This window comes from Methanobrevibacter olleyae, assembly GCF_900114585.1.
Lineage (GTDB): Archaea > Methanobacteriota > Methanobacteria > Methanobacteriales > Methanobacteriaceae > Methanobrevibacter > Methanobrevibacter olleyae.
This window is the reverse complement of record NZ_FOTL01000004.1, coordinates 1-115,343: the sequence shown is the minus strand read 5'-3', so window position 1 is coordinate 115,343 and position 115,343 is coordinate 1. Positions and strand designations below refer to the sequence as shown.

The following is a 115,343-nucleotide window of genomic DNA, read 5'->3' as shown; positions in this document are numbered from 1 at the left end:
TTTACTCTATTTGTTTTTGTATTTCTAATTTCAACTGTTGGTGCACTAGATTATGATTTAGCAAGCAATGGCTTTGATAGTGAAAATTTTCTAATTGATACTCCTGAAGGTAGTAATTTTATTAAAAAAACCACTACTGATTTTAATAGTGGAAATCTATCTATGAGTATGGAAATTTTTACAAATCACGGGAATAATACTGATGATCTAAGTACAATAATGTATTTAAAAGACTCTTCTGATAAAAATATCTTTTCTGATTTCATTAATGATTTAAAAAATGATGGTTATCTTGTTGAAGAGAATGATAATTATTTTCTATTAAAAAATCAGAATTCTAATAATTGGAATTTCTTTAATTTTGATATAGCAAATAATTTTAATAGCTTATGGACTATTGCTGAAGGAATTTTCTCCCCTGATACAGATATAAATCTTAGAGCTGATGGTGATAATGTAGAAGTTTCTAATGTTGGAATAAAAATAGCCGATTCTGATAATAATAATGTTTCATTATCTACTAAGGGTTTGGAAGTTTCTGATTCTGATGGTGAAAATGTTTCTATTTCTGCTGATGGAATTAAAGTTTCTAAAGCTAATGGTAAAGCTTCAGCAGATGGAAATATTTCAATTGATTCAGATATGCTCTTTAATGTTCAAGATGCAGATTATATTATATGTATAAAAAGTAAAAACAGTAATCAAGTAATAATCATTACAGGTAATAATTTAGAATTAATGAAATCAATGGCAGATACTGCTTCTTTTAGTGAGAATTAAAATTTTTACTAAATTTTTATTCTCTTTAATCTATGTTTTATTTATTATTTTTGGCTTTGTTGGAATCTTTTTTTCATTTGATATTATATTTAGCTTTAAAAAATTTCCTTAAAATGGGTTTTATATTAAATTTAAAAGTTTTAAAATTAATCCCATTTTTTTATTTATCTTATTCAAAACTTATCAATTCTTCAATTGATTTATACAACTCTTCTAAAATAGAATAAATTTTATCTCCCATAACTATTTTAGGTTCTATATTCACTCCATAGCTAATTATGTCTTTTGATTTATATTGGATTCTAACGCTCCACGTAAATCCTCCTTCTAATGTACATCCTTGATATTCTTCTTCAAGATCCCAAAAGCCTATCTTTTCTAGATTTTCCCAAAATTCAATCCATTTTTCTTCATTTATCTTATTTATATCAATTAACTCTGGATTGGGATTATTTACTAAAAGAGTAGTATTCAATAATTTAATGGATTTTGTTCCATTGTAATTGTCATTATACTTAATTTCAAATTGTTCTGGGTGGTAACTACTTGTCATAAAACTTCCTTAAAATAAACTTTCTTAAATGTTTATAATAAACTTTTTTTATATAAGTTTATATAGTATTATATTAAGTTTATATAGTATTCAATATTAATTATTATATATGTCTTTTTTTTTTTAAACAGATGATTGTTAGAATTTCTTAAAGAAAAAATTCTTAAATTTTTAAACAGATGATTGTTAGAATTTCTTAAAGAAAAAATTCTTAAATTTTTAAATAAGATATGTTAGAATTTATTAAATTTATAAAATTGAAGGGTTAAGATGATTAGATTAAATGATTATTTAGATAAATTATCCACAATAAAGGTTTTATCATTCTTTTTATTGGTTATATTAGTTCTTACTTTAGTTCCAATACTTTTTAACTTTTATCTAGGATTTTTAACTTTTAAATTAATATTATATGGATTTATGCTCCTATTTTTTCTTTATAAATTTCATGAAATTGATTTAGTAGAGGCTTATAAAAATGATTCATTTTTAATTTCATTAAAAAATGAATGTGCTTCTCTATTTAAAGTTTCAAACTTTTATCATATTTCTTTCATTGTTATTGCAAATATTTTATTTGTTTCAACGATTTACTTTACTTTAAAATATTTAAGTATTTTATCTATTATTCGCTTTGACTCTCCACTTTTTGGAGATTTTAGTTCATTGAGTTTTACAGTATTAAGCATTTATTTTATAACTGTAGTTATTTTATCTCCTATCATAGAAGAAATATTGTTTAGAGGAATATTTTTAAGAAGGTTTAATAAAGACTTAAAGGATATAAAATTAGCTATTTTATTATCTTCTGTATTATTTGGCCTTTGCCATAGTTTTGGTGGGATTTCAGGAGCTATTTTATTTGGTATTTGTGTATCAATTCTTTATATTAAATCAAAGAATATTTTAGTACCAATTTTTGCTCACTTTTTAAATAATTTGATTTCCTTTTTACTTGCATTATGTGGGGTGGAATATTTTATTCAAAACAATTTAACTGTTATTATCTTAATAGTTATTTTAGCTATTCTATCTAATTTAATATTATTTAGAGCTATTTTTAATGAATGGCCTAAGAAGATGGAATAAAAATTTATTTTACTTTTTTTTTAAGGATTAATTATACTTTTTTAATAATTTTTAAATAATCTAATGAATTAATCATAAAGTTTATAAAAGTCTAAATTATAATTTATCTTATGTTTAGATTTACAATTAATGAGATAAGAGATTTAATAATATCTTTTATAGTAATTGCTTTAGGTTTTACTATTCTCTACTCTAATGGGGACTATAGTCATATAAGTATTATTTTCCCAGTAGTTTTGATTGGAGTAGGTTTAGGGTTTGTTTTTCACGAATTAGGGCATAAATTCCTTGCTATGCATTATGGATATTATGCGGAATATCAATTATGGCCTACTGGTTTATTAATTGCATTAGTTAGTTCCTTTTTCGGATTTATATTTGCAGCTCCTGGAGCAGTTGTTATTTATAGTCAAGGAATGGAAAAGAAAACAAATGGTATTATTTCTATTGCAGGACCAGTTGTAAATATTATATTAGGTTTAATATTCTTCCTTATATTAGGTTCTCTTGGTGATTTTATTTACACTGATATGGGAGCTATTGTTTATTTAATTTGTGTTCTTGGTACTAGGATTAATTTCTTCTTAGCAGCTTTTAACTTATTGCCAATTCCTCCATTAGATGGTTCTAAAGTATTATCTTGGAGTGTGCCTATTTGGTTAATTACATTTGCAATTGCTGCACTTTTAGTTTTATTCTTTGGCGGAATATTATAATTCTTTAAGCTTAAAAGTTCATAACTATAACTTTAAAGAGCAAGATTTTTATTTTTATTAGTTAATTTTTATTTTATTAATTAATTTTTTTTATTTTAACTGTAAAACTAAAAGTTTTAATATAAGAAATAATATAAATAATTAATAATTATAGAAAATATATTAATATTATTAAATTGTATTTAAAAAATTATATTTATTCAAATTTTATAAGATCAATTCAAATTTTTATTCAGTTATTTTAATGTGATATTATGGCAAAGAAAAATGATAAAATGAATATGCCTATGAGTGGGGCAGGTTTAGTAAGATACTTTGATGATGAAAGTGTAGGTCCAAAAATAGCTCCAGAAATAGTCATTGCTATTACTATAATCTTAGGAATCTTTTGTTTTATTTTAAAATTCTCAGTATAGATTATTTTTAGTTATTTTTAATTGTATATGTCTTATAAAGAGATTAAATTCTTTGAATTTAATTTCACACTATTTTATTAGTTAGTTTACTAACTAAATTCTTTTTTTATAATATTTTTTCAATTTTCAATTTTATATTAGTTTTTAATTGCTCTTTTTATATCTTTAAATAATATTAAACATATAATAATATTAGATAAAAATTGAAAAATCGAAATTATTTTTAAACTTTAAAAATAAATAAATAGTTTAAAAACAACTTAAACTAACTTAAAACAATTTAGAATAATTTAAATCAATAAAAAATATGATATAAAGAATTTAAGTTAATTTATTAGCTATTAAAATTATTTATTAGGGATTATAATGGATTTTGAAATGGATTATTTTGAAAGATTAGAAAGTGAAACTCATAAACTATATGAGATAGCTAATGAAGCAAGATCAAAAGGTTTTGATGTGGAGTTAGAAACTGAAATTCCACTGGCAAAGGACTTAGCAGAGAGGGTTGAAGGGCTTGTAGGTCCTAAAGGTATTGCAAAGCGTATTAAAGAATTAGAAAAAGACATGTCAAGAGAAGAAGTGGCATTTGAAATTGCTGCTGAAATTGCATCTCAAGAATCAAATGAAACTGGTACTAAATTAGAAGCTCAAAGACAAGCTTTTGCAGATCAGGGATTAAGAACAGCTTTAGCTATTTTAACAGAGGGAGTAGTAGCTGCTCCTTTAGAAGGGATTTCAGGAGTAAAAATCAAAAGTAATGCTGATGGAACAAAATATGTTGCTGTATACTTTGCAGGACCTATTCGTAGTGCAGGAGGTACTGCAGCAGCATTATCTGTTCTTTTAGGAGATAAAATACGTGTAGCTACTGGTCTTGATAGATTTAAACCTACTGATGATGAAATTGAAAGATATGTGGAAGAGGTAGAGCTTTATGAATCTGAAGTAACTAATTTGCAATACTCTCCAACTCCAGAAGAGGTTAGATTTGCTGCAAGAAGTATTCCTGTTGAAGTAAGTGGAGAACCAACTGATCAAATTGAAGTATCTCATAGAGACTTACCTCGTGTAGAAACTAATAATATTAGGGGTGGAGCTCTTCTTGCGATGGTAGAGGGTGTTATTCAGAAATCTAAAAAGATTTTAAAGATTGCACATACCCTTGAATTAGATAGCTGGGAATTTTTAGCAGAATATGCTAAAGGTATTGGTTCTTCAAAAGAGGAAGAAAATTCTTCTGAGAGTGATTTTGAAGAATCTAGTCAAGAAATTGATGATAATATTATTGATAAGGAGGAGCTATTTGAGCACTCTAAATATGCTCATGATATAATTGGCGGAAGACCTGTATTAGGTTATCCTTCTGAAAAGGGGGGATTCAGACTAAGATATGGCCGTTCTAGAAATACTGGACTTGCAACTATGGGTGTTCATCCAGCTACTATGGAACTCTTGGAATTTTTAGCTGTAGGAACCCAATTAAAGATTGAAAGACCAGGTAAAGGTAACTGTGTAGTTCCTGTAGATTCTATTGAAGGACCTACTGTAAAGCTAAAGTCTGGAGAAGTACGCCGATTGGATTCTATTGCTGATGCAAGAGAAGTTAAAAACAAAGTTGTTGAAATCCTTTTCTTAGGGGATATGCTTGTTGCATTTGGTGAGTTCTTAAGAAACAACCAACTAATGTTAGGTGCATGCTGGTGTGAAGAATGGTGGATTGAAGCAATAAGAAATTCCGATAAATATAAATCATTTGACTTAGAAGAAAAAGAAGAATTTAATTTAAATTCACTAGAAACAAAGAAACTTACTGTTGAAGAAGCATTTAAAATCACTGAAGAATTCAATGTTCCCCTTCACCCAGAATATACTTATTATTATAAAGATATTTCTATTAAGGATTTAGTTAACCTTAGTGAATGGTTAAATACTAAAAGAGATTATCTTGAAAATGGATACAATAATCGTGAGGATTTAGAACTTGATTTATCTTATCAAAAAAGAATTCTTGAAGTTATAGGGCTTTGCCACAGACTTGTTGATGGAAAAGTAATTATTGATAAAGATCATGCCTATAGTCTACTTAAAACTATAGGTGAGGATTATTCAAAATATCTTGCTGATGATTATTATAATATGTCAGTTGTTGATATTATCAATGAAAATATCGACTTTGAAATTAAGGATAAGGCTCCATGTTATATTGGCACAAGGGTCGGACGGCCTGAAAAATCTAAAGAAAGGTTAATGAGACCTGCACCTCATGTACTTTTCCCTATTGGTAATAATGGTGGAAACAGACGTTTAATTTCAGAAGCAGCTAAAAAGAAAAAGATTAAGGTAGAATTTGCAAGAAGAGAATGTATCAATGAGGAATGTAGACTAAGCTCCTTCCAGTCTATCTGTCCACATTGCGGTTCTCCAACTGTAATAGGTAAAGCAGGCCAAAAAGATATTAATTTGGCACATATATTTTCTAAAGCTTCTAATAATATAGGAGTCCGTAAAGTTGATGAAGTTAAAGGAGTTATTGGTTTAATTTCTGAAGATAAGCTTCCTGAACCATTAGAAAAAGGTATTTTAAGAGCTAAAAATAGAGTATTCACATTTAAAGAAGGAACTATTCGCCATGACTCTACTGATTTACCACTTACTCACTTTATTCCAAGTGAAATTGGAGTAACTGTTCCTAAATTATTAAAAATGGGATATGATAAAGATTGTTATGGTCAAGATATTGTTAGTGAAGACCAGATTATTGAACTTAAAGTTCAAGATATTGTAGTTTCTGATAATTGTGGTGAATATTTAGTGGGAGTAGCTAATTTCGTTGATGATTTACTTGAAAGATATTATGGAATGGAAAGATTCTATAATGTAAAGGATAAATATGACTTAATTGGTCATCTTATTGCAGGTCTTGCTCCCCACACTTCTGCAGGAGTATTGGGACGTATTGTAGGATTTACTAAAGCATTAGGTTGTTATGCTCACCCTTATTTCCATTCTGCAAAAAGAAGAAATTGTGATAGTGATGAGGATTCTGTACTTCTGTTATTGGATGCCTTAATCAATTTTTCAAAATCATACCTACCAAGTACCCGTGGAGGAAGTATGGATGCTCCTTTAGTTTTATCTACCCGTATAGATCCTGAGGAGATAGATGATGAATCTCATAACTTAGATATTTTTGAAAGATTCCCATTAGAATTCTTTGAAAAATCTCAAGAATCTTTAAAACCTTCTGATATGTTAGATTTGGTAGATAATGTAGAGATGCATTTAGGTACTGATAGACAATACCATGATTTAATGTTTTCTCATCATACTTCAAGTATTCATGCAGGACCTAAAGTATGTTTATACAAACGCTTAGGTTCTATGAAAGAAAAAGTAGAGGCTCAAATTCATTTAGCAGAACTTATTAGGGCAGTTGATCAAAGAAGAGTTGTAGAAGGTGTTTTATCTTCTCACTTTTTACCAGATATTATGGGAAATTCAAGGGCTTTCTCTAAACAAAAGGTTAGATGTCCTAAATGCGGTACTAAGTATAGGAGAATGCCACTAACTGGTAAATGTAAGTGTGGTGGAGACTTGATTCTTAGTGTGTCTAAGGGATCTGTTGTTAAATATCTTGAAATTTCACAGAATTTAGTAAACAGATATCCTGTATCACATTATCTTGAACAAAGATTAGAAATTCAAGAATTTGGTATTAATTCATTATTTGAAAGTGACAAATCTAAACAAAGTTCATTGGATGTTTTCTTTGGAAAATAATTCTTTTTAATTTATTCATGATGATATAGCAGTGGCATTGAATTGATTTACAATGGGATAATGATGATAATGGTTTTATTTAGAATTTCATGATATGATTATATTGGGATTATTTAGAATTTGATGATAATGATGATATTGGATTTTTAGCTTCATAATTTTAATCTTTAAGGATTTTTTCCTTTTTTAAATTTAAATAGGTTTTAAATATTTTTTATTAAGTTTTAAGTATTTTAAACACTTATAACTATTGGAATATATTTTGTTCGTGTTAAATAGAATGATTTATATACATCTTAAGACAAATATTATTTCGTGAAGTAGCTAACTTTCCATATAGTTACTAACTTTCGTATCATATCGAACAGATATTATACATCTAATTACATATTATTATTAATTAAATTATTTTATAAAAATTTCTAATAATTTTATATAGGATTTTTTTAAGGATTTTCTTAAATAGGAATTTTCTTAAATAAAAAATTTATAATCATTAACTTACTAATTAACTTACTAACTCTTACTTTTAATAACAACGGGTTTGTGAGATATTAATGAAGGTGTTAAAGTGGAAAAAGTAGATAATGTCGAAAATGATATTAAAAGATCTAAGATCACTGTTAAGAAAAACAATGGTGTATCTGAAGCATTTAGTTATGAAAAATTGTTAAAATCTTTAGTAATGGTAGAAGCTCCATTCTTTGAATCTGAAAAAATTGTTTCAACTGTTGTTGAAAACTTATATGATGGAATTACCACTAAAGAAATTAAAAAAATTGTTTACGAATGTTTAGAAGATGTAGATTCTGAAGCAGCTAACAAATACTTAGCTAAGACTACTTTAAAAGTACGTTCTTCAAGAGATAAAATTGAACCATTTGATATGGCTAAAATTGCAAGTACTTTAGTTGAAGAAACTGGTGCTTCCCAGGAAACTGCTTTTGAAATCGCTTCTGAAGTTTGGAAAGAACTTAAAAAGCTTAATGTTGAATATCTTACCGCTCCAATGATTAGGGAAATCGTAAACACTAAACTTGTAGAATATGGATTGGAAGATTTAAGAAGCAGATATACTCGTTTAGGTATTCCAGTTTATAACATTACTTCATTAATTGAAAATGGTTCTAGAGATAATGCAAATATGATGCATAATCCTGAGTCTATTCATAAATATGTTGCTGATGAGGCATTAAAACAATATGCACTCTTACACATGTTACCAGCTCACTTAGCAGATGCACATATGTCTGGTGACATTCACATCCACGATTTAGAATTTTTTGCAGGAAGGCCACTAAACTGCTTACAACATGATATAAGAACTTTCATTAAATATGGTCTTAAAGTAGATGGTACAGGAGATCATACCTCTGTTGCAGCACCTCCTTCTCATATGGAAACTTTAATGAATCACACTGGTGAAATTATGCTTGCAGCTCAACAAAACATGTCTGGAGGACAAGCAATGTCCTTATGGAATGTATTTGTTGCACCATTTGCAACTGGTAGAAGCTATGAGGAAGTAAAGCAAGCTATTCAAATGTTAGTTTACAACTTAAATATGGCTTATGCTGCAAGAGGTTCCCAAGTTCCATTTACAAGTATGCAATTAGAATTTGGAGTTCCAAAATTCTTACAAGATTTAACTGCATATGGTCCAAAAGGACAAGTTGTAGGAACTTATGCTGACTTTGAAGATGAAACTAGAATGATTCAAAAGGCATTTACTGAAATTTTACTTGAAGGAGATTCAGAAGGTAAACCTCACCTATTCCCAAACACTATTTACACATTACGTGATGAGACCTTAAAGGGTGACTATGATGAGGATATGCTTTTGGTTCATGAACTTTCAGCTAAATATGGTTCATCTTACTTTGTAAACATGTTACCTGATTACAGAGGTCAGATGGCTAACTATATGGGTTGTAGAACCTGTCTTCAGGATAATTGGACTGGTGACTGGGAACAAGACTGTTTAAGAACTGGTAACCTCGCATATGTAACTTTAAACATGCCTAGAATCGGATACCAATCTAGAGATGAAGATGATGTATTCGAATACTTAGACAACTACATGGATTTAGCTGTTGAAACCTTAATGATTAGAAGAAACCAAGGTCTTAACTGTTTAAATAACTTTGATATTTTACCATTCTTAGATCAAGAGGTTGATGGAGAAACTTATTATAGAATCCAAAACTCTACTTTATCCTTTGGTTTCTGTGGCCTTAATGAAATGTTACTTGCATTATTCGGTGAAGGTATTGACAACCCTGAAGCAAATAAATTTGGTTTAAAATGTATAGAATATCTTAATGCAAGAACAAAGGCATTAAAAGAAGAAACTGGTTTAAGATGGACTGTATTACAAACTCCTGCGGAATCTACTGCATACAGATTTGCAACCTTAGATAAAGAACAGTTTGGAGATAAGGCAATCTTACAAGGTGACAATGGAGCTAACTACTACACTAACTCCTCACATGTACCTGTAAACTCTGATATTTCATTTGCAGATAAACTTAAAATCGAAGGTAAATATCACAGATTAACTCCTGGTGGACATATCTTCCATGCATTTATGGGTGAATCTTACTCTGATCCTGAAGCATTAATGAGTTTAACTAATAAAATTGCAAGAAAATCTGATATTGGTTTTTGGGCTTATAGCTCAGCATTCAGTTTCTGTTTAAAATGTAAAACTTTAATGAAGGGACTAAGTAATAAATGTCCTTCCTGTGGTGAAGCTGCTGATGTAGAATGGTATGACAGAATCACTGGCTATGTACAACAAGTAGGTCACGCTAAATCTGCAAACGGTGGATGGAACGCAGGTAAACGTCAAGAATTAATTGACAGACGTAGATTTGAACAATAAGTTCAATCTACTTTTTTTTAGTTGATTTATTATTGATTCTTATTTAATTTAATTATTTTTACTGATTTTTTATCTATTATTTTTTAAGCTATTTTTATTTTTACATAGAGCTTAAGTCTATTTTTCCACTTAATAGGGTTCTTTTATAGGATTCTATTTAATCCTTTAATAAGTATTTTTGATTTTTTTTGATAAGTTATTTTTAGAGAATTTTTTTTTAATTTTATAATCTATTTTTTAATTTGTTCAATTTTTTATTTTATTGATTGAATCGATTAATTTTTTTTATATACCTATTTATAAATTATTTACTTTTTGATATATTTTTATGAATGTTTATATATAAGAATTGAAAATAAATATATATAATTAATTTAAAAGGAGGTGAAAAGATAATGAAAGGCAATAAGTTAATGATTATTCTAATAATTCTTAGTATATTGACAATTTCATGTGCTACTGTATCTGCTGCAGATGTTAATGATACCATCATTTCTGATGTAGAAAGTGATTCTACTAATTTAGGGGTTGGAGATTCGGAAAATGTTGATGATGTCAGTATTTCTAATCTAGGAAGTGATTCTACTAATTTAGGAGCTGAAGATTCGGAAAATGTTGATATTATCCAGGCTGCAGAAACTGAAGTAAGTTCTTCAAGGGATACAGCTGATGGGGATTCATATGTTCTTGGTGACAGTAGGCCTGTATCAAGTAATGTTAGTGATATCTCTATGTATGAAGCTGATGCAAATTATAGTGAAAATCATTATTTTACCATTAATTTAACTGATACAGAAAGAAACTTTTTATCCCATTTTAGGGAAGTTTCATCAGGTTATTATTTTCATCATAATCAGCATCCAGCAAATATATATTGGACAGCTGTTGAAGAAGATGAAATGTATATGATTTTTTACATGGATGAAGATGACTATAAGAATATGCATGCATTCCTAGAGTTTAATGGGCAGCGTCACTATGCTGATTTATATATTGCTAATATGCCAGGCTATAACAAGATAGGTGTAGCTAGATTTACTGGTATAAATGGTACAACAGGGGATGCTTATTTTGAAACAAATCGTAATCATGGACCACCAGTCAAAATAGATGGTATTCAAATTTTAAATCAAACAAACACTACATTGTATGTAAATGATAAATTTGAAGATACTATCTATGTAGGTGAAGATGCAACTTTAAAAGCAATAGTAAATCTTCTTAATTACGTAGATGTTCCAGTTACTGAGGGCATTGTTAGTTATTTTTTAGTAAGTATCAATGGAACTCCTCTAATTAATAACATTAGTAATTTACCTAACGAAGAACCAATAGGATTCAGTGTTCCTGGCGGAACTATTCTAATAGAGCAATATCCGATTGGTGACTATGAATTTATTGCATGGTATCATGATGATACTCAAACACATAATTTTGAATCACACTCTAATAGAGTAATATTACATGTAATCGGAGCTCCTGAGGTTGATTTAGAAGTTAATAAAACTGTAAATGTCACAGCAGCAGTAACACAAGGTGATTATGTTAATTTCACTATTGAAGTAACTAATAATGGGCCTAAAACAGCTACTAATATTGTAGTTAATGATAAACTTCCAAATGGTCTTGCTTTTGTTAGTTTTGATGCTAGTGTTGGTACCTATGATGAAGATTCAGGTGATTGGACTATCCCTGAGTTAGAAAAGGATGCTATTGCTACTTTAAATATAATTGCTCATGTGACTGGTGTAGGTACTTTAACTAATACTGCTACTGTTACAAGTTGTAGGGAGAATGATACTAATTCTAGTAATAATGTATCTTCTGTAGAAGTGACATCTAATCCTGCTGTAGATAAAGTTAGTATAGGTGTTATAAAAGATGTAATGGAAGATAAGGATTCTATATATTATGGACAAGAGATTACTTATATTATTAATGTAACTAATCACGGTCCTAATGCTACTGATGGTGTTGTAATTAATGATAAACTTCCGGAAGGTCTTGAGTTTGTTAGTTATAATGCTAGCGTTGGTACCTATGATAAAGATTCTGGTAATTGGACCATTGGTTCTTTAGGTGTTAACCAAACAGTTTCTTTAAAAATAATTGTTACTATTAATAGTCTAGACCCTATTAACAACACTGCTAAACTTATAAATCATAGTGGAGAAGATGTATCTACAGTTGATGATGAAGATAGTGTTATTGTAACTGCTAAACCTTTAGTCGATTTAATGATTATAAAAGAATTAATTAAAGTAAATGGTGAAGAATTAATACCTGATGTCCGATCTGGCGTCAGCATACATTACGGAGATGAAGTTACTTTTTTAATTACTGTAATCAATTGGGGTCCTTGTAATGCCACCGATGTTATAGTTACTGATAAACTTCCGGAAGGTCTTGAGTTTGTTAGTTATAATGCTAGTGTTGGTGAATACTATCCAAATTCTGGTATTTGGATTATTGGCAATTTGAACAATGGTACTGATGCTACTTTAGAAATAGTTGCTAATGTAACTAAATTTGGTGAGACTATTACCAACATAGCTAATGTTACATCTAATGAAAAAGATAATTTTACTGATAATAATAATGATACTGTTGAAATTGACCCTTATGAAATTACTGATTTAGCGATAACTATTGAAGCTCCTGGATCTGTTTTATATGGGGAAACTTTTGAGTTTATTATTAATGTAACTAACAATGGTCCATGTAATGCTACTGAAGTAATTGCAATTTTGGAATTACCAGCTGAATTTGAATATATATCTTCAAGAGAATTATTAGGAAACACTTCTGGTTTCAATCAATCTACTGGGGATTGGGCTATTGGCGAGTTAAATGTAGGAGACACTGTTCAATTAGCTATACTTGTTAAAGCTAATGAATTAGGCAAATTTAACATTACTGCTTATGTAGAAGGGGCAGAAGATGAAACTACTCTTGACAATAATTTTGATAAAGCTGAAGTTGAAGTAAAACCATATGCTGATTTAAGTCTTGAAAAGTCTGTTGATAAAACAGAAATTACTGTTGGAAATACTGTAACTTATACTTTTAAAGTAACTAACAATGGACCTTTTAATGCTACTGGTGTTAAAGTGACTGATAGTGATATCACTAAACATACATTTGTATCTGCATCTAGTGGAGATTATGATTCTTCTACTGGTCTTTGGAATGTTGGTGAATTAGCTAATGGTGAGTCAAAAACTTTAACTGTCACTGTTAGGATTAGTGAAGTAGGTGAATTTGCTAATAATGCTGTTGTTTCATCTGATCAATATGATAATAACACCTCTAATAATAATGCATCCTCTAATAATGTAACTGTAACTGCTGTTCCTAATGAGGAAGTTCCAGATGAGGATGTTCCTAATGAGGAAGTTCCAGATGAGGAAGTTCCAGATGAGGAAGTTCCAGATGAGGAAGGTTCTGGTGAGGAGGATTCTGATGGAGATATTCCTGATGAATCAGATGATTTAACTACAGAAGATAGTACTACTAAAGAAATGGAAACATCTGTTTTACCAAAAACAGGCAATCCACTATTGGTATTATTACTTGCTTTAATAGTTTTAACCGGAGCTATGTTTGGGCGTAAGGAGTGAATTCTTCAAATTATAGTTTTTTAGCATAAGATTTTCTTATGCTTTTTCTTATTTTTTAAAGTTTTATTATTTTTTTTAAAGTTTTATTATTTTTTTTAAAGTTTTATTATTTTTTTTAAAGTTTTATTATTTTTTTTAAAGTTCTATTGATAAATAAATTTTTAACATAATTCTTTCTATTTTTGTAATTAATTTTTTATAATATGATAATGAAAATATATAATATAATAAAGTATTAAGATATTGATTAAAGAATCTTATTATAGAGTCTTATTTTAAAATTAATATTTTTCATAATTTTATTTTTTAATATTAGTGCTAAAATTAGTATTTTTCATAATTTTATTTTTTAATGTTTGGTACTAAAATTAATATTTTTATTATTTAGTACTAAAATTAATATTTTTATTATTTAGTACTAAAATTAATATTTTTAATATTTAGTACTAAAATTAATATTTTTAATATTTGATACTTAAAATTAATATTAAATTTAGTAAATTAGCATCAAATTTATATTTATATTAATTTATACTTCTTATTGCTTTCATATAGTTTGAGTTATTAAACTTATTAAATTGAAAGTAGCTTTTATAATTATTATGGTGAGATGATGAAACATTGGATTGAAAGAATCGCTGATGAATTAAATGAAATGGATGTTGATAAACATGTTATAGCAAGCGGTACATCTATATCAGGTTCTATACATATTGGAAATTCTTGTGATGTATTTATTGCAAATGCTATTGGAAAAGCATTACGTGAATTAGGTAATGATGCAGAAACTATTTGGATTGCAGATGACCATGATCCTCTTAGAAAAGTACCTTTCCCACTACCTGAATCTTATGATAAATATCTTGGTATGCCTTACTCTATGATACCATGTCCTGAAGGATGCTGTAAAAACTTTGTAGAACACTTTGAAAAACCTTTATTCAAAGTTCTTGATGCATATGGTATTGAAATTATTCCAAAATCTGGTTTTGATATGTATAAAAATGGAGATTATCTTGAATCTATTAGAATCTCCCTTGAAAGACATAATGAAATCAAAGATATATTTGACCAGTACAGAAGAGAACCATTAGCAGACCATTGGTTACCATATAATCCTATTTGTGAAAAATGTGGAAGGGTAAATACTACTGAAGCATATGATTTTAATGGAGATATTGTAAAATACAGATGTGAATGTGGCCACGATGGTGAAATGGATATTAAATCTGGCAATGGTAAACTTACCTGGAGAGTAGAGTGGGCAGCTAGATGGAAAATCTTTGGAACTACTTGCGAACCATTTGGAAAAGACCATGCAGCTAGTGGCGGATCTTATGATGTAAGTAGCATAATCTCAGAAGAAATCTTTGATTATCCTGCACCATATCCAATTCCATATGAATGGATTACTCTTGATGGTGAAGCAATGAGCAAATCTCAGGGAGTATTCTTTACTCCAGAACAATGGTTAGAAATTGGACCTGCTGAGAGCCTTAATTACTACTTATTTAGAAGCAAACCAATGAAATCAAAAGACTTCTCTCCAAAAATGCCATGGTTAGACTTTATGGACACTTTTGATAAGGTAGAAAAGGTATGCTATGGTGAAGAGGAAGCACCATCTGAGAAAGAAGGCAGGAAATTCAAAAGCATCTATAAAAATGCTCAAATTAATCCAGATGCACCTTTACCATTCAGACCTCCGTTTAGATTCTTAGTTAATGCTTATCAAATTGCTGGGGATGATTTAGAGAAAATATTTAAAATATTAAAAAAGAATTCTCAATTATCTAAAAGCTTTGCAGATAAGGAATTTAGTGATTTAAGTGATTTAGAATTAGAGCAATATCAAGAAAGAGTAAAGAATGTAATTAATTGGCTAGATAAATATGCTCCTAAATTTGTTAAATTCCAAGTTCAATATAAGTCTATTCCAAAATTACCTCTTCCAGATGATCAAATTGCTTTTTTAAAGGATTTAGCAGATTTAATGGAAGAAAAAGAATTTACTAATGCAGAAGATTTGCATGATGAGATGTATCTAATTTTAGAGTCTCATGGTTTAAAACCACAAAAGGCTTTCCAAGCTATCTATAAAATGATTCTTGGACAAAAACAAGGACCAAGAGCAGCTTCATTCTTACTCTCTTTAGATAAAGATTTTGTTGTAAAAAGGTTAAGACAGGATGTTTAATCCAAGCTTTTTGAGCCTTCGGCTCAAAAACCTTGACCAAAATTCTTTTTAGTAGTTGGGAGTGATTATTTTTTTCTATTTTTTATTATTTGCTCTTTTAATTTTTCATTTTTTTCTTTAATAATTTTTCTTTAATAATCTATTAAATATGTTTGATGATAGAAACTTTATGATTATTAATGAAAATTTATTAATTAAATATCTTTCAATTTTAAAAATAGTTGCTTTAAAATAATATTTTTTAGGATTAATTTTTTAAAAAAATAGACAGTATAAAAAAAGAAAAAGGATTAATTAATTTTAATTAATTAATTAATTTAGTAAAACAGAATTATCTACCTTTAAGTTTGCTAAAGAATCCTTTACTAGCTTTTTCTTTAAGTTGTTCAGATAATTGTTGGTTTTTATTTTTAAGGGAGTTGATTTTTTTATTCTTTGCATTCATTGCAGTATTTAATTTATCATAATCTCTCTTTTTGCTATCTAATTTACTGTTTAAGTCTTTAATTTCAGATTCTAATTTAGCAACTTTTCCTCGGACTCTAGCTATTTCCTCTTCTGCTTCTGCTTTAATACTTTTTATCTTAGCATTAAGTTCAGCAGATTCAGCCTTGAGTTTAGGGATTAAATTGTCTTTTAAATCAGCAATTTCAGAGTTTTTATCTTTTAATTGATTTTGTTTTTTCTTAATTTCATTTTCTTTATTGTTAATTATTTTATCTTTTGCATTTAACTCTTTGTTTAATTTACTAATTTCATTTTTAAGCTCATCAATTATAGATTTTTCCTCTTCAGATAAATCTTCTATAGTTTCTAAGTCAAGTTCCTTTTCATTAGCTTTTGATTCAAGTTCAACAACTAATTTCTCAATTTCCTCTAGTCTGACTTTTGCTAATTGAAGGCCTGCACCTTTTTTAGCTACACTTTCACTTAAATCTGCATTAATTTCTAACTGATTAAAATACTTTTTAGTACTATTTTCTAATGCATCACTAAGTTCGATTTTCAGTGATTTTAATTGTTTATTCTCTTTTTTTAACTTAGGAATAATATCATTAGTTAAATGATTTAATTCAATTGCTTGATTTTTAAGTTTTTCATTTTTTTCACTTAATTGCTTTTTTAAAGTTTCAATTTCTTCTTCGGAAATAAAAACCACCATCCATACTATTAACTACCCAATACTCTAATTACTGTATATCAATACTCTACTTATTGGATATAAGTACTCTAATCATTAGATATCAGATAATTAATTATTTTTTTCAAATTTGTTTACTTTTTAATTTAACCATTAATTTTTTTAAACAGCTAAATTATTTTTATATCAAAAAATTAAATTTTATAGAAAATTTAAAAGAATCATCTATATAATACTATATAGTAATTTTTTATTAATAAATTTTCATATACAATTAATTATTTTATAATCTTTATTTTATTAGTAAAAATGGTAGATTCATAAATTTTAGTTAATCTTTTGCTGTTTTTTCTAAACTATTATCCGAATTTCCATCTTCACTTTCAATTGAATTTTTAATATATATTTTCCTCAATCAATCTGATAATATAATCTTATTATCATCATTATTTGATTAATATTGCTATCAGATAGTTCTACTACATTAATGGAACTTAATAAACTGTATAACTATAATAATTGTAAATATTATTAAAATATTTTTATTTTATTAATTGCTAATAATTTAGCATTTAATTTAAAATTATTTAATCAAACTATAATTACTTTCATTTCGTAATATAATTTTAATTTTAAAGTTTAATTATTATATATTTTTCTTTTTAAATTCTTTACATGGTTTAGTTTTTTATTTAGTTTATTTTAGTTTAGTTTTTTTTAGATTTTTTATAGACATTTCTTTTCAAATGCTATCATAAGTTAAAATTATTCTTAGAATAAAATATTTATTACTTAATAGTTATGGGATATTTTTTTTATAAAATTGATTAAGATATTAAAAATTTTTATCTAGAATCTATCCAAATTTTTATTATAAAAAAATTTTTATTATAAAAATCTTTTAAGTTCATAGAAATATTTAGATAACACATGTTAATAAAAATCATTAAATATTTTGAAGTTTAAAATAATATTGTTATAATTTTAGAAAAAGATTGTTATTTGATAATATTTTGGGATTGAATTTTTTCTAAATTTAAATGGATTGATATTTTTTAATTTATTAATAGGGTGATATATGGTATTGTTTTTCTATAAATAATCTTATTTAATATTATTTTAATCATTATATTAATTTATTAAGGATATTATATTAATTAGTTATTATTAACAGTTAAAAACATAAAAGATAAAGGTTGTATTTGTTTGAGTATAAAAAAAGATTTATTAGCAGTGGGGCATACTGCACTCGATTACATCATCACAGTTGATGAGTTTCCTAAAGCCAATAATTCAGCACCAATGAAAACTATGAAAAACCTTAATGGTGGTGCTGCAGCTAATGTTGCTATGGTTGGTGCAAAGCTAGGAATGAAAACGGGTTTACTCTCTGCTGTAGGGTGTGAATTTATTAATTCTCATTATCATAAGGATATGGAAAAATTAGGTATTGATACTGATGCAATGATTATATCTGAAGATGAAAACACTTCTACTGCATTTGTTATGACTAATAATAATCAAGATCAAATCAGTTATTTCTACTGGGGAGCTGCAAAGGAGTTTCATGATGGTGTAGTTCCAAGGGATAAGTTAAAAGAGTTTAAAGTTGTTCACTTAGCTACTGGCGATCCTCATTTTAATTGTAAATCAGGTATTGTTGCTAAAGAAGAAGAAAGATTGGTTTCTTTTGATCCAGGACAAGACCTTGGTATGTATAGTCCTAAAAAATTAAAAGAAGTTATTTCAAATTCAAATATTTTATTTGGTAATCATCATGAAATAAAAAGAATACAAGATTCTTTAGGTGTTGATATAAATGATTTAATGGATTTAGGTCCTGAAATTGTTATTAAGACTTGTGGTAAGGAAGGTAGTTTTATTTATAGTATTGATGAGGGAAAAATCGAAATAGATTCTATTTATAGACCTGCTGTAGACCCTACTGGTGCAGGTGACTCTTTTAGATCCGGATTCTTATCTCAATTTATTAATGGTGCTTCCTTAGAAGAATCTGCTAAATTTGCTTCATCTGTTTCATCTTTCGTTGTTGAAAAACAAGGTTGTCAAACAAATATGCCAAGTTATGATGAGGCATATAATAGAATGATTGATTTTTATTAACAAGCTTTTCCAAGCTTTTTGAGCCTTCGGCTCAAAAACCTTGACCAAAGTTTTTTTTCTTTTAGTTTATAATTTTTTAATTATTATTTTTTAGTATTTTTTCTTAATTTTAATTATTAATTTAGTTTTATTTTCTTTGCTTATTGTCTAATTTTTAAATCTTTATTAGTTTCCTATTGAAATTTATTTAAAAATTAATAAAATATGTTTTATATAACTCAATATAATTTGATAAAAAATGCTTCAAAATACTTTAATTTTCGAATAAAGGCTTTAAAAAATAGATATATTTATATTAGATAAAATATATTAAATAAAATTATAAAATCAAATAAAATAGAATTAAATTAAATTTTATTTTAATAAAATATATTTGAATTTAAACTAAGCAATTCCTCAACATGATTTAAAGAAAATAAATGATTCTAAGAAATATTGATTTTATACTATTCATTTATAGATTTATTTATATTATTAGTTAATCGTTAAATTATTAAATGAATCATAATAATCTAGCATAATCAAATTGGAGATTAATAATGACACAAATAAGTGATGCAAAAAAAGGTATATTAACTGAAGAAATGAAACATGTTGCAAATATTGAAGGTGTTTCAGAAGATTTTATTTTAAGGTCTGTTGCTAATGGGACTATTGTAATCCCTTCAAATATAAACAGAGATATTGAAGCAGCAGGTATTGGCGCTGGACTTAGAACAAAAGTTAATGCAACTGTAGGAACTTCAACAGATATTGTAAACTTTGATGAAGAAGTTTTAAAAGCACAGATTGCAATTGACCATGGTGCAGACTGTTTAATGGAATTAAGTATTGGTGGAGATTTAGATCTTATAAGAAGAAGAGTTTTAGATATGTCTCCATTACCTGTAGGTTCTGTACCTGTTTATCAAGCAGCTATTGAAAGTATTAGAGAACATGGTTCTGTAATTTACATGGATGAAGATGATTTATTCAATGCTATTGAAAAACAAGCAAAAGATGGTATTGACTTCATGGCGGTTCACAGTAGTATTAACATTGAAACTTTAACTAGACTTAAAAGACAAGGTCGTGTAACTGGACTTGTATCTCGTGGTGGATCATTTATGTCTGGCTGGATTGTAGAAAATGAAAAAGAAAATCCATTATATTCTAACTTTGATTATGTTTTAGAAATTGCAAAAGAACATGATGTTGTTCTTTCACTTGCAAATGGTATGAGAGCAGGTTCTATTGCAGATTCTACTGATAGAGCTCAAATACAAGAATTAATTATTTTAGGTGAATTAATTGATAGGTCCCGTGAAGCTGGTGTACAATGTATGATTGAAGGACCAGGTCACATTCCTATTAATGAAATTCCAACTAATGTTATGATTCAAAAGAAAATGTGTTCCAACGCTCCTTTCTATATGTTAGGTCCTATTGTATGTGATGTAGCACCTGGTTACGATCATATTGTATCTGCAATTGGGGCGGCTTCCTCTGCAAAAGCTGGAGCAGACTTTATTTGTTATGTAACTCCTGCGGAACACTTAGCTCTTCCATCTCCTGAAGATGTAAAAGAAGGTGTAATTGCAACTAGAATTGGTGCTTATGCTGGTGATTTAGCAAGTGGTCAAATTGATGGCTCTCAAGATTTAGCTATGGCTGATGCAAGAAAAAGACTTGATTGGGAAGCTCAATATGAATGTGCAATGTTCCCAGAAGTTGCACGTGCAAAAAGAGATGAAAGGCCTCCTGAAGAAGATGACACCTGTACAATGTGTGGTAACTATTGTGCAGTAAAAATAGTAAACGAATGGTTAGATCAATCTGATTCTGACTTGATTAAATAGACAAACTTTTAAAAAAAGTCTGATCAAAATTTTTTCATTTTAATTTTTCTTATTTTTTTTATTTTAATTATATTTTTTTAATTTATATTTTTTCATTTTAATTTTTCTTATTTTTTTTATTTTAATTATATTTTTTTAATTTATATTTTTTCATTTTAATTTTTCTTATTTTTTTTTATTTTAATTATATTTTTTTAATTTATATTTTTTCATTTTAATTTTTCTTATTTTTTTATTTTAATTAGATTTTCTTAATTGTAATTTTTTTATTTGATGTATTTATTTTAAATTATCTGGTTTTCCAAGGTTTCATAGGTATAAATCCTTGTTCCCCAATTTTACTTTGTCCATCAAAAAGTAAATATTCTATTAAATTATAAATATCTTCTTTTGTATCGTTGCATTGGACTAAACTTATTACATGGCGAGTTTCATTTTTTAAAATTTCATTTCCATTAAAATAACTAGCATTTAAAAATGTATAGTATTCATCAGAATTTTTAACAATTTTAAATGCATCAAATTGTGATTTAAGCTCTCTTTCAATAGTAAAACTTATATTTTCCTGTCTTAATGTACTCCATGCTAACCTTTGTGCACTTCCTTTAACACCAATAAATTTCAAACCTTCTAAATCTTCTATCTTTTCAATTGTTTTTCCATTATTTGGAGAAATTAAGACTAAATGGTCATAAGCAATAGCTGTAAAGTTTAAATCATTTTCAAAAGCAAGTAAGGGATCATCTAAAGCTAAAATATCTATTAAATTTTGTTTTGCAAGTTCATATGCACTTTCATCATCACTGCTATAAACTAATGTTTTAAAAGGTAAATCATAGCTAATAGCTTGTAATAAACCAGTTATAATATGTCCTCCAACTATTATAATCTCTTCCCTATCTTCTAATCTATTTTTATATTTGTAATAAATATCTAGGAGTTCATATCCCTTTTCACTTAACTCAGAACCAGAACCAATTGTAACTACTAATTTTTCTTGAAGTTTGTCTTCAGCATTTTTAATTCTTCTATTAAGGACAGAATGAGATACTTTTAATTCTTTTGCTGTTTTTCTTTGAGAGTATGTTTTTGATAGTGATTCTAAAGTTTTGAAAAATTTATAATTAAAAGATATTCCATCTATTTCAATTCCAATCTCAGGTTTAATGATATTTTTATTATCTATGAATCTTTCATCATGATTCTCATTTTCAAGATTTGGCATTAAATCCCTCTAAACCCATTTTAATTTTTTTCTAAATTAACTTTTTACTATTTTTATATTAGTTTTTTAGCTATTTTTATATTAGTTTTTTAGCTATTTTTATATTAATTTACAATAATTTACAATAATCTGTTTTCTCTTCATATTATATATTTATATTAATTTTTATAATATTTTACTATTTTTTTATCTTTTTAATATTTTAATATTTTATTGTTTATGTCTAATTTCCTTTTTAAAATATTGATTGAACTTTTGTTTTATATTATGATAATTAATTTTAAATATCTAAATAAATATAATTATTATTATCTAATTTCAAAATAATTTATCAGTTAAATTTTTATTTTTATTATGTTTTATTTGAGATTATTTAGTAATTATTGAAATTATTTATTAAAGTTTAGGTAGAGATTTAAATGGAACTTATGATATCAGCAATTGAAGCGATTTTAGATAATATTCGTGATGCAGAAGAATTTTTAAATGAAGAGGATGTAGCTAATTTTATTGAAATTATCACTACTGCAGAAAATATTTTTGTAACTGGTGCAGGTAGGTCTGGACTTGCTGCTAAGGCATTTGCTATGAGATTAATGCACTTAGGTTTAAGTTCTTATGTTGTAGGTGAAACTATTTCTCCAGCTATTAATAAAGGTGATTGTATATTAGCTATTTCTGGTTCTGGAGAAACTAATACTATTGTAACTACTGCTCAGATTTCTAAAAAAAGAGGGGCAAAAGTTTTAGCATTAACTTCTTATCCTGAAAGTAGTTTAGGTCAATTAGCTGATGAAATTATTAATGTAAAAGGTAGGACAAAGGTAGAAGTAGATGATGAAAATTACCTTAAAAGGCAAATAAAAGGAAATTATACTTCTTTGACTCCACTTGGAACTGCATTTGAATTAACTGCATTGGTATTCCTTGATGGTTTAGTTTCTGAATTAATGGATGCTATGGGAAAAACCGAAGAAGATTTAAAAAATATGCATACTGTTTTAGAATAAACTTCAAACTTTTAAAAAACTTTGGTTTTAAGCCTTTTCTATTTTTTATTCTTTTTTATTTAGATTTTTTTATTCTTTTTCATTGTTTTACTATTTTTTGTATGTTATATATTTCTTTTTTTATTGTTTTACTATTATCTGCTGTTATATATTTCTTTTATATTCGATTTACTATTTCAGTTGCTTTATGTTAATTTTTTTAGCCTTATGAATTATTTTTCTTAATAATTTAAGCTTTAATTTACTTTTTATATAAAATAATATCTTATTTTAAATAATTTAGAAAATTATTTATATGATTGATATGAAAAATATTTCATGTTATATATAGTTTTTAGGTGACAATATGGAAAAGAAAACTAAAATAATATTAATTGTTTTAATTGTCTTAATAGCTTGTGGAGTAGCTATTAGTTTATTCGCTTCTCCATATTCAGTTAATTCATCAGGTAATCAAACTATAACTGATATGGCAAATAGAACAGTAACTATTCCAAGTGAAGTTAATAGGGTAGTTGCTACAAGTCCTCCTATGACTACAATTATGTATATGTTAGCTCCTGAAAAATTAGCAGGTGTTAACTTCCAATGGACTGATGAAGAACTTAAATATGTTCCGGATCAGTATAAAGATAAGTTTCCAGTTGTTGGAGGATGGTTTGGAAGCCAAGATGGTAATTATGAAGAGTTTATTGCATCAGAACCTGATTTAGTTGTAGAAGGTATAGATGAAGGAATGGGTGTTGATTTATCTACTGTTGAAGAAAGACAGGAAAAATTTGCCTCACTTCCAGTTGTATCTGTAACTGACAATACAAATGTTACAAAAATAGATAATACTATTGAATTTTTAGCTAAACTTTTAGGTGCTGAGGATAAAGCAAATCAACTAATAGGTTTTAATGATAAATATTTATCAGAAGTTCAAACTATTGCAAATTCTATTCCGGATTCAGAGAAAAAATCTGTTTATTATGCCTCAGGTGAAGATGGATTATCTACTTATGCAAGTGGTTCATCACATGGTCAACTAATCTCTTTAGTTGGTGGTAAAAATGTAGCTGATACTGAAATTCAAAATACTGGAGGAGAATTAACTGTTTCCATAGAACAAATCATCTCTTGGAATCCAGATATTATAATAGCTACTGATGAAGACTTCTATAAAAACGTTTACAATGATTCAAAATGGGCTAGTTTAAAGGCAGTTAAAAACCATCAAGTTTATATCTCTCCACAGTCTCCATTTAAATGGTTTGATAGGCCACCAGGTGCAAATATAATTATTGGTGTTCCTTGGACTGCTAAGGTTATTTATCCAGATAAATATTCTAATATCAATATGGTAGATGCTACAAAAGAGTTTTATACTAATTTCTATCATTATGATTTAAGTGATGAAGAAGCTAAGGATATTTTAACTTCTTCTGGAATTGATGAATCAGATTTATAAATTATTTAAATCTTTTTTATCATATGTTTCTAGTATAATAAATTAATTTTTTATAGGCTTTAAGAATAATAAATTAATAAGTTATTCAAATCTTTTTTATAGGTTTTTAGAATAATAAATTAATTTTTTACTCTTTTATTTTTATTATGAACAATTTTAAGGATTTGTATTGATGAGTGAGAATTCTTCTTTAAATATCGATAATTTAATTATTTACTTATTATTAATTGCACTACCTGTGTTTTTATTCTTTGTATCATTTATGTTAGGTAGATATCCAGTGGCTCCTATAGATGTTATAAAGACTATTCTTAGCCCAATATTTCCATCTTTAGCTGTATCTCCCCAGTTAAATTCTATAGTTTTTACTATTAGATTGCCTCGTATTATTGCAGCTTTACTTGTTGGTGCTTGTCTATCTTTAGCAGGAGCTTCATTTCAAGGAATATTTAAAAACCCTTTAGTATCTCCTGATTTATTAGGTGTATCTGCAGGAGCTGGTTTTGGTGCAGCTATTGCTATTTTAGCAAATGCTGGAAATGCATTGATTCAATTATCTGCATTTATATTTGGTATTGTATCTGTGTCAATCACCTATATAATTTCTAAATCATATAAGGCTGGAGGAATTCTTCTTCTTGTACTTTCAGGTACTGCAGTTTCTGCATTCTTTAATGCTTTAATTTCAGGAACTAAATTTATGGCAGACCCTTATGATAAATTACCTCAAATTACCTATTGGTTAATGGGCAGTTTATCTGCAGTTAATTTTAATAAATTATCTATGATTATCATTCCTTTACTTATTGGTGTAACTGTAATAATGATTTTAAGATGGCATTTAAATGTTTTATCTATGGGTGATGAAGAAGCCCAATCTTTAGGATTGGATCCTGGAAAATTAAGGTTGATTGTTATTGTAGCCTGTACTTTAGTAACATCTGCAGCAGTTTCTATAAGTGGAATTATTGGTTGGATTGGGCTTGTTGTACCTCATATGACTCGTATTATCGTAGGTCCCAATCATAAGATTCTCCTACCTGCTTCTTTAAGTATTGGTGCAAGTTTCTTATTATTAATTGATAATATTTCAAGAACTTTTATCTCAATTGAAATTCCTATAGGTATATTAACTGCAATAATCGGTGTTCCAATATTCCTTTACTTACTTAGAAGAGGTTATTCTGAGTGGAATTAGTTTTATATAGATTTAATGTGGTGTTTTTATGGCAAAGTTAGTTGAAGTTAAGGAAGTTTCATTTTCTTATGAAAAAAACTCTCCAATAGTATTTGAAGATATTAATTTTTCAATAGAAAAGGGGGATGTTTTATGTATTTTAGGGCCAAATGGAACAGGTAAAACTACATTAATTAAAACTTTAAATGGCCTGCATAAAGTTAATTCAGGGCTTGTTTTATTAAATGGGGAAGATATTAATAATTTATCATTTAATGATATTGCAAAGCTAGTAGGTTATATTCCTCAAGGCCATATCCCTTCATTTCCATTTACTGTATTTGATGTTGTTTTAATGGGAAGGGCTCCCTATGTTAATTTAACCTCATCTCCCAGAGAGGAAGATAAGGAAATAGCTATTAATGCACTTAAAACTCTCGGAATCGAGGATTTAAAAGATAAAACCTATACTAATTTAAGTGGGGGAGAGCACCAATTAGTATTTTTAGCAAGAGTTTTAGCTCAAGAACCAGATTTGCTTATATTGGATGAACCTACAAATCACTTAGACTTTGGTAATCAGATTAAACTTCTTGAAATTATTGAACAACTATCCAATCTTGGTCTTGCAGTTATAATGTCTTCCCATTATCCAGATCATGCATTTTTAGCAGCTAATAAAGTAGCTATTATGAAAGATAAATCATTCATTGATTTTGGAAGTCCTGAAGATGTTTTAACTGAAGAAAATTTAAATAAAGCTTATGGAATTGATGTAAATCTCATTGAATTAGAAAATAATAGGAAGATATGTGTTCCCTTAAAAACTGATTTAGAATTAGTTATGACTAATTATTCAAAGAAATATTCAAAAGATTAAGATTAAAGATATTAATTAAAAGAGATTAAAAATTAATTAAAAAATTTTATTTATTACTTTAATTAGATTATTATTAAAGTTATTTTAAAAAGTTAAATGATTAAAATATTTATTTAAATAAAACTGAATTTTATATTTATGAGGTGTAAAAATGGTAAGTGTAGAAGATTATGAGGAACAATTAGCTAAAGCTGGTGAATTTCATGGGGAAATATGTGGTGGAATAGCTATTGGTACTAAACTTGCAATGTATGGTATGGAATTAATGGGATTTGAATTAAACAAACGTCATAAAAATCTTATTGTATTTTTAGAAATTGATAGATGTATGTCTGATGCAGTTCAATCTGTTACTAAATGTTCTATGGGTAAAAGATCATTGAAACAAATGTACTACGGTAAATTTGCAGTAACTTTCTATAATATGGAAACTGGTGAAGCTATTAGAGTATCTGATGCAGATGCTAATAAACAGGAAGAAATTAGAGAAACTAGGGATGAAATGATTGAAAGATTTAAAAGAACTCCTGCTGAAGAGCTATTCAATACAGAAAAAGTTCGTATTGATTTAAAACCTTCTCAGATGCCTGGTAAGCCTCATACAAGTGTTTTCTGTTCAGTTTGTGGTGAAAAAGTTACTGATGGCCGACATCTAAATCGTGGTGGAAAACCAGTATGTGTATCATGTGCAGAAGGAGCATATTACGAGATAATTGATGAATAAGCAAATCAAACTTTTAAAAAAAGACCAATCAAAGTATTTCCAAACTTTTAAAAAAGGCTAATCAAAGTATTTCCAAACTTTTAAAAAAGGCTAATCAAAGTATTTCCAAACTTTTAAAAAACTTGGATTAAAATTTTATTCAAGTTTTTCTTATAAAGTTTTAGTTAAACTATTTTTTCTATTTTTTCTTTTTAACTATTTTATACTTAATAAATCTATTTTTCATTATAAATTCAATAAGCTTTAAATTAAAAATAAGTAAATTTATCTGATAGTTTTATAATTTTCATTTAATTTAATTGTGAAATAAATTAAAATAATTAAGATTAATATAAAACTTGATTATTAAGCATAAGCTAATCTATATCTATACAATAGACTAATATTCAATATTTATCATACAAGTGATTTTATAAAAAAAGAAAAATAAAATAAGTAAAAACTTATTCTATTTAAATATTTTTTTAAAGTATTTATTTAAATATTTTTTTAAAGTATTTATTTAAATATTTTTTTAAATATTTTTTTTAAAGTATTAATTTAAATTTTTTAAATATTTTATTTAAGATTTTAAGTTGGTATTTCACTTTCTGGGACATTATATGCATAAACAACAGAATATATTCTATCTACTACATTAATTAAAGAACCTACAGAAATTTCAATAGTATTATTGTTTTCATTATAATTATCTTTATTAAAACTAAAAGTTCCAGTTCCATTGATTATGTTAAAGTGAACTTCTGTTTGCATGTCAGTATTTCTATTTAATGTAGCATAGATATCAAAACTAGCAAGGTTAGTAGCTAATTCTCCATCTTTATAGAAATTGATTTTATAAGTTCCTGGATTTTCTGTTTCAAGTGTTTCAAATTTTATCTCACTTGTTTTAATTCTTGGACACATTGTTCCAACACCAACGATTCCAGTTTCATAATCCCAAGTGATAAGACTATTTGTACCATACCAATTAGGACCAATTTTTAATCTTAAACTTTCATTCCATTGTCCTGGCCCGTAAATTCCTTCAGGATTAGCACTCATTTCACCAAGAATCATCATACTTGGACCTTCTGCATTTCTATAAATTGCATTGTCAGTTACAATTGGTTCTACACAATCTTCTGCAAGGTCATAAGCTGCATTAAATCTTATTCCTTCAAGAGAGTTATCTGCAATTAAATTGCTTCTAATTACAATTCCAGTACTATTATTAGAATCAACAGATATTCCCATATAGTTATTACTAATGTTATTTTCTTTTATGGTAATATTTACTGCGGAATTATTAAGGAATAGTCCATAACCTCTTGGGCCTTCTGGAACTTCCTCTGTATACCATCCAATATTATCAATAATAGTATTGTTTATAATTTCAGTATTACTGCTTCCAAATCCATACTTGATACCATAATTATTTAATCTAATTTCATTTTCTTTAATAGATAAATTCTTAGAGTATTCGTTATATATTCCACTTTCAAAGGAATTAACAATGTTTTTATTTATATTAACATTCTTAGTATTTAATATTTTTATTCCAATTCCAGGTAATACAGTGCTTCCGTTATTGTAATCATTGATTTTATTTGGATTTAATCTATTAATAATGCTGTTATTTAATATATTTACATTATTAGAGTTATTTATTAGAATTCCATCAGATTCTCCATTAATTGAATTAGCAATAATTAAAAAATTAGATATATTTACATTATTTGAATTTATATTAAGCACAGGCCTTTTTGATAATCCATTTAATGTAGTTCCAACATTAGAAATCAGACTTATTTCTTTGTTAATTTTTAAGTTAATATTACTGTATGTTTTTCCTAAAAATTCAACTGTATTTCCATTAGGGCAACTGGCAATGATCTTTTGGATTTCACTATTTTGAAGGTTTTTATCTATAAAACTTATATTTGATCCTTCTTTAATTGTTATGGAATTAGTTTTGCTTATAGCTTTATTTTTAACATCCCCTAAGAATTTACTTACTAATTTGTAAGTTCCAGGGTTTTTAATATTAATATTAAGTTTTGCAGTACCATTTGAATCGGTAATTTTATTATAAGTATTCCCATTTATTGTAAAGATTATCTTTCCATTGCTTAATGCCTTCCCATTGTAATCCCTTAAATAAATGGAGTATTCATCTCTAGAATTATTTGAAAAGGTTCTATCGAAGCTTATTAATTTTGGAATTCCTTTTTCTATTGTGATTTTATTTGTTTTTGTAGCTGATTTATATTTATTTGTTCCAGGGGAATAAATTTTTAGAGTATAAACTTTATCAGTAGTTAAGTCAATTTTTATTTTAGCTATTCCTTTACTATTTGTTTTAACAGTTGAAGTTTTTGAATCAAGAGTAAATTTAACTTTTTTATTAGCTATTGATTTATCATTCTCATCTTTTAAGCTAATACTGTAATAAGCTCCTGCTTTTGGGAGATATTTTTTATCAGAACTTCTTATCCGCTGCTTTAAACTAGTAATTACAATCTTAGTTGTTTTTGCCTTAGCAGTATACTGTGTAGTTTTTGGAGATTTTATAGTTACTTTATAAGTTTTCCTCTTAGATAGTTTAATTTTAATTTTAACTATTCCATTCTTATTTGTTTTCTTTTTATAAGTTTTGGTTCCTATTTTTACAGTTATTTTTTTATTAGCTATTACAATATTATTTTGATCTTTTAAGCTGATGCTGTAATAATTCACTGTATTTGGAGCAAATCTTTTATTATAACATGTAATTTTTTGTTTTAATGATTTTATTGTGATTTTGCTTGTTTTTCTAATTGCCCTATATTTTTTTGTTGCTGATGATTTTACAGTAATTTTATATGTTTTTTTCTTAGATAATTTAATTTTTATTTTAGCTATTCCTTTACTATTTGTTTTAACGGTGTATGTTTTTTTGTTAATTATAAATTTCACATATTTATTTGCAATTACTTTATTATTTCCATCCTTTAAAGTAATGCTATAATAATTAGATTTATTTGGTGCAAATGCTTTATTTGAACTTATTATTTTTTGGCTAGTTTTTTTAACCACTATCTTTGCCTTTGCACTAGTTTTATTATATTCTTCATCACCATCGAAACTAACAGTGATAGTATAAGTTTTTTCACTAGATAGCTTGATTTTTAATTTAACTTTTCCATTTGCATCTGTGGTTTTTATATATGTTTTACCATCTAGATTTAATTTAATAGTTTTTTTAGCTAAAGGAATTCCATAATTATCCTTTAGTATAGCTTCAAATGATGCTCCAGATTGTGGATAGGTATTCATATTGGAAATACTTATTTTTGTTGCAATGATATCTTCGGGAATTTGTGAATCCGGTATATTATAAGTTTTGTAAAGTTTCTCTCTAACTGTATAATCTTCATAAAGCCCGGGGAATACTGCAAGCAATTGATTTCCACTTTTTAAATAATCTTTTTCACTAAAACTAACTGTTGCAGTACCATTTTTCATTAAAACCTTTTTATAAACATCACCATATTGAGGTTCACTAGCTTTATTATTTTTATTTAGGTAAAATATTACATAAATTGAACTAAAGTCTTTAGCTATATTTCCATTTTTATCTACAATGGATATTTGATAAGTTCCTTTTTTAACCTGACTTATTTCACTGATTTTTAATTTATAATTACCTTCACTCCAAGCTGTATTTGGTGCTTTATAGAGAGTAGCTCCACAAATCATCTCATCTTCAAAGAATGCATATCCTAAATATACAACACTTTTATCTAGGGTGTAATTTCCATTTCCTTCACCTACATAAATAAAACTATCGTTTTCACTATTGTAGCTAAATTCTCCACCATCAAATGGTTTATAGTCTAAATGGTATATGGTTCTTTCACTGTGCCCTAAAAAATAGTTGTTATTTACGATTTCTAATTTTTCAGCTCCAGCTTTTGCATCCATATTTCTTACACGATAATCGTTTAAAACTCCATATTGTCCATTTTGCTTAAAGAAATTACCTTTTATTTCAATTTTTGTAATATTACAGTTAATATAAACTCCTGCACCACTTCCATTTTTTTGATTGTATGCAATAAAATTATTTATTATGTAAATGTAGTTAGCTGAAATTGCACTTATTCCAAATCCTTTATTATAAGTAATATTGTTTGTATCAATTGTAGTATTCTGGTTATTATTAGCTATATAAACTCCATATAAATTATTATTTCTAATGTTATTGTTTTTTATAGTGGTTTTTGTAGAATTAATTAAGTTTATTCCAATATTTGATTCTTTTATAAGGGAATCACTAATTTTGATATTTTGAGCATTTTCTATTCTTATTCCATCTCCTAATGTAGTTTTATTTATTGTACAATTAATAATTTCAACATTACTTGATCCTTTTATATAAATTCCATAATCATCATTGTTTTCTAGTGCATTGTTTAATACAAACCCTTTTAATACAGTTCCACTTGCTTCTGGGCTTATGTAAAATATTCCATATGCACCAGACCCACTAGTATTTGATGGGCATGGACTCATCACTGTTCCAACTTCACTTATAATTGTTAGTTTTTTATTAACTATAAAATGGCAATGAACATAGTCCTTTCCTGTGATGATAATAGTATCTCCTGCTTTTGCACTATCTATTGCATTTTGGATGGTGGGATTATTCATTTGATTGTGTGCTGTTCCATCTATTATTATGGTGGATTGTAAAGAATTTACATCTAAATTAGAACTTTTTAAGTTTTTCTCTTCAGTTTTAGCAATTTCTGTATCATCAGTTAATTCTTTATTTTCATCTAGAACTCTATTATTGTCTAAACTTAGAGTATTTTCACTATTATGTTTTTCATTATTATAATTTCCATTATTTGAGTTTAATACAATATTTGACTTTTCATTTATATTCTCTTGAATGTTATTATTTTGATTATCGGAATTTGCATCATTACTGACTGCTAATTCATTATAATTTTGATTTTTTTCAATGTTAATTTCTCCTATATCTTCTGCTATAACTGCTTGTATATTAAATATTACTAATATTAGAAGAAAAGAAATTAATATAATGCTTTTATCTTTCATTTTAGTCCCTACTTTTTAAAATAATAAAATTTAATAGTTTTATGATTTTTAATTTTTTTCATTTTATATCTTTGTTTTTTTCTCTTAAAATAAATATTTTCATTTATATTTATTATCAATATGTAAATGTATTTATATCATTATATTTATTTTTTATTAAAGATTTTCTTATATTAAAAGATTTTCTTATATTAAAAGGTTTTCTTATATTAAAAGATTTTCTTAATTATTTAACTTTTTTAAGTTTTTTTTTTTTAATTATGGTTTAATGAATTAGTAGTATTGGTAAAAATAGTTAATAGTCTATGATTTTAATTGATTCATTATAAAAATAGTTAAGAGTTTATGATTTTAATTAATATATTTGAAAAATAGTCTAAGTAATGTATATGGGGTTTGTTTTATGGGATAATAAAAATAGTTAAAATTAGTGTTTTAAAAGAATAAAAACTAGTTATTTGAGTATAATACTCAAAAAACTAGTGTAATATTTTGTTTATTTTTTTATTGTGATTTTTGCTTTTTTGCTAATAGCTTTGTAAGTATTGTCTCCTGCGAATTTTGCAGTTATTGTGTATTTACCTTTTTTGGTAAGTTTGACTTTTACAGTAGCTATACCTTTAGCATTGGTTTTTGCAGTGTAGGTTTTACCCTTTACTTTAAAGGTAATCTTTTTAGCTTTAATAGCTTTACCGCTAGCATCTTTAAGGGTGAAGGATACTTTTTTAGTAGCTTTCGCTTTAAAGGTTTTAGCTTTAAATACAGCCTTAGTAGCTTGAGCATTTACTTTAATGTTTTTAACTGCTACAACTGCATTATTATTATCATTTCCAAGGTAAGAAATGGTAATTGGGTAGTTACCTTTAGTTGCAAGATTTATATTAATTTTTGCAATACCTCTTTCATAGGTTTTTACATTAGTGCTTTTACCGTTGAAGATAAATGTTACAGTTTGTCCTACTAAAGCTTTTCCAGTAGAGTCTTTTAAAGTTACAGTGTAGTATTTTCCTATCTTTGCAGTAGTGGTCATAGCACTAGCAGTAATAGTAGGAGTAGTTTTAGTTACAGTAGCAACAAAGTTAATACTAGTTTCTGTAGGTTTAAGTTTTTCATCTCCAGCAAATGCAAGAGCAACTATGCCATCTTCAGTTACATCAATAGTTAAAAGACCATCAGCATCAGTTTCAGCAGTTTTTATTGCTCCACCATTAATAGAGTAAGAAATTTCTTTTCCAGCTTGAGCTTCACCATTTACATCTACTAATTGAATAGTGACTTTTTTAGTAGCAGTTGAAATCTCTTTAATGTTTATAGAAGTAGCAACACTGTCTGCTGCAGGAATTACAGGGTCAGATTCACTACCCCAGTCTGCATACCATACGGTTAAAGGAGTTACACCAGCTACAATATTGTTTCCACTAATGTTAATTGGTGCATATGGGTTTAATTCTCCTTTATTAGTTAAAATATAGATAAAAGTAATTGATTCAGCATTAGCACCAGCTGCTACAGTTAAAGTATTTCCAGTAATATTTATATCACCGATGGAACTTGGGTATCCATGTGCGGTGTTACCGGATTCTGCTTTAAGGAAAATAGATCCTTCACCTGCTTCAATTGTATTGTCTGCTACAATGTATCCATTTGCAGCTTTTTGTGTACTGAGCACTGGTAAATTCTTAAATATTATATTTCCATTTTCATCTTTACAGTATCCGCATCTTGTGAAAGTGTTGTTTGCAATTACACATCCTTGAGTGGAAGCTCCACCGAAGTAAATTGCATAACAGTTTTCAATAAAGGTATTGTCAGTTATTATATTATTACCTGAGTTACTTGCAATGGAAATACCATCAAGAACTTGTCCGTCAAATGTACAACCAGTTATGGTAATATCATGAGATCCCATAAGGTTAATTGCCTTGGTACCAGATTCTTTAGTTCCGCCATTAGTAACTTTTGTGGAAGAACCATTGAAGTAAGAATTTTTAATAGTACAGAATGATGCTCCTCTACCATAAACACCACTACTCCAATCAATGAATTTACAATTGTCTACAGTTCCATTCTCAATAGCTAATTGGATAGCATAACCTGAAATAGTTTCACCATATTGTTTAGGGCCATCAGTGTTTTTGAAAGTAATTCCTTTAAATTCAGTTCCTGCTACATTTGCAATGAAAAGTGCTCCAACGCCTCCTTGAGCAGCACCACTTGCTTTTATAGTAACATTATTACCTTTTATAATGAGTTTTTTAGTTAAGTTGAAAACTTGATTTTCAACATTATAAACTTGGTTTTCACCTAAGTCAACTTCTCCTCCATCTTCAGCATTATCTATTTTATCCTGGATATCTGTTCCATTTTTATCTGTACCTTCTGCTAAAATAGGATTATCTGCAGATTCTTCCACAGCTTCATCTACTCCAGTATCAGCTACAGTTTCATCTGCTCCAGCATTAGCTATGGTTTCATCTGCTCCAGCATCAGCTACAATAGCTTCATCTGTTGCTTCTGCAGATACTGCAGAAACAGAAATCGCAACTAATAACACTAAGAAGAGAGGTAAAATTATCTTTTTATTCATATTTTTTCTCCTTAATTTTCCCCAGATTTTTTTTTAAAAAATCTATTTTTTTTTAAATTCTAATTTAAAATATTTTAAATTAAGATATTTTTTAAAAAGAATTAACAATAAAAATTTTAAATATTTAATTTCTAAAGATTCAAAACTTTTAATAATTAAAAAATTTTAAAAATATACAATTTACACTAATATTAATCTTATTTCACTTTTTTAACTAAACCTTAAAAAACCTTAAAATTCAGCATTTTTTTCATTTACAAAATTTTTTATATTAAAAATTTTTTTAATGTTTTAATGAGAATTTTTTTAAATAAAATTTTTTCATATTAGTATTTATATTTATTTTCGATATGTAATATAAAGTTTATCGTTTATTTTTTTCATTTGATATATTAAATATTTTACTTATTATTTATTAAAATGCTATTTATTTTATTAAATCAATTATTATTTTCATTGTTTTACTATTTAAAAGATTTATATTAATTTTTGATTCTTTATCTAAAATTAAACTAATTGAAATCTATTTTCCCATTGATTTATTTTTAAAATAATTTTTTAATTTTTTTTAATTTAATTTAATAATTTTCGTATATTTATAGAAGTTTATATACATCATATACATTCGTATATATTATTTTTTTTAAAAATCACTGTCAAGCAGTTTTTAGAAACTTATTTATATTTTAAATAATAAACTACAGTTCACAATAACTTTATATTTAGAAAAAAATATCTTTTTAAAAATTATTAAATTAAGGTATTTTATTAAATAAGATTATATTTTTAGTTCTTTTAAATTATTTTTAAATAATTTTATTTATTTTAGAAAATAAACATTAATGATTATTAAAAATATTAAAAATTTAAAGATATTCTTCTTATTTTTAAGTGATATGAAGATTAATTAATGTATTAGGCTGTTAAAATTTTAAAAAGTTAATCCATATTCTATTTCTTGGGGAGGTGAATCTATTAAAAAGAGAATATTAATGATTTTAATATTCTTAATATTCTTCACAAGTCTTGGATCTGTAGTTGCAACATCTGATAATAATTTGTCTGATGCATCTTTTGACATTTCCTCAGATTTCTCATCAGATACTTCCTCAGATATTTTATTAGATAGCTCTGAAGATTTAAAAAGTTCTAGTTTAAATGAAGATTTAAAAAGTTCTAGTTTAAATGAAGATTTAAATTCTAATGAAGATTCTATTAATTCTAAAGAGGATTTAATCAATTTAAATGATTCTATTGATAAACAAGAAAGTTCTAATGGTTTAGATAATTCATTATATGATTCTAATATCGAAGATTCAGACTTATCTGAAAATGATGATTCAAGTAATGCGGTTTTATCTAAAAATATCTTATCTTCTAGTTTAACTGATGATGATTCAACTATAGCCAATTTTAATAATGTAATTTTAACTAAATCGCAAAGTTCTACCTCTTCTTTATTATCAAGTCCTCAAACTATTATAATTAAAGATGCAAGTTACTATAGTGGTTCTATTAATGAATATATTCAAAAAATTATTGATGGTGCTGTAGCTGGAAGCACAATTCAGTTTACAGCTTCCTCATATGATAATATTTATCTAAAAATTTCTAAACCTTTAAATATTATAAGTAAATCTGGTACAACAATAAATAATATCTTTGATATTCCACTATTTACTATATTACAAGGAGGGTCTAGAACTAATATAAGTGGCTTTAGGGTTAATTCAGTTGGTTTTTTTGTAGATGCAAGGGGTGTTTCTTCTATTACAATATCTGGAAATAAAATATCTACAAAAAGGAATGCAATAATTTTTAATGAAGTTTACGATTCTTTTATAAAAAATAATGTCTTTTCAAGTTTTAAAATTGCAATAGATATTTCTAAATCTGGAGGAATTACTATTTCTAAAAATAATATAAGTCCAAAGGATGGAGGTAATATTGGAATTAATTTAAAGGAGATTAGTAGCAAAAAAGGAATCAGTATACTTAATAATAATATGATTGCTAATGATAGACGTAAAGAAGCTACTGGAATATATTTCGGTAAAAATGCTTGTAATGTATTAGTAAAAGAGAATATAATAAGAAAATGGTACACTGCTATTGATTTTCCTTATTCTGTTAATAATGTAACTATAATAAATAACACTATTTATGATAATGGAGATGGCGTAATTATAAAGGGCTGGATTAATAATTTTACCTTTAATAAGAATCTCGTAACTGGCAATGCTAGAGTGGGAGTTTTATTTGATTATGATTTCCTAGGGACAAAAGGTAATTTTAATTTAGAAAATAACTTCTTCTCATATAATGGGGTATTGGACCTTCAAAATAAAGGAGATAAAGCTGTAAGCATTGGTAAGAACTTTGCAAAGAATAAATGTTATAGAGTAGGTATGAAATATGGTTTTAATGTTCGTTCTCGTCAAAGTGGAAGTAAATATTATTTCTCAGTAGTTGATAGGCATGGGAATTCTGTTTCTGGATTACCTAATTTTTCAGCTGTTTTAAATGTAAATGGACGTTCTTACACTGTTAATTTCATTAATTCTGTAGCATTTTTAGATATTGGTTCAAATGGTGCTGGAGGAAAAGGTAGTTCTAGTAGTTCTTTAAATGTAGGTGAAGATAATCGCCAATTCGGCGATTGGGGCCAATTTGAGAATATAGATTCTGAAGAAATGGCTTATTATGAAGAGTTTTATAAAAGTTTATTAAGCCCTATTATGGAATCTGCTAATTCAAACACTGATCAGAATTCAAATCATAGCAGTTATGAAAATGAATCTGGATCTTCTTCAAACTCTAGTTCTGGTTCTAGTTCTGGCTCTGGAGATTCTGGTGTATCTTCAGGTTCAAATTCTATTAATTCCAATGGTGTATTCTCTGGGAGTTCTGGAAGTGTCAGTGCATCTGTTAGTTCTGCTTCAGCTAGCTCTTCACCAAGTCAAGGTTCTAATGCTCCAGAAAGTGCCGCTGCTAAAACTTTATCTGTAGATGATGAGACATTTAGGGTTATTGGTGTTGGCGGATTAGTACTATTGATAATACTTGTTATAGGATTATATTATCGTGAAGATATTATGGAAATGATGAAAGAATAATTTTTATTATTTTTTCATTTTTAATTTTTTTACTATTTTTTATTTTTATTATTTTTTCATTTTTAATTTTTTTACTATTTTTTATTTTAATTAGTTTTTTCATTTCTAATTTTTTTACTATTTTTCACTCTTTTCTACAATTTATTTTAGTCTTTTATTTTTTATCCTAATTTATTCGATATGTTTATATAATCATATTTAAAAATATATTATCAATTAAACTAAAATGTGATATATTATGATGGATTTAATTTTGGAATATTTAATTGTTTTTATTTTATTATTTGTTACTAATATTGCATTTTTACTGAGAAAATCTAATTTTAATGGAAATAAATTTATCCTATTTCTCTTAATTTATGGGGCGATAGTATTTATTTTATCATTGACCTTTTCTTCTTTAAGCTTTGGAGAATATATAATTCCTATCATGCCTTATATACTAGGTTTAATTAGCTTATTAATGCTAGTATTTGCAATTCGCTTTGTTAGCTTTGGAGGGAATTTTAATATCTTAGATGATAAAGTTGTATTTTATGGAACTATTTTATCTTCATTTATATCAATAACTACATTGTCTTTATGTTTAAAATCTGATAACTTAGTTCTAAGTTCACTAGAATTAGCTGTTTTATCTGTCATAGTCATGTTTTTAGTTTATAAAATTTCTAGAATATTCGATAATGCTAAAAGGCCATATTATGCTGTAATTGGAGAATATATGTTTTTAGAATTTATATTTTTGCTTATTTTAGCTTTAACTTTTAGCACTGTTAGAGAATTAGATTATTCAATATTTGAATCTTTTATTATATTAACCCCTACTTATCAGCTGATGTATATGATAATTATCATTCTTATCATTCTTGTTTTAGGTGTTTTATATAGTGATTGGACTTTTAAAAGATTAAAAAGAAAATAATCTTATAAATTTATACTTATATCTTATTTATTTTATTGGTGGGAGAGGAATGATACTTCAAGGTACAGGAATTTTAACTTCATTTATACATATTATTTCAGAAAGTTTACTTGCGCCTGTTGTAATTATTTTAGTTATATTTTTAATTTATGCGATTTTAAGCTTTGGAGGATTTTTAAATGAATGGTTTAGTAAAAAACCATTAAAATCTGCAGGTTTAGAATCATTGTTACAAGATATTTCTATGGCTAATAACCCTGAGGAATTAAGAAATCTTGTTAATTCATCTGGTTTATATGAAGAACAGAAAGATATTCTTGTAAAAATAGCTAATAATTATAATTTAGGTCCGCAAGCAAGAAAAGCATTTGCAAGTAAATTAATTGAAGAAGAAGAAAGTAACTTACTTAAACTTACTTCTAAAACAGATATTTTAGTAAGGTTAGGTCCTATTTTTGGTTTACTTGGTACTTTAATACCATTAGGTCCAGGACTTTCTGCTTTAGGTACTGGTGATATTACTACTTTAGCTGAGTCTTTAACAATTGCTTTTGATACAACCGTTACTGGTTTAACTATTGGAGCATTAGCTTATATTGTTTCTAAATATAGAAAACAATGGTATGAAGGTGACTTAACCACTACTGAAACTGTTGCAGAGGCAATTTTAGAGAAATTAAACGAGTTCTAATTTTTTTTATTTTAATTAATGGTGTAAATATGTTAAGAAAAAGAAAACATTTTGGGGATGATGGTGATGAAGATCCAATGTCAGGGATTTCAAATCTTTCTGATGCAATGTTGGTATTAGCATTAGGATTTTTAATATTTGCTATTATGGCTCTTCAAGTAAATCCTGATATGATGGCTAAAACTCAAGAATCTCAAGCACAGCAGGCAGCTTCTCAAGTAAGTGCTGGAGAGGATTTTAAAAGTAATACAAGTGCAGGCTCTTCTCTTGAACAATCTGGTTATGCTGAAGTGGGGAAAGTTTATAGGGATCCTGATACTGGCAAATTAGTGATGGTTCAAGGTTGACCTATTTTTAATATTTTTTATTTTTATCATTTTTTCTATTTTTTTCATCTATTAGTGATGGTTCAAGTTGACCTATTTTTAATAAATTTTTTATTTTTATCATTTTTTCTATTTTTTTCATCTATTTTTATCATTTTTTATTAATTTTTACTTTCTATTTTTATCATAATTTTTAGCAATTTTTTAATATTTATAATGATTAATCATTATGATTTTATTATTTTTTCTAATAATCTTTCTTAACTATTGATGAATCGTTTTAAAAGTATTCTTCATGTCGGCAGATTTCTCCTTATTTGCTTCTTATTTTACTTATAACTAAATATTTTTCATTTTTTTATAATCATAATTTTTCATTTTCTTATTCTTTATGGTGATAATTCATAAAAATATGCTTTTTTTGGCCTTTTTCACGATATGAATTATAATATATATTGTAGTTTTAGGTATATATTTCAATTTTTATCCTTTATTTGGTTTTATTCTTATATTTTTCTTATTTTTAACATCTATATGTAAATATGTTTATTTCGCAATAAATCTTTAATTTTTCAATATACATTTTTTAATAATGTTTAATGAATAAGAGAAATTAATCAAGATTTACCGTTATATTATCAAACATTATTCATTTTTTTCTATAGTTTTATCGTTATGAAATATATTTATCTTGGAAAAATTGAACTTTTTTAATATATAAATCTTTTCTTTTGTTTGTAATAACAAAAGCTTTTTATAGGTATTATAAATAATTATAATTAGTGCTCTCTTTATGGTGGTTTAGTAAAAACCTTGAGAGTATTAATAAATATATGGGATAATTTAAAAAAAGAGGTTGAGATATATGAGTTCTTTTAAAAGTCCTGCAGATACTTCAAAAGCAATAGCATCTGCAGCTACCGCAAAAGGTGAAATGCCTTTCTTAAAGCTTGCTATTTTAGGTTTCTTAGCAGGTGCTTACATTGCATTTGGTGGTTTACTTGCAGAAGTAGCAAATACTGGTGCTATTGCTGGAGGAGTTCCAGTAGGTATTTCTAAATTATTATTTGGGAGTGTGTTCCCTGTAGGTTTGATTATGGTAGTTATCTGTGGATCTGAATTATTCACTGGTGACGTAATGTTTATGACTATGGGTCTTTTAGATGGTAAAACTGATATCATGGGATTACTCAAAAATTGGGTTGGAAGTTGGGTTTTCAACTTAATTGGTGGTATCTTTGTTGCTTATGTACTTGCTTACGCAACTGGTATTATGGTACCTGATGCATTCTCTGCTGGTGCAATTACCATTGCTAACACCAAATCATTAGGTGGAGCTAGTTTCATAGCAGCTGGAAAATCAACTGCTTCTTTAACTTGGATGCAATGTTTCCTTAGAGGTATCGGTTGTAACTGGTTAGTATGTTTAGCTGTATACTTAGCTAATGCAGCTGATGATGTTGTAGGTAAATTCTTCGGAATTTGGTTCCCAATTATGGCATTTGTATGTATAGGATTTGAGCACAGTGTTGCAAACATGTTCTTTATTCCATTAGGTATCTTCTTAGGTGCTGAAGCAACTTGGGCACAATTCTTTGTAAACAACTTAATACCTGTAACCTTAGGTAACATCGTTGGTGGAGCTATCTTTGTAGCTTGTGCATACTGGTTTGTATACTTACGTGACTAGATGTACTACTAGTTTGAATCTAATATTAAATATTAGTCAAACAGATAGGATTTTTTTATAAAATCATAAGAAGATTGTATTTACTTATTGAGGCAATGGATGAAACCTGATCCTTTCAAATTTCAATAGGTATCTACAATCATTAAATCTATCAATCTTTTGATATGTTAAATTTTAAAAAATATATTAAAGAGAAATTATATTTATATTTATTAATTATATTATTATATTCTAGTTAATTCTAGTTAACTTTAAAATAAATATAATAACTAATTAATGATTTATAATTGATAAATGTTAAAGCCTTTAATGGCTTAATACATTTATTGCAGTAAAAGTGTTAATTAAAGCTTTTACTTTATTACAAATTTCATGATAATATAATATTATATTATAAATGTACTTTGAATAATTATTGCCAATTATCTTTTATTGGATTATAACAATAGACACAATTCACAATATATGACACAATTCACAATAATCCAGAAAGATTTTAAATAATATCTTATTAAAAAGTTTTTCAGTTGTTAGTCAATAATTGATTTTGTCAATATGTGAACTAAAAGAAAAAGAAATAAAACCTTTATTTTATTATGGAGATTATAAAATGGTTGAGATAAAATATGTACCGTCTATTTGTCCTTACTGTGGTACTGGTTGTGGTATCAACTTTGTAGTCAAAGATGGAAAAATTATTGGTGTTGAACCATGGAAAAGACACCCTGTTAATGAAGGAAAAGTATGTCCAAAAGGTAGCTTTGGATACCAATTCATTAACCACCCAGACAGATTAACTACTCCGTTAATCAAAGAAAATGGTGAATTCAGAGAAGCTTCCTGGGATGAAGCTTTAGATTTAGTAGCTAGCACCCTTAAAAAATACGCTGATACTGATCCTAACAAATTAGGATTCTATGCATGTGCTAGATCCCCTAATGAAAACATTTACATAACTCAGAAATTAGCAAGAGCTGGATGTGGTACTCAGAACGTAGACCACTGTGCACGTATCTGTCACGGTCCTACTGTAGCTGGTCTTGCAACTACCTTTGGTTCAGGTGCAAGTACTAACGGTTATGACAGTATTGAAGAAGCTGACTTCATTTTCTGTATTGGTTCTAACAACATGGAAGCACATCCATTATTCGGTCGTAAAATTATTAGAGCTATAAATAACGGTGCTAAATTAGTAGTAGCAGATCCAAGATTCACTCCTACTGCAAAATTAGCTCATGAATACATGCAATTTAAAACTGGTACTGATGTAGCTTTAATGAATGCTATGATTAAAATTATCATTGAAAATGATTTACAAGATGATGAATTCATTGCAAACAGAACCAAAGGTTACGAAGAAATGAAAGAAGTTGCAATGAAATATGACCTTGACAAAGCAGCTGAAATTACTGAAGCTGACCCTGAACAAATTAAACGTGTAGCTATTGAATATGCTAAAGCTGACAAAGCAGCTATTGTATACTCCTTAGGTATTACTGAACACTCTCACGGTGCAGATAATGTAATGTCTACTGCTAATTTAGCAATGTTAACTGGTAACGTAGGTAAAATCGGTGCAGGAGTAAACCCATTAAGAGGACAAAACAACGTACAAGGTGCTTGTGATATGGGTGCATTACCTTCTGACTATGTAGGTTACCAAAAAGTTGTAAACCCTGAAATTACCAAAAAATTCTCTGAAGCTTACCAAATGGACTTACCAACTACTCCTGGTTTAACTTTAGTAGAAATGATGAATGCTGCTCACTCTGGTGACTTAAAAGTATTATATATTCATGGAGAAGACCCTGTTCTCTCTGATGCAGATATTAAACACACCAAAGAAGCAATTGCAAACTTAGAAATGTTAATCGTTCAAGAATTGTTCATGACCGATACTGCTGCTGAAGCAGATGTTATATTACCTGCAGCAGGTTGGGGTGAACAAGAAGGTACCTTCACCAGTGGTGAAAGAAGAGTTCAATGGTTACGTAAAGCTCAAGAACCACCTGAAGGAACTATGCTTGACTGGAAAATCATGGAAGAAGTTGCTGTTAGAATGGGCAGACCAAGAGAATTATTCCACTATGAAAACGCTGCTGAAATTTGGGAAGAAATTAGAGAACTTGCTCCATCTTATTATGGTATTACTCACGAAAGATTACTTGCACCAGAAGGTGTACACTGGCCATGTCTTGACCCAGAAGATCCTTGTGAACCTTTAATGCACAAAGGTAAATTTGCTCACCCAGATGGTTTAGGAGTATTCCAAGCAGTAGAACACAGAGGTCCTGTAGAAGTTCCTGATGAAGAATATCCTTTAATCTTAACTACTACCCGTATCTTGTTCCACTATCACGCTGCAATGACCAGAAGATGTGAAACCTTAGATAACGAGGTACCTACTGGATTCATCGAAATTAACACTGAAGATGCAGCAGAAAGAGGAATTCTTAACAACGAAATGGTAAAAGCTTACTCTAGAAGAGGAGAAATAGAAATTAAAGCACATGTAACTGATGACATTAAGAAAGGTATTGTAAATATTCCTATGCACTTTACTGAATGTGCAGCTAACATGTTAACTAACTCCGATTCTTTCGACCCTAAATGTAAAATGGTTGAATTAAAAGCTTGTGCTATTAACGTAAGTAAATTATAAGGATAAATAGGAGTAGATAATATGGCTGTAAATGTAAATGATATGTTTTATGCATACTCTGCTAATGATGCAATTAAAGAAAAAGGAGAATATGGTGGAGCAGTAACTACCATTATGAAATACCTCTTAGAAGAAGGTATTGTCGATGCAGTTGTTGCTGTAGAAGAATCCTGGGATTTATACGATGCAAAACCTATTCTTATAACTGATCCTAAAGATATTATTAAATCTGCAGGATCCCTTCACTGTGGTACTTTAAACTTAGCAAAATTCGTATCTAAATACTTAGACGGTGCAAGAGATATGAAAATTGCAGTTACTGTAAAACCATGTGACGCAATGACCTTAAAAGAGTTAATGAGGAAAAGAAAAGTTATTGAAGAAAACGTAATCATGATTGGTGTAAACTGTGGAGGAACTATGCCTCCTATACCAACTATGAAAATGATTAGAGATGTTTACGAATTAGACCCTAAAGATGTCATCAAAGAAGAAATTTCCAAAGGAAAACTCATCATGGAAACTGCTGACGGTGAAAAAGCAATCAAAATCGATGACCTTGAAGAAGATGGTATGGGTAGAAGAGAAAACTGTCAAAGATGTACCATGAACATCCCTACTAATGCTGATTTAGCATTAGGTAACTGGGGAGTAATTGGTCCACTTACTGGAAAAGCAACTTTTGTAGAAGTATGTTCTGAAAAAGGTGCAGACATCTTAGAAAAAGTAATTGATGCTGGTTTAATTGCAACTGAAGCACCAATTGAAAAAGGTGTAGAAATTCGTGCCAACATCGACAACATCATGGTAAATCAAGCAATGAAACAAAGAGAAAAAGACTTCGCTGGAACTTCTGGAGATATCTTAGATGTATTTGCAGAATACAAAGAAGAATTTTCTAAATGTATGAAATGTTATGGATGTCGTGAATCATGTCCTCTCTGTTACTGTGATGATTGTTGTCTTGAAACTGAAGGTCCTGAATGGGTACCTGGCGGATACACTCCTGCAGCTCCATTCTTCCACTTAACTCGTATGGTACATATGGTAGATGCATGTACTAACTGTGGTCAATGTTCTGAAGTATGTCCTTCTGAAATCCCAGTTGCTAAAGTATGGGCTACTGTAAACCAAAAAGTAAGAGACATTTTCGGATACTACAGTGGTGTAGACAACGACGAACCATTACCATTCACTGAATTTGGTCCAAAATCTTACAGACAGTACTAATTTTGGATTAAATCAAATGGTTAAAACAATTTAGAATAAATTTTAGTTGTTGTAAAACTTTGTAATGAGTTATTTTTACTTATTATATTTGTTTTACAATTTTCTATTTTTATTCATTTTTTTAATTTAATAATTTTTAAGATAGTCACCTCTTATTCATTTAATTTATATTGAAATCACTATTTTTTAAATTATTTTATTAAATATATTATTAAATATAGCTATTGATTTATTTTTAAATTTAATTTATTTATCTAATCTATTTATGATTTGATTTATCTAATCTATTTTTATGACTATTTTTATTTATGATATTCCATTTCTTAATTAAAAAGTATAAATTTTAGATAGTTCTATATATATTAATTTAGATAAAATCATTCAGATAAAACTATTTAGATAAGCTTATTTAGATAAATTAAATTTAAGAATTAATTATTTAAACAAAATTAAAAAACAAAATTAAGGTAATATTTACTAATAAGTATATTAAGATAAACTTAAATTATTAGAATTTTATTTTCTAAATTTAAGCAAATACTAAATTAGCTTATGGTGTTAAAATGAGAATTATTTCAATTGTAGGTTTAAAAAATACTGGAAAAACTTCACTTACAAGTAAAATTATTAAAGAATTAACTAATAGAGATTTTAAAGTTGCAAGTATAAAACATTCTCACCATCAAATGGAAATGGATCATGAGGGTACTGACACTTATAAACAAATGGAATCTGGTTCTGATTTTGTTGTAGGTGTTGGTGGAAGAACTTATTTTAATATTAATGAAAGACTTGATTTAGAAAGAATTTTATTCTTAATTAAATTAATTGAAAATCCAGATTTTGTGGTTATAGAAGGATTCAAATCTTATCCTTATGCAAAAATAGCTACTTGTGAGGAAGCTGAAGATGAATATACAATATCTACTGTAAATTCATTTGAAATCACTGATGATGAGCTTCTTGATTTAGTTGATTTAATAGAAAAAAGATCATATGATATTTTAGAAACATTATTTGTTGATGAATGTGGTTATAATGATGCAAAGATTATAGGCCAAGCTTTTGCAAATGGAAAATTAGATTACAATCCAGAAACTCAAGCAGAACTTAATTTAGCTATTGATGGTATAAATATAGGATTAAATAAATTTGTAAGTAATTATATTAAACAAGTTATTTTAGGTATTATAAACCCTTTAAAAACAGATGAATATGGGGTAAAAGATTATAATAATATTGATATAACTATAAAAAATAAAAAAGATTAATTTTAGGTGATTTTAATGGTAGATAAGCAAATAGGTAAGCAAATAGGTAAGCAAATAGGTAAGCAAATAGGTAAGCAAACAGATAATAAAAATGATAATTTCAAAAAATATGTTTCATTAAGTATTGATGGTATTGATATTGAATTAAATGCATTTTCAGATGAATTTATTAAAGAAACTATTGTCGGAATGTTAAAAGCTATTAAAACTTCTAAATATGGAGTAAAAGATTTTAAAAATATTAAAATAACTATTGATAATGATTAATCTAAATATGTTAAATTTAAAAATATTAAAATAACTATTGATAATGATTAATCTAAATATGTTAAATTATTAGGAGCTATTTTATGAAAGATAAAGTAAGAGACGATTATGAAAGACCTGTCATTTCACTTAGAATCTCTGTAACTAATCGTTGTAATGTAAATTGTATTTATTGCCACCATGATGGAATGTTAGATTCATCTTCTGAAATGACTCCTGATGAAATTTATGAAATTTGTAGGATTGCTAAAAAATTAGGTGTTGAGAAAATACGTTTGTCTGGTGGGGAACCATTAGTCAGAGGAGATATTGTAGAAATTGTTGAGAAGGTTAATTCACTTGACTTTAAAGATATTTCAATTACTACTAATGGAATTTTCTTAGAGAAATATGCACAAGACCTTGTCGATGCAGGATTAGACAGAGTTAATGTAAGCTTAGATACACTTAACCCTGATACCTATAAAAGGATTGTAGGGAAATCTCTTTTAGAGAAAGTAAAGTCTGGAATTATCAAATCCTGTGAAGTTGGCATGTATCCAGTTAAGGTAAATATGGTAGTTATGAATAATATCAATAATGATGAGATTATGGACATGTTTGAATTTACTAAAGAACATGGTGTAATTCTACAACTAATTGAAATTATTGAATCTGAAAGTTGTGATGATAATGATTTCAACTTGAAGTATCACTATAAGCTTGATGAGTTTGAAAAGTATCTTGCAGAGATTGCTGATGAGATAAAGGTAAGGGAATTTATGCAGGATCGTAAGAAATATTTTATCGATGGTGGAGAAATAGAAGTTGTTCACCCTGTAGACAATACTAATTTTTGTAAAAATTGTACAAGATTAAGAATCACTCCTGAAGGTAAAATAAAGCCATGTTTACTTAGAAATGATAATCTTGTAGATCTTCTGGGATATATTAGAGATGCTGCCTCAGATGAGGATCTTATAGATATCTTCTTAAAAGGTATTCATAATAGAGAACCCTATTATAAAGAGGATAATTAATTTTTTATTAGTTTTTATTCTCTAAAATTATTATGTGTACTTATTACACCCTACTTATGTGTATTCAGTACACATTTTTTAGTTTAAACTAAATTTTTCTTATTTTTCTAAAAATTCGATAATAATTTCTTTACATATTGGAGATATAATTTTTATATTATTTATAAATGAATTCTTATTTCAATATCTATTATAATTAATTATATTATAAATTATAGCTATCATTTACTTTATTTTTATTGAATATTATTAAATTTATCTAATCTTAACTTTTAATCTCTTATTCTTATTTTTTTATTTATTTAAATTAATATCTATTCTCTAAACTTTTTAAATTTTTGTGTATTTAATACACCATACTATATAAATATTGTGACTTAAGTCTAAGTGAGAGTATTTATAAATAAATATATATTAATATATTTATGTACACATGGTGAATTTATGCCAAAGCATATTGTATCTGGAATAAAATATTTAGAAAGTCTTGAGTTAAGAAAGAGAGGTCTATCTCAAAGAGAAATTTCTCATGAAATCGGTGTAGATAGATCAACTATTTCTCATTACTTAAATGGTAGAAACATATCAATTGATTCTATCGAACTTGCTAAAACTATTTTAGAATTAAGTCCTAAAGATTTTATATTAATTGCAAAGGTTCTATTTGATGATTATGAGGAAATTCGTCAAATTGTAACTATTTTTAATATGAATCATTATGATTGCCAGATTGATGATGGATGTATTGGTTGTGGATTGTGTGTAGATTTGTGTGAAATGAAAACTATTAATTTAGATTCATTAAAAGCAAAAATAAACCCCCGTTATTGTTGTGGCTGTCTTATGTGTGTTGAAGACTGTCCAACAAATTCTATTAAAATTTTGGAGGTAAAAAATGACCAAAAACGTTAAAGAAGTTGAAGGTAATAACTTCAGCATAAAAAGATCAGCAGATGAAGACAGAATTTTGTCATTTAAAGATCACGTTTGTATTGGTTGTGGACTTTGTGAAGCAACTTGTCCAGTAGAAGCTATTGCAATTGATGGAGTAGCTCCTATTGAACGTAAATACTTAGACACTTACTTCAGTGGTCATGAAAAGATTGCTCAAAATTATGCTCTTTTCAGTAATGACAATGAAGGAAAAGCAAAATTAACTATTGCTGAAGATAAATGTGTTCTCTGTGGTATGTGTAGTGGAGTATGTCCAGCAGGTGCATTAAACCTTGATATTGGTGGCCTATCCATTAAAGAAAATAAGGCTTATCCAAGTCTTATCTCTTCAGCAGAAATTGATGAAGACAAATGTTTATTCTGTAAAAAATGTGAAGAAGCTTGTCCAAGAGAATCCATTACTATTAACAGAACTTTACCAAATAGAGCTGACTTAGTAACTGGTGAAATTGACGTAGATGAAGATGAATGTATTTACTGTGGTGCTTGTGCAGAACTATGTCCTGCAGAAGCTATTGTAGTAGACAAAACCATTGGTGAAGAAAGCATTGTTATTGATAAAGAAAAATGTGTATACTGTCTTGTATGTAAAAAAGCATGTCCTGTTAATGCTATTAAAGCAGTATGCAGATCTTGTTCCTATGGTGAGTATGACCTTGACCCAGCTAAAGCAGCTATTACTGGTAATGCAATCATTGATTCTGAAAGCTGTATTAAATGTGGATGGTGTGAAGGAGTCTGTCCTGCAGATGCAGCTAGTGTAAAACAGGCATTTAAAGGTACTCTCGAAGTTGATGTTGAGAAATGTGGTACCTGTGGTGCATGTATAGATGTATGTCCATGTAATGTTTTATCCTTCCCTAAAGCAACTGGTCCTGGAGATAGAGGAACTCAATTAGTTAAAGAGGAAGATTACTGTATCCACTGTGGTGCTTGTGCAAAAGTATGTCCTAATGGGGCTTTAACTGTAACTAGAACTGATATCGATTACACCCCAACTAGTTCTAAATCTTGGATTGCAGCATTTGAAGCTTTAAAAAATTAATTTGATTGGTGATTATATATGGAACTTAAAGTAGATCAAGATAAATGTTTAGGTTGTGGAGTATGTGTTATTGCATGTCCTGTAAACGCTTCTATCAGTCCAGAAAATGCTGGTGGACACGGTTCCAAAACAACAGAAACTATTATGATGGTTGAAAATGGATTTATTAAATTATTCAGTGTGGACAAATGTGATAAATGTGGTACTTGCCAAATGTTCTGTCCTACTGAAGCTATATGGTTAGAATAGGAGTGTGTTAATGTGCATTATGCAAATACTTATTTAGAAAAACCAGTAGTTGGAGATTTAGAAAATGTAGCTCAAGAAGGTACTACTAAAGTACTTAAATGTATGTTAAACACTGGTTCTGACATATATCAAGGAGCTTGTAAGAAAAGAGGTTCTACCTTAAAAGAAGAATATAAAAATGTTTCTGGTACTTGTTATATGGATCCTCGTGACATGGTAAAATTAGGTGTAAAAAATTGGGATACTGTTCTTGTAAAAACTGACTATGGTGAAGTTGTTTTAAGTGCAGCAAAATCCAGAGATGCTCCTCATGAAGGTACTATTTTTGTATGTAAAGGTCCATGGGCTAACACTATTGTAAGTCATGAAACTTACTGCTGTTCAGACCCTACTTACAAAGGTATTCATGCTACCGTTGAAAAAACTGACAGAAAAGTTTTATTGATGGCAGATTTAATGAGATGGGTATACAAAAAATATGTTGATGAAGATGATGATGGTGTTGTTGAAAACATGGATTCATTAGGTGAAAGGCCAGTTTATAACGGACGTAAATGGGAGGAGTTGATTGATCATGACATATGAACCACCTGTAACTGATTACGATCACATTGTAGAAAATTGTACTTGTGCATTTTGTGGATGTAACTGTGATGACTTAGATTTCTTAGTAAAAGATGGTCATGTAGTTGCTGTAAGACATGCATGCAGATTAGGTGCAAGTAAAGTAATGGAAGATATGGATCAAAGATTACTTGTACCGATGGTAAGAAATGAAGAAGGAGTTCTTGAAGAAGTAGACTGGGATACTGCTCTTGATACTGCAGCAAAATACATTGCTGAATCTGTAAGACCTGTATTCTATGGTTGGTCTGAAACTTCTACTGAATGTATGAAAGAAGGTGTAGAATTAGGTGAATATATTGGAGCTGTTTTAGATAACCAAGCTACTATCTGTCACGGTCCAAGTTTACAAGCTATGCAAAACGCAGGTTATCCTATCCAAACTTTAGGAGAAGTTAAAAACAGAGCTGATGTTGTTGCATACTCTGGCAGTAATGCTATGAACTCTCACCCAAGACACATAGCAAGATATGCAGCATTCCCTCGTGGATACTTCAGACAAAGAGGTAGATTCGATAGAACTGTTATTACTATGGATCCAAAATTCTCAGATACTGCTAAAATGTCTGATAAATGGATTGGATTTGAACAAAACGGAGATTATGGTTTCTACAATGCTTTAAGAGCTGTATTAAAAGGTAAAAAATTACAATCAGAATCTGTTTCTGGAATTCCAGCTGAAGATATTTATGAATTAGCTGAAGAAATGGAAGCTGCTGAATTTGGTGTTCTCTTCTTCGGTTTAGGTTTAACTCACACCTTAGGTAAACAAAGAAACATTGATATTGCAATTAAATTAGTACAAGACTTAAATTCTAACAGTAAATGGGGACTTACTCCAATGAGAGGTCACTTTAACGTAAACGGTTTCAATATCTTTATGGCTTATGAAACTGGTTGGGCATTCGGTGTAGACTTCTGTAGAGGATATGGAAGATATATGATGGGTGAAACCAATACTATTGACTTACTTGTAAGAAAAGAACCTGACTGTTTCATGGTAATTGCTGCTGACCCCGGTGCTCACTTCCCTAACAGAGCAAACCAACACTTAGCAGATATTCCAGTTATTCAAATCGATATTCACTGGGGACCTTCTACTGAACTTGCTGATGTAGTACTTCCTGGATCTTTCATTTCTGTAGAATGTGGAGGTACCAGTTACCGTATGGATGGTGTTCCTATTTGGATGAAAAAAGCTATCGATAAACCTGAAACCTGTCGTGATGACGAATGGATTGTACGTGAATTAAAAGAAAGAGTAATGAAACTCAGAGAAGAACCTAACGTAGCAGATGAATACGTTCCTAATGAAGGTCTCGCATGTCTCTTAGATAAGTAAGGTGATTTTAATGGAATATATACTTAAAAATGGTATCGTTTACGACCCTGCTAATGAAGTAAACGGAGAAAAAATGGATGTATGTTTCAAAGATGGTAAAATCGTTGAATCTGTATCCGATGATGCTAAAGTATTAGATGTTACTGATAAAATAGTAATGCCTGCTGGTGTAGACCCTCACGCTCACGTTGCAGGACCAAAATTGGTTGTAGGTAGATTATACAGACCAGAAGATGAAAGAAAAGGAGTAGCTCAAAAAACTAAAGTAACCAGACCTGAAGCTGGTTTTTCTATCCCAAGTTCTCCTACCACTGGATACAGATACTCAAGAATGGGATATGGTACTGTCTGTGAAGCAGCTATGCCTCCTTTAGAAGCAAAACACACACACGAAGAAATTAACACTACTCCTAACATTGATATTAACCCATTACCATTATTTGGTAACAACTGGTTTGTAATGGAATATGCTAGAGAAAATAGAATTGATGATTTGGCAGCATTCATTGCAGCATTCTTAAGAGTATCTAAAGGATACGGTGTAAAAATCGTAAACCCATGTGGTTCAGAAGCATGGGGATGGGGTATGAACGTACATGGATACGATGACAAAGCACCTTACTTTGACGTAACCTCTAGAGAAGTTGTAAGAGCTTTAGCAAAAGCTAACGAAAAATTAGGTCTTCCTCACTCTATACACATCCACCCTAATGATTTAGGTCACCCAGGAAATGTACCAACTACTATTTCAACTTTAGATTCAGTTAAAGATATTGCTAAATCTACTAACAAAGCTGCTTCTCTAAGAGATCAAACTATTCACTGTACTCACTTACAGTTCCACTCTTACACTGGAAACAGTTGGAAAGATGCAGCATCTGGTGCTGAAGAAGTTGCTGACTTTATTAATAAAAATAAGTATGTAACTTGTGATGTAGGTCAAGTAACTTTCGATGAAACCACTACTATGACTGCAGATGCTCCTATGGAATATGACTTATTTAAGATCTCTGGATTGAAATGGGCTAACAAAGACATTGAATGTGAAACCGCTGCTGGTATCATTCCATGTATTTACTCTCCTAAAACTCCAGTAAGTACTTTACAATGGGCTATTGGTCTTGAATTGTTCTTAAACATTGAAAACCCATGGCAAGTATGTTTAACTACTGACCACCCTAATGCAGGGCCATTCATCAGATATCCTAAGATTATCTCTTGGTTAATGAGTGCTCCTAAGAGAATGGAAATGATTGACAATGGTGAAGTACACAAATGGGCATCTAAAAGAACTGGTCTCGCTGGTCTTGAAAGAGAATATGACTTCTATGACGTAGCTACTATCTCTAGAGCAGCTCCTGCAAGAATCCATGGATTCACTGACAGAGGTGCACTTACCCCTGGTTACAATGCAGATATTGCTGTATATGACATCAACCCTAATGACTTTGATCCATCTAGAAATCCTGAAGCTGTTGAATCTGCATTTAGTAATGCTTACTACACTATTAAAGATGGTCAAATTGTTGTTAAAGATGGAAACGTTGTATCTACTAAACAAAGTCACACCATCTGGACTAATGTCATAGGATATGAAGAAGAAGAGAAACAAATTATCGACAGTATAATGCCTTTCTTTACTCAATATTATTCTGTAAAATGGGAAAACTATCAAGTACACGATCACTATGTACCAAACCCAACTAGAGTGGATGTAGAAGCTAAATAAGGAGAGTGTTTATTAATGAAAACTATAACTTTTAATCAAAAGAAAACTTCTTCAATTGCTTTAGAATTTGATGAGTTAATCACTGATAACATTTACACTTGGACTGAAGAAGACTTTGCAGCATACAAAGTTCCTGTAGGAAACTCCAGATTCCCAATCACTGATTACTTCGATATCACTGTTGAAGGAGAAGCAGAATCTCCAGCTGAAGTCAAAATGATTTTAAACGGAGATTGTAACAGAGTAAAATACATCGGTTGTAAAATGAGTGCTGGTGAAGTAGTTGTTAATGGTGATGCAGACCTTCACGTTGCTGCACAAATGTCTGGTGGAGTAGTTACTGTATATGGTAATGTAGCAGCTCATGCTGGCCGTGAAATGACTGGTGGTAAACTTGAAATTCTAGGTAACACCAAAGAATTCTGTGGTGCATCATATATTGGTGAATGGAGAGGTATGTCTGGTGGAGAAATTATTATCCACGGAGATGCTGGAAAACAATGTGGTGAATGTTTAGTCGGCGGTAAAATTCACGTTTTAGGTGACTGTGATATTCTCGCAGGTATTCACATGACCAAAGGTACCCTTGAAATTGATGGTAATGTAAACCGTTGGCCAGGTGGACAAATGAAAAACGGTAATATAGTTATTCATGGAAAAGTTGGAAGATTACTTGAAGGTTTCGTAGAACAAGGAATTGTAACTGATCCTGAATTAGATGGTGTTACTTATCCTGGTAGATACATTGAGTACAAAGGCGATATTGCATTGAATGGTAAAGGTACTTTAATCATTGATGCTGAGAAAAACAGAGATAGATTATCTACTTGGATTGAAGAAGACGACGAATATAATGCAATTAGAGAATATAGAGCTCAATAAGCTCTTTTCTCTTTTCTTATATTTTTCTTCTTTCTTTATTTTTTTATTTTTTTTATCCAAAAGAGTTTTAATTAAAACCTTTTTTAAATTATTATCAATTAATGAATTTTCAAAATTTCAAGATTTTAAAATTTTTAAAATTTTTAAAATTTAAAATTTTAATATTTAATTTTTTTAATTAAAATAAAATAATTTAAATAATAAAAAAATAACTAGTCTAATAATTCATAATTTAATTAATTATAAGATTGTATTTTTTAATTAAATAGATTTCAATAAGACAATATGGATGATTTATTTATTAATCAATATTTTTATTTTATAAAATTAATTTCCTAATTAATTAAATTATCATTTGTTATATTTATTTGTTAAATTATCAAAGATATTTTTATTTTAAATAATGCTATCTAGAAAAGGTGTAAATATGGTCAATGAGATACTGATGGATCCGGATGATATTATAGAATATGTAAGAAATGAAGTAAAAGTTGATGATATTTTTGAATTATCATACAATCGTGTTTTTGCTCCAGGTACTGTACTTGGAATCACTCCTGAAGATGAGGAAACTGGTGAAGGTTTAATTCTTTCCCTTCAACTTAATGGTGAATTATTAAATCAGGCTGTAGATATTGATTTACATGCTGTTAAAGATGAAATCATTGAAGCACGCCATTTGCCTGGTGGAGATGAAGATAAACTCGTTATCATTGAAGCTACTTTGTAGTTTCATTTTCCTATTATTTTTTTATAATTCGATAATTAGTTTCAATAAATAAAAATTATTTTTATAGGTATGAATCATTTTAGTAAATACAAATAATTTTATATATTAGAAACAATATATCATAATGTAATCATCAACTTTGTTATAAGAAAATAAAAAAATTATAAATATTTAAAATTAGATAATATTTTTAAATAAAATTAGATAATGTTTTTAAATATTTTAATTTTAAATATTTTAATTAGAGAACTTTTCTAATTTAAGTTTTGAAATTTTAAATCAAATAATAGGTGAGAAAATGGTTGATAAAGAACTAACAATGACTTCTGATGAAGTTCTTGATTATATTAAAAATAATTTCGAAGAATACGATAAAGTTGAAATTGCATATAACCGTGTTTCTGCAGAAGGAGAAGTTTTAGGTGTAGATCTTTCTGATTATAGAGGAAAACCAAGTTGTAGAGTGATGATTGCTTTAGATGGTGAAATTATTTCTGATACCATTGAAGTTGACTTTGAAGAGTATAAAGAAGATATTATTGAATTACACCATTATCCTAAAGATGAATCTAAGGAATCTGTTTATATTGAAGTAATTTAATTATCTTTTTATTTCTCTTTTTTATTATAATTTTTAATTTTTATCTTTTTATTAATTTCCAATCTTTTTTTATTTATTATAATTTTTAATTTTCTTTATGAATAGTATAACTATCTAAAACTCTTACATTCAGTGATTTAAATATTAAATAAGTTTCTTTACCTATTTCTATATCTAAGTTTTCAAATGAACTTTTTGTAAGCATTCCTTTAAATAAAGTACCATTAACATCTGTGCTTATCTCTACAACGGGGCCTTTTTTATCAATTTCAGTAACTATTCCTCTAATTTGGTTTTTTGCAGAGGATTCAAATCGTCCCTTTGAGAAGATAATATTTTCAGGTCTTATAGCTACAGTGACCTTTTCTCCTATAATAATATTTTTAATTAAAGTTATGGGTTACATGTAAGAATGTTGTTTTATATTGTCTTCCTAGTTGTTTAATCAATTTTGTTAATGTAGCTTGTGTACTTACATCAAGTGCACTGAAAGGTTCATCCATGAGTATTATTTTTGGCTCTACAATAAGTGCCCTTGCAAGTGCGGTTCTTTGTGATTCTCCTCCACTTAATGTTTGAATATCTCTATGGAGAATATGACTTATCTTCATCACTTCAGCTATTTCCTTAATTTTAGCATCAATTTCTTCTTTATCTATATTCTTTTTATTTTTTAGGCCAAAAGCAATATTATCATAAACATTCATATTTGGAAAGAGAACATGATCTTGGTAGACAATTCCAATATTTCTTTCTTCTGGAAGGAGATTATTTATAATTTCATCATTTAATTTTATTGTACCGGAACTTTCTTTATAAAATCCAATAATCGTTTCTAGTAAAACAGATTTTCCACTTCCTGTAGGTCCAATAAGTACAAGATATTCTCCTTCAGCTACTGAAAAATTAATATCCCTTAAGTGGAATTGCCCTAAATCTACAGATAAATTTTCAACTTCTAAATACATTTTTATCCTCTTAATTAATAGTTTGTTTATGATTATTGACTTAATTTATTTAATTAATATTGAAGGTTTTCATTATGACCATCACTTGCATATTTTTCCATAATTGCAATTGTAATAAATGAGATAATCACAAGTAATATTCCTGCTGTAATAGCCATATCAATATCTCCTGTTGAAAGTTGTAAATACATAGAAACAGCTAAAGTTTCAGTTTTCATAAGTATTCCCCCTCCAACGAATAATACTGCTGCAAAGGTTCCTATACATCTTGCAAGGGTAATAATAATTGTTGCAAAGAGACCTTGTTTAGATAATGGGAGTGTTATTTTAAGGAAAGTTTCAGTTTCACTATATCCTAAACTTCTTGATACAAATTCATATCTTGGATCGATATAATTAAAGGTTGAATGCAACATTTTAATTGCATATGGCAATGCTACAAAGTATTGTGCAATTATAATTCCAGTATTATTAAAAACAAGCTGTATCCCCCAGTCATCTAAAAATCCTCCAATTCCATAGTTACCTAAAAACATTAAAAGTGCAATACCAATTACAATTTCTGGAAATGCCATAGGTAAATCAAGAATTACTTTAAATAAGCTTTTTAATGGGAAATCATATCTACTTAATGTGTATGCCATAGGTATACAAGTTAATACAACAAGAGTTGCAGAACATAATGCTGTTGTAATTGTAAGCCATATTGCAAATAACATCTCACTGGAAAATAAAGAGTTAATAAATCCATCATATGAAGGTATTAAAAACATGCTTCCAATTACAAGAAATAATAATGCTGTTATGATTACTGTAATTGCTATAAAGCCTATTTCAAACTTTGACTTCATTTTTACCAACTTTTTATTTTCAAGTGATTAATTATAAAAATTATGATTTTATCCTATTTTTAATATTATATTTTTAAAAATAAATAGAAATAGTTATTAAGTTAATAGCTATTTAATAACAATAAATAACTATTTAATAACTATAATTATTTAAAAACTAAAAATAGATATTTAATAACTATAATTATTTAAAAACTAAAAATAGATATTTAATAACTATTAACTAGTTTAAAGTTATGATGTTATTTCGAATCCCCATTTTTCCCAAATAGGTTTTGCATCTTCAGAAACAATGAAATCTTCGAATTTTTGTGCAGAATCTTGATCTTTAGTAAATTTAAGAATTCCTATAGGGACAGTACTTATTTTGTTTTGATTTTCAGGAATTTCAATAACATCAATTTTATCTTTTCCTTCTTCCCAGACAGTCATATCTTTCCAAATGATTGTTGCATCAATTTGGCCAGATGCCATATAAGTTAATAATTGGTTTACAGTGGTGGTAGTTACAGTTGGGGTTAAATTACTAATGTTATTTTTTTCTAAGATTTCTTCAGTATTTTTACCAATTGCAGGACCTTCTTTTGCACCAATTCCTACTTTGATATCTGGATTAGCTAAGTCTGCAACTTTCTTAATATTGTGCGGGTTTCCTTTTTGAACTACAATTACTGGAATATTTTCTGTGATATTTTTTACGGTATCATTTTTCATATAACTGTTGTTCATTGCTTCTCCCATGTATTTGTAAGTAGCAGGCATAAATACATCTCCTGCTTTTTGGGTTTCAATAGTTGAGAATAATTCTCCACTTCCACCATATTTTACATTAACTTCAATATTCGGGTACTTTTCATTAAATTTTGCAACAAGATCTGGCATTACTTTACTAAATCCTGCTCCTGCATAAACATCAATACTTTTTTTATCCTCAGAATCTGCTGCACTTAATCCAGTAACACAGATAGCAGATATTGTGATGAGTATGATAGCCACTATTGCTATTTTTTTATAATCCATTTTAGCAAATCTCCTATTTGAATATTCTAAAATTAATTTCCAAGCTTAATTTTTTAATCTAATATTTTAATTTAAATTATTTTTTTAATTTAATAGTTTAATTTAAATTATTTGAGTTACATTAGTTAAAATACAAAATGTTTCTCGATTGTTATATTTATTCTTATTGTTTATAAAGCTTTTTAAATTTATTTAATTTTATTTTAATTAATTTATATCTTATTTTTTAAGGTTAAGCTTAGATTTATCCTGTATTTATTAAAATAAGGAATATCGTTTATTTTTGATTATATTTTTTAAAAAAAGATTAATATTTATCATATGCTTTTAATGAATAATTTAAATAGCCATATTTTTTAAATAAGTTGTTAGTTAGTGTAATACATAATATAAATTATTTTAAACTCATATTATAATTTATAAAAAAATTATTTTTCATATGTGTTAATATCGAATAAATTTTTAAAAAAATTATAAATAAGAATTAAAATCTTGATATAAACTTATTTATTTTCGTCATTAATTAGTTTTTATTTTTAAAAAATAAGACTTTAGATTAGATATTGTGAAATTTAATTTATGATTATGATATTGTTAGTAAAATTAATTCATATCAATTCATTGTTATAGCTAATTTCTGCTGTTGAAATTATTTCTTGGATTGATAATGATTATTTTCTCACTGTTCATAAATTAAACCCATATCTTCAATTGCTAATATGGTTTCAGCTGCTTTAACCTCAATAGTTATTCCTTTTTCTTTTATAGCTGCTATTGAATTTAACCCACTTCCAGCAACTATACCAAAGTTATAATTATCTACCTTTGCATTGTAGACTAATTCTCTTGGCTTACCTACTTTAAATATAGTAAATCCATTTTCGCTTATCTTATTTAATATTTCTTCACAGTGTGATCTTGCAATGTATGGAACTTCTTTAATTGAGGCCAATATCTTTTTAGGGTTTTTCCTTTTTGTCATGGAAGTAAGATTTTTGAAAATAAATATTTTATGAGGATCTATTGAAGAACCGTTGTAGGATATCATTTCTACAAATAATGGTGGTTTACTAAGTTCTAATAATCCTCCATATTGGGGAGTACTCATAATACCATTTTTAATTAAAATACCGTCAATAGATAAACTACAAATAGTAGCTATTCCTACTTTTGCCTTATCAGTAGGATGATTCATAATACTAAAATGAGGGTTTATGTATTTTGGAAGGCTTTTATAAGCTTTTTTCATAATATTAATAGCATCATCTAATTCACTTTTATTTAAGTAAGAGATATTCGCTATAATGTTCCCTTTATTAGTTTCAAAATCGTAATCTACTTGATTTATTCTATTTAATGATTTAGTAAGTATGAATGGTGTTTTCTTATAATCTATTTTTTTTGCAGGCTTTATTTTATATTTTGAAGATTCAAGTTCTTTTAACTTGTTATAATCAATAAATTCCTCTCCAGTTTTTATATCAACATTGCAATCCATTTCTTGAGCTGCACAAAATGGAGTAATTCCTCCAATAATAGATATTCCAACCATACCTTCAGGTACTGGAATTCCTAAAATATTTTCACTGATATTGCCAATTTCTAAAACACCACTGATTCCTAGCTTTTCAAGTTTTTGGATGATTTGCTTTACTTTATCAATACTATTTCCAGGAATAATCCTAAAGTTTGCAGGAATTGTTCCTGTTCCTTCTTCTACAACATCTAAAACTGAAGTCATATCTTTTGCTATAAATGCATCTAAAGGTGTAATTGAAGTTTTCTTATATGAAATTAATTCTGAAAATTTAGTGGGATGATAGTCTTCTATCTCAACAAGTCCTCCATATTGGGGAATTGAAGGTATTCCATTTTTTAAAAAGACTCCATCTATTGTAGTACCGCAGATAGTCTTCATGAGATATCCTTTTTTTCCATTGATTTCAGTTTTCTGCATATTGATTAAGGGACTAACACAAAATCCTGAGGCAAATACTTCTTTAATTATATCAAAAGCTTTATTATCTAGGATATTTGAAGTGTTTACAATGACATTTCCTTCTTTTTTATTATAATCAAAATCAGTTAAGTATATTCTCTCTTCAAATTTTGAAAATGTGAAATCTACTTGATCGTAGATTAAACCTTTTTCCAATTTACTTTTTCCAAGTTCAGTTATCACTCTACCAGAATATCCTTTTTTCTCAGTGTATCCTTTTTCATCAAGAATTTGCATATGATAACGTACTGCTCTTTCACCTAGATTATATCCTTTAGTTTTAAGTTCGTCAGCTATTACTTTTGAACCTATTGCTTTTTCCTGATTATTAAGAATTCTTAGAATTTCTATCATTCTATGTTCAGATTCTGACATGCAATCTCCTACTTTTTATGAAATTGGAATCATAATAATTTTTTAAAATATTTTTTATAAAAATGATTATAAAATTAGTTTTTTAAAATGAAAAAATTAAGATAGCTATTTTTATATTATTAGTTTTTTAGAATGAAAAAATTAAGATAGCTATTTTTATATTATTAGTTTTTTATAATAAAAAAATTAAGATAGCTATTTTTATATTATTAGTTTTTTAAAATGAAAAAATTAAGATAGCTATTCTATATTTTAGTAAATAGCTAGTAATGTCTAGATACTTAAATTATAAGTTTAAATATTTTTTATGTTCGTAATTAAATACTTGGACTCTGTATTCGTCCCATTCTTTGTATTTTGCATCTAAAAATGCATTGAATATATGTTCACCAAGTGCTTCTTTAAGAATTTCACTATTTTCAAAGGTGTGGTATGCTTCCCATAAACTGGAAGGTAATAATTCAATACCTTTTTCTTCTCTTTCTTCTTCACTTAATTCATAAATATTGATTTCAAAAGATTCTCCAGGGTCAATTTTATTTTTAATACCGTCCATTCCAGCTTCTAACATTGCTGTAAATGCAAGGTAAGGGTTACAGGTTGGGTCTGGGCTTCTGTATTCAATACGAGTAGCTTTTCCACGTGCAGCTGGAACTCTTATTAAAGTAGACCTATTTTGAATACCATAGGAAATGTATACTGGAGCTTCATAGCCGGGAACTAATCTTTTATATGAATTTACGATAGGGTTAGTAATTGCAGTAAGTGCTGCAGAGTGTTTTAATAATCCTCCAATAAACCACAGTGCCTCTTGAGATAATTTATTTTCGGCATTTTCATCGTAGAAAATATTTTTACCATCTTTAAATAAACTTTGGTGGCAGTGCATTCCACTTCCACTTTCTCCAAAGAATGGCTTTGGCATGAAAGTTACTTTGTAGTCGAATCCATCAAAATATGCCATATTTGCTACAATTGCTTTAATTGCTTGTTTAAATGTAATTACTGCATCTGCAGTTTTTAATGCATCATCAAATTTAAATGCAATTTCATTTTGACCTGGACCTACTTCGTGGTGACTTGCTTCAACTTCAAAACCTAATTCTTGTAAATTAGTAGTTATTTCTCTTCTAAAATCAGTTCCTTTATCGGTAGGTTCTACATCAAAGTATCCTGCATCATCATGGGGAATTGGATTTCCCTCATCATCAGTATCTACAATAAAGAATTCTGGTTCTGGACCTATATTGTAGGTATATCCTTCTTTTTTAATTTTAGCTAAAGCTTTTTTAAGAATTCCTCTTGGATCTCCTGCGAATGGTTCTCCATCAGGGGTGTAAATATCACAAATAAATCTACAAGATGCAGATTCTTCAGGTCTCCAAGATAAAGCGGAATAAGTGCTTATATCAGGTTTTAATACAAGGTCACTTGAGTCAATTTCCACAAATCCTGGAATCGAAGATCCATCAAAGAGAATTCCGTCATTAAGTAAATCTACCATATTTTCTAATTCACATGGTATTGATACATTCTTTGGAATTCCATGTAAATCAACAAATTGGAGCCTAATAAACTTAATATTGTCTGCTTTCATTCTTTCAATTACATTTTTGATTTTTTCATCCATTAAATCATTCTCCATATATTGGAATAATATAATTTTTATAATTAAATAAATATTAATTTTAAAATTAATTCAATTAATTATCTTTTAATATTCTTTAGTGAAAATATTCATAATAAATTCCTAAATAATTTTAAGAATAATTAATAATTAGTTCAATTAATTATAAATTTAATGATTATTTTTATTCACGGAAATATATTTCCAATTAATAGTATATTAATGTTTTTAAGATATTATTTCATCTAGTATATTATGTTTTTAACATATTATCTTATCTATTTTATAGTTTTTAAACTTTAGGGAAAAGTTTATTTTTTTTAATATTTTTCATTAATTTATATAATTTCTTATTAAAATTTTAAAAATATTTTATTTTTATTATAAAATTTTGAACAAAATTGGATTCTGATATAATTTTTTAATGAAATTTTATAAAAATGGTTGATAAATAATTTAAAAATTTTTTTTTTAAAAAATAATAGTTTTAAATGGGGGTTTTTAATTTTTAGAAAGAGTTTTATTAAAAAATAGTGGTTTTAGAATTAAATTACAATTCTAAAACTTTAAATGATTCTAGGCTTAATAAATCAAAATTAAGTATTTTAGGGGCATAAGTCACTTCTCCCAGTCCTGTGATTAATTTATAAGCTTCAAATGCTTCTAAACAACCTATAATGTTTGGAACTGGTCCAATTACTGGAGGTACTCCTTTAGCTAACTTTGATATTTCTTCTTTGGTCTGGTCATTTAATTCTTTTCCAAGAGATGGAAGTGAGAATAACTCTTCATAAGACTTTGTGTCTTTTGTAAATACGGTTAATTGTCCTTGAGTTCCATGAATAGCTCCATGAATGTATGGAATATCATTTTCTCTTGCATATCTACTTATAATTATTCTTGTATATAGATTATCTAAAGCATCTAAAATAATATCACAATCTTTAAAATATTCTACATTATTCTCATCAATAAATTCATTAATTGCAGTAACTTTTGTATAAGGGTTAGTTAATCTTATTTTTTCTTTTGTTACATCTGCTTTAAAAAGGCCTAAACAGTCTATACTACTCATTGCTTGCCTATTTAAATTAGATAGGTCAAATTCATCATTGTCTGCAATGATTAACTCTCCGATTCCCATACGTGCAAGCATTGATATTGTTTCTCCACCAATACCTCCACAACCGATTACTGCTACTTTAGCTTCTTTAAATCGTGTTTGCTGACTTTTAGTTACAATACCCATTTGACGAGTTGCTATGTCCCAATATCCAAATCCTTTATACCTTTCTGGCATATTTCCACCTTTTTTATATCTTATTTATATTATATATTTTAAGTCTCTTAATTAATATTTTATTATCATAATATTAACAGCTGTCATTTTTTATTATTTCTTTAATCTTTTTAATTTTTAGAAATAAGTGTATTTTTTAATTTTTAGAATTAAATGTATTTTTTTAATTTTTTTAAAATTAAACATTGATCTTTTTAATTTTTAGAAATAAGTGTATTTTTTACCAAAGAACTCTTCAACTTTCTTTAAATCTTCAGAAATATGAATCATTTGAGGGCAATGGTATAAACAGTCATCACAATGGAGACAACTATCTGCTCTTGTTCCACTTTCAAGTGAGAAATAATGCATTGCACTTCCTGCTGGGTTATTTAACATCTTTGCAACATTGTATTCTCTAAAACAACCAGCAACATCTACTCCATGAGGACATGGCATACAGTATTGACATCCAGTACAATCATTAGCTTTTCTTTGTTTATATTCCCAAGCTACCTCTTTAATTAATTCTAAATCATTTTCACTTATAGAATTTATTTCTGATTTATTGGCTATTTCTATATTTTCCTTTACCTGATTTAGAGAATTCATTCCACTTAAGACTGTATTAACCTCTTTCATATTCCAAAGGTATTGGAATGCCCATTCAAGAGGGGTTCTCTTTTCTTCAGCACTATCCCATAAATCTACAATATCTTGCGGTATATTTTGAACTAATCTTCCACCTCTAAGTGGTTCCATTATCATAGTACCTAAATTATTGGAAGATAAATATTCAACTCCTTCCCTTCCAGACTGATATCTCTCATCAAGATAGTTTAATTGGCTAAGAGCAAATTCAAACTTATCATAATCATCAAGAATATCTACTATCCAGTCCATCTCAGTGTGTGATGAGAATCCAATATGTTTTACTTTTCCAGAGCTTAAAAGTTCATCCATAAATTCAAAAACATTAAGTTCTCTATACATTTTCCAATAATCTTTATTAAGGCTATGTAACATATATAAATCAATAAAATCAGTTTTTAAATCTTTTAATTGGCTTTTGAAGATATTTTCCATATCTTTTTTTGATTTTATTAACCAACTAGGCAGTTTTGTACTTAAAAGAACTTCATCCCTATAAGAATTTTCATATAAAAAATTACCAAGATATTCTTCACATTTTCCTTTTCCAGCTAAATTAGATGCATGATAAGAATAAGCAGTGTCAATAAGGTTTATTCCATTTTCAATCCCATAACTTAAAATCTCATCAGATTTTTCAATATCAATTTGATCATTAGCTTTAAAATGAGGTAATCTCATTGCTCCAAATCCTAAAATAGAAACTTTCTCTCCAGTTTTTCCTAAAGTTCTATATTTCATTATATAACCTATAATATTAATTAAATTTTTAGTATTAATTTTTATTCAATATTCCAAATGTTGATTTTCAATATTTTAATATTAATTTTCTTAGTTAATATTATTTATTAATAAGTTTTAAAAAAAGTTATAGATTTTTAAAAATAGTTAAAACCTGTAACTATGGATAAAATTAAATAAAGTTAGATAAGATTAAAATTAAGTAAAGCTAGATAAAATTAAAATTAAGTAAAGTCATATAGAATTAAAATTAAGTAAAGCTAGATAAAACTAAAATTAAATAAAATTATATAAAAGCAGATAAAAAAAGTTATGATGTTATGATTCCTGGGATATATGGATGCCGGGGGCGGGATTCGAACCCGCGGTCTCACGGTATCCCAGGAAAAAAGTCAGAGCACGCTTTGATACCCTATGAGCCGTGCGCTCTAACCAGCTGAGCCACCCCGGCATCAGACAGTAATAAAAGTTTTATCTTTTATAGTTTATATATTTTTTGTTTGTTCCTGTGAAATATATTCCTTAGAATATGGTTTATTTTTATATTAAAAAAAATAATTCTCTATTTTTTTTTAAAATAATTTTATTTAGTTTTTACATTAATTTTTTATAAGACTTTTTTCATAAATTATAATTAATATAATAAATTATATGATATTTTCAATTTAAATTTTTAAATATATATTTAACTATTTATGTGATTATTATGAGTAATGTTAAAGATATGTCTCTTGCTAATGAAGGGATTAGAAAGATTAAATGGGTTCAAAAACATATGCCTGTTCTTGAACATATTAAGAAAGAATTTGAAGAAGAAAAACCCTTTGAAGGAATTACCATTGGTTCATGCTTACATTTAGAGCCTAAAACAGTTAATTTAGGGCTGACTTTGCAAGCTGGTGGTGCTGAGGTAGCTATGACTGGCTGTAACCCTCTTTCAACACATGATGATGCAGCAGCAGGTGCAGCTGCTCTCGGACTAAAGATTTATGGCTGGAGGGAACAGACAGATGAAGAGTACTATGAAGCTATTGATAATGTTTTATCTCACAAACCAGATGTGATTATTGATGATGGTGCAGATATGATTATGTATCTTCATGAAAAACGCAGAGAACTTTTAGGAAATATTAAAGGGGCATGTGAAGAAACTACCACAGGTGTACATAGATTAGAGGCTATGCATGCTGATGGTGTACTTAAATTCCCGGTTATTGCTGTAAATGACGCTTATACCAAATATTTATTTGATAATAGATATGGTACTGGCCAATCTTCATTAGATGCAATTATGGGAACTACTAATATGTTAATTGCAGGTAAAAATGTAGTTGTCTGTGGTTATGGCTGGTGTGGCCGCGGAGTTGCTTCAAGAGCTGCAGGACTTGGTGCAAATGTTATTGTAACTGAAGTAGATCCAATTAGAGCACTTGAGGCAAGAATGGATGGTTACAGAGTAATGAAAATTAGAGAAGCTGTTCAAATTGCTGATCTTGTAATTACTGTAACTGGTAATATTGATATTATTCATGGAGATGACTTTAAATACATGAAAGATGGATGTATGCTATCAAACTCCGGACATTTCAATGTTGAAATCAACAGACAAGATTTAGAAGCACAATCTGTAAGTGTTGAAGAAGTAAGGGAAAGTATTGAAATGTTTACGATGAAAGATGGCAGAAAAATCTATTTGCTTGCTGATGGAAGACTTGTAAACCTTGCAGCTGCTCGTGGTCAAGGGCATCCAGCTGAAATTATGGATATGAGCTTTGCTGTTCAAGCATTATCTGCTAAATATATTGTAGAAAATGATTTAAGTTTAAGTGTTGAAAAAGCTCCAGATGCTATTGATTATGATGTAGCAAGATTAAAACTTAAAGCTATGGGTATTGAAATCGATGATTTATCTGAGCGTCAAAAAGATTACTTATCTGATTGGAGAGAAGGTACATAATCTATTATCTTTAATCATTTAGTTTTTTATTTTTCTAGATTTTATTTAATTTTTTATTTTTAGTTTATTTTAGTTTTACTTTTATAACTATTCTTAATTTTTATTTTTAGTTTATTTTAGTTTTACTTTTATAACTATTCTTAATTTTTATTTTTAGTTTTATTTTAAGTTTAAAAATTTAATTAATTGATATTATGTCTTATTTTCACTATATAAATAATGGAAAAGGCCCTGTAAAATTGTTTATTGGAGGGGTTCATGGGGATGAAGGTAAAGATGTCCTACCTTTAATTAAACTTTTATCCTGTGATGATTTTTCCAGTGGGCAGATTTATATTTATAATTTTGATAAAACTCCTTATATTTCTACAATTAATAAAGAGTTTTACCAATCAGAACAAGGTAAGAAGATAATATCTCTAATTGATTATTATAAACCTGATTTCTATACAGAGCTCCATTCTTATAATATAAAGCACTTTGATAAATTAATTAGCTTAGAAAGACTGGATAGCCAAGGAATTCCACCACTAATCGATTGTGGCCAATATGTTTTATGTAGTTCTATTTCTCCTTTAATAAGGCTTAAATATTTCACTAAGGAAACTATATGCCAGACTTTAGAATTTCCCTCTTTTAGAGGAGAAGACTTAAAACTTAGTGATGAAGAATTATTTAAAAAATATAATTATAAAAAGGAATTATCAGCTCAAGAGTATATCTCTTTTTTAAGACTGATTACCTTAAGTAAAAATAGGGAAGATTTTGAAAGAAGAGTTTTAAAAGATTATAAAAGACAAGCAAGCCTTGCTTTAAAATATGTAAAAATGATTTATGGATTAAATTTTCCACCTTATTGAAAATAGCTTTTTAAATCAAATTGAAATTTTTAAATTTAATAACTAAAAAATAAATAAAGACAATCCTTTAAAACCAATCTTCTAAACTTTTTTGAGTTGAACTTAATTTTTTTAATTTTGCTGTAACATTTAAAACTCTATTTTCTGAAAATCCATGTTCTTCACACATAAATTCAGAGAGTTTTTCTCTGTTTACAGTTTTAAATTTAATTTTATAATCAGTATTTACTTCATGTTTAAGGAAAATATTTCTAAGTTCATCAGGTTCAACTGAAACTTCAGTTATTCCTTTTTGAACTAAAACATCTTCTAAAGTATTGTTTTTAATTAATTTAAGTCCAGTTTTTGCACCGATTCCATGAATCCCTTCGTTGAAATCGGTTCCTACCATTAATGCCACATCAATTAATTCTTCTCTTGTTAAGTTTAGTTCATTTAAAACTTTTTCAAGTTCTAAATATTCTAAATTAGATAATCCTCCACTTAATGTAAGGTTTCTAACAATACGTGGTGCTCCAAATAATAGACAGTCATAATCTTGTGAAGCCACTGCCCAGGCATCTCCCTGATTTACCATATAAGCTCCTTGAGCTTCACCTTCCCCTTTTGCTTGTACATAAGGAACTCCCATATATTCAAGTAGTTTTTTAGAAGATTCAATGATGTAGGGGGACATTCTAGAAGTTCTTATTGCAAATTTTCTAGCTTCTTCAATGTTTCCTGCAGCTTTAGCTTCTTCCCATTTTTCTAATGCCTCTTCTTTAATAGTTCTTCTTTTTTCAATAGTTTTTGCTTTGTGTTCAGAACTATCTCCATCAAAAACATATATTGGCTTTATTCCTTTATCAACTATTGCTGAGGTTCTATAAAGGATTCCACTTAAATGGGAAGTTACATTTCCGTTTTGATCCATAAGGGGACTTCCATCCCTTTGACGAATACCTGATAAGAATTGATAAATTGTATTGTATGCATCAATTGCAATAGTTCTACCTTCTAAATCTTTTAGACTAATTTCTTCTGGAGAAACTATCTCTTTAAATTTAACTCCCATATCATCCACCTTATGATTATATTTTATTTACATCAACAATTTATTTTTTATTTTATTATCAACCTTTATATGATTATTTTATGAAATAGAGCATTTGAGAAACATCTTTCATCTTTAGTTTAATATTGTTTATTTTTCATTATTTATATTTCAGTAAAATAATTTATTGGGAAGAATTCTTTAATCCACATTAGGATTTCACCATCTTTAATAATGGTATAATCTCTTGTTAAAAAATCTTCTTCAGTATTATAAAGCTCTTTAAGTTTAATAGATGCTTTTTCTATCTGAATGAGATTTATTTCTCTTCTAGATTCAATATTATATTTTTTTAAGATTCTTCCAATTGGAATATCTGCTCTAACTAAATCTTCTTTAATTTCCTTAGTTAATCTTTTTAAAGGTATATAAGAAACTGCATAAATTAAAGGCTGTTCATCTTTATGCATTATAATTTCTCTATAATTTACCTCATCACCTAGATCAACATTAACTAAAGAAGCGCTTTTCTCTGTTGCTTCTTCAAAATGTTGTTTTAATGTTTTTAAATCAATTTTTCCATGGAGAACATCAAGGATTGCTGTAATCGACCCGTCAGTTGTTAATAAAATTTTTTGTGTATTTGAAAATTTTTTATTATACTTCTTTTCAACTTCATTGATTTTTTCAATTAGTCTTAGATTAACATCATTATCGGTGGTTTTTACCATAATTTAATCACCTTTCGTGTTTATAAAATATATGAGTTTTAAGGAATTTAAAATCTTTTATAATTTATTTAAGTTTTAGGAATCTAGAAATCTTTTATAGGTTATTTGAGTTTTAGGAATCTAGAAATCTTTTATAAATTATCTGGGTTTTCAATAAATCCAGATATTGCAGATGCAGCAGCTACTCCTGCATTAGATAAATAGACTGATGAATTTGGATCTCCCATTCTGCCTTTAAAGTTTCTATTTGTAGAAGAGATACTTGTTTCTCCTTTTGATAAAACTCCTAAGTGCCCACCTAAACATGGACCACAACCTGGATTAGATACAATAGCTCCAGCATCTAAAAATGTTTTTATATATCCTAAATCCATAGATTGTTGATATATCTCTTTAGAAGCTGGGATAATGATTAATCTAACATCATCATGAACTTCTCTACCTTCAAGAATAGATGCAGCTTGTGCAAGGTCAGATAACCTTCCATTAGTACAAGATCCTATAAATCCTTGGTCTATATGGGTTCCAGCTACTTGTGATAATGGCTTAACATTATCTACATCATTAGGGCAAGCTATTTGAGCTTCCATGTCATCTACATTAAATAGATATTCTTTTTCATATATGGCATCTTTATCAGATTTAACTATGTTCAATTGGCTTTTTGATTTACCAGTTCTACTGCAAACATATTCGATAGTTTCTTTATTAGGTTCCATTATTCCGTTTTTAGCACCCATTTCTATTGCCATATTTGTCATAGTCATTCTGCTTTCTACAGATAGATTATCTATTGTTTCTCCACAAAATTCTGTACTTTTATAGCTAGCTCCAGCTATTCCAATTTCACCAATAATATTTAAAATTAAATCTTTTGAAGTAATTCCAGGTTTCAATTGTCCTTCTACTTCAATTTTAAAAGCTTCAGGAACCATAAACCATGTTTTTCCAGTGGCATAGACCATTGCCAAATCTGTAGCACCCATTCCAGTGGAAAATGCTCCAAATGCACCATAAGTACATGTATGTGAATCTGCACCAACTATGATTTTTCCAGGTTCAACATGTCCTTTTTCAGGAAGTACTTGATGACAAATTCCTTCTCCATGGGTGTAATGGTTTTTAATACCTTGAGCTTTAATAAAGTTTCTAGCAACTTTCTGAAACTCTGCAGAACCTATTGTATTTGCAGGTATATTATGGTCGAAAACAATTACTATCTTTTCATTATCCCATACTTTATCACTTATCTTTTCAAAGGTTTTTATAGCAGGAGGTGAAGTTCCATCATGTGACATAGCTAAATCAACATCTAATTCGATTATTTCACCAGGACTAACTTCATAACCTATTTTTTGAGATAATATTTTTTCTGAAATATTCAAATTTAATCTCCTAAAAATTTAATTATTTGCTTATTTTTTATTTTATTTTCTATTTTTATAATTTAATTTATTAGATTATAAACTTATTTATAATAATATAGTTTAAAACTCTAATTTAAAGTCACTTTAAAAATTTTATTAAATATTATTCACAAATCAAAATACTTAATTAAGTTAAGTATATAATTAAAAAAATAAATGTTGATATTATAAATCAACATAGTTAGCATCAATACCTCTTATGATATCTTTAAATACATCGTCGTTGATGTATTTTCCTTCTTCCCTGCTTTGTTTAACTCTTTTTACGATTTCACAGAGCTGGTCATCAGTTACTTTATATCCGCATTCATCAAGTTTTGCTTTAACTGCTCTACAACCAGAATGTTTTCCCAAGACTAACTGTCTTTTTTGACCAACAAGTTCAGGTAAGTAAGGTTCATAGGTAAGAGGCTCTTCAATAACTGCATCTACATGAATTCCAGACTCATGTCTAAATACATTTTTACCTACAATTGCTTTATTATATGGAATAGCTAATCCGGTTTTTTTAGATACTAATTCTGAAAGCTCTTGAATATATTTGGTTTTAAAACCTAAATCTTCACCATATAATAATTTTAAAGACATTATAAGTTCTTCAAGGGAAGCATTTCCAGCTCTTTCTCCAATACCATTAACGGTAGTTGAAACAGCACTGCCTCCAGCTAATAATCCATAAATGGAATTTATAACAGCTAATCCAAAGTCATTGTGACAATGCATAGCAATATCAACATCAGTTACTTTTCTAAGTTCTTTTATTAAAAATGTAATTCCTTGAGGAGTGATAGCTCCAACAGTATCTGCAATATGCACTCTATCTGCACCATAGCTTTCTGCTTTTGAGTAAATTCTTTTTAAGAAATCTAAATCAGTTCTTGTTGCATCTTCTGCTGAGAAGGCTACAAATAATCCATGATCTTTAGCATATTCAATAGATTTCATACAAATGTTTAAAGCTTCCTGTCTTTTAATATGCATTTTATGTTCTAAGTGAATATCTGAGGTTCCCATAAAAGTAATTATCCCATCGACATCACAGTCAAGAGCTATATCAATATCTTCAACTTTAGTTCTTGCTAAACATATGGTTTCAGCATTTAATCCTTCGTTAGCTATTGCTTTAACTGCAGCTGCTTCTGTATCTGAAACAATTGGAAAACCTGCCTCAATTTGATGAATTTTTAATTGATCAAGTTTTCTAGCTATTTCTAATTTATCTTCTTGTGAAAAGCATACACCTGGGGTTTGCTCTCCATCCCTTAAAGTTGTGTCGTAAATAGTAATATTTTTAGGGAATTCATATTCCTCTTCCTTGTTAAAAGGACTTGTATAATATTGCATTTTTTTCTCAACTCTTATCTATTTTCTCTTTTAAATATAGTTTTTTAATCTAAGTTTTCTTAGCTTAAATTTAGTATAATAGTTTATGTATTTCTTTTTTTTTATAAACTTTTTTATAGTTTTTTAAACTGTATTCATAAGTATTTTTCATAGATTTTAATTTAAAAATTTTTTAATTATTATCTAATTTTTCTCTAATTTTTCTAGCAATTCTAAATAGGATGTTCTTTCAAAACCATCTCTAATTCCTAATTTTTTAAATAGCTCAAATATACTATTTTGAGCTTCATAGTAGTCAGAATTATCTTCTAAACTTATTTCTATTTCCATATAAGGCTCTAGGCCATAAACATTATCTAAACTTATTTCATAATTTTCAAATTTATAGTATTCTCTATCCTTTACAACAGTTCTCACTTCTTTAAATCCTAAATTTTCAAATATTTTAATACATTTATGTCTATCTTCAATTTTCATTTCAACTTCTTCTCGTGTTTTACTTTTCTTATCTATTTTAGGGCCTTTATAAGTTATAAATAAATCATGATCTTCATCAGACTTTGTTTCTCTTATTCTTAATGCTTCATCAGTTTCTCTAAAATCTTTTACAGGGCTATTAAAATACCTATCCTCTTGATGTTCAGTTTTAATTTTAATAGCATTGATTTTACCTAGTTTTTCTCTTATTTCATCAAAGCTATTTATTTTAGCTTTTACTTCTACTTCAATCATATGAACAATCTCCCTATCTTTTTAAATTTTTTATTTGAATATTTTTATTTTCAAATTTCTAATCTTTATATTTGTTTCAAATACCTTTATAAATAATCTATGATTCACATCACTAATTCCAATTAAAATTTTTATTAATACTTAATAGATATAGAGTATTACTATTTATATTGTTTTTATCATTAAGTTTATATAGTATATAAAGGATATATTTTATTAGTAAAAATTTTATTAAAGAACTTATTAATTTTAACTGTTTTTTTATTGTCAATTTTTTTTATTTGTCAAAACTAAAATTATACTAATTTTTTAAAATATTTACTTACTTTTTTTAAATAATTTGGAGGTAATAAATTGACCGATGTTGATATAAAAATAGAAAACATTGTTGCTTCTGCAAGCATTGGCAAAGATATTGTACTTACTGATGTGGCTGAAGCATTAGAAGGCGTCGATTTTAACAGAGAACAGTTTCCAGGTTTAGTATTTAAACTTCAAGACCCTAAAACTGCTGCTTTAATTTTTAGTTCCGGTAAACTTGTATGTACTGGTGCTAAGTCTATCGATGATTCAAAGTTAGCTATTAAGAAAACTGTCGACCTTATGAGAACTATTGATACTGAAATTCCTCATGAGTTTGATATTAAAATTCAAAACATTGTTGCTTCTGCAAATTTACAATCAACATTAAATTTAGAAGCGGTTGCTTTGGAATTAGAAAATACTGAATATGAACCAGAACAATTTCCTGGTTTAGTATACCGTTTATCTGATCCTAAAGTTGTTTTATTATTATTCGGTTCCGGTAAAGTTGTTTGTACTGGTGCTAAAACCAAAAAAGACGCTAAGTTAGGTGTAGAAAATGCTAAAGCTAGACTTGGCGAATTGGACTTAATATAATTGGTGATATATTTGATTAAACTTGTAGTATTTGACTTAGATAATGTTATTATTGATGGTGAGGGCATAGATGAGATTGGAAAATTAGTAAATATTGAAGATCAAATTGCAACAATCACTGAGCAAGCTATGCAAGGTGATATAGACTTCGAAACATCCATTAAAAAAAGAGTAGGACTTCTTAAAGGAGCTTCTACTGAAGATATTAAGACATTAGCTAATGAAATGCCTCTGATGAAAGGTGCTAAAGAAGCTGTTTCTACTTTAAAAGAAAATGGCTTTGATGTAGCTATTATAAGTGGCAGTTTTGATATTATTGCTGATACTATTAAGGAAAAACTTAATGTGGATAATATATTCACAAATTCATTAGTTGAGAAAAATGGGATTTTAACTGGTGATGTAACAGGGCCATTGGTATCTGGTTCAAAATTAGATGTTCTATCTAAGTTCATTGAAGAGGCAGGATATTCTTTAGATGAATGTGTTGCTGTTGGAGATGGAGCTAATGATATTTCTATGATTGAATCTGCAGGATATGGGATTGCTTTCAATGCAAAACATGCTTTAAAAGAAAATGCAGACATTATTGTAGAAACCCGTGATTTGACTGATGTTTTAAATGTCATTATTTATTTAAACTCTGAAAACACTGAAGAAGGTGCTGACGTGGATAAAGAAGTTGCTGTAGAAACTGAAGTAGTTGAAACTACTGATGTAGTTGTTGAAAACCAAGAAGAAGAACAAGTTGCAGATGCAACTGAAGAAGTTGTTGAAGAAGTTGAAGAAGTTGTTGAAGAAGCTGAAGCTACTGAAGAACTTAAAGAAGCTGAAGAGCTAGTTGAAGAAGCTAGTGAGGAAGAAGCTGAAAGCGCTGAAGAAAAGCCTGTTAAAGAGTCAAAACCTAAGAAATCTAAAAAACCTAAAAATACTCTTCCTGAACCTGATTTTGATTTAGCTGACACTATTGAAGGTGTAAGAACTCAAAAAGATGAAAGAGAAGAACTTATTGCAAAAGTTGCAGATGAAAGAGAAGTCTTTAACAGAGAAGCTAAAGAACAACGTAAAATACGTGATGAATTAAATTCTGAATTAAAAGAAAACTTAGCTAAAGCTATTGAGTTTAGAAATCAGCGTAATGAAATCAACAAACAAGTTGAAGAAAACAAAAAAATACGTAATAAAGTTAATGAAGAAATTAAAAATCTCGAATGGTCTTCTGGTAAAAAAGATAAAATAAGGATTGAAACTGAAATCAAAAAAATTGATAAAATTATTGAAACCAGAGTTTTAGACATTAAAAAGGAAAATCAACTTGTTAAAAATGCAAATGATTTAAGAAAAGAACTTGCAGAAATTAAAGAAGACGATAAAGTTAAAGAAGAAGCTGCTGAACTCAAAAAGAAATCTGAAGAATACCATGCTAAAGTGGTTGAACTTTCAGAACAAGCGCAAGAAGCTCATGAACAAATGCTTTCTTACTTCAGAAAAACTGATGAAATCAGAACTGCTGCAGATGAAGCACATAAATTATTCATCCAAGCTAGAAAAAATGCTTCTGCTAAACATGAAGAATTTAAAGTTATTTTAAGTGAAATTCATGTAATTAATAAAAAATTAGGAAGCAGCAAAAATAGAAAACGCAGATTTGATAAGCCTAGTGGTTCTTCTAGCAATAAGAAAAATCGTGAAGAAAAAGAAAGAGCTGAAAGTATCTTTGATAAATTCAAAAATGGTAAAAAATTATCTACTGAAGAGCTTTTACTCTTACAAAAATACGATATTAATTAATTAAATTAAATTTTTAATTAATTTTTTCTTTTTTTATATTTCTTTTAACTTTTTATTTATTTTCTATTTATTTTAATTTCTTTTTATTCTATTTCTTTTAACTTTTTATTTATTTTCTATTTATTTTAATTTCTTTTTATTCTATTTCTTTTAACTTTTTATTTATTTTCTATTTCTTTTAATCTCTTTTTTTATTAGATTATTTAATTTTTAGCTATTTAGTAATTCATTAGAATTGAATTATGCTACTTTTTACCTTAATAAAGTTACAAAATATTTAAATATATGCTAAAGGCTAGTTTAATTATATAATAATAAAATTAATTTATGATTATTTTATTAAATTATTTTATTAAATTAGTTTATTAAATTATTTTATTAAATTAAATTATTTTATTAAATTAAATTTTAAATTAAATATATGGGTAAATTTCCAATCAAAAATATATTAGTAGATTCATTTTTTAATAAAATAAATATATGGTGGTAATATGAAAATTATTGAAGTAGCTAATGTAGAATCTGCTCCAAATCCTCATGGAGTTGATGCACGTAAGATATATGATACAGATAATGCATTAACTGTTCATATGACTATAAAACCAGGCCAATCTTTAAAAAAACATATGACTCCTGTTGATGTATTTTTCTATGTACTTGAAGGAGAAGGAATTGTTGAAATTGGAGATGAAAAAGAGAAAGTCAAAAAGGACACTATAATAGACAGTCCTGCTAAAGTACCACATACTTGGTATAATGAAAGTGATAAAAATCTTAGAATATTAGTTGTAAAAGTTCCAAAACCTAAAGAATCTACAAGACTATTATAATATAGCTCTAGAGATAAATTTTTTAGCTGTATGCTATGAATTTTTTAAACCAACTTTCCTAGAATGAACTGTTATTATGATTTTATAATATTTTTTTCAAAAATATTTTTCATCTGTTAATGTTTAATAAAATTAAAGCCTTATATCTTTTTTAATAGACTTCTAGAATTACTTTTAATTGATAATTCTAGAGGTAAAACTTTTTGAATTTTTTTTAATATTTTGAAGTTTTTTGCAATCTAGCTGAAAATCTAATAAATTAACCAATATATCAATATTTTTATCTATCACTTTCTATTCTTGTTCTGAAATTTTAGGTTTTTTATAATCTTTTCAATTAAATAAGTTAATTTAATATAATAGTTAAATCTTAGTTTACTATAATTAAAGAGGAATGTTCTTTTAATAATAAAATTATAGTTGATAATAAAATTTTAGAGGGATATTATGGCCGATGAAGAAAATCACATTGATATTGAAAATAATGAAGAAAAGATTGAAGTATGTTACACTTGTGGTAAAGAGTTTGATATGAATTCTGATGAAGGGGCTCATTATCACTATGGAAAATATCCTATGTGTGGCTATTGCACTAATTTCTTTGGTTTTTATAATGAAGAGATGATGGGTAAAAAATAGAGTAAAAATATTTTTTTCTTTATTTTTATTTTAAATCTGATTTTTCTTCATGTCTTTAGTTTTTTTATTATTTTATTAATTTTTTAATTAAATTTTAATTTTTAACTTTTTATTCATTTTTATTTTTATTTTTTAATAGAATATTCTTCTTAAAAGGACAGCCTTTAATAATCGAAAACATTAAATAATATGTTTAAGTATAAAGTATTTATAATTTTAAATGATTTTTAAAATAATTTTTGATATTTTTTAAATTCATTTTTTTAAAAGTTTAAACAAATTGTATATTAAATATGAATGTTAAGATTAAACAAAATATGAAATGTTATGATTAAACAAATTGTATATTAAATATGAAAAATGTTTATTCCAGATATCTATTTAAATGTTTATATAATATAATCATTATGCAAATGTTAATTTTGTAAAATTTGTTTAAATTTAGTTTATTTATTATTTTATAATTTTTATTATTATGTGATAATATGCATGAAGTGATTATTTCAGAAAAACCGAAATCTGCTGAGAAGATAGCAAAGGCCCTCTCTTCAAAGGCCCAAAAGAAAAAATATGCTAGGAAGATAAATTATTGGGAATTTGAAGAAGATGGTAAAAAGACTACTGTTTTATCTGCAGTGGGACATTTATATTCTTTAACATCTGCCAGTTCAAGTGATAGATTAGGCTTTGATTTAACTTGGGTTCCAGCATATGAAGTAGATAAAAATAGTGCATATGTTAGAGATTATGTTTATGCAATAAAAAAACTCTCTAGAGATGCAGATAAATTTGTTCATGCTTGTGATTATGATATAGAGGGAACATTAATAGGATATAATGCTTTAAAATATGCTTGTGGTAATAATGCTGAAGCAAAGGCATCTCGTATGAAATTTTCAACATTAACTAAAAAGGATATTGTAGAAGCTTATAATAACATGATTGATATTGATCCTCACCAAGTAGATAGTGGTATTGCAAGGCATATGTTAGATTATTACTTTGGTATGAATATTTCTTCAGCTTTAATGAAAGCAGTGCTATCTTCTTCTTCAAGTCGTATAAGTTTATCTGCAGGACGTGTTCAAACTCCTACATTATCTATTTTGGTAGATAGAGAAAAAGAAATTCAAGCATTTGTACCAGAGCCTTATTGGCAAATTAAAGCTAAGTCTGATTTTGACATTATAGCAAATCATGTGGAAGATAAAATCTTTGATGAAAAAAGAGCTAAAAGAATATTTGATGAATGCCAAGGTGCTGATGCAACTGTAACTAATGTTAATGTTAGAGAAACTATTAGAAAGCCCCCTATCCCATTTAATTTAGGTGGCTTGCAATCTGAAGCACATACTGTATTTGGATTTTCTCCTAAAAGGACTCAAGTTGCAGCTCAGAATTTGTATGTTGGAGGATATACCTCTTATCCACGTACATCATCTCAAAAACTTCCTGAATCATTAGGATTTAAAGAAATTTTTGCAGGACTTTCTAAAGATGAAGAGTTTAAAAAACATGTTTTCGATTTACCTTCAAAGTTAAAGCCAAATGAAGGTAAAAAAGAAGATGCAGCACACCCTGCTATTCACCCAACTGGAGCATTGCCATCTAATTTATCTCCTGATGAGGAAAAAATCTATCGTTTAATTGTTTATAGATTTATAAGTGTTTTCTCTGAAGATTCTAAATTAGAAACTATGAAAGTTAATTTAAATGTTAACAATGAAAAATTTATATTTTCAAGAAAAAGAGTTTCTTATGAAGGATGGCTAAAACATTATCCCTTTAAAAAACAAGAAGCTGATGAGTTTCCTCCACTTAAAAAAGGAGATTTCCTTAAAATTCATAAGATTATTTCAGAAGAAAAGGAAACTAAGCCTCCAGCAAGATATAATGAGGCATCTCTTATTAAAGAATTAGAAAAGAGAGAGCTTGGAACAAAGGCCACTCGTGCAGATATTATTGCAAAATTATATGATAGAAAGTATATCGATGGTAAAAAGATTGAAGTTAAACCATTAGGTGTTCATATAATAGACACTTTAAAACAATACTGTAAAAATTTAACTAGTGAAGAATTGACTCGTGAATTTGAAAAAGAGCTAGATAGTTTATCTGCCGATAAGATTACAAAAGAAGAAATTCTTGCTAATGGTGAAAAGGAAGTTGAATCAATTCTTAAAGACATTAACAATAACCAAAAGGAAATTGGTTCAAAACTTTATGAATCTTATCAACAGTCTAATATTGTTGGAGACTGTTCTTGTGGTGGAAAATTAGTTAAAAAATATTCTAGAAGAACTAAACAGAGCTTTATTGGTTGTTCTAAGTTTCCTCAATGTAGAAATACTTATTCCTTACCTAAAAATACTAATATTTTAAAATCTAAATGTCCAACTTGTGGCTTGCCTATGATTTCTATAAAGAAAAAAGGCCAAAAAGGACGTGAACATGTTTGCCTTGATCCAAATTGTGGTAAAGATTTAAGTAAAAGACGTGCACCTGAAGTTGTTGGTAAATGTCCAGAATGTGGTAAAGATTTATTAAAACGTTCCGGTAGATATGGTGACTTTGTAGGATGCAGTGGTTTTCCAAAATGCAGATTCACTTGTAATGTAAAAGACTTAGAAAATTTGGAAAAAGAAAAAACAGATTCTAAAGAGAATAAGTCAAAACAAATGGTTAAAGTAAAATCTAAATAATTTTGCTTTCTTTTATTTTTTATTTTTTTATTTTTTATTATTTTTAGGTATTTTTCTTAAACTTATTTTTTATTTTTTTATTTTTTATTATTTTTAGGTATTTTTCTTAAACTTATTTTTTATTTTTTGCTAATTGTTTAATGTTTTTCATATATCTTTAAAATTTATTCGATTTGTATTTTTTTGCATAGATTATTAGAAAATTATATATGTATATAAAATGTATATTTAATTATTGTTAAATTTAAATTGATTTTTATTAATATAATTTTAAGAATTATATGTCAAATATTAAGTTTAATAATTTTAAATTTTAATAATTGTCATTTACAATATATTTTAAAATATATTTTGATAATTTGTTATTACAAGTCTTATGATGTTGTTTTATGAATTAAGATATTTTAAGCATGTATGTTTAAGAAATTTCTTAAGATATTTCAATATTTATCTTTTCATAATATGATAACATATGGACTATAAATTATATATTCGAATATTAATTTGTAAAATCTACGAGGATTTTTTATGGAAAATCAGAAAGTTAAAACAATATTAAAATCTGTGGTTATCATAGCAATATTGTTTGTTTTAGTTTTTGCTCTTAGGGCTCAATCAGCTGATATTAATGGAGTTCCTAATCAACTTAAAGCAAATTATATGGATGCTGATGGTCTTCCTTATTTCAGTGAAATGGACTCATACTTTAACTTAAGGATGACTCAAGATTATATGGATCATGGATACTTTGGTGATACTTTAGTAAATGGCTCTGGTTGGGATATGCATTCCTACTATCCATCAGGAAGGGAAGTAGGTTCCTATCAGCCGATGATTGCATATGTAACCTCTGCATTATATGGAATAATTAATATTTTCCAAGATATGTCTATCGTTGAAGTTGCATTTTGGACTGGTGCATTTATCTCATCATTTGCTGTAATTCCCGTTTACATATTTACAAGAAGAATTACTAATGATTATGGTGCAATTGCAGCTGCTTTAATTGTAGCTTTAGGACCTAATTATATTTCACACACATTTGCAGGATTTTTCGATACAGATATGTTTAACATAATCTTACCATTATTCTTTATACTATTCTTTGTTGAAGCTGTAAAAAGTGATAAATTTGCTCATAGGATAATATTCTCAATATTATCTGTTCTTTCTATTGGGCTTTATTCTCTTTCATGGACTGGGTTCATGTTTTACCCAGCAGTAATGATATTGGTTATGATAGTGTTCTTTGTATTATGTTTCTATCTTAATATTGAGGTTGTTGAACCATTTAAGAATTATAGTAATAAGCTAAAATGGCTGATTAATCAAAAAGAATTATTTTCAGTGATATTTATTATAATTTTAGCTATTATTGGATTATTAATCACTGTTGGAATTGATGGTATTTTAGCAGCTATATCTGGTCTTACTGGCGGGTTCTCTCTCCAATCTGCAGCTAATGATGTATGGCCTAATGTATATATTTCTGTTGCAGAAATGCAAATTCCTAATCTTTTATCTGGAGGCCTTCCAGGAGCATTTTTAGCAAATACTAATGGTATCGTTAACGGTATTGGTGGGATAGTTGCTTTATTTGGTGTATTATTTGTATTGTTCACCTTTGTTCAAAGATTGCTTAGATTGAAATCTGTTAAAATTAAAGGCGATTCATCTAAACCACATAAATCTAAACGTAAAGCTACTTCTTTAAGAAAAGAACAAGACAGATTTAGAATTACCCTTAAGGACATTGGTTCTTTTGGTTCAAGTGATGAAATTAATAGAAGTAAACGTCTTAATGTACTTTACTTAAGTTTATTCCTTGTATGGATTCTTGCTTCTGCAGCTGCAGTAACTCAAGGTACAAGGTTTATTCAGGTATTAGTTGTTCCTATGGGTATTTGTGCAGGTATCTTTGTAGGATATGCTGCAGACTATGTAAAAGCTAATATTGAAAGTGATAGAATTTTATTATTAATAGCTTTTGTATGCTCTTTCTTAATTGCATTCCCAATCACTCAGATTGTCTATGGTCTTGAAAATGCTTTAATGATAGGTTCAATTGTATTTGTAGTTCTTTTAGCAATTTCTGGAATATTAATATATGTTAAAAAGTCTATTAGGGACTCTGATGTATCAATTAAAAAAACATTAGTTGTTCTATTGATAACTTTAGCTTTAATATCTCCAACTGTTTGTGGTGCTTATCAAACTACTGCATCTACTGTTCCAGGTTCAAGTGACCCTATGTGGAATGCTATGGACTTTGTTAAAGAAAACTCTACTAATGATACAGTTATTATTTCTTGGTGGGACTTTGGTTACCTATTCCAAATTGCCTCTGATCGTCCAACTGCTTTTGATGGAGGTTCACAGTCAGGAGACCGTGCATTCTGGGTAGGTAAAGCATTAACTACATCTGATTTGGCCCAATCTAAGGGAATCTTACAGATGTTGGGTACTACTGGTAGTAATGCTTCTGATTTATTATGTGATTACACTGGAAGTAATGTAACTGCAGTTGAGGCATTGGATAAAACTTTAGGAATGAGTAAAGCTAATGCAAAGTCAACTTTAATTAAAGATTATAATTTAACAGAAAAACAAGCTAGTGCTGTTGTAAAACAATCACATCCATCTAATCCAAATAATATCTCCTTTGTTTTAAGTTCAGATATGATTCAAAAAGCTGGATGGTGGTCTTACTTCGGTTCATGGAACTTCGATACATTAAATAGTACAAACTATCAATATTACATGGCTTCAAATTATGTTAAAATTAAACCTAATTCTCAAGGTAGTATAAATGTTTTAAACGATAGTGGTATTGAATATAATGCCATTATCAAAAGAGGAGCTAATGGTACTAATGAAACTACTGCTCAAATGACTGCTGTTTGGTCAAATAATGGTAGTAAAGTTGATGTAAACGGTACTGAATATAATCCTCTTAAAGCAAGCAATCTTATTGCTATTGAAAACAATTATTTAACTGTAAATAAAACCTTAGATAAAAAGGCTAATTATACATTGTATCTTATAGGTTCTGAAAATGAATATACTGCTATATTAATGGATAATGAACTTAAAGATTCAGTCTTTACTAGGTTATTCTTATTAGGTGGTATGGGTCAAGATACATTTGTATTAAGTAACATGCAAGAGGGTGTTTCTGTTTGGACTATTAATGATGCAGCTTCAAGTTCAGATAACTCAGATACTAATACAACAGATACATAAAGTTATGTATAAAATTTAAATTAAGTTATTGATTGTAAGTTAAACTTATCTTAATTTTTACTTATAATTTTTATAACTTTTCTTTTTTTATTTTTTAGTTTAAGCTAGTTAATTTTTTGATATTTTTTTATTTTTAGATATTTTTTAATTTAACCTATCTATTTTTTATTCATTCTATTCTATTTTTACCACATATTTTATATGTTAAAAATACAAAACTTATACTATAATAAAATATTATACATTTTAAATATTTTTTAACTAAATTATAAAATATTAAATTATTTAGAATATTTTTAATTTTTAACTAAATTATAAAATATTAAATTATTTAGAATATTTTTAATTCTTATTTCGTAATAAATTTTTATTGGGGAGTTTATGTCTATAGAAGAAAAAATAAAATCTATTGAAGAGGAAATTCAAAAGACACCTTATAATAAAGCTACTTCTCATCATATAGGTAAATTAAAGGCTAAGATTTCTAAACTTAAAGAAGAACAAATCAAAAGAAGTAGTGGTGGATCTAAAGGTGAAGGATTCCACATTAAAAAAAGTGGAGATGCTACAGCGGTTTTAGTAGGTTTCCCATCTGTAGGTAAATCTACATTACTTAATGAATTGACTAATGCTGAAAGTAAAGTTGGAGCTTATCAATTTACTACTTTAGAGATTATTCCTGGAGTTATGGAATACAATAATGCTCAAATCCAAATTTTTGACATTCCTGGAATTATTACTGGTGCTGCTGGAGGTAAAGGTAGAGGTAAAGAGATTTTATCAGTAGCAAGAACTGCAGATTTAATTATTGTAGTATTAGATACCCTTAATCCACAACATTTAACTGTTATTTTAAAAGAACTTAGAAATATTGGTGTAAGGCCAAATGAAACTAAACCTGATGTTAGAATTAAAAAAACACGTAAAGGTGGAGTTAATGTTTCAACAACAGCTCCTTTAACTTATTTGGATGAAAAAACTATTAGGTCTATTATCAATGAGTATGGGATTCATAATGCTGATGTTTTATTCAGAGATGATGTAACAATTGACCAGTTTATTGATGTAATTGAAGATAATAAATCCTATGTTCCAATGATGATTTTATTAAATAAAGTGGATTTAGTTGATATTGATTATTTAAAAGAAATTCAAAAAGAAATTCCTGAATTTATACCAATTTCTGCTGATAAAAAACTTAATATTAATACTCTTAAAGAAGAAATATTTAATCATGTAGATTTGATAAGAGTTTATTTAAAGCCACAAGGTAGAAAAGCAGATATGGAAGATCCTTTAGTTATTAGGAGAGGGTCTTCAGTTATTGATGCATGTAGCAAACTTCATAGAGAGTTTGTTAAGAATTTTAGACATGCAAAGATTTGGGGAACTTCTGTTAAATTCCCTGGTCAAAAGGTAGGTCCAGATCATGTCTTAGAAGACGAAGATGTTTTACGTATTATTTTAAAGAAATGATTTTTTTTTTTATTTTGTTTTTATAGGGTTAATTATGTCTATTTTAAATGATTTATCAAAAGATATGGTGATTTTTATATCAGGTACTCCTTGTACTGGTAAAACAACTGTTGCTAGTGAATTAAACGATTATTTATCTAATAATGGGGTTAATTCAAAATTTATTAAAATAAATGATTTTGCACTTGAAAACAATCTGGTTTTAGGTGAAGATCCTGATAAATTTTATAAAGTTGTTGATATTGATAAATTAAATGATTGTCTTAATAAAGAAATTAAGACTTTTTTAGGTAATAGAAATCAAAATGATGATATTATCATTAAGCAAAATGATGATATTAATATCAATCAAAGTAATGATATTAATATTGATATTAATCAAAATAATATGAATATTAATCAAAATAAAATATCTATTCTTATTGTAGAAGGTCATTTATCTCATCTTTGTGAAGGTGCAGATAAAATGATTGTTCTTCGTTTAAATCCAAGTATCCTTAGAGGAAGACTTGAAGAAAGGAATTATACAGAATCTAAAATTCAAGAAAATCTAGAAGCAGAAGCATTGGCAGTTTGCTCAGCTGAGGCTTATGATATTTATGGTGAAAAAACTAATGAAATAGATGTAAGTGATAAATCAATTGAAGAAATTCGTGATTTGATATTGTATATTGTATCTGATAATTCAGACTGTCCTATTGGTTCTATTGATTTTATGGAATGGTTTTTAAATTAATTAAATCACCATTATCATTAAAGATAGAAAGAATTTTTCTATCTCCACCATCAAATTTTTACTTTTTTTATGCTGTTTTTATTATAATATATTATAATAATAGAAAAGCTTTTTAAATAGAAAAAACATAACTTATCTTAATATTCTTCTTGTGCTATATGGTATAAGAATATTTATTTTATTACTTTTTATTTTAAATTGCTTAAAATGTTATTTATCTTTTTAATTCAATTTTATTTAAGTAATGCTTTATTTTAGTAAGTTATACTTTGTATGAGAGGGGTATCTTTGACTAGAGGAAAAAAACCAAATTGGATGATTGAAATAGCTAAAGAACGAATGGATATTCTTTTTAATCGTGCAGAAAAAGAATATAAAGAGCATCCTGAAAGAGCTCACCGTTATGTTGAATTGGCTCGAAAAATTTCAAAAAAATATAATACAAAGATTCCTCAAGTCTGGGGACGAAGATATTGTAAAAATTGTTACAAGTTTTTAGTTCCAGGTCACAACTGCACTGTCCGGCTAATTAATAACGAAATTAATATTTTTTGTAGTGAGTGTGGCTATATTATGAAAATTCCTTACATCAGGGAAAAAAAATTAAAAAGGAGAGCTAAAATTGACTCTTACACTTTCAAAAAAAGAGATTATGAATGAAGCTCGTTCCGCTATGACAATAAATATTGGAAAAGCTGGTGTTAATGACAATGTTATTGAAGAGATTAAACGTCAGTTAAAATCCAATCCTATTATTAAATTACGATTTGCTAAAAACGTTGCAAGAAATAAAGATGATTTGATTAGCAACATTGTTGAAGGCACTAAATCCCAACTTATTGACGTTAGAGGAAATGTTGCTGTTATTTATAAAAAACAATCTAATTAGATTATTCACTTAGAGTTACAGACACCAGTCTTAGGTGAATAAGAAAGCTAAATTATAAACATATTAATTGGAGAAAATTATATGACAACTGTATTTGATGTTCCTGCAGAGTTATTAATTAATACTGTTGCAGATGAATTTAAAGATAATAATGATAAAATTATTGCCCCTGAATGGACAAAACTCGTTAAAACTGGTGTTCACAAAGAAAGAAAACCAGAAAACATCGACTGGTGGTATGTAAGATGTGCTTCTATCTTAAGAAGAGTTTATATTGATGGACCAGTTGGTGTTAGAAGTTTAAGAACCTTCTACGGTGGTAAAAAAGATAGAGGAGTTAATCCTGAAAAATTCAGAAAAGGCAGCGGCTCTATTGTAAGAGTAGCTTTACATCAATTAGAAGATGCAGGCTATGTAGAAAAAGTCGATGCTGGAAGAATTATTACTCCAGAAGGTAGATCTTTCTTAGATAATACTTCTGCTGAATTAATTAAAGATATTCCAGAACTTTCAAAATATTAAGTAAAATTTTTTAATTAGAATTAATCATTGAATATATTTGATGATTGATTCAATGGAAATAATTTAAATTAATGGAGATGGAGATTTTATAATGAGTGAACTTGATGAATTACGTAAAAAACGTATGGCTGAATTACAAAAACAAGCTGCTATGAATGCTGACCCGCAACAAATGGATCAACAACAATTAGCTCAGCAACAAATGGCTCAACAAAGGCAACAAGAAATGCAAGATCAGTTAAAACAAGCTATGAGACAAATTTTAACTCCTGAAGCTCGTGGAAGATTAGATAATCTTAGATTAACTAAGCCTGAGTTAGTTCAACAAATTGAAATTCAATTACTTCAATCAGCTCAAGCAGGTTCTCTTAGAGGAAAAGTAACTGATGAACAACTTAAAGTTTTACTTAAAAATCTTATAGGTCAAAAAAGAGAAATTAACATTACAAGAAGATAATCGACTATTTGTTTTGGTAAAATGAAAGCTTGTGTTCTTTATAGTGGTGGTAAAGACAGCTCATTAATGGGGATTATTCTTAATCAATTAGGATTTGATGTTGAACTTGTCACTGCTAACTTTGGTGTTTATGATTCATTCATTCCAGCAGCAAAATCTGCAGAATCTATTGGTTTAAAACATAAAGTTTTAAATTTAGATATTTCTATTTTAGAAAAAGCTGTAGACATCATTATGGAAGATGGATTTCCTAATGATGGAATAAAATATCTTCATGAAGCTGTTGTTGAAGAGGTAGCAAATCATTACGATTTTGTTGCTGATGGAACAAGAAGAGATGATAAAACTCCTAAACTTAATAGAAATCAAATTAGAAGTTTAGAAGATAGAAAAGATATCCAATACATGAATCTAGATAGTTTTGGTTATAAAACTATTAAATATCTTGTTAATAATCTTTTTGAATTAAAACATGAGAAAAGTAATAGAGATACAAGTTCGGATTATGAGGTTGAAATTCGCTGTTTAATTGATAAAAAAGGAGAAAATTCCTCTTTAATCTTTCCAGAACATTATCAAACTAATGTAGTTGGTTTAAAGAAGTAATGAACAATATTGCTTTCATTGATCTTTTATGAATTGTTTGATTTGTTATTATTGACCTTTTATGAATTGCTTAATTTGTTCTTATTGATCTTTTATGGATCAGCTTAATTATTAATCTTTTATGAATTAGTTTAATTATTTTTCAAAATATCAAATTTATTATATTCGCGGTGAAACAATGAGTAGAAATAAACCATTAGCTAAAAAATTAAGAATGGCTAAAGCTAATAAACAAAACAGAAGAATCCCTATATGGGCTTATTCTAAAACTCAACGTAAATTAAGATACAGACCTAAACCTAGACATTGGAGAAGAAATGATCTTAAAATATAGGGGTTGTTTAATATGGCAGAAGAATTAGAAAGAACTTATGTTATTCCACTTAGAAAAGTTAAAAATGTAAAAAGAACTATCAGAGCTCCTAGAGCTATCAGAGAAGTTCAAAGCTTTTTAATGAAACATATGAAAGCAGAAGAAGTTAAACTTGATGCTTCTATTAATGAATTTATTTGGGAAAGAGGAATTCAAAAAATTCCCTCTAAAGTAAAAGTAAATGCTGTAAAAGATGAGGAAGGTATTGTTAAAGCAACTTTAGCAGAAAACTAATTTTGCTTATAGCTATTTTTAATCATCTTTTCAATCTATTAAATATTAAACATTATAATAAAATATTTTTTAAGATTAAATATTATATAAGGAATAAAATATGCTTAAAAGAATAAATTTAACTGGAAACCCTAATTTAGGAGTTTACATATCTGTTAATGATGAAGTAGCTATTGTTCCTTTTAATCTTCCTAGTGAAATGGAATCTGTGATGAAAGAAGCACTTGAAGTAGACCTTATAAGAACATCTATTGCAGGATGTAATTTAAATGGAGTATTATCCACTGGAAATTCTAATGGATTTCTTGTTTCTCCTCATGCAAGTGATAAAGAAATAGGAACATTAGAAGATGCAGGAATTAATGTTGCAAGACTTCCTGGAAAATATACTGCAGTAGGTAATATTCTTGCAGTAAATGATTATGGTGCTATAGCAGGTCCAAATATTAAGGAAGAAACTATTAAAGTCGTTGAAGATACTTTAAAAGTACCTGTTGAAATTTATCAATTTGCTGATTCTAAAATAGTTGGCTCAGCAAGTATAGTTACTAATAAAGGTGCTCTTTTACATAGAGATACTTTATCTGATGAACTTGGATTTGTTGAAGAGTTCTTTAAAGTTGAAGGAAATATTGGAACCGTATGTAAAGGTATGCCTCTTGTAGGTGCATGTGGTATTGCAAATTCTAACGGTGTTATGGTTGGTGAACATACTACAGGTCCTGAAATGGCTAGAATCGAAGAAGCTTTAGGCTTTTTAGATTTCGGTGATTTTTAATATTCATCATAATTTAAGGATATGTTGTGTTAATTGATTTATTTATAATTTAAAAATTTATATTGATATTATCGAATTAATATTATCGATATTTAAGAATTTATACTGATATTATCGAATTAATATTATCAATATTTAAAAATTATTAATTATTAATTAAATCAATTATTAGTTTGATTATAGATAATTAAATTTATCAAAATTATTTAATTTAATTGGTTATTTGATTAGCCTATAATTTAGATGATTAATTATAGTATTTTAGGAAAGGATTTTTATGATAACAAAAATTTTTAGAATTAAAGGTAGCTTTGTAATGGGTAGTGAAACACAAGTTTTTACTAAAGAGCTTAAAGCTATCAAAGAAGAAGATATTTATGAAAAACTTTATTCCATCTTTGGAAGTAAACATGGAATAAAAAGAAATCAAATTAATATTGACTCTATTGAAGAAATTGCTGAGGATGAAGTAGAAGATCCTATTGTTAAAGCAATTCTTTAGATGATTTAATAATAATCTTAAGGTGTTAAAATGGAAGACCAGCAAAAATTACAACAAATTTTAGCTCAACTTGAAGTTTACAAATCCCAATCTGATTTATATCAAAATCAAATCGATGCAGTTCAAACTTCACTTGCTGAAATTAGAATTTTAGAATCTACATTAGATGATATTAATGATAAAGACACCATTGAGACTTTAGTTCCTCTTGGTGCTGGCTCCTTCATTAATGCAGAGATTAAAAATGAAGATAAAGTTATTATGAGTCTTGGTTCTGGTGTAGCAGTATCTAAAACTTTTGAAGAGGCTAAACAAACTACTGCTGAACAGAAAAAAGAGCTTGAAAATACCTTAGATAAATTGTTTGCAGATTTACAACAAATCACTGATATTGTAGCTCAGCTTTCTCCTCAAGCTGAACAGTTGATGCAAAAGCTTCAATCTCAAGGAATGATGTAGATAGTGACTTATTTTTATTAGAGTCTTTAAAACAAACTTTTTTTTAAAAAAAAGTTTGATTAAAATCTTCTTATTTTTATTTATTTTCTATTTTAATTTTTTATTTTATTTATCTTATTTTTTTATATTTTCTATTTTAATTTTTATAATCCTATTTTTCTTAAGTTTAAATGATAAATTTTATATTTGAGAGTTAAAATAAGTAAGTTTATTAATTTTTAAATATAAAATTAATTATGGATATAAAATTGTATTTTATTTTTTTTTAATTTAAAAATATTTTTAGAAATATTTTTTTCATTAGTTGAATATTCATAGTTGAAAATAAAATATGATTTTTAAGAAAAATCTTAAAAAAAATAATTTAATTTTAATACTTATTATTAGGCAGGGATAAACTTGTTTGATTCATTAAAGAAAAAATTTGCTGAAACAAGTGGTAAATTAAGAAATAAAGTTGAAGATGAAGCTAAAGAAGAAAATAATGTAGAATCAATCGAAGAATCTAGTGAATATGCTTTTGATGAAGCTGAAGAATTAGAAGACATTGAAGAGCTTTTTGAAGAAAAAATTCCTAAAGAAGAATCCTTTGATGATGATTCGAAGGAAATTTCAGAAGAAAAATCAAATTTCTTTTCTTTTTTAAAAAGAGATAAAAAAGAAGGTTCTGAAGAGGAATTAAGTGAAGGGATAGAAGAGGCTTCTGAACTTGAAAGTCTATCTAAAGAGCTATCTGCTGAGGATTTAATAGAAGAATCTGAAAAAGATGAAGGGGAAGTATATGAAGGTTCTAGTGAAGATAGTGGAAATGAAGAAGTATATGAAGATTCTATTGAAGATAGTGGAGAAAAAGTAGATAAAGGCTCTAAAAAATCTAGACGTTCTTTATTTAGACGAAGTAAGAAAGAACAATCTGGTGATGGGGATAGAAAAGGAAAATCTAGTGGATTTTTATCATTTATTAAAGAAAAATCAATTTCTGAAGATGATGTAGAGGATATTCTTTTTGAATTAGAGCTAGGTCTTCTAGAAGCGGATGTTGCAATGGACGTTTCAAGTGTTGTTGTTGAATCTGTTAAAAATGATTTGGTTGGTCAAAAAATCAAAAGAAGTAGTGATATTGAAGAGTATATTTATGAAGCTCTTAAAAAAGCAGTATCTAATATTATTGATATTGAAGGTAAATCAATGACAGAGTTACTTGAAGAGAAAGTTTCTCAAGGAGAACCTCTTATTGTAATGCTTGTAGGTATTAATGGTACTGGTAAAACTACCACTATTGGAAAATTGTCTAATTATTATATTAAAAAAGGTTATACTCCAGTTATTGCGGCATCAGATACATTTAGGGCAGGAGCTATTGAGCAAATAGCTTATCATGCAGATAAATTAGGTGTTAAATTAATTAAACATGAAAAAGGATCTGACCCTGCAGCTATAGCATTTGATGCGGTTCAGCATGCTAAGGCTAAAGGTAAAGAGCTTGTTTTAATCGATACTGCTGGAAGAATGCAAACAAATACTAACTTAATGGATGAAATGAAAAAGATCCGCAGAGTTTCTAAGCCTGATTTAGTTGTATTTGTAGGTGATGCATTAACTGGTAATGATGCAACAGAACAAGCAAGAAAATTCAATGAAGCTATTGATATAGATGGTGTCATACTTACTAAAGCAGATGCTGACTCAAAAGGTGGTGCTGCACTTTCTGTTGGTTATATAATCAAAAAACCAATTTTATTCTTAGGTATGGGGCAATCTTTTGATGATATCAAGGAATATGATGCTGACTGGATGTTAGAACAAATATTTTCATAAAATCAAGGAATATGATGCTGACTGGATGTTAGAACAAATATTTTCATAAACAAGCTTTTTGGCCTTTAGCTAAAAACCTTGATTGAAATTTTTTCTATTTTTTTATTTTGTTTTTTCTAAATCTTTTCTATTTTTATTAAATTTAATTATTTGTTTCAGTATATTTAAATAGATAATTTTAAATTATCATATCTATTTATTAATTTGTTTACTTAATTTTGGATTGATTTTAAAGCTAATTTTAATAGATTATAAAGTTAAGTTTATATATTAATTTTATATAATATATTATATATTACTTAAGTTAATGTATATTAACTAAATTAATATTTTATTTAATATTTCATATGATTTATTAAATGGATTGTATTTGCTTATTATATTATTAAATGATTTTTAATTTTTATCTATTTATCTGAATATTTGTTTTCAGATTTTACTGAGAAATAAATTATTTCAATCGTTTAAGTTGTATTTTTTAATTTTTTATAAAAATGGTGTGATTATGGAAATGAATAATAATTTAAAAATAGGATTAATTGCAGCTAGTTCTGTAATAGCTCTCTTTGTATTATCCTTGCTAATTGTTAATGCGCCAGCTGGAGACGATAATGCAGTTCGTTTCGGAATTTTAACTCTCCTACCTCCTCTTGTTGCTATTACCTTAGCATTTATAACAAAAGAAACTATATTGTCTTTGTTTATTGGGGTGTTTGTTGGAGAGTTTATGGTTTCTGTTAACGATTTAAATATTATCAGCTCTGCTATTAATGCATTTTTAGCAATGGGTACTCAAATTATTTCTTGTATGGCTGACCCATGGAATGCAGGTATTATCCTTCAATGTTTACTTATTGGTGGGGTAATTCAATTAGTAACTAAAATGGGTGGAGCAAAAGCATTAGCGGATGAATTTGCTAAACGGGCTGATACTCCAAGAAAAGCCCAAATTTTTACAGAATTTTTAGGATTATGTATATTTTTTGACGATTATGCTAACTCTTTAATTGTAGGTCCTATTATGAGACCTGTTATGGACAAACTTAAAGTATCTAGAGAAAAATTAGCATTTGTAGTAGATGCAACTGCAGCTCCTGTTGCAGGTATTGCTATTATTTCCACTTGGATTGGTTTAGAAATCAGTTTAATTACTCAAGGTTTCAAATCTATTGGAATGGAAGTAAGTGGATTCGGTATATTTTTACAAACTATTCCATTTAGATTCTACAACATTTTAATTTTAATTTTCATTGTTCTTTCTGCAGTTACTTTATATGAATTCGGACCAATGAAAAAAGTAGAACAAAAAGCTCGCCAAAGAAAAGAATCTGAACCGGTTAAATCCCTTGAATCAACTAGTTTTGATGATGTTAAACCAGTTGAAGGTATTAAACTTTCCATTTGGAATGCGATTATCCCTATCGCTACTTTAATTATTGGTGCACTTATTGCATTCTACTGGAGTGGATACACCACTATCTTAGGTGGAGAAGACCAAGCTCTCATTACATTAATGAAAACATCTCCTTTATCATTTAATGGTATCTTAGAGGCATTATCCGCTTCTGATGCATCTGTTGCATTGTTCCAAGCTGCATTACTTGCTTCTATTGTAGGTATCCTTATGGCGGTACTTCAAAGAATCATGACTATTGAAGAAGCAATAAGTGAATGGATTGGCGGTATGAAAACTATCGTTATCACTGGTGTAATCTTATTACTCGCTTGGTCATTAGGTGGAGTTATCGGTGATTTAGGTACTGCTGATTACTTGGTAGGTGTTTTAAAAGGTGCGATTCCTATATTTATTTTACCAACTTTAATCTTCATTTTAGGTGCTTTAATTTCCTTTGCAACAGGTACTTCTTATGGTACTATGAGTATTTTAATGCCATTAACTATACCTCTTGCTTGGGCTGTAAACCCTGAAATGGGCTTTGTAATCGTATGTACCAGTGGTGTATTAACTGGTGCTATTTTCGGTGACCACTGTTCACCTATTTCAGATACTACCATCTTATCCTCGATGGGTACAAGTTGTAACCATATTGCCCATGTACAGACTCAGATATACTATGCTATATTCGTTGCAGCTATTGCTATTGTATTTGGTTACATCCCAGCTGGATTCGGTATTCCATGGTACTTTTCAATTCCTGTAGCAATTGTAGTAATGTACATTGGATTAATGTTACTTGGTGAAAAAGTAGATTTTGAAGAAGTCGAAGAAGCTGAAGAAACTGCTTAAATATATTTAAGTTCTTTTTTCTTCTTTCTTTTATTTTTTCTTAGCTTTTTTAAAACTAATCATTTTTGTTTTGAAATTTTTAATTTTAATATTTTGGATTATTTGATTTAATTTATTTAAATCAATGTTCTCTTCTTTTATTGAAATTATTTTAGTTTAATTCATTTTATTTGGATTATTGTAGTTTATTAATTTTATTTAATTTTTATAATTTTATTAAATTATGATATTTATTAAGTTTTTATTTATTAATTTGTAGTGATTTTATGGCATCTAGTAAAAGATCTGAGTGGAATAATAATGTTGCTTTTGTAATGGCAATGATAGGTTCTGCTATTGGTTTAGGTAATATTTGGCGATTTCCAAATGTTCTCTATTCAAATGGTGGAGGATCATTTATGATTCCTTATATTGTATCTTTGTTTCTTTTAGGAATCTCATTTGTTCTTGTAGAATATGCAGTAGGTTACAGATTCAAATCTTCATTATCTAAGTCTTTATACACTGTTAAATCTAAATTAGAACCTGTAGCTTGGTTTATATCCTTTATTGTATTTTTAATAACAACTTATTATATCTGTGTGGTAGCTTGGGATTTGATCTATGTCTTTTTAAGCTTTACTAAAGCATGGGGTTCAAACCCTGATTTATTTTTTTCAAATAATGTTTTGCAGGCATCTGATTCTCTTTCAGGTATTTTTACTATTGTTCCATGGGTTTTCATATCTGTATTATCTATTTGGTTGGTTTCTTGGTTTATTGTACAAAGGGATTTAAATGAAGGTATTGGTAAAGTTAGTCAGATATTATTGCCTATTCTTTGCTTGATCGTTGTAGTTATTGTTGTATTTTCACTAAGTTTGCCTGGTGCTTCAATAGGTTACACTCAAATATTCACTCCCGATTGGTCTGCATTAGCTAATTTAAATGTTTGGCTTGCTGCTTTTGGTCAAATAATATTTTCGCTTAGTTTAGGTATGTCTATTGCTCTTACCTATGCAAGCTATCTTCCAGAAGGTGCTAAATTAACTGATAATGCTTTAATTGTTGCATTTTCAAATTCTGGATTTGAAGTGTTTAATTCTATTGGAATCTTTTCTATTTTGGGATTTATGACTTTAAGTACAGGTATTCCATTTAATGAATTGGTAACTGAGGGAACTGGTTTAGCGTTTGTGGTTTTCCCTAAAGTATTTAATATTATGGGGCCTTGGGCTACAGTTATTGCTCCATTGTTCTTCTTATGTATTTTATTTGCAGGTATAACATCTGTAATGGCATTATTGGAAGTGGTATCTTATTCAATATCTGAAAAATTTGATTTTTCAAGAAGAAAATCAGCAACTATTGTATGTATTAGTGGATTCTGTATATCTTGCTTGTTTACAACTTCATCAGGAAGTATGCTTTTAGGGATCTTTGACGGATTCTTAAATAACTTTGCATTATTGTTTGGGGTCTTACTTGAATGTATTATTTTCGGCTGGATTTATAAATTTGATAATCTTATTGATACATTAAATGAATATTCCACCATTAAAATGGGCAAATTGTGGAAAACTGTAATTAAATATATTTTGCCTTTTTGTATCTTTGGTTTATGGGCTCAAGGAGTTTATAGCACTCTTTTAACTAGTGATTTTATAAGTCAGATGGTTATGCTTTGTTTAACTGTCATCCTTATTATTGTCCCAGTCATATTTACTAAATTACCAGCTAAAAACGAAGAGTTTTATAAGCCACTTGAAGATAATTAACTAAAACTTTTAAAAAAGCTTTAGTCAAAATAGTTTTTCTAGTTTTATTTATTTTTTTACTTTTTTATTATTTTTCTAGTTTTATTTAGTTTTATTTAGTTTTTTATTTAGCTATTTTTTTAGTTTTATTTAATTTTATTTAGCTTTTTACTTTTTTATTATTTTTTCTATTTTCACACTAATTTTTGCAAAAATTTTTTATTAAAATAAGCAAATTTTTTAAATAATCAAAACTTTAATATATTATATAATAATAAAATTGTTATTAAATTGCTATTTCATTATACCTTGTTAGTTAAGAGATATCTAGATAAGAATAAAAGTCAATATTGATGTGATGTTAAATGGGTGATAAAATTATTGAAAATAGATGGGGCAATTCAACTGGTTTTTTAATAGCTATGATTGGAGCTATTATTGGATTGTCTGGAATTTGGAAATTTTCTTATCTTATGTATGAAAATGGTGGCGGAACCTTTCTCATACCTTATATTTTAGCTATTGTAATCTTGGCTATTCCTATTTTAGCATTAGAATTTGGAATAGGCTTTAAATTTAAATCAAGTCTGCCTAAAATATTTTATAATATTAAATCAGAGTTTGAAATAGTGGCATGGTTTATAGTATTTTTAATTTTTATAGTCTTAATTTATTATACTTGCATAATGTCTTGGGACCTTATCTATGTTATACTTAGTTTATTTAAAGGATGGGGTAATAATCCCAGTGTTTTCTTTACAACCACATTGTTACATAGCACTTCCAATCCATATGGTTTAACATACCTTGTAGTTCCTATTGGAATTGCTTTGATATTTATATGGGGATTGATTTATTTATTCTCCCGTAAAGAAATCAACAAAGGAATATTAACAATAAGCAAGATATCTTTAGCACTATCTTTTATACTATTGGTCGGTATTTTAATCTTTACACTTCAACTACCCGGATCTCGTACTGGAATAATGGCATTGTTTAATCCAAACTGGTCAGCTTTATTAGATTTAAATGTTTGGCTAGATGCATTTAGCCAATTAGTATTTTCATATGGTTTAGGTTATGCTATTGCAAGTACATACTCATCTTACCTTCCAGAAAAAGCGAAATTAATTGATAATGCATGGATTATTGTTTTAGTAAGCTTGATTTTTGAAGTATTAGTTTCAGTTCTTTTATTTGCTATTATGGGTTATATGGCATTAGGTAGAAATATCCCTATTACAAGTTTAGTTAGTGATGGATTTTCATTGATATTTGTTGTTTTCCCTAATGTATTTAATATAATGGATCCATGGGTTTATATGGTAGCTCCTGCATTTTTCTTACTTCTATTTCTTGGTAGCTTAAGTACTATTTTAGCTTTAATAGAACCTTTATCTAATTCTATCTCTGAAAAATTTGGATGGTCTAGAAATAAAGCTGTTAGGCAACTTGTTTTAGTAGGCCTATTCACATCATTTATATTTGCAACAGGTATGGGAGAGTACCTTTTAAGAATTACAGATTCATTCATTAGTCAATTTGCAATTATTTTAGGAGTCTTATTAGAAATAATTGTTTTAGGATGGGTCTTTGATATTGAAGAGCTTCCTCAGATTTTAAATGAAAATTCTTATATTAAAGTAGATAAATCTTGGATAATTGATATTAAATTCGTGATTCCAACTATATTATCTATTATTTGGATTTTAGGAGTTTATAATTTAATTCTTGTTGGAGACAGGCAAAGTTTATTTATTCAATCCATTATAGCTTCTATATTTGTTCTTATTCCTTTAGCTTTAACTGTAATTCCATATGATGGAGATTATTCGATTGATCTATCAAGTAAGGGTAAAAATGGGGTTAACTACTTTAAAGAAAAAGAATATATTGATAAGACTATTGATGATTATGAAGATGAATCTGAAGGGAATAATCTTTTATTTGATAAAAATGGATCTTTTGTCAATCCATATAAATCATTAAGGAATAGATTTAGAAAATCTGATAATAAAGATTCAGATGAAAAACTTGATAACTTTGAAGAGGATAACAGTTCTAAATCTAGAATATTAAACAGATTTGAAAGGTCCAAATCTAAATCTAAATCTAAATCTGATAAGAATGTTTTAAGAAATGTGGATTTATCTTCTGAAGAATTTGACTCTCCTTATGATGAAGATTTTGATGATGAAAATAAAAAGGATAATTATGGTGATGGTGAAGATTATTCTGATTATGATGATTTAGCTTCCAAATCTAGAGAACAATCTCTAAATAACAATAAAAAGAAATCAAAATCATTATTTGATAAAATAAACATGTTTAATAGAGATAAAAATAAAAATAAAAATAATAATAATCTAGATAATCTAAATGATAATCTAAATAATGATGTTAATGATTATGATATGGATTTCGATGATGAATTTGATGGTTTGGATTATATTTCCCCTATAAAAAATGAAGGATCTATCGGTATTCAAAAAAGTTCTAAAAAACCAAATCATACCTTCAAAAGCTCTAAGGATGCAGCTATTTTTGATAAATTGGAGGATTATGTTGAAAATTCTAAATCTAAATCAAAATCCAAATCCAATTCTAAATCTAACTCTAAATCCAATTCTAAATCTAATTCTAAATCCAATTCTAAATCCAATTCTAAACCTAACTCTAAATTTAAATCTAATAATAAATATAGTTCCAAAAAACCTAAAAATGAAGAGCAAGTTGAAGAAATGGAATTTGGAGATTTTAGTGATGATTTCTTTGATGATGGAGTATTTGGTGATGAAGGGTATGAATCTCTTTTAGATGATTATGTTGAAAAACCAAAATCTTCTAAATCTTCTAAATCCGATTACATCTCTTCAAATAAACCTAAATCTCTTAAAAAACAATCAGATGATGAAGATAAATATTATGATTATGAAGGAAAAGGAGCAGATTCTATTTTCAATTTAGATGATTGATATTTCTAATTTTCATTTTTTACCTATTTTTATTTTTTGCATTGATTTTTTGATTTATTTTCTTTATTATTTTTTCTATTTTTTAATTTATCTTCTTTATTTTCTTTATTATTTTTTCTATTTTTTATAATAGATTTTCTTAATTTTATAAAAATTTTTTTATAATAATATATAAAAGATTAAAAACATAATTATTATTTATCTTAAAAAAGGTGTATTTTATGGATAAAAAAATAGCTATCATAATAATTGTGGTATTTTGTTTACTTTGTGTATGTTCATATTTAATATTTGAACCTGGTAGAAATATCACTTATCATCAAATTAACTTAACTAATTCTTGTTCTGCTCAAGTTCCACTAACTGATAAAAGTTCTACTTATACGGACAATCTAGATATTATTTATTACTGTGATTATGATTATGGTCTCAATATTACAAGTTTCAATAATGGATCCCCAGTTACAGCATCACAAGGACTTCTTCGGTTTGAAAATATTAAGCAAGAGACTTTAGGTAGTGAAAAAAAGTCTGATGCTGGTTTTACTTATTATAAAAATAATAATCTTGGAACGTATACAGTTTTTGTTGAGGATAAAAAGTCTAATAACTTTATTCTAATCTCTTCAAAAGATTTAACAATTCTAACTAAGGTTTATAACAGTCTAGAAGCTAGAATAATTGTAACTGATGATGAATTAGAAGATATGCATTCTGGAAATTCTTCTAATAATTCATCTAGCTATTATTAAAACTCTTTAATTTATTTAATTTTTAATTTAATCTAATTTAATCTATTAATCTAATTTAATTTAATCTAATTAAATATATTTAATTTAATATAATCTAATTTAATTTAATCTAATTTAATCTATTAATCTAATTTAATTTATCTATTTAATTTAATTAGTTTTATTTAATTTTATTTTATCTTATCTAATATGTGATAATATGAATACTGCAGAGGTATTAATCAAATTACTTGAAGAAGATGGTGTTAAACATATATTCGGGCACCCTGGAGAACAGATACTTCCTTTTTACAATGCTTTAAAAGGCTCTTCAATTGAACATATTCTTACAAGGCATGAACAAGGGGCAGTGCATTCAGCAGATGCCTATGCTCGTTCATCCGCTAATTATGGTTTATGTATTTCTACTGCAGGTCCAGGTGCTATGAATTTAGTTATGGGAGTTGCCACTGCTTTTAAAGATTCAGTACCTCTTCTTGTAATTACTGGAGATAACGATTATTCTAAAAAGGATGAGGACATTTTTCAAAATTCCCCAATTAATGATGTTTATGAAAATATCACTATCAAGAGCTTTCATCCGTCTTCAGCTAAATTAGCTATTTTCAATTTAATCGAGTCTTTGATTATACTTCACAAAAAGCCTAAAGGGCCGGTTCATATTAATCTTTCTAAAGATATTCTTCTTGAAGATATCGATTTAAGTTTAGAGAATATTAAATTAAAGGATATAGTTGATTCTTTTGATTATAATATCTTTAGTAATATAGATTTAAATCTTGATTGTTTTGATGAAGGAGTTTCTGGTATTGGTGATTTTTATGATTTACTAGCTATCTTTGATAAGTATTTCATTTATCATGATGGTGAATTGATCTATAATGGTGGTGCTTATGGAAATTCTAATGATTTTTCAAAAAATGCACTAAAAGATGTAGGTAACAATATTAACTTAGCTATTGAAAAAGTTAAGCTTTCAGAAAAACCATTAGTCATTGCAGGAAATGGCATAGTTTGGGGTAAAGCTATTGAAAAATTAAGCGCTTTTCTAACTAAAACACAGTTTCCTATTGCCACAACTTTTCACTCTAAAGGAATCATTAGTGAATACGATAAATTGAACCTTGGTATTGTAGGTCTTAGAGGAACTTCACTAGCAAATTATGCTTATAAAAGCTCGGATTGTATTTTAGTTTTAGGTGCAAAATTATCTGAAAGAACAATTGCAGCTTGTGATTTAGAAACTGTTAAAGATAAAATCATTCATGTAAATATTGATGGTGATTGCCTTAAAGGTAATATCAATCTTTCTATGGATGTTTCAGAGTTTTTAAATTTCTTATCATCTGAACTTGAAGATTATAAAGTTGATTCTGAGTGGATTGATGAAATCTATTTTAATTATGAGGAATTGGTTATTGATGGAATTGAAGATGTGGAGGAAAACTTTAATCCATTAAGGCCCCCTTATGTAATTAATAAAATTATTGATGCATTTGAAGGCAGTTATTTTTTATCAGATGCCGGAACTCACACTACTTGGACAACATTACTTTCAAAAAATGATAAATTTGGAAAGCTTTTATTTTCAGGAGGATTTGGGCCAATGGGTTATGGTTTAGGGGGATCTATTGGCGTAGCTATTGCCCATCCAGATAATCAAGTTGTTGTTATTTGTGGAGATGGGGATATTCAGATGCTTATTCAAGAATTGGCTACTGTTAAAGAATATGATTTAAATATATCTATTTTTATTATAAATAATTCTCAATTAGGCATTATTCGCCAATGGGAAGAAACTATTTATAATATTGAAAAGTATCAGGTAGATTTAATAAATCCTGATTTTGTAAAATTAGCTAATGCTTATGGCATTGATTCTATGAAAGTGGAATCTAAGGAAGATCTTGAATCAGCTATTGATAAATCCTTAAATTCAAATAAAGCATTTTTAGTTGATGTTTTTGTTTGTGAAGAGAATATTCCTCTGCCTAAATAGAAATACTTTGTGAAGAGAATATTCGGCTACCTAAATAGAAAGAGCTTATTTTTTAATAGTTTTTATTAATATTTTTGCTTATAGTTTTTTTAGTTAGCTTTTTAGCTAGTTTTTTTAATTATTTTATTCATTTAAAAAACTTTTTAATAGCTTATCTTTATTTTTTTTAATAAATTTCATGTATTTATTATCAATTGCCTCAACATCATATTTATATTCATTTTCCTTTATTTTAGTTTTTAATAAATAAGCTATTGGCTCAATCTCTAGATAAGATATGAATGTTTCTGATTTATTTTCATTATCTTTTATTAACCTCTTTAGCTTGGATGTTTTAGCTTTAGATGGATTTGCATCAACTGAAATGATTTCTGCTTTGAATATTAAATAAATTTCATCATTCAATATGGAAATAGCTTCACTAAATTCATAAAGTGTTTCCCTCTTGAACTTATTTACTATTTCTATGCCATCCATATTATCCCTTTAATTATCTATTTTCCTATATCTATTAGTTCTTTAATTAATTCTCTAATGTTCTTTTTAGTTAATAAAATTAAGCTATAATATATTAGTTTTAATAAATTTATTTTCAATTCTACTTTTCCTTCAAAATCAATTATTTCTTCTCTAAATTTAGGATCTACAGTTAATAATGTTGGTCTTGATGTAGTATTTACAATAGCACCTATTGACCAAATCCAGCTTGCTATTTTAATGGTGTTAGTATGATTATTAAGACCGATTATTAAGTTTCCTTCTAACTTTTTCAAATCAATAGCTTTTAAAATGTCTTTTAAGAACTTTTTTAATTCTTTCTTAGATTTTTTTAGCTTTTTAAAAATAGGTTTAAACTCTTCGTATCTTTCTTTTAAACCTTTTTCTTCTGTGGTTTCATCTTCTTCAGTATCTTTTTCTTTATCTTCTTCTTTATTATCCTTTTCTTTATTTTTTTCTTTAGGATTTTCTTCTAAATCTTTATTTTCATCATCTGCTAGATTATCCTTTCCTTTGAAACCGGTTCTTTTAAAAATAGATATTTTTAGCATAGTTAGTTTTAATTCATATTTAACTATACTTTCCTCTTTTTTAACGGTTAACAATATTTTTAAACCGTTGTATAGTGTGATGCATAAGATGATTATTAAGACGATTAATATAATTAAAAAAAGATTGAAGTTCATATTATCGCCCTTTCATGATTTATTTTTATTTTCTTAATTTGAATATTATCATTATTCAATTTAAAATTTATTCACTTTTACAGATATCAATATCTAATTTATCTTCTAATCATTCGCTTATATCTTCTTTAATATCATTTATGCTTTCTTTAGCTTTTTCTCTTATTTCTTCATCTTTAATTTCAACATCACTAACATCATCAATGTTTATATAATCATCGCCATTAGCTTGTGAAGGAATAATATCTTTCAATATGTCGGTTATAATTAATCCTAATTCATTTAATGCTTTATTAGTTTCATTTCCTTTTGCTAAATTGATAGTTCTAATTCCATCGATTCCTTCCTTTCCTTTTGTTACAACGACCATGGTAATTGGTTCAACGCTTACTCCAGCACCGGTTCCAGTTAATTCATTTTCATTTTTGTTTTCTCCAATTCCAAAACCCATTGTTGCTTTAGATACTGGAATTAAGATTTTATCTTCAGTTTCAATTGCTTCTCCAATGTAATTGTTAATATTGATAAGCTTTCTTAACTCTTCAACAGTAGTTTTAATCGGTGTTTCATCAATCATTTTTTAACTCCTTTTTTAAAATTTTTTAATATAGATATTTTTTTAACCTTAGAATTATAATTATATTGTTATAGGTATTGTTTTTTTTAACCTTAGAATTATAATTATATTGTTATAGGTATTGTTTTTTTTAACCTTAGAATTATAATTATATTTTCTTATGAATTCTTTATAATAGTTTTGTTATTATTTTGCTATTTAAGATGCCTTTTATTTTTGAATCTTTTAAAAATAGTTTTATAATAATTGTTTTTAAATCAGCTTATAAAAATAAAGAAATAGATAAAAAGCATGAATTTCAAATAAAAAGAAAAAAGAAAAAAAGAATTAGATATAATGGTCAGCAAGAGCTGCTACACCTGCACCTGCATCCTCAACTAAACCTAATCCCTTTAAGGTCAATCCTAATGCAGTAAATGTAATAGCTAATTCCTGATAATTAATTACACCCATATGTCCAATTCTAATAATATTTCCTTTAAGATGGTCTTGTCCACCGGCTAACTGGACTTTATATTTGTTTAACATAGTTCCTCTGATGTCGTTATCAGTTGCACCTTCAGGTATATTAACTGCAGTTACAGTAGCTGAGGATACAGCTTCATCAGGGAATAATTCAAGATTTAAAGCTTTAACAGCATCTCTTGATGCAGCTGCTGCTTGGTGGTGTCTTGCTACACTGTTTTCAAGCCCTTCCTCATGGCTAACTTCAAGTGCTGCCTTTAAAGCATAAATTAATGAAACAGATGGGGTGTAGGGAGTTTGGGCAGGGTCTTTATTACCGCTTGCTCTGTATTTTAGCATGTTTAGGTAGTAATTATTCGCTTCGACCTTTTCACATGCTGCCCATGCATCATCATTGAAAGTGATAGCTGCAAGTCCAGGTGGTGCAGCGAGACATTTTTGAGATCCAGTTACACATGCATCGATGTGGAATTTATCTACATCTACATAGTCTCCACCTAAAGATGATACAGTATCTACAATGTATAATGCATCGTAGTTTTTCATAACTTCACCAATTTCATCAATAGGTGCAGCTACTCCAGTAGAAGTTTCGTTGTGTACAGCGGTTACAGCTTTAATATCTTCATCAGCATCTAAAGCTTCTTGCACTTGATCAGGACTTACAGCAGTTCCCCATTCAAGATCTAAAGTTTTGGATTCAATTCCATGAACATTTGCAATTTCTACAAATCTTCCTCCGAATTTTCCTCCAACGATATTCAATACTTTGTCTCCTCTGTTAACAAGATTAGCAAGAGCTGCTTCCATTGCGGAAGTTCCTGAACCAGTAAGGATATAGGAATCATTTTGAGTTTGGAAAGTTTTAGACATTAATTCGGTAGTTTCAGTATAAATTTTTCCAAATTCATCTCCTCTGTGGTTTACAACATTTTTAGACATGGCTTGTAATACTCTTGGGTCAGCAGTTGTTGGACCTGGGAGCATTAATAATATTTCGTTCATTTATTATCCTCCAATATATAATAAGAATTATGAGCTTGAGTTAAATTTAATTTTTATATTAGATTTCAAATTGATTATCATTTAGTTTTTATAAAATTTAGATTAATATGTCAAGCTATATATAGTTTATTTTCTTAATAGTTTTTAAATATTTTGTCAGCACTTTGTTTTCTTAATGGTTTTTAAATATTTTCTCAGCAGCTTATTTTCTTTAGGGATTTTATTATTTTTCATTTTAAGTTTTTTAATTTTATTTTGCTGTTTATTATTTTACCTATCTTTAGTTAAGTTTTATTTTCTTCTTTTTTCTCATTTAGAGTAATTTTTATAAATAACTTTATAAAAAATAATAATAGAGGTTTTTCTTATGAGCTTTAGAACAAGAAGGATTATTCTTTCATCTCCTTTAATTATAATTTTTGAATTTTTTTTAATGAAATATTTATTTTTATTATTCGGAGGGATGGATGATTCATATTTGATTTTATTAACTCTTTTATTTGCTGTATTGCATATTTGTCCTATGCTTTTTGAAGAGAAAAAATCAAGATTTATAACTAGAATGCTAGATGAGATATCTGGGATTTGGCTCTGGATGTCTTTATTTTTTGCAATGGATTTAATAATCATTTATTTAGCAGGTAGTTTTTTGAAAATTCCATTTTTAGCCATTGTTTTATTGGTGGCTCTTGTTCCTTTAATCGCCATTTATAGCTATTATAAGGCTCATAAATTAGTTGTCAATGAGAAAACTATTTATTTGGACAATTTAAATGAAGATATAAATATCCTTCACTTGTCTGATGTTCACTTTGGAGCTATCAGACATAAGAAAATTATTAAAGACATTAGAGATAAATTAAATGAGCTTTCAGATATTTGTGACTTGGTTATCATATCTGGAGATTTAGCTGATGGATCTTCTACAGTTGAAGAGGATGATTTTCTAGCTTTTAAAGATATAGGCATTCCCATAATCTTTACTGCAGGTAATCATGACTTTTATCCGGGAATTGAAAATGTTTATAAAGCTTGCAAAAAGGCAGGAATTATTATTTTGGATAATGAGGGAATGGAATTTAAAGATTTAAATATCTTTGGATTAACATTTAGCTTTGGAGAAATTGAAACTGTAGGTGCTAATGAACTACTTGAATTTATTAGGGAGGACAAGATTAATATTATTAATTTTCATGCCCCACAAAACTGGGAGGATTTTTCAAAATTGGGCTTTGATATTCAATTATCTGGTCATACTCATGGAGGCCAATTTTATCCCATTGTTTGGATAGGAGATAGGATATGGTATAATAGAGGCCTTTTTAAGGGTAAATTTGCAACAAAAGATAAGTATTTGCATGTTACAACAGGTGTTGGTTCAATGGATTATCCTTTTAGATGGGGTACAGATTCTGAACTTGTTATTTTAAAGCTAAGGAAAAAATAGCATTGAATAGTCATTTAAGCAATAAAATGCTTTAAATAGCTATTTAATCAAATGGTGTTATGGCTATTTGATTAATGGTGTTAAATGGCTATTTAATCAAATGGTGTTAAATGGCTATTTAATCAATAAGATAGTGATAAATGAACATTCAGGAAATAGGACAGTGTTTAAGATTTATATTTAAGTGATGATTATATGGTAAAGAGAGTAGTAAAAAAGAATGGGGATGAATTATTTCCACTTGGCTTAGGTACTATGCGCCTTCCTACTAAAAATAATTCTATAGATAGGGAACTAGCTCAAGAATATATTTTACATGCTATTGATAGTGGAATAAATTATATTGATACTGCATATACTTATCATGGCGGAGAAAGTGAATCGTTTTTAGGTGAGATTCTAAGTTTAAAAGATGAAAAGGGAGTTAAATATAGGGATAGGATTAAACTATCCACTAAATTACCTTCATGGATGCTAAGATCCAGTGAAGATATGGGTGCATTTTTAAATGAACAACTAAGAAAGCTTCAAACAGATTGCATTGATTATTATTATATTCACAGTATTGATTTAACTACGCTTTTAAGGCTTAAAGACCTTGGAATCTATGAATTTCTAGAAAAAGCAAGAGCTGAAGGCAAGATTAAAAATATTGGATTTTCTTATCATGGAGCTCCCAATGAATTTAATATGGCAATTGATGATTTCAATTGGGATATGGTTCTTATTCAGTATAACTATTTGGATGTTAATGCACAAGCAGGTATTAGAGGCATTAAATATGCTTATGAAAAGGATATTGCTGTTTTTATTATGGAACCTTTAAAGGGAGGGATTCTTGCAGGAGAATTACCTAAAGAGTTAGATGATTTATTTAAAGGCACTGATTCTAGTAGGTCTTCTGTAGACTGGGCTTTAAGCTGGGTTTTTAATCAAAAGGAAATCACATGTGTCTTATCAGGGATGGGTTCTCTTAGCCAGATTAAAGAAAATATGGCTATTGCTACTAGAGTTGAAGTTGGCTCTTTATCAAATGAAGAACTAGAGATGATAAAAAAAGCTCAGGGCATTTTTAATTCTATGATTGAGATCAGCTGTACTGGCTGTGGCTATTGCCTTCCCTGTCCGAAGGGTGTGAATATTCCAGATTGTTTTAAAATTTATAATGATAAGTATTTATTTAATAAAAAAGCTTTTGGGCCTATTTCAAATGCTCTTGTGAATTATTATGTTGTTGTTGGGGGAATAACTAATAAACAATCAAGTGCTGGTTTATGTAATCATTGTGGAAGGTGTAGGAGTTTATGTCCACAGTCTATTGATATTCCAAATGAGCTAGATAGTGTTAAATCAGAATTTGAAAGATTCATGTTCAATTATCAAATTAAGTTTATTAACAATATTGCAATGCCTTCAATAAATAAAATATCTAAGTTTTTTGACTTTTTTAAGCATTTTTAAGGACTTTTATAATTTTTTTATTTTTTAATTATTTTTAAGGATTATTATAATCATTTTTAAGACTTATTATAATTATTTTTAAGGATTGTTATGATCATTTTTAAGAATAATTAAGTATTATTAATTATAGAATTATATTACATGGAGAGGTTTGTCATGAAAAATATTTTAATATCTAATGATGATGGTGTTTTAGCTCCGGGAATTTTAGCTACTAAGCAAGCACTAGGGGATTTAGCTAATCTAACTGTTGTAGCTCCTAAAGAGAATAATAGTAGTGTAGGCCGTAAAGTCAATATTATGAAGCATTTATATTTAGATAAATATGAATTGGCTGATGGCAGTGAAGCTTATGGTCTTTCCGGAACTCCTTCTGATTCTGTTAATGTAGGTATTAATTATGTTTGTGATAAAAAGCCTGATTTGGTTGTAACTGGAATCAATCCTGGAATCAACATTAGTAAATCTGAAATTACCATTTCAGGAACTGTTTGTGCTGCACTTGAAGCTGTTGCTCAAGGAGTACCTGCTATTGCATGCTCTCTCTTTCTTGATGATGACTGCTTTAAAAAAGATGAAAATGGCCAGTGGTATGTTGATGCAGACTATAGCTTTGCACAAAAGATCCTTGTTAAATTAGTTAAAAAAGTTTTAGATGAAGGCCTTTCAGAAGGGATTAATTTACTAAACCTAAATATTCCATCTAAACCATTGTCTGATAAGATTAAGATAACTTACCTTGCAGATAAAATGCTGGAATCCAATATTCTTGAAAGAGAGGATGATGATGGTAATGATACAGTTATGATCGTTCCTAAATTAGTTGAGAATTTTAAAGAAGGAACTGATGGCTATTGTCTATTGGTAGAAAGACGTCCGAGCTTGACTCCTTTAAACATTGATTTAACTGGCAGAATTAATGAAGTGGGTAATTGGGAATTTTAAATATTAAAATCTTATTTTATTATTTTTTATTTTATTTAATTAGTTTAATTATTTTGGTTGTGTGATTATGGATATTAATGAATGGGAGGTATGGTATAAAGAAATTCTTGAGGACTTTGGATTTTCAAGAGATGATGATGAAAAATCTGCTGATTTATTAGATAAAATACTTGATGACCATGGCTTTTTAACTCTTGAAGATTTGTATGATGAAACTGTTTATAAAAAGAATGACACTGGCAAATTCATTGTTTTTGGTGCAGGTCCTTCATTAAAAAAACATATTGAAGATAGTAAGTCTTATAATTTAGATGAATATGTTCTCATATCTGCTGATGGTGCTACCACTGCTCTTTTAGAAGAAGATATTATTCCAGATATTATTGCCACTGATTTAGATGGTAAAATCTCTGATTTACTAACTGCAAATGCTCATGGAGTTTCTTTTGTTATTCATGCTCATGGTAATAATGAAGAAAATATTGATTTATTCTCAGGAAGCTTTGATAAAATATTAGGAACTACCCAATCTGTTCCAGTAGGTAATCTATATAATTTCGGTGGATTTACTGATGGTGATAGAGCTATGTTTTTAGCTATTGCTTTAGGTGCAGATGAAATGGTTCTTGCAGGTATGGATTTTGGAACAATTGTTACTAAATATTCAAGACCAAATATTGAAGGGGAAACTGGCCCTGCAGATGAAATAAAAACTAAAAAGTTAATTTATGCAGAAAGACTTCTTAATTGGATTTTAGAAAATACCGATGTAAAAGTAATCAATTTGGTTGATAATTAAGATTTTTTCTTAATTTATTTTTCTTATTTTATTTTTCTTATTTTATTTTTCTTATTTTTCCTATTTTCCTTTTCTTATTTTTCTTATTTTTCCTATTTTCCTTTTCTTATTTTGAGTATTTTCTTTTTTTATCCACTTTATTAATCCACATCATTTAATTTTTATAGCTTTATTGGATTTTTTATAAAATTTGTAAAGCATTATTCAAACTTAAAGAACTTTTTTATATAAGTAAACATATAATAAACTATATGGCAATAGAAGATATTTTAATGTTTGATGAAACATTATTCCTAAACATAAATGCATTTAATCCAGATTATATGCCTGATAATTTTAATTTTAGGGATAGTCAAATGGAAGGAATGGCTATGTGTATTAGGCCAGCCATTCAAGGGGGCCGTCCTACTAATTCAGTTATTATGGGGTCATGTGCTACTGGAAAAACAACTGCAATTAAGAAAGTTTTTGAATTGGTAGAAAACATCAGTGATAAAGTTGTTTGTTGTTATATTAATTGTCAATTACATACAACACGTTTTGGAATCTTTTCTCAAATTCATAAAAAGCTATTTGGACATCAACCTCCTGAGACAGGAGTTCCTTTTTCAAGGGTATATGAAAAGGTTATGAAATATCTTGGAGAAGAAAACAAAGCATTGGTTGTTGCTTTTGACGATGTTAATTATTTATTCCAAAGTCAAAATGCAAATAAAGTATTTTATGATATTTTAAGAGCTTATGAGGAATTTGAAGGAGTGAGAACTGGTATCTTTGCCATTCTTTCAGATTTGGAATTTAGATATGCTCTTGATAAAAACGTTAACACCGTATTCATTCCTCAAGATATTACATTCCAACCATACACATATTCTGAAATATTCGATATTCTCTCAGACAGGGCTAAGGCAGGATTTTTCCCAAGTGTAATATCAGATGAGATAGTTGAAGAAATTGCTAATCACACTATTGAGGTTGGAGATTTAAGAGTGGGCATCGATCTTCTTAGGGTGTGCGGTAATATTGCAGAAGCTAATGCAAGCAGGACTATTGAATTAGAGCATGTTGAAGAGGCAATAGCTAAACAGGGCTCTGTTAATTTAATGGAAACTATTAATTCTTTGAATGATATTGAAAGAACCTTACTTAAGGCAGTTGCTGATAGTGATGAGATTCTAACTGCTGGAGAGTTATCTAAACAATTTAAAGAAGAAGCTAATGTAAGCTATGCTACTTTCAATAGAACTCTTGAAAAATTGGAATTTTTAAGATTGATTGATACTAAATTTACTGGAAAAGGAGTTAGGGGCAATTCAAGAGAGATCATTTTAAGGTTTGCTCCTGAAGATATTAAGGGCTGTAATCTTTAATTTTTAAGCTCTAATTTATTTTTTCATTTTCCTTTTCTTATTTTTGAATATTTTCTTTTTTTATTTTTGAATATTTTCCTTTTCTTATTCTTGAATATTTTCTTTTTTTATTTTCCTTTTCTTATTTTTGAATATTTTCTTTCTTTATAGACTTTTAAAGTAATTAAATGTTTTTATGTTTTAAAAAACTTAATGAAGCCCTTAATAAATAAATTATTCAAAAGGTTAATAAAGGGTATAATAAATAAATTAGTAAAAAAAGTAAAAATTAATAAAGGAAGTAAAAATTAATGTATGGTGTTTAAGGATTAAATGATGATCATGTTTCGAGTTTTTAGTGTTTAAAAATGATAAATTAAAAATAATAAACTTACAAAGGATAATTTTATAAACGCATTGATTAAAGGATGTAATTTATCTAATTAGAACTATAAAAAATCATATTTCAATGATTAATCCTATTTAATCATTAATATTGCAGGATAATATCCATAGTTCTATAAGTAGCTTTATCTTATATGGTTACATCCTTTAATAAACAATGGGTTTGGTTTGATATTGTTTAATTATACCCAGATCATCATTTCTGGGTTTGGAGCTGCACTAACAGCTAAAATTGATAAAAGCAATACTGTAAAAACTACAAATATTACCATGCAATCTTTAAAATCAATCTTAAGGTTATGGAATGTCATAGGATCTACGAAGCTATTCTTTCTTCTTAAGTCACAATGGGTGTTAGTCTCTTTTATCATTTTTTCACCTCTTTTTTAATATAAGTTTTCTTTAAATTTCTCTTGCTAATGATAGTAAGTTGAAAAGCATATATAAAAAAAGAGAAAGAGAGCATTTGAAAACTAATAGTAACTATGATTTCACCTATTCAATAAGGGCCTATTTAATTTCAAAGCCTATTTTCATCTGATTTTTTCAAGTAGTTTAAATAATATTAAAATTAAATAATAAATTGGTGCATAGCTATGGAAATAGATGAATCAAACTTTAAAAAATATGATTATTTTGATGTTACTGCAGATATTGGATTTTATGCTTATGGTAATTCACTAGAGGAAGCATATGAAAATGCAGGTTTAGCTATGTTTAATGTAATAACTGATATTGATAAAGTAAAAAAGATAGAGTCTAGAGATTTTGAAATAGTTTCTGAAGATTTAGTTTCTCTTTTGTATGATTATTTAGAAGAACTTTTATTCATACAAGATACAGAATTCTTGTTCTTTTCTGATTTTAAGGTTGATATTGAAAAAATGGATAATGATGATGGGGATGATTTAAACTCATCTGATTTGGAAAATTATAAATTGACTTGCTCTGCTTATGGTGAGGAAATAAATTGGGATATTCATCCTCGCCGCTCTGAAGTTAAAGCTATTACTTTTCATAAGATGTGTGTAAAGGAAGATGATGGCATTTTCAAGCTTAGATCTATTCTAGATTTATAACCTTTATTGATTTAAGTTAATTTATCACATGTTTTATAGTTAGTTGTAGCTTTAAAAACTATTGTTTAAAGAAAATATAACCATTATAAAAAAAACTATTGTTTAAAGAAACTATTAACATTATAAAAAAAACTATTGTTTAAAGAAACCATAAACATTATAGAAAGGAGTAAATTAATACCCCTTTTTTTAATATTCTGTCTGCTCTTTTATAAATCTGCCTTCCTGCAGGTCATCAAATGCTTGGTTTAATTCTTCTATTGTATTCATAACAATTGGACCTGCCCAAGCTACTGGCTCATCTAATCTTTTAGAGCTATACAATAATACTTCTGCAGTCTTATCCTTTGTTTCTAGGATTATATGATTTCCATCACTTAATTTTGCAGCTGTTTTTTCTTCAACTAATGTTTCACTTATCTCTACATCACCAACTAGTGTAAAGACAAAGGCAGACCATCCTTCTTGCACTGGAATTTCTACTTTTGCATTAGGCTCTAGATGTATGTCATAAAAATCTAGAGGTAGGTATTTTCCTTGCCAAGCTTTTTCATTGTTATATTCTCCAGTAACTAAACGTAAGATACCTCCATCTAATGGAAATTCTTTAATTTCATCCTTATCGATGCTGTGATATGCTGGAGGTGCAGTCATTTTATCTTTTGCAGGAAGGTTCAGCCACATTTGTGTTCCTAGTATACGTTCTCCTCCAGGAAATTCTTCATGTTCAGCACCTGATCCTGCTGTTAACCATTGGGCTTCCCCATCATAAATAACAGCTTCTGTTCCTAAGTGATCTCTATGAAGCATTTCACCTTTGCTGATAAAACTTACAGTTTCAATTCCTCTGTGAGGATGCATTGGAAAACCTGCAGTATAATCGCTTGGATTTCTGCTATCAAATGCATCTAACATTAAAAACGGGTCATGTATGTCGGTTGTTTGATTACCTAATACACGTACTAAATGTACTCCAGCTCCATCAATTTCTTTATGTCCTTTTGTTTGATGAACTACTTTTCTCATCATACTTTCACCTCTTATACATATAGTGTCATGATTTATGCAAATCATAGAATATATCTATTCGTTTGTTATCTAATTATTTTACTTAGTTATTAAAATTATTTTTATTTTTTTAAATTTAAGATATTTATAACTATTGCTTTTAACTATTTTAGGATTTGCTGAAATCTTATTTTATAATTAATTGGTATTGGCTTATGAATGTTGGCATTGATTGTAATGTTGGTGTTTTTCTGGCTTTTTCTAAATAGCTGTATAATATGCTAGTAAATCTGGAAATAATTCTAAAAGTAATGATATTCATGTATTTTTTTTATATAAGGTTTTACCTAAAAAAATAAAGCTTATTTGAATTATGAAATCTATCTTTTTTAAAGTATTCTGCAAAAATCAGGAACTTTAGATTAACTGTAAAAATGAATTTAAGCTAATTTAAAAATATTTTATAAAGATAAGCAATGGCTTTAAAGTGAATAGGATTTAAATAAAGCCATTTATTATTATTTAAAAAAAATAGGTGTTTAATTTTAAAACTTTTAAAAAAAAGTAAAAAAAAGATAAATGGGTGTTTACCCTCATTATCTTTTTTTTATGTAATTTTTATTGTGTTTTTTATTTTTGATTTACCGTATTGTGTGTAAATCTTATAATTTCCTTTCTTTAGGTTTCTGATTTTTAGTGTTGCCTTTCCTCTTTTATTGGTTTT

The 115,343-nt window shown here is 27.8% G+C and carries 90 protein-coding genes and 1 tRNA gene (1 of these 91 running past the window's edge); 66 read left to right on the top strand and 25 right to left on the bottom strand.

Annotation, left to right across the window (positions count from 1 at the left end):
- On the top strand, positions 1-780 hold the 3' portion of the coding sequence (locus BM020_RS02260) for a hypothetical protein (protein WP_074798027.1). 33 nt of this gene lie to the left of the window's left edge; the window shows 780 of its 813 coding nt (coding positions 34-813); the start codon falls outside the window, past its left edge; the stop codon is at positions 778-780.
- Positions 781-949: 169 nt separating this feature from the next.
- Here the strand turns inward: BM020_RS02260 and BM020_RS02255 are convergent, their stop codons facing one another.
- Entirely contained in the window at positions 950-1,333 is a 384-nt protein-coding gene (locus BM020_RS02255) for a hypothetical protein (RefSeq protein WP_074798025.1), read from the bottom strand.
- A 270-nt stretch (positions 1,334-1,603) separates the two neighbouring features.
- On the opposite strand from BM020_RS02255, the gene BM020_RS02250 reads away from it, so the two are divergent.
- The 7 genes from BM020_RS02250 to lysS all read left to right on the top strand — a co-directional run bounded on the left by BM020_RS02250 (position 1,604) and on the right by lysS (position 16,038).
- Positions 1,604-2,422 (top strand): CPBP family intramembrane glutamic endopeptidase, encoded by an 819-nt coding sequence (locus BM020_RS02250; RefSeq protein WP_067145089.1) that lies wholly within the window; start codon positions 1,604-1,606, stop codon positions 2,420-2,422.
- A 110-nt stretch (positions 2,423-2,532) separates the two neighbouring features.
- On the top strand, positions 2,533-3,138 hold the full coding sequence (locus BM020_RS02245) for a site-2 protease family protein (RefSeq protein WP_067145091.1): 606 nt from the start codon (positions 2,533-2,535) through the stop codon (positions 3,136-3,138).
- 254 nt (positions 3,139-3,392) lie between these two features.
- A complete protein-coding gene (locus BM020_RS02240) occupies positions 3,393-3,554 on the top strand; it encodes a preprotein translocase subunit Sec61beta (RefSeq protein WP_067145092.1) in 162 nt (53 codons plus the stop codon).
- A 366-nt stretch (positions 3,555-3,920) separates the two neighbouring features.
- Complete coding sequence (gene polC, locus BM020_RS02235; RefSeq protein ID WP_083405356.1) at positions 3,921-7,337, top strand: DNA polymerase II large subunit; 3,417 nt, start codon at positions 3,921-3,923, stop codon at positions 7,335-7,337.
- A 571-nt stretch (positions 7,338-7,908) separates the two neighbouring features.
- Entirely contained in the window at positions 7,909-10,221 is a 2,313-nt protein-coding gene (nrdD, locus tag BM020_RS02230) for an anaerobic ribonucleoside-triphosphate reductase (RefSeq protein WP_067145094.1), read from the top strand.
- Positions 10,222-10,616: 395 nt separating this feature from the next.
- Positions 10,617-13,841 carry a DUF11 domain-containing protein gene (locus BM020_RS09275; protein WP_083405355.1) on the top strand — a complete coding sequence of 1,075 codons (3,225 nt, stop codon included), beginning with the start codon at positions 10,617-10,619 and terminating at the stop codon, positions 13,839-13,841.
- Positions 13,842-14,454: 613 nt separating this feature from the next.
- The gene (gene lysS / locus BM020_RS02195) at positions 14,455-16,038 is read left to right on the top strand and encodes a lysine--tRNA ligase (protein WP_067145097.1); all 1,584 of its coding nucleotides are present in this window, start codon (positions 14,455-14,457) and stop codon (positions 16,036-16,038) included.
- A gap of 331 nt (positions 16,039-16,369) precedes the next feature.
- Here lysS and BM020_RS02190 read toward each other — a convergent pair whose 3' ends face one another.
- On the bottom strand, positions 16,370-17,200 hold the full coding sequence (locus BM020_RS02190) for a coiled-coil domain-containing protein (protein ID WP_067145099.1): 831 nt from the start codon (positions 17,198-17,200) through the stop codon (positions 16,370-16,372).
- Positions 17,201-18,385: 1,185 nt separating this feature from the next.
- Here BM020_RS02190 and BM020_RS02185 point away from each other — a divergent pair.
- A complete protein-coding gene (locus BM020_RS02185) occupies positions 18,386-19,303 on the top strand; it encodes a carbohydrate kinase family protein (protein ID WP_067145101.1) in 918 nt (305 codons plus the stop codon).
- A 539-nt stretch (positions 19,304-19,842) separates the two neighbouring features.
- A complete protein-coding gene (gene thiC, locus BM020_RS02180; RefSeq protein WP_067145103.1) occupies positions 19,843-21,141 on the top strand; it encodes a phosphomethylpyrimidine synthase in 1,299 nt (432 codons plus the stop codon).
- A 289-nt stretch (positions 21,142-21,430) separates the two neighbouring features.
- Here thiC and BM020_RS02175 read toward each other — a convergent pair whose 3' ends face one another.
- Complete coding sequence (locus tag BM020_RS02175; protein WP_143743937.1) at positions 21,431-22,366, bottom strand: LysR family transcriptional regulator; 936 nt, start codon at positions 22,364-22,366, stop codon at positions 21,431-21,433.
- 419 nt (positions 22,367-22,785) lie between these two features.
- Here BM020_RS02175 and hxlB point away from each other — a divergent pair, with 419 nt between their 5' ends.
- From hxlB to BM020_RS02145, 5 genes are all read left to right on the top strand, one after another.
- Entirely contained in the window at positions 22,786-23,376 is a 591-nt protein-coding gene (hxlB, locus tag BM020_RS02170) for a 6-phospho-3-hexuloisomerase (protein WP_067145106.1), read from the top strand.
- 346 nt (positions 23,377-23,722) lie between these two features.
- Complete coding sequence (locus BM020_RS02160) at positions 23,723-24,829, top strand: ABC transporter substrate-binding protein (protein ID WP_067145108.1); 1,107 nt, start codon at positions 23,723-23,725, stop codon at positions 24,827-24,829.
- Between the two features lie 172 nt (positions 24,830-25,001).
- Positions 25,002-26,027, top strand: coding sequence for a FecCD family ABC transporter permease (locus BM020_RS02155; RefSeq protein WP_067145110.1), 1,026 nt, complete (start codon positions 25,002-25,004; stop codon positions 26,025-26,027).
- 28 nt (positions 26,028-26,055) lie between these two features.
- Positions 26,056-26,886: an ABC transporter ATP-binding protein gene (locus tag BM020_RS02150; RefSeq protein WP_067145113.1), complete on the top strand. Its 831-nt coding sequence runs from the start codon at positions 26,056-26,058 to the stop codon at positions 26,884-26,886.
- Positions 26,887-27,037: 151 nt separating this feature from the next.
- On the top strand, positions 27,038-27,610 hold the full coding sequence (locus tag BM020_RS02145; protein WP_067145115.1) for an FmdE family protein: 573 nt from the start codon (positions 27,038-27,040) through the stop codon (positions 27,608-27,610).
- Positions 27,611-28,180: 570 nt separating this feature from the next.
- On the opposite strand, the gene BM020_RS02140 is transcribed toward BM020_RS02145, so the two are convergent.
- Both BM020_RS02140 and BM020_RS02135 read right to left on the bottom strand, forming a co-directional pair.
- Positions 28,181-32,698, bottom strand: coding sequence for a right-handed parallel beta-helix repeat-containing protein (locus BM020_RS02140; RefSeq protein WP_074798023.1), 4,518 nt, complete (start codon positions 32,696-32,698; stop codon positions 28,181-28,183).
- A 496-nt stretch (positions 32,699-33,194) separates the two neighbouring features.
- A complete protein-coding gene (locus tag BM020_RS02135) occupies positions 33,195-35,285 on the bottom strand; it encodes an Ig-like domain-containing protein (protein WP_067145120.1) in 2,091 nt (696 codons plus the stop codon).
- A gap of 992 nt (positions 35,286-36,277) precedes the next feature.
- Here BM020_RS02135 and BM020_RS02130 point away from each other — a divergent pair.
- From BM020_RS02130 to BM020_RS02040, 19 genes are all read left to right on the top strand, one after another.
- Positions 36,278-38,401, top strand: coding sequence for a right-handed parallel beta-helix repeat-containing protein (locus BM020_RS02130; protein WP_074798021.1), 2,124 nt, complete (start codon positions 36,278-36,280; stop codon positions 38,399-38,401).
- A gap of 238 nt (positions 38,402-38,639) precedes the next feature.
- Positions 38,640-39,323: a hypothetical protein gene (locus BM020_RS02125; RefSeq protein WP_067145124.1), complete on the top strand. Its 684-nt coding sequence runs from the start codon at positions 38,640-38,642 to the stop codon at positions 39,321-39,323.
- A 49-nt stretch (positions 39,324-39,372) separates the two neighbouring features.
- On the top strand, positions 39,373-40,014 hold the full coding sequence (locus BM020_RS02120; RefSeq protein WP_067145126.1) for a MotA/TolQ/ExbB proton channel family protein: 642 nt from the start codon (positions 39,373-39,375) through the stop codon (positions 40,012-40,014).
- 29 nt (positions 40,015-40,043) lie between these two features.
- The gene (locus BM020_RS02115) at positions 40,044-40,361 is read left to right on the top strand and encodes a DUF2149 domain-containing protein (protein WP_067145128.1); all 318 of its coding nucleotides are present in this window, start codon (positions 40,044-40,046) and stop codon (positions 40,359-40,361) included.
- An 844-nt stretch (positions 40,362-41,205) separates the two neighbouring features.
- On the top strand, positions 41,206-42,030 hold the full coding sequence (locus tag BM020_RS02110; RefSeq protein WP_067145130.1) for a formate/nitrite transporter family protein: 825 nt from the start codon (positions 41,206-41,208) through the stop codon (positions 42,028-42,030).
- Between the two features lie 610 nt (positions 42,031-42,640).
- Positions 42,641-44,692 carry a formate dehydrogenase subunit alpha gene (fdhF, locus tag BM020_RS02105; protein ID WP_067145132.1) on the top strand — a complete coding sequence of 684 codons (2,052 nt, stop codon included), beginning with the start codon at positions 42,641-42,643 and terminating at the stop codon, positions 44,690-44,692.
- A 21-nt stretch (positions 44,693-44,713) separates the two neighbouring features.
- Positions 44,714-45,922 carry a Coenzyme F420 hydrogenase/dehydrogenase, beta subunit C-terminal domain gene (locus BM020_RS02100; protein WP_067145134.1) on the top strand — a complete coding sequence of 403 codons (1,209 nt, stop codon included), beginning with the start codon at positions 44,714-44,716 and terminating at the stop codon, positions 45,920-45,922.
- Between the two features lie 563 nt (positions 45,923-46,485).
- A complete protein-coding gene (mobB, locus tag BM020_RS02095; protein WP_074798019.1) occupies positions 46,486-47,193 on the top strand; it encodes a molybdopterin-guanine dinucleotide biosynthesis protein B in 708 nt (235 codons plus the stop codon).
- A 15-nt stretch (positions 47,194-47,208) separates the two neighbouring features.
- The gene (locus BM020_RS02090; RefSeq protein ID WP_074798017.1) at positions 47,209-47,460 is read left to right on the top strand and encodes a hypothetical protein; all 252 of its coding nucleotides are present in this window, start codon (positions 47,209-47,211) and stop codon (positions 47,458-47,460) included.
- Positions 47,461-47,543: 83 nt separating this feature from the next.
- Positions 47,544-48,479, top strand: a complete 936-nt coding sequence (gene moaA / locus BM020_RS02085) for a GTP 3',8-cyclase MoaA (RefSeq protein ID WP_074798015.1) — start codon at positions 47,544-47,546, stop codon at positions 48,477-48,479.
- A 444-nt stretch (positions 48,480-48,923) separates the two neighbouring features.
- On the top strand, positions 48,924-49,391 hold the full coding sequence (locus tag BM020_RS02080) for a helix-turn-helix domain-containing protein (protein ID WP_067145143.1): 468 nt from the start codon (positions 48,924-48,926) through the stop codon (positions 49,389-49,391).
- Positions 49,375-50,478, top strand: a complete 1,104-nt coding sequence (gene fwdF / locus BM020_RS02075; RefSeq protein WP_067145145.1) for a tungsten-dependent formylmethanofuran dehydrogenase subunit FwdF — start codon at positions 49,375-49,377, stop codon at positions 50,476-50,478. The genes BM020_RS02080 and fwdF overlap by 17 nt, the downstream gene beginning before the upstream one ends.
- Before the next feature lie 18 nt (positions 50,479-50,496).
- Positions 50,497-50,727: a 4Fe-4S binding protein gene (locus BM020_RS02070; RefSeq protein ID WP_012955149.1), complete on the top strand. Its 231-nt coding sequence runs from the start codon at positions 50,497-50,499 to the stop codon at positions 50,725-50,727.
- 12 nt (positions 50,728-50,739) lie between these two features.
- Complete coding sequence (locus BM020_RS02065; protein WP_067145147.1) at positions 50,740-51,312, top strand: molybdopterin dinucleotide binding domain-containing protein; 573 nt, start codon at positions 50,740-50,742, stop codon at positions 51,310-51,312.
- Positions 51,302-52,693: a formylmethanofuran dehydrogenase subunit B gene (locus BM020_RS02060; protein WP_067145149.1), complete on the top strand. Its 1,392-nt coding sequence runs from the start codon at positions 51,302-51,304 to the stop codon at positions 52,691-52,693. The genes BM020_RS02065 and BM020_RS02060 overlap by 11 nt, the downstream gene beginning before the upstream one ends.
- Positions 52,694-52,703: 10 nt before the next feature.
- Positions 52,704-54,422 (top strand): formylmethanofuran dehydrogenase subunit A, encoded by a 1,719-nt coding sequence (locus tag BM020_RS02055; protein ID WP_067145151.1) that lies wholly within the window; start codon positions 52,704-52,706, stop codon positions 54,420-54,422.
- 15 nt (positions 54,423-54,437) lie between these two features.
- Positions 54,438-55,304 (top strand): formylmethanofuran dehydrogenase subunit C, encoded by an 867-nt coding sequence (locus BM020_RS02050; protein ID WP_067145154.1) that lies wholly within the window; start codon positions 54,438-54,440, stop codon positions 55,302-55,304.
- 427 nt (positions 55,305-55,731) lie between these two features.
- Positions 55,732-56,034: a DUF2097 domain-containing protein gene (locus tag BM020_RS02045; RefSeq protein ID WP_067145156.1), complete on the top strand. Its 303-nt coding sequence runs from the start codon at positions 55,732-55,734 to the stop codon at positions 56,032-56,034.
- 298 nt (positions 56,035-56,332) lie between these two features.
- Positions 56,333-56,635: a DUF2097 domain-containing protein gene (locus tag BM020_RS02040; RefSeq protein ID WP_067145158.1), complete on the top strand. Its 303-nt coding sequence runs from the start codon at positions 56,333-56,335 to the stop codon at positions 56,633-56,635.
- Between the two features lie 85 nt (positions 56,636-56,720).
- On the opposite strand, the gene BM020_RS09775 is transcribed toward BM020_RS02040, so the two are convergent.
- The 9 genes from BM020_RS09775 to BM020_RS02000 form a co-directional block, all read right to left on the bottom strand.
- Positions 56,721-56,966 (bottom strand): TOBE domain-containing protein, encoded by a 246-nt coding sequence (locus BM020_RS09775; protein ID WP_327037144.1) that lies wholly within the window; start codon positions 56,964-56,966, stop codon positions 56,721-56,723.
- Positions 56,967-57,018: 52 nt separating this feature from the next.
- The gene (locus BM020_RS02035) at positions 57,019-57,603 is read right to left on the bottom strand and encodes an ATP-binding cassette domain-containing protein (RefSeq protein ID WP_200781237.1); all 585 of its coding nucleotides are present in this window, start codon (positions 57,601-57,603) and stop codon (positions 57,019-57,021) included.
- 53 nt (positions 57,604-57,656) lie between these two features.
- Positions 57,657-58,454 carry an ABC transporter permease gene (locus BM020_RS02030; RefSeq protein WP_067145162.1) on the bottom strand — a complete coding sequence of 266 codons (798 nt, stop codon included), beginning with the start codon at positions 58,452-58,454 and terminating at the stop codon, positions 57,657-57,659.
- 234 nt (positions 58,455-58,688) lie between these two features.
- Positions 58,689-59,474 carry a molybdate ABC transporter substrate-binding protein gene (gene modA / locus BM020_RS02025; protein WP_067145164.1) on the bottom strand — a complete coding sequence of 262 codons (786 nt, stop codon included), beginning with the start codon at positions 59,472-59,474 and terminating at the stop codon, positions 58,689-58,691.
- A gap of 679 nt (positions 59,475-60,153) precedes the next feature.
- Positions 60,154-61,848, bottom strand: a complete 1,695-nt coding sequence (locus tag BM020_RS02020; RefSeq protein WP_067145166.1) for a DUF128 domain-containing protein — start codon at positions 61,846-61,848, stop codon at positions 60,154-60,156.
- A 286-nt stretch (positions 61,849-62,134) separates the two neighbouring features.
- Complete coding sequence (gene glnA, locus BM020_RS02015; RefSeq protein ID WP_067145168.1) at positions 62,135-63,478, bottom strand: type I glutamate--ammonia ligase; 1,344 nt, start codon at positions 63,476-63,478, stop codon at positions 62,135-62,137.
- Positions 63,479-64,025: 547 nt separating this feature from the next.
- The gene (locus BM020_RS02010) at positions 64,026-64,775 is read right to left on the bottom strand and encodes a HesA/MoeB/ThiF family protein (RefSeq protein ID WP_067145170.1); all 750 of its coding nucleotides are present in this window, start codon (positions 64,773-64,775) and stop codon (positions 64,026-64,028) included.
- Between the two features lie 201 nt (positions 64,776-64,976).
- The gene (locus tag BM020_RS02005; protein ID WP_067145172.1) at positions 64,977-66,146 is read right to left on the bottom strand and encodes an aldo/keto reductase; all 1,170 of its coding nucleotides are present in this window, start codon (positions 66,144-66,146) and stop codon (positions 64,977-64,979) included.
- A gap of 341 nt (positions 66,147-66,487) precedes the next feature.
- A tRNA-Met gene (locus BM020_RS02000) sits at positions 66,488-66,597 on the bottom strand.
- Positions 66,598-66,852: 255 nt separating this feature from the next.
- On the opposite strand from BM020_RS02000, the gene ahcY reads away from it, so the two are divergent.
- Positions 66,853-68,103: an adenosylhomocysteinase gene (ahcY, locus tag BM020_RS01995; RefSeq protein WP_067145174.1), complete on the top strand. Its 1,251-nt coding sequence runs from the start codon at positions 66,853-66,855 to the stop codon at positions 68,101-68,103.
- Positions 68,104-68,297: 194 nt separating this feature from the next.
- Complete coding sequence (locus BM020_RS01990) at positions 68,298-68,963, top strand: DUF2119 domain-containing protein (RefSeq protein WP_067145176.1); 666 nt, start codon at positions 68,298-68,300, stop codon at positions 68,961-68,963.
- Between the two features lie 67 nt (positions 68,964-69,030).
- Here the strand turns inward: BM020_RS01990 and fen are convergent, their stop codons facing one another.
- The 5 genes from fen to cyaB all read right to left on the bottom strand — a co-directional run bounded on the left by fen (position 69,031) and on the right by cyaB (position 74,230).
- Positions 69,031-70,017 carry a flap endonuclease-1 gene (gene fen / locus BM020_RS01985; protein WP_067145178.1) on the bottom strand — a complete coding sequence of 329 codons (987 nt, stop codon included), beginning with the start codon at positions 70,015-70,017 and terminating at the stop codon, positions 69,031-69,033.
- 143 nt (positions 70,018-70,160) lie between these two features.
- Positions 70,161-70,727, bottom strand: a complete 567-nt coding sequence (locus BM020_RS01980) for a chorismate--pyruvate lyase family protein (RefSeq protein WP_067145180.1) — start codon at positions 70,725-70,727, stop codon at positions 70,161-70,163.
- A 131-nt stretch (positions 70,728-70,858) separates the two neighbouring features.
- Positions 70,859-72,112, bottom strand: coding sequence for a homoaconitase large subunit (gene hacA, locus BM020_RS01975; protein ID WP_074798013.1), 1,254 nt, complete (start codon positions 72,110-72,112; stop codon positions 70,859-70,861).
- A gap of 207 nt (positions 72,113-72,319) precedes the next feature.
- Entirely contained in the window at positions 72,320-73,498 is a 1,179-nt protein-coding gene (locus BM020_RS01970; RefSeq protein ID WP_067145184.1) for a homocitrate synthase family protein, read from the bottom strand.
- A 183-nt stretch (positions 73,499-73,681) separates the two neighbouring features.
- The gene (cyaB, locus tag BM020_RS01965; protein WP_067145186.1) at positions 73,682-74,230 is read right to left on the bottom strand and encodes a class IV adenylate cyclase; all 549 of its coding nucleotides are present in this window, start codon (positions 74,228-74,230) and stop codon (positions 73,682-73,684) included.
- 354 nt (positions 74,231-74,584) lie between these two features.
- Between cyaB and BM020_RS01960 the strand changes: the two genes are divergently transcribed.
- The 24 genes from BM020_RS01960 (at position 74,585) to BM020_RS01835 (ending at position 102,895) form a co-directional block, all read left to right on the top strand.
- Positions 74,585-75,130: a TATA-box-binding protein gene (locus tag BM020_RS01960; protein ID WP_067145188.1), complete on the top strand. Its 546-nt coding sequence runs from the start codon at positions 74,585-74,587 to the stop codon at positions 75,128-75,130.
- Between the two features lie 12 nt (positions 75,131-75,142).
- On the top strand, positions 75,143-76,921 hold the full coding sequence (serB, locus tag BM020_RS01955; protein ID WP_074798011.1) for a phosphoserine phosphatase SerB: 1,779 nt from the start codon (positions 75,143-75,145) through the stop codon (positions 76,919-76,921).
- Between the two features lie 491 nt (positions 76,922-77,412).
- Positions 77,413-77,751: a cupin domain-containing protein gene (locus tag BM020_RS01950; protein WP_067145192.1), complete on the top strand. Its 339-nt coding sequence runs from the start codon at positions 77,413-77,415 to the stop codon at positions 77,749-77,751.
- A gap of 447 nt (positions 77,752-78,198) precedes the next feature.
- The gene (locus tag BM020_RS01945; RefSeq protein WP_067145194.1) at positions 78,199-78,390 is read left to right on the top strand and encodes a hypothetical protein; all 192 of its coding nucleotides are present in this window, start codon (positions 78,199-78,201) and stop codon (positions 78,388-78,390) included.
- A 485-nt stretch (positions 78,391-78,875) separates the two neighbouring features.
- A complete protein-coding gene (gene topA / locus BM020_RS01940) occupies positions 78,876-81,092 on the top strand; it encodes a DNA topoisomerase I (protein ID WP_067145196.1) in 2,217 nt (738 codons plus the stop codon).
- Between the two features lie 528 nt (positions 81,093-81,620).
- The gene (locus tag BM020_RS01935) at positions 81,621-84,335 is read left to right on the top strand and encodes an STT3 domain-containing protein (RefSeq protein WP_074798009.1); all 2,715 of its coding nucleotides are present in this window, start codon (positions 81,621-81,623) and stop codon (positions 84,333-84,335) included.
- A gap of 381 nt (positions 84,336-84,716) precedes the next feature.
- Positions 84,717-85,811 (top strand): OBG GTPase family GTP-binding protein, encoded by a 1,095-nt coding sequence (locus tag BM020_RS01930; RefSeq protein ID WP_067145199.1) that lies wholly within the window; start codon positions 84,717-84,719, stop codon positions 85,809-85,811.
- 34 nt (positions 85,812-85,845) lie between these two features.
- Positions 85,846-86,547, top strand: coding sequence for an adenylate kinase family protein (locus BM020_RS01925; protein WP_067145201.1), 702 nt, complete (start codon positions 85,846-85,848; stop codon positions 86,545-86,547).
- A gap of 288 nt (positions 86,548-86,835) precedes the next feature.
- Positions 86,836-87,207, top strand: coding sequence for a ribonuclease P protein component 4 (locus tag BM020_RS01920; protein ID WP_067145203.1), 372 nt, complete (start codon positions 86,836-86,838; stop codon positions 87,205-87,207).
- On the top strand, positions 87,200-87,436 hold the full coding sequence (locus BM020_RS01915) for a YhbY family RNA-binding protein (RefSeq protein ID WP_067148918.1): 237 nt from the start codon (positions 87,200-87,202) through the stop codon (positions 87,434-87,436). Before BM020_RS01920 ends, BM020_RS01915 begins: the two co-directional genes overlap by 8 nt.
- Before the next feature lie 81 nt (positions 87,437-87,517).
- Positions 87,518-87,958 carry a 30S ribosomal protein S19e gene (locus BM020_RS01910; RefSeq protein WP_067145205.1) on the top strand — a complete coding sequence of 147 codons (441 nt, stop codon included), beginning with the start codon at positions 87,518-87,520 and terminating at the stop codon, positions 87,956-87,958.
- Positions 87,959-88,049: 91 nt separating this feature from the next.
- Complete coding sequence (locus BM020_RS01905) at positions 88,050-88,415, top strand: DNA-binding protein (RefSeq protein ID WP_067145207.1); 366 nt, start codon at positions 88,050-88,052, stop codon at positions 88,413-88,415.
- A gap of 21 nt (positions 88,416-88,436) precedes the next feature.
- A complete protein-coding gene (locus tag BM020_RS01900; RefSeq protein ID WP_067145209.1) occupies positions 88,437-89,021 on the top strand; it encodes a DUF7411 family protein in 585 nt (194 codons plus the stop codon).
- A 178-nt stretch (positions 89,022-89,199) separates the two neighbouring features.
- Complete coding sequence (locus BM020_RS01895; RefSeq protein WP_067145211.1) at positions 89,200-89,355, top strand: 50S ribosomal protein L39e; 156 nt, start codon at positions 89,200-89,202, stop codon at positions 89,353-89,355.
- A 12-nt stretch (positions 89,356-89,367) separates the two neighbouring features.
- A complete protein-coding gene (locus BM020_RS01890) occupies positions 89,368-89,628 on the top strand; it encodes a 50S ribosomal protein L31e (protein ID WP_067145213.1) in 261 nt (86 codons plus the stop codon).
- 100 nt (positions 89,629-89,728) lie between these two features.
- The gene (locus BM020_RS01885; RefSeq protein ID WP_067145214.1) at positions 89,729-90,406 is read left to right on the top strand and encodes a translation initiation factor IF-6; all 678 of its coding nucleotides are present in this window, start codon (positions 89,729-89,731) and stop codon (positions 90,404-90,406) included.
- A 277-nt stretch (positions 90,407-90,683) separates the two neighbouring features.
- The gene (gene rpl18a / locus BM020_RS01880) at positions 90,684-90,908 is read left to right on the top strand and encodes a 50S ribosomal protein L18Ae (protein ID WP_067145217.1); all 225 of its coding nucleotides are present in this window, start codon (positions 90,684-90,686) and stop codon (positions 90,906-90,908) included.
- Between the two features lie 30 nt (positions 90,909-90,938).
- Entirely contained in the window at positions 90,939-91,367 is a 429-nt protein-coding gene (gene pfdA / locus BM020_RS01875; RefSeq protein WP_067145219.1) for a prefoldin subunit alpha, read from the top strand.
- 399 nt (positions 91,368-91,766) lie between these two features.
- Entirely contained in the window at positions 91,767-93,185 is a 1,419-nt protein-coding gene (gene ftsY, locus BM020_RS01870; protein ID WP_074798007.1) for a signal recognition particle-docking protein FtsY, read from the top strand.
- Between the two features lie 505 nt (positions 93,186-93,690).
- Entirely contained in the window at positions 93,691-95,433 is a 1,743-nt protein-coding gene (locus BM020_RS01865) for a Na+/H+ antiporter NhaC family protein (protein WP_082761940.1), read from the top strand.
- A gap of 266 nt (positions 95,434-95,699) precedes the next feature.
- On the top strand, positions 95,700-97,190 hold the full coding sequence (locus BM020_RS01860) for a sodium-dependent transporter (protein ID WP_074798005.1): 1,491 nt from the start codon (positions 95,700-95,702) through the stop codon (positions 97,188-97,190).
- 344 nt (positions 97,191-97,534) lie between these two features.
- The gene (locus BM020_RS09270) at positions 97,535-100,144 is read left to right on the top strand and encodes an SLC5/6 family protein (protein ID WP_083405354.1); all 2,610 of its coding nucleotides are present in this window, start codon (positions 97,535-97,537) and stop codon (positions 100,142-100,144) included.
- A 221-nt stretch (positions 100,145-100,365) separates the two neighbouring features.
- Entirely contained in the window at positions 100,366-100,896 is a 531-nt protein-coding gene (locus BM020_RS01840) for a hypothetical protein (protein WP_067145226.1), read from the top strand.
- Positions 100,897-101,095: 199 nt separating this feature from the next.
- Positions 101,096-102,895, top strand: a complete 1,800-nt coding sequence (locus BM020_RS01835) for a thiamine pyrophosphate-binding protein (RefSeq protein WP_067145228.1) — start codon at positions 101,096-101,098, stop codon at positions 102,893-102,895.
- Positions 102,896-103,018: 123 nt separating this feature from the next.
- On the opposite strand, the gene BM020_RS01830 is transcribed toward BM020_RS01835, so the two are convergent.
- The 4 genes from BM020_RS01830 to BM020_RS01815 all read right to left on the bottom strand — a co-directional run bounded on the left by BM020_RS01830 (position 103,019) and on the right by BM020_RS01815 (position 106,126).
- Positions 103,019-103,372 (bottom strand): hypothetical protein, encoded by a 354-nt coding sequence (locus BM020_RS01830; RefSeq protein WP_067145230.1) that lies wholly within the window; start codon positions 103,370-103,372, stop codon positions 103,019-103,021.
- A gap of 17 nt (positions 103,373-103,389) precedes the next feature.
- Complete coding sequence (locus BM020_RS01825; protein WP_143743936.1) at positions 103,390-104,079, bottom strand: hypothetical protein; 690 nt, start codon at positions 104,077-104,079, stop codon at positions 103,390-103,392.
- A gap of 109 nt (positions 104,080-104,188) precedes the next feature.
- The gene (locus BM020_RS01820) at positions 104,189-104,656 is read right to left on the bottom strand and encodes a GerW family sporulation protein (protein ID WP_067145233.1); all 468 of its coding nucleotides are present in this window, start codon (positions 104,654-104,656) and stop codon (positions 104,189-104,191) included.
- 327 nt (positions 104,657-104,983) lie between these two features.
- Positions 104,984-106,126, bottom strand: coding sequence for a pyridoxal-phosphate-dependent aminotransferase family protein (locus BM020_RS01815; protein ID WP_074798003.1), 1,143 nt, complete (start codon positions 106,124-106,126; stop codon positions 104,984-104,986).
- Positions 106,127-106,589: 463 nt separating this feature from the next.
- Between BM020_RS01815 and BM020_RS01810 the strand changes: the two genes are divergently transcribed.
- The 5 genes from BM020_RS01810 (at position 106,590) to BM020_RS01790 (ending at position 112,148) form a co-directional block, all read left to right on the top strand.
- Positions 106,590-107,573, top strand: coding sequence for a metallophosphoesterase (locus BM020_RS01810; RefSeq protein WP_234970499.1), 984 nt, complete (start codon positions 106,590-106,592; stop codon positions 107,571-107,573).
- A gap of 195 nt (positions 107,574-107,768) precedes the next feature.
- On the top strand, positions 107,769-109,034 hold the full coding sequence (locus tag BM020_RS01805) for an aldo/keto reductase (RefSeq protein ID WP_074797999.1): 1,266 nt from the start codon (positions 107,769-107,771) through the stop codon (positions 109,032-109,034).
- A 156-nt stretch (positions 109,035-109,190) separates the two neighbouring features.
- Positions 109,191-109,979 (top strand): 5'/3'-nucleotidase SurE, encoded by a 789-nt coding sequence (gene surE / locus BM020_RS01800; protein ID WP_067145242.1) that lies wholly within the window; start codon positions 109,191-109,193, stop codon positions 109,977-109,979.
- A gap of 67 nt (positions 109,980-110,046) precedes the next feature.
- Positions 110,047-110,778 (top strand): 6-hydroxymethylpterin diphosphokinase MptE-like protein, encoded by a 732-nt coding sequence (locus tag BM020_RS01795; protein WP_067145244.1) that lies wholly within the window; start codon positions 110,047-110,049, stop codon positions 110,776-110,778.
- A gap of 251 nt (positions 110,779-111,029) precedes the next feature.
- Positions 111,030-112,148, top strand: a complete 1,119-nt coding sequence (locus tag BM020_RS01790) for an ORC1-type DNA replication protein (protein ID WP_067145246.1) — start codon at positions 111,030-111,032, stop codon at positions 112,146-112,148.
- Between the two features lie 566 nt (positions 112,149-112,714).
- Here BM020_RS01790 and BM020_RS01785 read toward each other — a convergent pair.
- The gene (locus BM020_RS01785) at positions 112,715-112,903 is read right to left on the bottom strand and encodes a hypothetical protein (RefSeq protein WP_067145248.1); all 189 of its coding nucleotides are present in this window, start codon (positions 112,901-112,903) and stop codon (positions 112,715-112,717) included.
- Positions 112,904-113,128: 225 nt separating this feature from the next.
- Between BM020_RS01785 and BM020_RS01780 the strand changes: the two genes are divergently transcribed.
- Positions 113,129-113,611, top strand: coding sequence for an archease (locus BM020_RS01780; protein WP_067145250.1), 483 nt, complete (start codon positions 113,129-113,131; stop codon positions 113,609-113,611).
- A gap of 189 nt (positions 113,612-113,800) precedes the next feature.
- On the opposite strand, the gene BM020_RS01775 is transcribed toward BM020_RS01780, so the two are convergent.
- Positions 113,801-114,640: a pirin family protein gene (locus tag BM020_RS01775; protein ID WP_067145252.1), complete on the bottom strand. Its 840-nt coding sequence runs from the start codon at positions 114,638-114,640 to the stop codon at positions 113,801-113,803.
- Positions 114,641-115,343: the final 703 nt, after the last annotated feature.

What these genes read in the sequence shown, in the direction of transcription:
- BM020_RS02255 (WP_074798025.1), bottom strand. Translation starts at nt 1,333, where the DNA reads ATGACAAGTAGTTACCACCCAGAACAATTTGAAATTAAGTATAATGAC.
- BM020_RS02250 (WP_067145089.1), top strand. Translation starts at nt 1,604, where the DNA reads ATGATTAGATTAAATGATTATTTAGATAAATTATCCACAATAAAGGTT.
- BM020_RS02245 (WP_067145091.1), top strand. Translation starts at nt 2,533, where the DNA reads ATGTTTAGATTTACAATTAATGAGATAAGAGATTTAATAATATCTTTT.
- BM020_RS02240 (WP_067145092.1), top strand. Translation starts at nt 3,393, where the DNA reads ATGGCAAAGAAAAATGATAAAATGAATATGCCTATGAGTGGGGCAGGT.
- polC (WP_083405356.1), top strand. Translation starts at nt 3,921, where the DNA reads ATGGATTTTGAAATGGATTATTTTGAAAGATTAGAAAGTGAAACTCAT.
- BM020_RS09275 (WP_083405355.1), top strand. Translation starts at nt 10,617, where the DNA reads ATGAAAGGCAATAAGTTAATGATTATTCTAATAATTCTTAGTATATTG.
- lysS (WP_067145097.1), top strand. Translation starts at nt 14,455, where the DNA reads ATGAAACATTGGATTGAAAGAATCGCTGATGAATTAAATGAAATGGAT.
- BM020_RS02190 (WP_067145099.1), bottom strand. Translation starts at nt 17,200, where the DNA reads ATGGTGGTTTTTATTTCCGAAGAAGAAATTGAAACTTTAAAAAAGCAA.
- thiC (WP_067145103.1), top strand. Translation starts at nt 19,843, where the DNA reads ATGACACAAATAAGTGATGCAAAAAAAGGTATATTAACTGAAGAAATG.
- BM020_RS02175 (WP_143743937.1), bottom strand. Translation starts at nt 22,366, where the DNA reads ATGCCAAATCTTGAAAATGAGAATCATGATGAAAGATTCATAGATAAT.
- hxlB (WP_067145106.1), top strand. Translation starts at nt 22,786, where the DNA reads ATGGAACTTATGATATCAGCAATTGAAGCGATTTTAGATAATATTCGT.
- BM020_RS02160 (WP_067145108.1), top strand. Translation starts at nt 23,723, where the DNA reads ATGGAAAAGAAAACTAAAATAATATTAATTGTTTTAATTGTCTTAATA.
- BM020_RS02155 (WP_067145110.1), top strand. Translation starts at nt 25,002, where the DNA reads ATGAGTGAGAATTCTTCTTTAAATATCGATAATTTAATTATTTACTTA.
- BM020_RS02150 (WP_067145113.1), top strand. Translation starts at nt 26,056, where the DNA reads ATGGCAAAGTTAGTTGAAGTTAAGGAAGTTTCATTTTCTTATGAAAAA.
- BM020_RS02145 (WP_067145115.1), top strand. Translation starts at nt 27,038, where the DNA reads ATGGTAAGTGTAGAAGATTATGAGGAACAATTAGCTAAAGCTGGTGAA.
- BM020_RS02140 (WP_074798023.1), bottom strand. Translation starts at nt 32,698, where the DNA reads ATGAAAGATAAAAGCATTATATTAATTTCTTTTCTTCTAATATTAGTA.
- BM020_RS02135 (WP_067145120.1), bottom strand. Translation starts at nt 35,285, where the DNA reads ATGAATAAAAAGATAATTTTACCTCTCTTCTTAGTGTTATTAGTTGCG.
- BM020_RS02130 (WP_074798021.1), top strand. Translation starts at nt 36,278, where the DNA reads ATGATTTTAATATTCTTAATATTCTTCACAAGTCTTGGATCTGTAGTT.
- BM020_RS02125 (WP_067145124.1), top strand. Translation starts at nt 38,640, where the DNA reads ATGATGGATTTAATTTTGGAATATTTAATTGTTTTTATTTTATTATTT.
- BM020_RS02120 (WP_067145126.1), top strand. Translation starts at nt 39,373, where the DNA reads ATGATACTTCAAGGTACAGGAATTTTAACTTCATTTATACATATTATT.
- BM020_RS02115 (WP_067145128.1), top strand. Translation starts at nt 40,044, where the DNA reads ATGTTAAGAAAAAGAAAACATTTTGGGGATGATGGTGATGAAGATCCA.
- BM020_RS02110 (WP_067145130.1), top strand. Translation starts at nt 41,206, where the DNA reads ATGAGTTCTTTTAAAAGTCCTGCAGATACTTCAAAAGCAATAGCATCT.
- fdhF (WP_067145132.1), top strand. Translation starts at nt 42,641, where the DNA reads ATGGTTGAGATAAAATATGTACCGTCTATTTGTCCTTACTGTGGTACT.
- BM020_RS02100 (WP_067145134.1), top strand. Translation starts at nt 44,714, where the DNA reads ATGGCTGTAAATGTAAATGATATGTTTTATGCATACTCTGCTAATGAT.
- mobB (WP_074798019.1), top strand. Translation starts at nt 46,486, where the DNA reads ATGAGAATTATTTCAATTGTAGGTTTAAAAAATACTGGAAAAACTTCA.
- BM020_RS02090 (WP_074798017.1), top strand. Translation starts at nt 47,209, where the DNA reads ATGGTAGATAAGCAAATAGGTAAGCAAATAGGTAAGCAAATAGGTAAG.
- moaA (WP_074798015.1), top strand. Translation starts at nt 47,544, where the DNA reads ATGAAAGATAAAGTAAGAGACGATTATGAAAGACCTGTCATTTCACTT.
- BM020_RS02080 (WP_067145143.1), top strand. Translation starts at nt 48,924, where the DNA reads ATGCCAAAGCATATTGTATCTGGAATAAAATATTTAGAAAGTCTTGAG.
- fwdF (WP_067145145.1), top strand. Translation starts at nt 49,375, where the DNA reads ATGACCAAAAACGTTAAAGAAGTTGAAGGTAATAACTTCAGCATAAAA.
- BM020_RS02070 (WP_012955149.1), top strand. Translation starts at nt 50,497, where the DNA reads ATGGAACTTAAAGTAGATCAAGATAAATGTTTAGGTTGTGGAGTATGT.
- BM020_RS02060 (WP_067145149.1), top strand. Translation starts at nt 51,302, where the DNA reads ATGACATATGAACCACCTGTAACTGATTACGATCACATTGTAGAAAAT.
- BM020_RS02055 (WP_067145151.1), top strand. Translation starts at nt 52,704, where the DNA reads ATGGAATATATACTTAAAAATGGTATCGTTTACGACCCTGCTAATGAA.
- BM020_RS02050 (WP_067145154.1), top strand. Translation starts at nt 54,438, where the DNA reads ATGAAAACTATAACTTTTAATCAAAAGAAAACTTCTTCAATTGCTTTA.
- BM020_RS02045 (WP_067145156.1), top strand. Translation starts at nt 55,732, where the DNA reads ATGGTCAATGAGATACTGATGGATCCGGATGATATTATAGAATATGTA.
- BM020_RS02040 (WP_067145158.1), top strand. Translation starts at nt 56,333, where the DNA reads ATGGTTGATAAAGAACTAACAATGACTTCTGATGAAGTTCTTGATTAT.
- BM020_RS02035 (WP_200781237.1), bottom strand. Translation starts at nt 57,603, where the DNA reads ATGTATTTAGAAGTTGAAAATTTATCTGTAGATTTAGGGCAATTCCAC.
- BM020_RS02030 (WP_067145162.1), bottom strand. Translation starts at nt 58,454, where the DNA reads ATGAAGTCAAAGTTTGAAATAGGCTTTATAGCAATTACAGTAATCATA.
- modA (WP_067145164.1), bottom strand. Translation starts at nt 59,474, where the DNA reads ATGGATTATAAAAAAATAGCAATAGTGGCTATCATACTCATCACAATA.
- BM020_RS02020 (WP_067145166.1), bottom strand. Translation starts at nt 61,848, where the DNA reads ATGTCAGAATCTGAACATAGAATGATAGAAATTCTAAGAATTCTTAAT.
- glnA (WP_067145168.1), bottom strand. Translation starts at nt 63,478, where the DNA reads ATGGATGAAAAAATCAAAAATGTAATTGAAAGAATGAAAGCAGACAAT.
- BM020_RS02010 (WP_067145170.1), bottom strand. Translation starts at nt 64,775, where the DNA reads ATGCCAGAAAGGTATAAAGGATTTGGATATTGGGACATAGCAACTCGT.
- BM020_RS02005 (WP_067145172.1), bottom strand. Translation starts at nt 66,146, where the DNA reads ATGAAATATAGAACTTTAGGAAAAACTGGAGAGAAAGTTTCTATTTTA.
- ahcY (WP_067145174.1), top strand. Translation starts at nt 66,853, where the DNA reads ATGAGTAATGTTAAAGATATGTCTCTTGCTAATGAAGGGATTAGAAAG.
- BM020_RS01990 (WP_067145176.1), top strand. Translation starts at nt 68,298, where the DNA reads ATGTCTTATTTTCACTATATAAATAATGGAAAAGGCCCTGTAAAATTG.
- fen (WP_067145178.1), bottom strand. Translation starts at nt 70,017, where the DNA reads ATGGGAGTTAAATTTAAAGAGATAGTTTCTCCAGAAGAAATTAGTCTA.
- BM020_RS01980 (WP_067145180.1), bottom strand. Translation starts at nt 70,727, where the DNA reads ATGGTAAAAACCACCGATAATGATGTTAATCTAAGACTAATTGAAAAA.
- BM020_RS01970 (WP_067145184.1), bottom strand. Translation starts at nt 73,498, where the DNA reads ATGCAATATTATACAAGTCCTTTTAACAAGGAAGAGGAATATGAATTC.
- cyaB (WP_067145186.1), bottom strand. Translation starts at nt 74,230, where the DNA reads ATGATTGAAGTAGAAGTAAAAGCTAAAATAAATAGCTTTGATGAAATA.
- BM020_RS01950 (WP_067145192.1), top strand. Translation starts at nt 77,413, where the DNA reads ATGAAAATTATTGAAGTAGCTAATGTAGAATCTGCTCCAAATCCTCAT.
- BM020_RS01945 (WP_067145194.1), top strand. Translation starts at nt 78,199, where the DNA reads ATGGCCGATGAAGAAAATCACATTGATATTGAAAATAATGAAGAAAAG.
- topA (WP_067145196.1), top strand. Translation starts at nt 78,876, where the DNA reads ATGCATGAAGTGATTATTTCAGAAAAACCGAAATCTGCTGAGAAGATA.
- BM020_RS01935 (WP_074798009.1), top strand. Translation starts at nt 81,621, where the DNA reads ATGGAAAATCAGAAAGTTAAAACAATATTAAAATCTGTGGTTATCATA.
- BM020_RS01930 (WP_067145199.1), top strand. Translation starts at nt 84,717, where the DNA reads ATGTCTATAGAAGAAAAAATAAAATCTATTGAAGAGGAAATTCAAAAG.
- BM020_RS01925 (WP_067145201.1), top strand. Translation starts at nt 85,846, where the DNA reads ATGTCTATTTTAAATGATTTATCAAAAGATATGGTGATTTTTATATCA.
- BM020_RS01915 (WP_067148918.1), top strand. Translation starts at nt 87,200, where the DNA reads ATGAATGAAGCTCGTTCCGCTATGACAATAAATATTGGAAAAGCTGGT.
- BM020_RS01910 (WP_067145205.1), top strand. Translation starts at nt 87,518, where the DNA reads ATGACAACTGTATTTGATGTTCCTGCAGAGTTATTAATTAATACTGTT.
- BM020_RS01905 (WP_067145207.1), top strand. Translation starts at nt 88,050, where the DNA reads ATGAGTGAACTTGATGAATTACGTAAAAAACGTATGGCTGAATTACAA.
- BM020_RS01900 (WP_067145209.1), top strand. Translation starts at nt 88,437, where the DNA reads ATGAAAGCTTGTGTTCTTTATAGTGGTGGTAAAGACAGCTCATTAATG.
- BM020_RS01895 (WP_067145211.1), top strand. Translation starts at nt 89,200, where the DNA reads ATGAGTAGAAATAAACCATTAGCTAAAAAATTAAGAATGGCTAAAGCT.
- BM020_RS01890 (WP_067145213.1), top strand. Translation starts at nt 89,368, where the DNA reads ATGGCAGAAGAATTAGAAAGAACTTATGTTATTCCACTTAGAAAAGTT.
- BM020_RS01885 (WP_067145214.1), top strand. Translation starts at nt 89,729, where the DNA reads ATGCTTAAAAGAATAAATTTAACTGGAAACCCTAATTTAGGAGTTTAC.
- rpl18a (WP_067145217.1), top strand. Translation starts at nt 90,684, where the DNA reads ATGATAACAAAAATTTTTAGAATTAAAGGTAGCTTTGTAATGGGTAGT.
- pfdA (WP_067145219.1), top strand. Translation starts at nt 90,939, where the DNA reads ATGGAAGACCAGCAAAAATTACAACAAATTTTAGCTCAACTTGAAGTT.
- BM020_RS01865 (WP_082761940.1), top strand. Translation starts at nt 93,691, where the DNA reads ATGGAAATGAATAATAATTTAAAAATAGGATTAATTGCAGCTAGTTCT.
- BM020_RS01860 (WP_074798005.1), top strand. Translation starts at nt 95,700, where the DNA reads ATGGCATCTAGTAAAAGATCTGAGTGGAATAATAATGTTGCTTTTGTA.
- BM020_RS09270 (WP_083405354.1), top strand. Translation starts at nt 97,535, where the DNA reads ATGGGTGATAAAATTATTGAAAATAGATGGGGCAATTCAACTGGTTTT.
- BM020_RS01840 (WP_067145226.1), top strand. Translation starts at nt 100,366, where the DNA reads ATGGATAAAAAAATAGCTATCATAATAATTGTGGTATTTTGTTTACTT.
- BM020_RS01835 (WP_067145228.1), top strand. Translation starts at nt 101,096, where the DNA reads ATGAATACTGCAGAGGTATTAATCAAATTACTTGAAGAAGATGGTGTT.
- BM020_RS01830 (WP_067145230.1), bottom strand. Translation starts at nt 103,372, where the DNA reads ATGGATGGCATAGAAATAGTAAATAAGTTCAAGAGGGAAACACTTTAT.
- BM020_RS01825 (WP_143743936.1), bottom strand. Translation starts at nt 104,079, where the DNA reads ATGAACTTCAATCTTTTTTTAATTATATTAATCGTCTTAATAATCATC.
- BM020_RS01820 (WP_067145233.1), bottom strand. Translation starts at nt 104,656, where the DNA reads ATGATTGATGAAACACCGATTAAAACTACTGTTGAAGAGTTAAGAAAG.
- BM020_RS01815 (WP_074798003.1), bottom strand. Translation starts at nt 106,126, where the DNA reads ATGAACGAAATATTATTAATGCTCCCAGGTCCAACAACTGCTGACCCA.
- BM020_RS01810 (WP_234970499.1), top strand. Translation starts at nt 106,590, where the DNA reads ATGGATGATTCATATTTGATTTTATTAACTCTTTTATTTGCTGTATTG.
- BM020_RS01805 (WP_074797999.1), top strand. Translation starts at nt 107,769, where the DNA reads ATGGTAAAGAGAGTAGTAAAAAAGAATGGGGATGAATTATTTCCACTT.
- surE (WP_067145242.1), top strand. Translation starts at nt 109,191, where the DNA reads ATGAAAAATATTTTAATATCTAATGATGATGGTGTTTTAGCTCCGGGA.
- BM020_RS01795 (WP_067145244.1), top strand. Translation starts at nt 110,047, where the DNA reads ATGGATATTAATGAATGGGAGGTATGGTATAAAGAAATTCTTGAGGAC.
- BM020_RS01790 (WP_067145246.1), top strand. Translation starts at nt 111,030, where the DNA reads ATGGCAATAGAAGATATTTTAATGTTTGATGAAACATTATTCCTAAAC.
- BM020_RS01785 (WP_067145248.1), bottom strand. Translation starts at nt 112,903, where the DNA reads ATGATAAAAGAGACTAACACCCATTGTGACTTAAGAAGAAAGAATAGC.
- BM020_RS01780 (WP_067145250.1), top strand. Translation starts at nt 113,129, where the DNA reads ATGGAAATAGATGAATCAAACTTTAAAAAATATGATTATTTTGATGTT.
- BM020_RS01775 (WP_067145252.1), bottom strand. Translation starts at nt 114,640, where the DNA reads ATGATGAGAAAAGTAGTTCATCAAACAAAAGGACATAAAGAAATTGAT.